Raw genomic sequence first — 107,160 nt, 5'->3', positions numbered from 1 at the left:
CTTTGCCAGAAGGCTCAGAAATGGTGATGCCAGGTGATAACGTCACCATCGTTGTAGATTTGATTACGCCGATCGCGATGGACAAAGAACTACGCTTTGCTATCCGTGAAGGTGGTCATACTGTAGGCGCCGGTGTGGTGTCTGAGATTTTGGAGTAACAAATGTCGGCCAATAAAATTCGAATCCGTTTGAAGGCTTACGATCATAAGTTGCTTGATCAGTCAGCCGATGAAATTGTAGCGACCGCACGTCGTACTGGCGCTAAAATCGTTGGACCTATTCCTCTTCCTACAAAGATTACGGGATACACGGTTTTGCGAAGCCCTTTTATCGACAAAAAGTCGCGCGAGCAATTTGAAGTGCGTACGCATAAGCGGGTACTTGAAATTTTGGGGCCAACCCAAGACACCTTAAGTGCCCTGATGAAGTTAGATTTGTCAGCTGGCGTTGATGTGGAACTGAAGAGTTAGGAAGTAAATAAGATGCCTACTGTAGATATTGTCAACTTAAAGAACGAGAAAGTGGGAAGCATGGATCTCAACCCTGAGATTTTTGCTGTCACCATTCGAAAGCACTTGTTGACCGAAGTGGTTCACTGGCAGCGTGCTTGCAGGCGAGCTGGAACCCAATCGGCTTTGACTAAGTCAGAAGTTAATGGAACGACCAAAAAGCCATTCCCTCAAAAGGGTCGTGGTATGGCGCGTCAAGGCTCTCTGAAAAGCCCTCACCAAATCGGTGGTGGTGTTGCTTTTGCTCCAAAGCCTAGAGACTACTCCTATGCAATGCCTAAGGCAAAGCGTAGAGCAGCTTTGGCTGTAGCACTAAGCGCTCGTGTCAAAGAAGGTTCGTTCAAGATCGTTCAAGATTTTGATATTTCGGAGCCTAAGACCAAAGTGGCAGTATCTGCTTTGAAGGCGATTTCGGCAGAGCGATCTTTGGTGGTTGATTCTTCGAATCCTAACCTCAAGCGTTCCATGAAGAATTTGGAAAAAGCCAAGTTCATCGAAGAAGCTGGTTTGAATGTGTATGACATCTTGCACTATCCCGTTTTGGCGATGACTCAGCGAGCAGTTACGGCTTTGCAGGAGCGAATGCAATGATTACACAATTCGATATTTTAAGAAGACCGGTTTTGAGCGAAAAAGCTAGCATTCAGAAAGACGCTTTGCGTCAGGTAACGCTAGAAGTATTGCCTAGAGCCAACAAAAAGCAGATCAAATTTGCCGCAGAAAAGCTGTTCGGTGTTCAGGTCACAAACGTGAATACATCAGTTTACCGCGGTAAAACAAAAAGAGTCGGTAAATCAGCTGGTAAGACAGCAAATTGGAAGAAAGCCGTCTTGACGATCGCCGCTGGATCTGATTTAGACGTGTTTGGAGTTTGGCAGCAGCCGCAGATCCCTGAAGATCAGGCAGCAGCAGCTTAAAGATTACAAGTTTCTTGGCCGACAAGGCGGGTCTTTTTTTAGATCTGCCGCTTATGGCTAGAAGGATATATAGTGGGTATTAAACATTTTAAACCTACGAGTGCAGCTCGTCGGTTAACAACTGGTCCTGATTTTTCAGAAATTACCAAATCCAAGCCTGAAAAACGCTTAACTCGCGGTAAAGGTGGGATTCACGGTCACGGTGCAACCGGACGTATTAACGTACGTTTCCGCGGTGGCGCTCACAAGCGTAGAATCCGTGAAATCGAATTTCATAGAGGCAAAATAGGTGTTCCTGCCACGGTAGCAGCGATCGAATACGATCCAAACCGTAGCGCAAGACTTGCCTTGCTTCATTATGCAGACGGCGTGAAGAGCTATATCTTAGCTCCAGTCGGTCTTACGGTTGGCGATAAAGTCGAGGCAAGTGCCACGGCGGATATCAAGACCGGAAACTGCTTACCTCTCAAAAACATTCCAATCGGTACACAGATCCACGCGATTGAACTTAGGCCAGGCAAGGGCGCTCAAATGGTGCGTTCTGCGGGTGGTGTGGCTCAGTTGATGGCACGTGAAGGCATGTATGCCAACGTTCGTTTGCCATCCGGTGAGTCCCGCCAAGTGCTTGTTGATTGCACAGCAACCATCGGCCAGGTCGGTAACGTTGAACACGAATTGATCCGCCTAGGTAAAGCAGGTCGTGCACGCTGGTTAGGCTGCAGACCGCATAACCGTGGGGTATCGATGAACCCTGTTGACCATCCACATGGTGGTGGTGAAGGTAAGACTTCCGGTGGACGACATCCAGTGTCGCCATGGGGTCAGCCAACCAAGGGTTATCGTACACGTAACAACAAACGTACTAACAACATGATCATTAAGCGTAGGAAATAAAAATGGCGCGCTCACTCAAAAAAGGTCCCTTTGTGGACGCACATCTGTGGAAGAAGCTGGTTGGCGAAGTAACTGTTAACTCACGTCAAGTGATTAAGACATGGTCCAGACGCTCAACCGTGACTCCCGAGTTTATTGGTCGTACTTTTGCGGTTCACAACGGCAGAAAGTTTATTCCAGTTTTCGTGACAGACAACATGGTCGGGCACAAGTTGGGCGAATTCGCTCCAACCCGTCATTTCGTCACGCATCCGACGGATAAAAAGGTTAAGAAGGTTTAACAATGGCAACAAAAGAACGTTTAAAAGCTTTAGCAAGAAAGGAAGCGAGAGCGCTAGAAGTCGCTACCGCTAGCCTGAAGAACCTGCGCACCAGTGCTCGTAAGGCACGCGTGGTTGGTGATTTGGTTAGAGGCAAGCCGCTCAGTGAAGCCTATGTTTCATTGGCGTTTCAAGCTCGTTTTGCAGCTGGTCCATTGAGAGACTTGCTTAAATCCGCTGCTGCAAATGCAGTCGAGCGCGGTTTTGATGCAGATAGCCTAATCGTTGAAGAAATTCAGGTCCACAAAGGTCCGATCACGAAGCGCTTTATGCCTCGTGCTCAAGGTCGTGCGACTCCGATTCGTAAGCAATCAACTCACGTGGATATTCGTCTATCTACAAGGGATAGTAAGTAAGTATGGGCCAGAAAGTAAATCCAATTGGTTTTCGTCTGGGTGTTATCAAGACCTGGGACTCGAAATGGTACAGCGAAGCAGGCTACGCAGCATGGCTTAAAGAAGACATGACCGTGCGTGAGATGGTTGCTAAGCAATATAAATCGGCTGGTATCAGCAAGATTGATATTGAACGCGCAGCCAGCAAATGCAAAGTCACTGTTCATGCTGCCAGACCCGGCTTGATTATTGGCAAGAAAGGCGTAGGAATTGAGCAGCTCAGAAATGAACTGCAAAAGAAGTCAAAAAGTGAAGTCTTTTTGAACATCATTGAAGTTCGCAAGCCAGAAGCCGATGCTCAGTTGATCGCTGAAAACGTAGCACAGCAACTTGAAAGACGAGTTGCTTTCAGACGCGCTATGAAGAAAGTGATGCAAACAGCGCAGAAGTTTGGCGTGAAGGGGATCAGAGTTGCTGTTTCCGGTCGTTTGGGTGGAGCAGAAATGTCTCGCCGCGAATGGTACCGTGAAGGCCGTGTTCCGTTGCATACTTTGAGAGCTGATATTGATTACGGTTTTGCTGAAGCTCATACGACCTATGGGCAAATCGGTTGCAAAGTTTGGCTGTTTAAAGGCGAAGTTCTGCCGCCGGTTCGGAAATAAGGATAAAAAGTCATGTTATCACCAGCAAGAATGAAATATCGCAAGCGCCACAAGGGTCGTACCTGCGGCGATGCTAAAGGTGGATCAACCTTAGCTTTTGGAAACGTTGGTCTTTTGTGCACCGGCCGCGGATGGCTTACTGCACGTCAGATTGAAGCCGCTCGTATTGCTTTGACCCGTCACGTCAAACGTGGTGGAAAAGTTTGGATCAGGGTATTCCCTGACAAGCCGGTGACTAAAAAGCCTGCTGAAGTCCGAATGGGTAAAGGAAAGGGCGCTGTAGAAGGTTACGTAGCCGTGGTTAAGCCAGGCCGTATCTTATACGAAATGGAAGGCGTGACCGAAGATGTGGCCAAACGCGCCATGGAATTAGCAGCTTCCAAGCTGCCTTTCGGCACCAAAATTATTATGGCGTCCACGGAACTTTAGGGGCTTTTAAATGACCACGAATGAAGATTTTAAAAAAGAAGAAGATGCACTAAGACGCCAGCTCTTAGACATGCGTTTTGATTTGAAGAATGGCAAGCTGCTTAATACAGCTTCCCTAAGCAAGACACGCAAAGACTTGGCGAGACTTTTGACATTGAAGAGGCAGAAAAATGGATAGGCGAAAGCGCGTGATGCAAGGTCTAGTGACCAGCAACAAAATGGCTAAGACCATTGTGGTTGAGGTAACTCGTACGGTTCGGCATCCTAAATATCATAAATTCTTGAAACGTCATGATAGCTACCATGCTCACGATGAAATGAATGCTTGTCAGATTGGTGATTTGGTTTCCATTGTTGAATCCGCACCAATTTCAAAGAGCAAACGTTGGCGCCTTCGGGAAGTAATCCAAAAGGTGGAGGCATAAAATGATTCAAACCCAATCAGTATTAGATGTTGCAGATAATAGCGGCGCTAAGAAAATCATGTGCATTAAGGTGCTCGGTGGTTCTCACAGACGTTATGCATCGATTGGCGATATTTTTGTTGGCAGCGTGAAAGAAGCAAGCCCAACCTCGAAAGTCAAAAAAGGCTCTGTGGTTCGTGCGGTTGTGGTTCGCGTCGCTAAAGAAATCCTGCGTCCAGATGGAACCTATATCCGTTTTGATAAAGGCGCGGCTGTTCTCGTTAATAAAGACGACGAACCAATCGGCACTCGTATTTTTGGTCCAGTGGCCAGAGAATTGCGTGGCAAAAACTTTATGAAGATTGTGTCATTGGCACCGGAGGTGCTCTAATGAAAATTCGTTTGAAAAAAGGCGATATGGTCAAAGTGATGACCGGCTCTAAAGACAAAAAGGGTCAAGTCGGTAAAGTACTTGAGATCGATCGCAAGAAATTGCGCGTGAAGATTGAGAACGTGTTCCCAATCAAAAAACACATTAAGCCTCAGAAAAACAAAGCAATGCCTGAAGGCGGAATTGTTAATGATTTCGGAAGCATTCATATCTCGAACGTCATGTTGATGTCGAAGATTGAGGGAGCGTAAAACAGATGGCTCGGTTAAAAACATATTACGATAAAGAGCTGGTCTCTGTTTTGATGAAAGAGCTTGAGCTCAAGAACGTTATGGAGATTCCACGGTTGTCAAAAATCGTGATCAACATGGGTCTTGGCGAAGCTGTTGCAAATCCTAAAGCGATCGACCACGGTAAAGATGCTCTCGAAGCTATCACCGGTCAAAAAGTAATGATCACCAAGGCAAAGAAATCCATTGCGAATTATAAACTTCGTCAAGGATTGCCAATTGGTGTTGCCGTTACTTTAAGACGTGAACGCATGTGGGAATTCTTGGATAGATTTGTGAACATCGCTCTGCCTCGCGTGAGAGACTTTAGAGGTCTTTCCAGCAAGTTTGACGGTCAAGGTAATTGTTCGGTCGGATTGAAGGAGCATATTGTGTTTCCTGAAATTAACTACGATAAGGTAGATAAGATCCGCGGCCTCAATATTAGCTTGGTAACAACTGCGAAAACAGATGCTCAAGGAAAGGCGTTGCTCAAGCATTTGGGCGTTCCCTTTAGGAAGTAATTAAGATTATGATGACAGACCCGATTAGTGATTTGTTGGCTCGAATTCGAAACGCAATGATGGTTCGCCATAGCGATGTGAAGGTTCTTCCTTCTCGCATGGGTGAGCGTGTGTTGAGCATTATGAAACAACGTGGTTTTATTCACGATTTTTCAAACCAGGACAAAGACCTGGTGGTGAAGTTGAAATATGACGAAGCTGGCTTGCCAGTGATCGAAGGATTGGCTCGCGTCAGCAAGCCAGGTCTTCGGGTCTACGCAGGCAAAGACGAGATTCCAGCCGTTCAAGGTGGTCTTGGTGTTGCAATCGTTTCGACTTCTCGTGGCGTAATGACAGGTGCCGATGCTAAAAAGCAAGGCATCGGTGGCGAAGTACTCTGTACTGTTTGGTAGGTGTAAAATGTCTCGTATTGGAAATCAGCCGATTGAAGTACCTGAAAAAGTCAAAGTGACGATTTCAGGTCATCATGTCAAAGTCGAAGGCCCTAAGGGTAAGCTTGCTCGCGAGCTACATCCGATGGTTTCGGTTAAACAAGAAGGCACCCAAATTTTGGTAACCCGCAAAGATGATTCGAACGAATCACGCTCTTTGCACGGTTTGTCTCGAACGCTGGTGAACAACATGGTTCACGGAGTAACCCAAGGTTTCGTGAGAGACTTGGCCATTACTGGCGTTGGTTACAGAGCTGAAGCTAAAGGCAGAGAATTGCACATGGCACTCGGCTTTTCGCATCCTGTGATTTTCAAGTTGCCAGATGAGGTAACTGCAATCACTGATGCAAACCGAACGTCCATTAAATTAGAAAGTATTAATAAAGAAGTTTTGGGCGAAACAGCAGCCAAGATTCGATCTTTTAGACCACCTGAGCCTTATCGTGGAAAGGGTATTCGATACTCTGACGAAGTGATTAAGCGCAAAGAAGGGAAGTCGGCAGGTAAATAATATGAAAGCAACGATTCAATCTTTGAGAAAAAGAAATCTAAAAGCCGCTCTTTTGGCACGCCGTAAGGTCCGTGTTCGTAAGAAGGTCGAAGGAAGCGCTGCTTGTCCGCGCCTCAGCGTATTCAAAAGTGCTAAACACATTTATGTGCAAGCCATTGATGACGCTACCGGCAATACCTTGGCCTGCGCCAGTACGGTAGACAAGGATCTAAAGAGCGATGTCCAAGGCCAAAAGAAAATGTCATCCGCCACAATGGTTGGTGTTTTGCTAGGCAAGCGTTTGAAAGACAAAGGCGTTGAAACAGCGGTATTTGACCGTAATGGTTTTCGTTACCGAGGTCGCGTTGCGGCCGTGGCAACAGGCGCTCGTGAAGCTGGTTTGAATTTTTAAAGTATAGAAGTGATGGGAGAGAAAATGGCTCAACATGGTCATGACGATCAAAATGACTTACCTGAACGCGTCGTTCACGTAGGACGCGTTGCCAAAGTAGTGAAGGGTGGTCGCCGGTTTTCGTTCAGCGCGCTAGTCGTTGTTGGCGACGGTAAAGGCCGCGTAGGCATTGGACTGGGTAAAGCTGGCGAAGTGCCAGAAGCAATTCGTAAAGGCACTGAGCAAGCTCGCAAGAGTGTGGTTCATGTTTCTTTGGCGGGTCCTACCATTCCGCATCCTATCACTGGTGTTTTTGGCGCCGGTAAAGTTCTGTTGCGTCCAGCTTCCGAGGGTACAGGCGTTATCGCTGGTGCTACCGTCCGGGCAGTTTTGGAATCAGCAGGCGTCCACGATATTTTGACTAAATCTTTGGGTAGCAACAATCCACATAACGTGGTGAAAGCGACCTTGAAGGGCTTGATGTCATTGCGTACGGCGGAACAAATTGAAAAACGCCGAGGAATTCTATGAGTACACATATTTGGGTAAAACAATTAAGAGGCCACGCTGGCAAACCAAAAGCACAGCGTTTGGTTTTGGAAGGCTTGGGTCTAAAGCACATCGGTGACGAAAGCACCTTGCGCGATACACCTGCAATCCGTGGCATGGTTGAAAAAGTCCACCACATGATTGAAATTGAAGTGCGTCCTGGCCAAATCGAGCTCAATGGTGCTCGTTCCAGGAGGGTTAAGTAAATGGAATTTTTAGGATTACATAATTTGGTCGCCCCTATCGGCGCTACCAAGAATCGTAAACGCCTAGGCCGCGGTGAAAGCTCTGGTCATGGTAAAACTTCCGGTCGTGGACACAAAGGCCAAAAGGCTCGTAAGTCCGGCCAAGTACGTATCGCATTCGAAGGTGGACAAAATCCATACATGCGCCGTGTACCAAAACGTGGTTTCTCCAACGCTCCTTTCAAAGTTGTTTACCATCCAGTTAACCTGGCTAACATTGGTAAATACTTCGAAGCAGGCGCAGTGGTTGATTTAGCTGGCTTGGTTGCCGTCGGTTTGGCACCAAACATGAAAGCAAAGATCAAACTACTGGGCAATGGCGCGCTCGATAAAGCATTGACCTTCAAAGTTCATGCAGCATCAGCGACCGCGATGAGCAAAATCCAAGAAAAAGGCGGCGTGGTTGAGCTTTTGAAAACTCAGCTACAAGTAGCCACCGAAGCAGCAGCAGCTTAATAAAGCTCCTCACTGCGAATAAATAAAGGCCCGCCCGGGCCTTTTTGTCATTGCGAGGAGCAAAATGTGAATTCCAGCACAACAGTCTTTAAGTCTATTGTAGGAGGCCACTGTCAAGATATCCCTTATGCCGAAATCAGCGAATATTTGGCGGCATCCCTGAGATAGATCCGCTTCGGGAAAAATAAAAAGAGGCTCCGAAGAGCCTTTTTTGTGAATTTAAGCGAAATAGTCATTCATTATTATAAAAACATTCGTCCTCAGGTGTGGTTGTTTCATTACCACTAATGGATTTAAGAGTGCAGTTGCTTAGCTGATTATTCGTGCTTGCTTCATAGATGCTAATATTTGCGGTGTCGTCGGTGTCAGAGGAAAAAATCATATAGTTTGCTGTGTTTGTAAACGTGTTGGACGTCCATATTGGAGTTTTTTGTCCGTTTACGCTATATGCCACTAAGTTTCCATCTGTTTGCATGGTTAGTTCTGAGGCGGTACATGGCCAAAGTTGTTGGCCTGATTTTGGGCCCAAATAGTTATAATAGGGGACATTGTTTTGGGTAGAAAAATAAACGAATGAGCACGACCCGACACCGGGGGTGAGGCTAAGGTCCATCATGGGTGCTAGAAGGGCTGTGATGGATGCTGTTAGGTAGTGAAAATTATTTCCATCGTATTGTCCATCGTTTTGTATGAAGTCTCCAGGCACCATATAGGATGTTTGGTTTCCGTGAGCAGTGCACACACCTTTTAGGCAGAATTGACTCGTGCAGTCGCCGTTCGCACCACAATTTTTCCCGTTAGGGGCTGCAACACATGTTTTATTTGAACAGGTGTTAGATGTACAGTCTTTCGGATCTGAGCAAGGTCCTCCGACCGGTGAGAGAGCGCACTGGGAGGTCGTGCAGATCCGTTGTGCACTGCAGTCCGCAGATGTAAAACACTTTCCTGCGCCTACAGAAGCCTGACAAGTAGTTGAGCAGTTGCCCGACATGCACTGGCTTGGACTTGTACAAGAAGTGTTGGTATTGGCATAGCAAACGCTTGAAACGCAGGTGTTGTTAGTAATACATGTTCCGTTTGTGCAAGCAGTTAGGTTGTTGTTTCTACAGACTCCTAATGCTGAAGATGTCGCACCTATGCATGATAAATCCGCACTGCAATCTGTGGTAGCTGAACAGGGACCCCCTTCGGCAGCAGGTACACAAGTATTAGTGGTCGTATTACAATTTCCGGTTGTACAGTCGCCTGGAATCAAGCATTTGCCGCTTGTGGCAGTAGCGATTGAACAAAGATTCTTGGAATTATTGCAGATATTAGTTGTGCAGTCTGGTCCTGTTTTACATGGGCCTTGATTTACCTGATATTGTGCACAACTACCTTTCCCCAACGTAGTTACACATCGATCAGTTATGCAGTCCGTGTCTTTTCCACAACTGCCTTTTACGGATGCTTGAGCACAAAGGCCAGAGGTGATCTCTCCGCTGACAAGGCATATCCCAGTGGTGCAGTCAGAGCCATTACTCTGTATGCAGCTTCCTCCTGCAAATGCAGGGGCGCAGATCCCTTTAACGCACCTGCCGGACAGGCATGCTGTACTTGCAGAGCACGCTTGCCCTTGATTTAAAAGGCAAAAGCCGTCAACGCATGAATTATTTGGAGCGCAGTCTCCGTTAGAAGTGCAAGCTTGGTTTTTGGTTGCATCGCGGCATAGCTTTGCGGCGCATATACGGCCACCCAGACAGTCTCCAGATGCTATGCATTTTTGCAGAAATCCAGATTGTCGGCAGGTTACATTGCAAACTCCAGTCGGACAAGCGCTGCTATGTGTGCACGAGCCACCCGTAGTGTTAGGCGCCGGAGCATTAAGGGAGGAATCGCCTGGTGAAGAGCCGCCATTTGGATTTGGTGCATTAGAAGAGCATGATATTAGTAACAAGAAAGCCGTGCCCAAGATAAACCTAAACATTTGAACCTCTTAAAATCAGAATAGCAAACTGTTCACTTAAAATTTAAATATTGTTCAACTGTAATCATCTTCCCCACAACGCAGGGTGTTTTGAACCTCAAACGGGAAAGAATGGAAAATGGTATCCCTTATGCCGAAATCAGTGAGTATTTGGCCGCATCTCTAAGATAAGCGTCATCGAGCCGAGATCCAGCGCCTTTGAACGTGAGATAAGCTGCAGCTCAAACTTTGCAATTAAAAAAAGGCCCATCGGGGCCTTTTTTTGTTCCAAGCTATTTAGTTGTCACAGTCGCCGCCGCTACCTGTGGTCGAGCCTTCCATGTTGCAGTCGTATTGAACGTTTGTACCGTTTGTAACTTGAAAGTGGTAGTTCGCAGTCATTTGGACATAACTGCCTGGTACCGATGTATTTGTACTCCAGAGCACTGAGGAGCCTGGAGTCGCACTACTATAGTAAACTAAATTTCCATCTGCTTGCATAGTGAGTACTGGACTTGTGTTGCAATTGGCTTTTTCTGCTTCGACAAGATTCCAACCTGAATTATTCGGCAGATTACCTCCTAAACTACAAGTGCCATTGTTAAGGTTGGGCCAAGTGGAGGGTCCGAAAGTGGCCTGACCGTCAGGGGAGTTTATCGCTTGGCCCACTGTGTATCCACCAGTACTTGGCCCCACTGTTAATTGGCTGCCAACACCTAGAAACGAGGTTCTATTTCCGGTACCCTCACAAACAGAGCTCGCACATAAGCCACTCGCGCAATCTGTATTGCTTGCGCAAGTTTTTCCGATTGCCGTTGTACCTTGACATACACCGCCGTTGCATGTGTTGGAAACGCAGTCGTTATCAACTGTGCAGGCTTGCCCTGCCGTAGCGAGTTGGCATTTACTTGAGGCACATCCTCTGCCTGCACTGCAATCGGCTGGGGTAACACACCCGCCTGTTCCTGTAGAAGGCTGGCATACATTGGGAGTTCCGCTACATTGGCCAGAGATGCAATTTGCAGCTTGCGTGCAAGCAGTGCTAGTTGTGTCGTGACAATATCCTTCGAAGCATGAATCGTTTGGTCCGCAAACCGTTGTCACGTTAGCGGCTGTGCATGCCGTTTGAGTACTCCCTCTGCATACGTTTCCTGAACATCTGGCTGACGTATCCGAACAGTCGCTCACTGTGGTACAATATTTGCCTATTGGGGAACTATTGCATGTCCCTGCGGCTGCGCATGGTTGAGAGCCCGAACAGTTGCATGATTTAGTGCTGCAGTTGGCGTCAGAGACGCATTTTCCGCTAGCAGGGGTCGATATCGTGCAGAGGCCGCCGGAACATAGTTGGGTTATACAGTCTGTGCTATTGGTGCAGGTAGCACCGACGGGTGCGCCGATACATTTACCTGTTGCTGAGCAGGTTTTGGAAGTGCAATCAAGAGCCACATTGCAGAAACCGCCTATCGCAGATACTGCACATGCTCCATTTGTACATACCTGCGTGCTGCAGTCCTTATCGATCAAACAACTTTCATTAGCGTTCGCTAAGGCGCATTTTCCGCTCTGGCAGTTGTTGGAAATGCAGTTGGCACCGCTGGTGCACGTTCCATTAGTCTTGGTCAGACATTTGCCGTCGAAACAAGCATCTTGTGAAGCCGTACAGGTGGTTGCGCAGGTTGGCAAGGCTGGGTTTCTACAATACCCCGCAGCGCATACGCGTCCATTTTTGCAGTCCGTTGTGTCTACGCAGTGGCCGCCTAAACCCGCCAGCTGACAGGTTACGTTGCAAACGCCTGTCGGACATTGGCTGCTATGGGTGCAACTGCCACCCGTAGTTGCGGGCCCCGATGGGGAGGGTTGCGTTGGGGTTGGCGTAGAACTACAGGAAGCGAGCAATATTATCCAGCCCGCTGCGATTATCTTAATCATGTTTGTTTCTCCTACTATCATTGTATGCGATTTGGTGGTTGGAAGTCTCGATCTAGGGAAACAATTTAATGCCAGGGTTGATGGATGGCTATAGACTATTTTGCAGCCGAATGCATTATAGTCTTGACTATTGTGCAATACTCTGCAAAATAGTCACATGGAACGTGAGCAAAAGCAAGCGATTATCAGAGACCTAAGCAAGAAGCTCGTTTTACTAGCAGGCCCTAGGCAAGCAGGAAAAACAACCCTTGCGAAAGAAATCGGTGCGCATTTTGAAAACTCTGTTTATTTAAATTACGATCGTTTGGAAGATCGAAATATCATCAAGCAAGAGGCCTGGCTTCCCAAAACAGATTTGTTGATTCTCGATGAGATTCACAAAATGCCAAAATGGAAAAATTACTTAAAAGGGGTCTTTGATACAAAAAACCCGCATCTTAAGATTTTGGTTACAGGAAGTGCCCGCCTCGATATCTTTCGGCAAGCGGGGGATTCTTTAGCGGGTCGTTATTATCTCCATCATTTGCTGCCTCTATCTCCGGCGGAACTGGTATCTGTAGGTCACGATTCAGACATTAATCGATTCTTAGAGCGAGGTGGATTTCCTGAACCCTATTTGGCAGCAGATTTAGTTGACGCCAAAAGATGGCGACTTCAGTACGTCGATAGCCTTTTTCGTGAAGAAATCTTAAGTATGGAGAATGTGCATGATTTGCGTGCCATGCAGCTTATTTTTGAGCTCCTACGCAAACGTGTGGGTTCTGCTGTTTCGTACGTATCATTGGCTGAAGATGTGGGGATCTCGGTTAATACTGTTAAGCGATACATAGGTATATTCGAGGCGCTATACTTAGTTTTTCGCGTAACACCGTTTTCTAACAACATCGCTAGAAGTTTGCTCAAAGAGCCTAAGATTTATTTCTTCGATGTCGGGCTAGTGGATGGGGATATTGGCGCGAAGTTGGAAAACTTGTTTGCCGTTTCTTTATTGAAGTACACCCTTTTAAAGACAGACTATGCTGCTGAGCCTTATGCGCTTCACTATCTAAGAACCAAAGAAAAACAGAAAGTTGATTTCGCTATATGCAACGGCGGTAAAGTTGAGCAGATTATAGAAGTGAAGACTGGTGACAAATCCCTTTCTAGGGAGCTCATTTACTTTCACTCCAAATATGGGTTCCCCACGACTCAGGCAGTTTTAAATCTCAAACGCGAGAGAATGGAGAAGGGTATTTCTGTGAGAACTGCCGATGATTTCTTAGAAAAGCTGCAAGGCTTAAGCCTAGGATGACATTGGGCGCAGGTTGCCTGGCTGCCTTAATTGCAGCCTTCGGTGGTAGAAGTCATTGTGCACCCGGGCTCCCTAGATTGAGTTTTCCAGGCAGGCCGGTACCGCATTGGGTTTGATATTAGGATTACAAGCGCCATCACTCGGGCAGAGTAGAAATGGTGTACAAATGATTGTGGTGCATGCAGGAAGTTCACAAGCATAATATACTTTGTTATCATTTTGACCGACTAGTTGGAGTATTGGTTTGCCCAAATAAGCCGGCGAGGTGCCGACTTTCAACTGAGCGTACAGTGGAGATGTTGCGATACCCCCAACTCCTGTGTGTGCAGCCCAAGGAGCGGTTGGCGTGTCGTTTGGATAAAATACTAGGTTATCGTCATTCTGCATGCTTAGTTTTACACTTGAGGTACAAGCAGCGGAAGTGGCTGTTGAGAGCGTTTGCGGGTTTTTGCCATCGATGAGAAGTACAACGGAGCAAGTAGTACCCGAGCTCTGTACTGTTAGTGAAAACCTACCTGCAACTAAGCTTTGGTTTTGGTTTAAGACTTTGTTATAACCTAGATTGGCTGTGCCGGGGCCTTCTGCAACGCATTTTTGTTGTACGCAAAATTCTGAACCGCATTCAGAGTCTTGGTTGCAAGGTTCGTCAGCGCTGTTCAAGCATTTTCCATCGTTGCAATAGTAAGAAGCGCAACTGGTGTTGTTGCTACAGGCTGTGCCGTCACTGGCGGTACAATATCCGGCTGTAGCTGAAGAGCAAGTGCTACCGCTGGCGCATGGAGTTGTTGCATTACAGGGGGTTAGTTTAGTGGTATCTCGACAGAAGCTTTTGATACATTGAATGTTAGCGCCGGTGCAGGGTGCATTCGACGAACAAGGTGTTCCAGGATCTGGATTTTGACGGCCGGATTTTGAGCTTGAACATGCTGATATCAAGATAAGGCCTAGTATGGGTATAAGTTTCATTTTTTTCCTCTACCAATATGTTAGTTAATATTGCTTTTTAAATGCAACTGATAACTGCGAACGCCTGGAAACCCAAGGGCTGTCTGCCAGGGCGAAGCGCCAGGGAGCTAGGCGATCGGATTCGGAAGCATATTCAATGCCAACCCTGGGGCCGGCCAGAACATTGGAAACAGACGGTGCGTCTAAGACCATTAATCCACCCGGTTCAAATAGACAATCATAGGTGTTAGCGGTGGTGAGCCCTGAAGCAGCTGCCACTTTACCGGGGCCGGTTAAAAGTGCTGGTCCTTTGATGTTTTTGCGACGTTTCAGAATCGTGGGCATGCCTTCGACTGGCTCGCACGAGCGAATTAAGACCGCGGCGCCTTCTTCTTCCTGGTTGGTGACGAAGTTTAACATGTTGTGCAGGCCGTAACATAGGTACACGTACGCGTATCCTGGCGGGCCGAACATGACGGCGTTGCGTTTGGTTTTGCCGAAACGGCAGTGGTTTGCTGTGTCGCCTGGGTGTCTGTAGGCTTCGGTTTCGGTGATGCGGAGGGTGATATCTTCGTGTTGGATTAACTTGCCAATCAAATCGCGAGCGACATGAAGGGCATCGCGGGCGTAGAATGATTGGGGTAGGAGCATGGATAAAATATATAATATGGGGGGTTGTTGTCAATGTGTACGAACATCGGATCGGGCGACCCGCCCGGCCACCCGGCCCCGCGGCAGCCCTCCGGGCCTGGCGTGGCCGGGCTGCTGGCAAATGCGACGCCTGCGGCGCCTTTTGGAAGGTCGCCAAATTTTTCAGGTGGCGGGTATACGGTTGTATGTCTGATTCGCTGGCTTCGATTAAGGTGCATTTGGTGTTTGGCACGAAAGAAAGGGTGCCTTGGTTAACTCCGGATATTCGGGGAGAATGTTATCAGCGTTTGGCTGCACTGGCCCGCAAATCCGGGTCTAAGGTCTATGAGATAGGCGGGGTTTGTGACCATGTTCATATTCTTTTGACACTTCCTAAAACGTTATCGATTGCTAAACTTGTCGAAGTTTTAAAAAGTACGACCGCCAAGTGGCTAAAAGGTCAAAGATTGGAATTGGAATCATTTTGCTGGCAGTCAGGCTATGGCGCATTCTCCGTGAGCGAATCGCAAGTAGAACGGGTTAGGCAATATATTCGAAACCAAGAAGCCCATCATCAAAAGGTTTCATTCCAAAACGAATTTGATCGCATCGCCCGCTCAAACGGCTAGACGGTGATCGCGAGAGGCGCCGCAGGCGTCGAACTTGCCAGCAGCCCGGTCACACCAGGCCCGTAGGACTGCCGTGGGACCGGGTGACCCGCCGCATAACGGAGAGGGTTACGCTAGATGATGTCTTAGCTCTTCTCTAGCCAGATTTGCGCCAGTTACGACCGAGCTTCTTTCTTGCGCACACATTTCTTGCATCAACCCGAGTTCCAACGTTTGCTGTTGGCAAGACAAGTTCTTCTCGCTTGCAAAGATTTGCGCCGCTCTCGGTAGGCAGTGCGCACCGCCGCAGGCGCCTCTTCCCAGATGGGTGCGGCCTTTGAGATCGCTCAGGCGGCCGCAGATTTCATGTTGAATGCTGTATTGCAGTTTTTCTTTGGAGACGCCTTCGCAGAGACACACTTCTTCGGTGGCAGGCGCGGGGTGGAAGCCTGGCAAGGGGCGGATGTGGGTTTCGCAGGGGGTTTTGATGCCTAATTTGCTGGCGATTTGGTCGGTCACTTCTTCGGATAATTCACGGTAGGAGGCGAGTTTGCCACCCATGATGGAGAATAGGTTGTTTTGATGGTCTAGGATTAGATGTTCCCGGGTGAGGGCATCTTCGTTTTTGCCCCATTCGTAGAGGGTCGGTCTAACACCGACGTAGGAGCGGTGTGGGGTGTATTGCTCGATGCTGGGGAACACGGATCTGGCGGCTTCGATGACGTAGCGGACTTCTTCGTCTAAAATAGGCGGAGCGTCAAGATTGCCATAGAAGTCATCGTCGGTGGTGCCGATGATGGTGTTTCTGCCGTGGGGTAGAAAAAACATTTGCCTGCCATCGATGGCTTTCATGATGAGGCCATAGTTGGAAATGCGGTGTGGGTAGACCACGTGGATGCCTTTGCCTGGTCTGAGCCGGTAGGGCATCTGGGTTTTGGTGGAGATAGACGCGCCCCAGGCGCCGGTGGCGTTTATTGTGTATTTTGCTTCGTGTTGTTCGTGCTTTTTGCCCAAATGGTCATAAAACTCTACCCCGGCGATTTGGCCTTTTGCATCTAAGATAAAGTTGGTGAATTCGCAGTAGTTTCGAACCTCAGCACCCATGAGTTTGGCATCGACCGCGTTTTCAACGTTGAGACGATAGGAATCCACGGCCCACTCGTCCAGGGTGACCGCGCCAATGATGTGTTCGGATAGGCCTGGCTCTAAGGCTAGTGCCTCGTCCTTGGTTAGGCGTGTGTGTTTTTTGCCGTTTTTGAGCGGTTGGAATCGGTCGTAGGCTTCGAAGAATATTTCGGCGCCTTCTAATAGAAAGCTGCCGCCGAAGTCGGTTTTCATGACGGGGAACAAAAAGGGAACGCGGTGCAGCAGATGGCTGGCAATTTTCTGAATATAGCCTGAGTCGGTGCAGCTGGATTTGGTGGTGCCGACGTCGTATCGCAGATAGCGAATGCCCCCGTGTATCATGCCGGTGTTGTTGCCGGAGGCGCCAAAGGCGAAATCGTGCTTTTCTATTAATAGAGTTTTGATGCCCCGAAGCGCGCAATCTCGTGCAATGCCGGTGCCGTTGATGCCCCCGCCAATGATAATCACATCGTGTGAAAACTGAGTCATGGAATACCTATATCGATTCTGACGTTTTTAGGCATATGAAAGTTACAAAAATTCTTGGATTCACGGTATTTGCCGTTTCACTGCAGGCGGTGCAAATCCCGGATCACTTGTGGCATCATTCGCATTCTATGGGGCGAGGGGCTGGCAGAGCTAGGCCTCTGGATCATGCGCCGACGCCTGCGCAGATTTTGGGACCATTCTTCCCCGTGAGATTTCCAGAAGAAACGGATCCAGATTTGACACACGTTGATCGCGTGGAAGCTAAAGGCGTTAAGATTTATGTCAACGGCCGAGTGTTTGACACGCAGAGTCAGCCTGTGGTTGGCGCCGTGGTTGAAATTTGGCAAGCGTGCCAGGCTGGAAGTTATAATCATCCGGCGGATTCAAATCCAGCGCCGAGAGACCCAAACTTTCAATACTACGCCAGCACCATAACCGATGCTGACGGTGGCTATTTGTTTAAGACCATTGTTCCTGGGCCTTATCCTGCTGAAGGCGACTGGGTTAGGCCATCGCATATTCATTTTAAGGTAACGCACCGAGGGCATCACGTCTTGGTGACGCAGCTCTATTTTAACGGCAAGACTTTTGGCATCCAGGAACTGGCTCAGTTTAATGGCAAGCCAGTAACTGGGCTCGATTTGGATAAACTCAACGAGGCTGATCATTTGCTGCGCGAGTTGTCTCAGGAAGATAGAGATCAATTGATTGTTAAATTTCTGCCGCATCCGAGATTTGACTCACCAGCGGGGCTGTTTGATTTGTACCTGGAAAAGACAGCAGAGTCTGATCTATAAAAAAAGACATCCAAAAACACAACTTTCGGCGTAATAAGCCGAAACCTCATTTTAAGAGGTCATCATGAAAGCGTTTATTGTTTTAGCACTTGTTCTTTCAAACTTTTGTTTCGCTGTTGAAGTTATTCAGACAAGTTATAACGCTAACACTGACATGTTGGAAGTCGAAGTCCAATATGTTGGCGGCTGTGTGGAGCATCGCTTTCAAATGAATATCTTGGAATGCGTGTTGTCTAAAACACCCAACATGGGTTTGATCAATATTTGTGACGCACAAATCATGGATGTTACCCGTGAGCTTGATTCATGCGAGTCTATAGTTCGAAAGACTTTGCGCGTTCAACTCACCAGCCTGAGCGGCCCAGCGCGTCCTGATTTGCTTGGCTTTAATCACACCAATGTTGTGTTGGTTCCAAAGAAGAGTTAAGGAAGCACCCATGATTGATTTTGAACTCAGCGACGATCAAAAACAGCTTCAGAGCCTAGCGCGTGAATTTGCCTTGCATGAAATGCGCCCCAAAGCAGCTCATTATGATGAGACAGGCGAATGGCCAGACGACATTTTAAAAAAGGCATTTGAGTTAGGCCTCGTCAGCATTCATGTCCCTGAATCTTGCGGTGGTATGGGCCTTGGTGCCTTAGACGGCAGCATCATCGAAGAAGAACTCGCCTGGGGTTGCATGGGTATTACTACTGCAGTGACCGCTAACTCGCTGGGCCAAGTCCCGGTGATTATCGCTGGCACTGACGAGCAAAAAAAGAAGTGGTTGTCGCCGTTTGCAACTGAGCATCACATTTGCGCCTACGCTGTGACCGAAGCAGCAGCAGGGTCAGACGTTGCTGGCATTCAAAGCACGGCCGTTAAAAAAGGCGATAAATACGTACTCAACGGACAAAAAATTTGGATCACGGGCGCTGGCCATGCGCGCTGGTACTTTGTGCTCGCTAAGACCGACAAAGACGCCGGTCATAAAGGCATGAGCGCTTTTATCGTTCCAAGAGATTTACCTGGCGTTTCGGTGGGTAAAAAAGAACGCAACATGGGGCAGTCGGCTTCCGACACCCGGTCGGTGATATTCGAAAACGTTGAAGTCCCAGCTGAAAATCTGCTGGGCCGAGAAGGCGATGGCTTCAAAATCGCCATGATGGCCTTCGACCATACCAGACCCTTAGTTGGCGCTGCCGGTGTCGGTCTTGCTAGAGCCGCCATGGAGTACGCCATCGCTTACGCCAAAGAACGCAAAGCTTTCGGAAAATTATTGTGGCACCATCAAGGCATCAGCTTCATGATCGCCGACATGGCAACCGATATCGAAGCAGGTCGCTTTTTGGCCTGGAACGCTGCCAGCCGCCTAGATAAAGGCCAAAGCAACACGCTTCAAGCCGCCTACGCCAAACGTTTCTGCGCAGACATGGCCATGAAAATCTCCACGGACGCCGTCCAGGTATTCGGCGGCAACGGTTTTAACAAGGAGTACCCCGTAGAAAAACTCATGCGTGACGCCAAAGTCTTGCAAATCTACGAAGGCACCAGCCAAATCCAACGCGTCATCATGACCCGAGAGTTGTTTGCATGAGACCTCACCCTAAATCCCTCTCCACACTGTGGAGAGGGACTTGAAAGCGGCTTTCCCCCCCTCTCCAGTTGCTGGAGAGGGGCTGGGGGTGAGGTCCAAGAAAATCCGCCCCTCAGCCGCTTCAGCCATCGCTGATATTAACAATGGCTGCATCATCATGGCCGGAGGCTTCGGGCTATGCGGCAACCCCGAGAATCTGATCAAGGCGCTAGCCGACTCCGGCATCAAAGATATTCACCTAATCAGCAACAACTGCGGCACCACGGACAAAGGCCTAGGCGTCCTGCTGCAGAATAAACAAGTCAGCAGAATCACCGCCAGCTATGTCGGTGAAAACTCTGAGTTCGAGAGGCAATTAATCGCCGGTGAAATCGAAGTGGACCTGGTCCCGCAGGGAACCCTCGCCGAACGCATTCGCATCGGCGGTGCTGGCATCCCGGCCTTTTACACACCAACCGGCGTAGGCACTGAAGTTGCGAAAAACAAAGAAACCCGGATTTTCGACGGCCGTGAATATTTGCTAGAGACTGCTCTAAAAGCCGATTTCGCCCTGATTAAAGCCTACAAAGCCGACCCGTTTGGCAATTTGATATTCCGGAAGACTGCCAGAAACTTCAACCCCATGATGTGCGCGGCAGCTAAAACCACCATCGTGGAAGTCGAAGAATTAGTTGATTTAGGCCAGCTAGATCCAGACTGCGTGCATGTACCCGGCATCTATATCAACCGCATTATCGTAGGGACGCATTATGACAAATGGATTGAGCACCGCACGATCAGACATCGCTAAACGCATCGCGCGCGAGCTTCAAGATGGCTATGTGGTGAACCTGGGCATTGGCATGCCGACGTTGGTGGCAAATTACGTGCCTGATGGCATGGATATTTATTTTCAAAGCGAAAACGGTTTGCTCGGGATGGGGCCTTTTCCTTATGAAGGCGAAGAAGATCCGGACCTGGTCAACGCTGGCAAACAAACGGTAACGGCTTTGCCGGGTGCGTCCTATTTTTCGTCAGCTGATTCATTTGCAATGATTCGGGGCGGTCATGTGGATCTGACCGTGCTGGGCGCGATGCAAGTGTCCATGACAGGCGATATTGCGAATTGGATGATCCCCGGTAAAATGGTGAAAGGCATGGGCGGGGCGATGGATTTGGTGGCTGGAGCCAAGCGCGTGATTGTCGCGATGGAGCACACGAGTAAGAATGGCGAGTCGAAGATTCTAAAGCAGTGTGATTTGCCGTTAACGGGGAAGGCGTGCGTGGATATGATTGTGACGGAGCTGTGCGTGTTTGAAATCGAGCGCGGCATAGGCATGAAGCTAATAGAGTTAATGCCCGGCGTGAGTCTGGATGAAGTAAAATCCAAAACTGCCGCCGAGTTCACCACGATTAGATAATCATCGCTGCGATTTCATCCACCACTTCATCTAAACTTTTGCCGGTCGTATCCACAACCTTCGCATCTTTCGCCGGCACCAACGGAGCAACCGCCCTAGACTGGTCTCGCTCATCGCGTTCTTTCAGCTCAACCAGCACGTCATCGTAGACCGGCTTTAAGCCCCGGGATTCAAGTTCCAAAAAGCGTCTTTGCGCCCGCTCTTCACTGGTTGCTGTCACAAAGAACTTATACTTAGCATCGGGAAAAACCACCGTGCCAATATCCCGGCCTTCAAGCACCGCGCCGGTTTTCGACTGCAAGCCAAACTTACGCTGCAGCTCGAGCAAGTTATTTCGAACCTCCGGATACTGGCTAACCTTAGAAGCCGCCTGACCAATGATTTCAGTGCGTATCTCTGACGAAGGGTTAATCTCATCCAAAGCCAGCGCTAACTCGCCCAAAGCCTTGGCATCGCTTAAGGACACGCCTTTATGAATGGCGGCATAAGCCAGGCTTCGATAAATAGCACCCGTATCCACATGCAAAAAGCCAAGCTTGTGAGCAATGGCTTTAGCAACAGAACTTTTCCCCGAACCAGCAGGCCCATCGATAGCGATTATATCAGTCATACTCCGCGCCTAATAACAGGCCTGTATTTAATGCGCTACCCCGGCCGTCTTGCATGATGTCCACATTAAAGAACGCGTCAGCAGTCAAAAAGATATTTTGATACAGCTGGAACTCATAACCAATACCACTGGTGATGCGGTGCGTGGATGAATCTAGCAATTTAGCCTGACGGGACGGAGCCGGTGCTGGCGTCGGTCTAAATGAGTAGCCGCCTCTGATTTTTAGGCCTTCCAACATCCGGTACTCAACACCACCGCGTAGAACGATGACGTCCGAAAAATTTGGATTTTCCACCCCAGCGATGGAAAAGTCCGGGAAGCTAGGTGATGTCGGGGAAGTGCGGATTTGTAGAAACGGTCCTTGGTACTTAGACCAAAAATAATAAGTGGCGTCCCCTGTAAATAGCCAACTATCATTCAGCAAATAGGAGCTTCCAAAGGCAATTTGGTGGGGCGAATAAGATAAGAAGCCTTCGATCAGGGCATCAGCATAGGTGGTGCCATTACCTTTCGCTTTAGCCGCAATATTGATTTTTCCGAAAGTTACTGATCTATAAACGAGAGATAAATGCAGCTCAGGCATCGGTATATACGTCGCACCGACAATCGCTCCGACAATCGGCGTTATTTGAGCTGGAAACTTGGCGATCACAGCCGGATCTTGCCCGGGTCTCACGTCCATTTCAGAACCAAGATACACGCCTGTGGCCATGCTCATAGCCGCACCCACAGTCAGCTGCCTAAAGGGCGAGTAACCACCCCCCATCATCATGGAGAATGCTTTTAAGTCCCCAGCATACATAATATAGGTGGGATTCGTATTGAGAGTGCTAGCGCTAAACTCGATCGGCCCCATGCTAAAGTTGCTGTACACACCGATACCCAGTTGGTTTAGGGGCTTCAGGCAAAATCCTAAGTTGATAGAATTATAGTTGTCCAGCTGCTCTGCAGCGTCTGCGCCACCGCCTAGACTTGTATGCACATAGTCGTAACCGAGTGACAACCGACTACCGCGACACAAAGCCAGCAAAGACGGATTATAAAACGTCGCTGTGTAATCCTCAGCGATGCTAACGCCAGCACCACCAAGCGCCTTGTTGCGTGCGCCAACCCCGAAGGTATCTTCAATAGGACCCGCAACGCTGATGCAAGCAAAAGAAAGGGCGAGGGCAAGGATAATACGATTCATGAAAAAACCTTGTGGGGAAAGTCCGGTGTTAATTGCGAGGTTTCAAATTTTTAAGAAAGCCCATGAGGCCGGTGTCTTCGTTTTTAATAAAAGCAGACATCAACTCGAGAGTTTTTTTAATGTCTTCAGACCCAAATGTATCGAAGGATTTGCCCACGCAGCCGTCAAGTTCAGTCATGGTGTAAACCTTAAACAGCATATTGAGCAACGTGCGAAGGGGCCTTGGGTGGGCAGAGTTGGCCGGCGCTTTCAATAAGCTTGCGACCAAAGCGAAGTGCTTTTGGAAGTTGGCAACCTGCATGTCGCAAATTTGGGTGGTTAGATCTTGATTAGGAATCATTTGCTGTATCAAACCGATAAAGTCTTGAGTTTCTTTTGGTATAGTTAAGCCCTTAAGTTTTCCTTGCAGCTTGAGGTAGTTGTCAGCAAATTTGCTGGTCAACAAATAGCCAGCATTAGGACCCAGTTCCCAGATTACGCTCGGGGAAAAAAGAGCGCCTAAAATATCTTGTTCAGTGGCGTTCTCACATAATGCTGTGTGCATCGCTCCAAATACCGCTTGTTGATAGGTGGTATTGGTAGCCACATTAGATATGATTTCAGCAAGGCGGTCCCCTGGTTGTTCTGAAAATCCTTTGTGAAGCTTTTCCATAGGAGCAATGATGTCAGTGTCATTGGCGATGGACGTTAGAAGATCCGCAACTTGAATCAAAACAACTTTAAAGCCATCGCTGGTAATAATAGCGATCATGTCTTTAATCATGTCGTTATTAACTTGCGCATAGTGAGTCACCATCGGAGTGATATCTACTTTGGTGGATTTTTTGGCGATCTTTTTAAGGTGACCGACAACTTCCTTCACTCTGCCGCAGTTGTCCTTCACCAGACTCATGCGTTGTTCTTTGCAAGTTTCAGCACCCGAAGCCATAAGCTCCATCGCGGTTGCCACCAATTCTTCTGGAGGCGGCATGGGCTTTGAGTCAAACTCGCTAAACTCGGCGTTGCCGCAGCCAATGGCCAGCAACAGTGGGGCTAGAATGATAAATTTCGTCTTCATGACAAACTCCTATTGGTCCTTACGGGGCTTCATGGCATTCAAAAACCACTTCAACCCTATGGTCTTATCGGAGAGATTTTTATGTAGTTGCGTTAAGAGACTAAAAACAATTGTTTGCGTCAGACCTTGAGATGGTTCAATGCGGGGCGCTATACCGACGCCGCCAGCCAAGTGCCTTCGGTAAAGTAAGTCTAATAACTCGTCTGTTAGGGGCGCGAGCTCTTTTGCAGCTTTTTTCCCAGTGACGCGTTCGGGACTTCGTAAATAGGTGACAGTGTTATTGAGATATTTGTGCACATCCTTGTCTGTGATCTTACGAGATAGCTCTCCTAACTCGACCGGTATTTCAGAAACCAATGTGTCAATTAATCTAAACAGAGGCTCTAGCTTGTCGTTTAACAAGAAATCCAGCTCGTGTGCCGGAGGGTCTTTAGAGAGTGGCAAGGGGTATTTGAGCTCGGCCTCTTGCCATTTGCTCTTCAAGGCATTTTTTAATTCTTCAATGGAGGTTTTCAAATCTGTAAGTTTAAAGTCCATTTTTGGGTTTGAGCTACCCATTTTCCACTTTGCAAATTCCCATGCAAGAAGCCAACCAGGTGGACAGGTAATTATATCATGTTCATCTGTGTGGTGCTTTTGATGACACTCGTTTAGCTTGGTTGCGTCTAAAAAGGATACCCGTTCTGCTCTACTAAGGAGGGTGGTTTTTATCATCAAAATAAATGTGTTGCCATCTTTTGTGAGCGCACCATTCTTGTCAAATAGAAGGTTTCGAACTTCTAAGATTTGATCACGAAGAACTTGGTTTTGGGCTATTTTTTCTAAATAGAGTGCTTGTCGCAGGTCGTCATCCTCTGTCTTTTCGGCCATCGGCTCCGCATCCGCGTATTTTTTTAAGTCGATGAGATTTTTGGCGATACCACCGAAATTATCGGTATGTTTATCGAAGATTTGTACCAGAACCTTGCCGGCTTGATCGAGTCTTTCATCTCCCAGTAGTTCTCTAACCCAGGATAAGTCCAGTTCTTGACCTTTTGAAGCGGTTCTTATGATTTTAGAGGCCTTAAGGATGAGCTTTGAATCCTCAGGGCTAACATACCCAGGCAGCGGTTCGAGCTCGGGTTCGACTTCTTCGGCTTCTTGTGCTTGGACAGATTCAATTGCTGGGGGCTCGTCTGAAACTCTCCAGCCATTGCTACCGCAGCCGGCTAAAAGCAATAATAAATAAGCATATAAATTGTAGCTTAATTTCATTCCGTTTCACTGTACAGTGCCATCGTCTTCTGTCAAGAACGGTAGGTCTGAACGCTCCTTAGGAGGCTAACATTCTATTATGAAAAGAGATTCCTTAGTTGACTTTCATCAGGCCAAATAGTTTATCTATCTCACTTTCGTATCGATCGATGAATTCGCCTAGTTGGCCGATGATTTTTCGTAGTTGGGCGGCGGTTAAAGTAGGCCAATCAAAGCCAGTGAACTCTAGGAAGCCTGCTTCGAAAAGCTCTTTTGCCTCTGGCGATAAAGCACCTTTAATCTTGGCTAGTTGTTTGTTATTTGGGCTGTCAAATAACTTTGCTGCATACGATAGTACTTCTTTGAGCTCGGCTGCATTCAGATCTCGAGTCAGGGTATCCACCATTCTAAATACATGAGGCTCTAGTGCTAAAATGAGTCCGAATAGAGGTTCCCAATTGCCTTCTTGTAGCCATTTGAAATCCGATTTTGGAGATTCAAGTGTGGCTAGAAGCAGCTCTATGTTTTTCATTAGGCCCGTCTCGCTAAATCTATAGAGAGAATATGCGAATTTAAAATTTTCACTTAATGGGGGCCTGCAGTTTATTAGAGCTTGAAGAGAACTTGATTGAGCTTTTTCACATTCCTTATATTCTACTGCTTGAACGAATGTTTTTCGTTTGCCCGGATCTTCCAGCATTTCGCGCATGAGATTTCTAAGCATCCTTCCGTCTTCGCCCAATAACCCATCTCGCACCTTTAGTATTTGTTTTAGGGCGGTGTCATTCAGACTAATTTCTCGCAATGCTTTCGCCCATTCTTTTTGGTCGATTCCCTGCTCGAGTGGCGAGGATTGGTCTTCATGATTTTTGTAATCGATGATACGTTTTGTTGCGCTCTCATCGTCTTTTAGCTCATTGAGCGACTGCCTGATATTACCGACCCCCGTCCCCATTTGCTTCGTATAGCGTTTTTGTATCTCTTTCCAATTTTCCGATATTGATTCGAGAGATATGCCATCTGGGCCAGCAGGCTCTTGCTCGCTCATGACTTTGCCGACAGTCGACATTGCGCTGTTTAACGCTGACTGAAAGCGTGTTGGCGCTGGCTTTTCGGTTTCTTTGAAGAAGTCATCGCCCGGATAGCATGCGGGTAGAAGTGTGGCGAGCGCGATGATTATGTAGTATTTGCTCACTACATAATCATACCATGTTGTATGTTATTTTTGGCAGGTTTGCTGGCTGCGGGCTTTTTCCATAGCCAGGCGTAATTCTAAGCCTAACAGGTCGGAAGATAAGTGATATGGGCGCCCGTTGAAAAATAGGGCGGGGGTGCCAGCGATGCCTAGCTGTGCTGCTTCCTTGATGCTGGATTCGACGCGTTCTTGAACCGAAGATTTGTTCATATCTGCTTTAAATCTAGGCATATTGAGCTTCCATTTCTTGGCTAAGCTCTCGATTTGATGGTCGGTTAGCGGCCTAATGGAGCCAAATAGTGCGTGATGCATCTCCCAGAACTTGCCTTGCTCGCCAGCAGCTTCAGCCGCAATGGATGCTTGCTTTGCTTGAGGGTGAACACTCGAGGGGAAGTGCTTGTAGATAAAGCGAACCTCAGGATGTTTGGCGATAAATTGTTCAATGAATTGAGCCGTTTGCTTACAATGGACACATTCGAAATCGGCGAACTCAATCAGCGTAAACGGGGCATTGGCTGCACCTTTGACGCTGTAATCCGCAATATCGATGATTTGAGGATTGGCGCTAAAGCCTGAGTTGATTTCTTGACTTAGAGCTGGTGCCATCATTTCCATGGGCACTTGTTCTTTCAAACGCTCAATGATCCACTGGGCTAGGATAACCGCTGGTTTGCAGGTGTCTTCATCTTGAATGCACGCCGCAAATGACATGGGGCAGTTACACGGGCAGATTTCGTCGTTCACCAGTTTAATAAACTGGGTCTGTTGCTGTGCATTCAGCCCTTCCAACGAAACCGCATTAAATTCAGTGACCTGCGGTTTAGAGGTGGCTAAAGGCGCGGTAGATTCTTTGGGCGCACAGCTTTTAGAACAGCCGACCGTAAACAACAAAATTAAACAAAATAGTCGGGTCATGACAGCTTAGTCCTTTGACAAATTCGGGCGATTACCCGTCCGTATCCGTATACGCTAATAAAACTTGAAACAATAAAAACACCAAACAACACAGGTTGATGCGCAGCGAACGCTGAAATTAACACCTGATATTTAGCCCAAAAGATAGGTGTCATGGGGATGCCCATCAAAGATAGAAGCCCCAAAATCGCAATCTTTTCGAAATCCAGCATCAACGCGCAAAAAATGACCAACAGCGAGACAGTATAAGCCGCCATATAAAAGGCAATGTTCGAGTGCGTCATCCACGCCACCATCACATAACCCATGTGCGCGATGGACGAATAAGCCAAAAAGCGCGCCATCTTATCGGCTTTCAGCGTCAAAATGCTGCCAACAAGCATGGACAACACGGCAACCGCCATCAAAACCGGCATCAACTTAGGTGAGGGGCTAAACTGCATCAAAATGCTGACAAAGGCGATTTTCGAAACCGTTGCCAAAAAAGCAGTCACTGGCAGCGGTGCATCGTTATAGACATCCGGCGTCCACAAGTGAAAAGGCGCCAAGCTGAGCTTGAAACAAATACCTGCCAAAAAGAGGCAACTGCCCAAAGGTCCGGTAAAGTGAAGCGCCATCGAGCCCGTTTCTGCATACAGAAACACGATGCCCATGAGCATGAAGGCAGACGATGTGCCAGCTAAGACAAGATATTTAATCGCTGCGGTTAGATTCTTAGCGTTCTTAGAATCAAAACCAATTAACCCGTAAATAGGCAAGCTGAGCAGTTCGATGCCAACAAATAACGTGATAAAGTCCCGCGCTTGCGTACAGACCAGAGCGCCTAAAGTACTGCTGAGCAACAAGATATGAAACTCACCCGGCTGGCGGCGAGAGCATAGGACGACAGCCAGTGAAGCGATTAGAATCAGCTGCCCAAACATATTGTCGAAGCACTGAACAAACGAAAGAATCAACCCAAGACTGGCAATCAACCATGTCATTCCAGCTGCAGGGATAAAAGCCAAAATCGCAACGATGCTTACGCCTATTGGCAATAGCGTCCATTCAGCAGGCGTCATACGTTGGTTGCTCCTTCATCCAGCTCATTGCCAGGCTCAGGCAATGGCGGTTCGATATCGGGCAGCTCCGGTGAAACCGCGTTGGCATCTGTCCACGCTGGAACCGTCAAATCAAGAAGTGCCGCTGGCGATAGCCCAATCCATAAGAGTAGTGCCGCCGCTAATAGACAGCTAACCCTTTTGACATTGGTAAATTCAGCCGGATCTGCCGCCGGCCTGTTCTCGCCGTAGAAAAGCTGAATCAGCAACCGCAACATATACGCAGCGCCCAGCACCAACGTCAGCGAACCCAAGATCGCCGTCCATGGGCGCTGTTGAAACAAGCCAAACAAAAGCAGCCACTCACCAATAAAATTGCCAAGCCCAGGCAGGCCGATGCTGGCCATCGCAAAAAATATTGAAAACCCAAGATGCAGCTCCAGCGAAATAAATAGTCCCGCCGTAGCCAACACGCCTGTCACCATCAATACAATGACACCGTTTAACGCAAGCACATTGCCACTGAAAAGGCCCATCAGCATCAAACCCGCATGGCTCAAAGTGGCATAAGCAAGTACTTTACGAGGATTCTTTTGTGCAAATGCGAGCACCGCGCCGTAAATGACGCTGATAACCCCCAGGCACATCATGAAAGGCGCCAACATCGCGGAGATTTCCGGAAACATCGGCAGCACAAAGCGCAAAAAGCCATACGCGCCCGTCTTCAGCAGCAAGCCTGAAATCACCGCCACCTTAGGCGCGTCATCAAACATGCTGGGCATCCAAGTGTGAAATGGAAACACCGGCAGCTTAATCAAAAACGCCAAAATAAACCCGCTGGCAATCCAAAGCTCAATGCTGCGGGGTAGGGCGATTTCCATCAGCTCAATCGAATTGGTGGTGCCAGTCAGAACAAAGAGCGCCACGATCGACGCCAGCAGTAAGAGCCCACTGGCCTGAGTGAAAATAATAAACTGAAGCGCCGCAAAATTCCGCTTTTCACGCCCAAATTGAAGCACCCAAAAGTAGACCGGCAACAACATCAGTTCCCAGAAAATAAAGAATGCCAACAGATCGATCGACAGCAAGAGCCCAAAAAGCCCAGCCACCGTTGTCAGTAAATAGAATTGCTCCCGCGGGCGATTCCAAGAAAGCACCAACCCAATCGCGGCCAAAGCCTCCGCAGTGAGTAGCAGCACAAAAGACAAGCCATCGAGTGCAAAGTGCAGCCACTGAAACTTGTATTCAAACAGCCACAAATCTTCCAAGCTGCTGGCCGCCTCACCCCAACCATAGGCAGTCAGCGTCAGCGCAATCACCGCTAAAAGGCTGACCAACGAAATATAAGAGGCCCACCTCTTTGCAAGCAAACCAAGCAGTGCGCCAAAAACTGGCAGTGCCACGATAAGCAGTAAGGTCATAGAGCCATCCGGTAAGCGAGCATGAGAATCAAGGCGACCACCAGCGCAGACACATAATGTAAGACCCGCCCAGTTTGCAGTAGCATCAACAAGTGTTGAATCGAGCCGCCCACCAGAGCGACCAACCGATAAACTGCCCGAATGGGGTCAGCCTTCATGAAAAACGAAATGCGTTCGTAAGGCATAACGAGCAATCGCCCGTAAAGCGCATCGAAGCCTAAGTTATTCATCCACACATTGCTTTGCACGAAGAGGCCATAGCGATACAGCGCACCTATCGCAATGCCCAGCATACCAAGCGCAATAGCCATAAACTCTGGCCACAAAAGATGTGTCGGCGGCGTGCTGAGCGCCAAAACACTGCGATCCACCCAGGCCGGAATCGGCAAAAAGCCAGCGACCAAAGACAAAACTGCCAAAGTAATCAGCGGCAACTTCATCCGCCAATCGATAAATCCAGCCGGTATGATTTCGTGCATAGGCTTTTTGAAAAACAACAAAACGAATAATCGCGCAGAGTAAAGCCCGGTGAGCAACGCCCCAAAAGCGCCAATCGCCCAAGGTGTCAGACCAACCGACATCAGCACCTGCGACAAAATTAACTCTTTGCTATAAAATCCAGATGTCACAAACGGCAAAGCGGACAAAGACGCCAGCCCAATCAAAAATATCCAAAACAAAAGCGGAAACTTAAAGCGCAAGTTACCCACTTTCAGCAAGCTGTACTCATGATGCATCACATGCCCCACGGCCCCAGCTCCTAAAAACAGCAACGCCTTAAAACAAGCATGCGTGGCCAAATGAAAAACCGCCGCTGAATAAGCCCCAGCCCCCAGTGCCAAAAACATATAACCCAGCTGACTCATGGTGGAGTAAGCCAAAATGCGTTTCATGTCATTTTGCAGCAGCGCGCATATGCCCGCAATAATCAGCGTTGCCGCGCCTACAATCCAAACCAGACTTTGCACCGCAGGTGCCAAAGCAAACAAACCGCCCAAACGAGCAATCAAGTAAACCCCAGCCGTCACCATGGTCGCCGCATGAATGAGTGCACTCACAGGCGTCGGCCCACGCATGGCATCTGCTAACCAAACCTGAAGCGGTATCTGCGCCGATTTACCCGCTGCGCCAATCAATAAACAAAGCGTGGTTAAAGCGGCAACCCGAGACCCAACCGGCCAGTTAGCATCCGCTAAATCCAAAACCTCTTGGATATTCAGCGTGCCAAACGAGGCAAAAATCAAAAACATCGCGAAAAGCAAAAAGACATCGCCCACACGCGTGGTCACAAAGGCTTTCATCGCCGCAAGACCATTGGCAATTTCGCTTCGCCAAAAGCCAATCAGCAAGTAGCTGCAAAGTCCAACGCCTTCCCAGCCCAAAAACAAAACCAATAAATTATCGCCCAAAACCAAAATGAGCATAAAGCTCACAAACAAGTTCATGCAGGCAAAAAACCACGAAACTTCTGTGTCATCTTCCATGAACGAAGTTGCAAAAACCGCAATCAACGTTGAGATAAACGTCACCACCATCAACATGACAGCAGACAGACTGTCTAAATAAAACGCCATCTGAATGGTCGCCGTGTCAACTTCAGAAGAATAAAATGGAATCCAAGTCCACAAAATTTCCCGGTAAGCCGCAAATTCTTTTGGCCCCAAAAACAAGAAGCTCAGCACACTAAAAGCCGATACAAACGACAATCCAATCCCGGCCACACCAATAATCTGGGCACGCTTTGTCGAAAGCTTAGGCCCGATAAAAGCCAGGATGGCGAAAGCAATTAACGGAAATAAAGGGATAATGGCCAGTTGCATGAATTAGCTACCCCAAATCTGTGGTCTTAAAGAGCCTGTCGTGAGCGATGAGCAGCGCCAACCCGATGGCGATTTCTGCAGCGGCAATGGCTGCGACAAGTAAAAAAAGTATCTGTCCATCTGGTTTTCCTAAATGACAAGAAATTGCCGCAAAAGCAAATGCAGCCGAGTTGAACATGACTTCAATGGACAACAAAATAAATAGAAAATTACGCCTAATCAACAGTCCAAATAAACCGATGCAAAAAAGCACCGTCGATACAAATAAAATCTCGTTCATTTTTTCGCTATCCGATAGGCAGCAATGACCCCAGCCAACAAAATAAAAGAAGTGAGCTCCACCAAAACGCCATACTGCTTAAACAATAGCGCCATAATCTCATAAGGACTAATCGCTGCCATATTGTGGTTTTCGCCACCCTTAGGCGACAACCAAAAAAACTCTGTCAGAATAAGCCCGAACAATATGGCCGGAAATATCAAATTCTTGCGAGACAAATCCCTGTTGGTATTCAGCAACATCACCACAAAAACAAACAGCACCATGATGGCGCCCGCATAAATAATCAGCTCAAGCGCCGCCGCAAACGGCGCACCAACATCAAACAAGGCCACGCTTAAAGCCAGCAGCGACACGATAAAATAGATCAAAGCATGAATGGCTTTCAAAGACATCATGGCCATCAAGGTCGCCAAAATCGCAATGGCAGAGCTCATGTGAAAAACAAAGCTCATGGCATCAGACTCCTGGTATCAATCGGCTCATCTTCTTTCACGCCCACTGAAACTCCGGCTACCCGATAAAAGTTATACCCCGGGTACTTGCCAGGCCCTGAAATCAATAAATGCTCTTTTTCGTAAACCATATTTTCGCGCCGATATTCAGCCATTTCAAAATCAGGCGTTAGCTGAATTGCAGTGGTCGGGCAAGCCTCTTCGCACAGCCCGCAGTAAATACAACGCGAAAAATTAATACGAAAAGTCTTAGGATACCTACGTCCGTTTTCATCCTCAGTCGCCTGAATCGAAATACAGTCCACTGGACAAACTGCCGAGCATAAATAACAAGCGACGCAGCGTTCATGGCCATCCGGATCCCGAGTCAAAACAATGCGACCCCGGTACCGAGGCGGCAACTTCGGCATTTCTTCCGGATACTGAATCGTGACCGGCTTATTGAAAGCATGCTTAAAAACGAGCCATAGACCCTTTAATATGCTCACCATAAAATCACCAAAGCCGTGACCATCAAGTTAAGCAACGACAGCGGCAGCAGATATTTCCAACCTAGCTTAATCAACTGATCATAGCGAAGCCGCGGCAGCGTTGCGCGCACCAAAATAAAGCTCATGATCAAAATAACCGTCTTCAGCAAAAGCCACCAAGGCCCCGAAATAAACGGCCCCTGCCAACCACCAAAAAACAAAACCGACATCATCATGGACATGAGCGTCACGCCAATGTACTCGCCCACAAAGAACATGCCAAATTTAAGTCCGCTGTACTCCGAGTGAAACCCTGCCACCAGCTCGCTCTCAGCCTCCGCCAAATCGAACGGCGTTCGATGAGTTTCGGCCAGCGAAGCAATATAAAAAATCACAAACCCTAAAAACTGGGGGATAATGTTCCAGCACCCAGCCTGTGATTCCACAATCTGCGTCAAGTTAAACGAGCCAGCCCGAGCGGCGACGCCCATCACAGACAGACCCATAAACACTTCATAAGCCAGCATTTGCCCCGAAGCGCGAAGGCCCCCCAGCAACGCGTACTTGTTATTGGAAGCCCAGCCCGCCAAAACGACCGAGTAAGCGCCCAGCGCAGACAAAGCTAAAAACACCAGCAATCCAACGCTAGAGTCCCAAACCACAAAACCCGGCATCGCCGGAATCACCATAAACGACAGCAAAGTCGTTGCCATAATAATGGCAGGTGCCAAGATGAATACGAACTTGTCCGCAAATGGCGGCACCCAGTCCTGCTTAAAAAACATCTTTATGACATCTGCCGGCAACTGCCCAAGACCCAGAGGCCCGAGGCGATTCGGTCCATGCCGCTCTTGAAACAGCGCCAAGAAACGCCGTTCACCCCAAACCAGCAACGACGCCATAATAAGCGGCGTGAGCAGCATGCAAACTGGAATAATCACAACCATCATAGGCCGCCCACCTTAACCTTAAAGCCACTGGTGGTGTGCGGCATAGAGTTAAAGGCCTGAAGCGAGTTCCAACCCGGCTTCCAATAACTCGCCGCCAAATCTGGCGGCATATCGCCATGATAGCCTTCCATCGAGTAGGCAAACGGCGAATCCGGATCTGCCTGTGGCGCCGGCTCGTGCATGCTTATTTTGGTGTGAATCGCTGTGCGGCCACTAAATTCCGAAGTCTGTCGCGCGATTTTCTCGCCCTTAATCTTAAACTCCGCGCCATGCGCCTGCTTGAAAAATGGTACAAATATCGGAAACTGCTTTATCAAATCGGCGCAAAGCGCATCAACATTGTCCCAGACAAAGCCGCCCAGATCGCGCAAAATACGCCAACTTTCCGGCCGTTTTTCACGTCTTTCAAAAACCGAGTAGAACCTTTGCACACGACCTTCGTGATTCACTAAGGTACCGGTTGTTTCCGCAAAGCTGGCACAGCCGTAAGCCATATTCGCTTTAGCCGAAGTCTCGCTGGGCAGATAATCAATGACGGTTAAGTGCGCAAACTTTTGAAGCACATCCTCAGGCAAACTTTGCTCAACCACGATGGCGTGCGCGTTATCCGGCAGCGCAGTCAAAGCTTTAGGCTGCATCAGTGTTAAACCAAAGCTGTTAGAAGCCGGCAACACGTAGCAAAGCTTAGCCTTCGGCGCCATATCTTTAAGCTCTTTACTCAAATCGATCAAAGCTTTCGATTCTAAGCTTGTTCCCGCGATAATCACGGGATTATTGGCGGCACGGAGCCTCGGAATCCACTCAGAAATTTTTTCGAAATCAAGACCCATTTTCTGCGAAGCCAATGAATCAAGCTTAGTCACCGCATCATCTACCAAGTACAAGCAATCGGGCAAATCCCGCTCAGCGTTACGAACCGCAATATCGTTCCATTCGGGGATGCCTTTGGAAGCGGCATCTTTTTGCTTCAAAGCATAAATATTCTGCCGAATAGACAAGGCCAACATCGGGGCGGTGACAGTCAAATCTTCGCCCAAAACCAAAATGAAATCCGCCTGCCGGATATCCAGCTGCGAAGCAGTCTCCGGGTATTGCGCCAAAATCTCCATAATCCGCTGCAGCAAAAGATGCTGAGCCGATGTGTGCCCATCAAAAAAGTTATCCACCCCAACCAACTCTCTCAATGCAAAGTTAGCCTCCAGCGAAGCCAACGGACTCCCGATCCCAACAAGGCTACCCTCTCCCACGAGTGGGAGAGGGAGATTTTGGCTAGCCAAAATCGGGAGAGGGTCCCGATTAACAAACCGATGCCCAAACCTTCCCTTATCACACAAAAAGTACCCATTAACCTCAGGATGAAACCGATTTTGAACCCGTCTCAAACTCCCAAGCCGTTCCCCAGGGCTAATATTGCATCCCAAACTACACTGCTGACAGATAGAAGGCGCCGTCTGCAAATCCCACTTGCGCACATAGTTGGCTCTAAAAGTCTTGTCGGTAAAAACCCCTGTCGGACAAACTTCGACCAAGTTTCCACTAAACTCACTCTGCAACATGCCGTCTTCAAATCGTCCAAAGTAAACTTTGTTAGAAGAAGAGAACGAATGCAAATCATCGCCGCCAGCAACATCTTGATAGTATCGTGTGCAACGGTAGCAAGTAATACAACGGTTCATCTCATGATGAATAAACGGCCCCAAATCCTGATTTTTGAACGTCCGTTTGGGAAAACGATAGTTGCGCTTATTATGCCCCGTCATGAGAGTCATGTCCTGCAAATGGCATTCGCCACCTTCATCGCAAACAGGGCAGTCATGCGGATGATTGGTCATCATCCACTCAATCACATCGGCTCTAAATGACTTACAAGTCGGGTGTTCTATGGAAAATCGCGAACCTTCACTCGCAGGGGTCATACAAGACATGACCATGCGGCCAGCGGTATCGGCCTCATCTTTAAAATGCTGCACCGCGCATTGTCTACAAGCACCTGCAGAACCAAGTGCGGGATGCCAGCAGAAGTAGGGCAGGTTCAAGCCATGAGATACCGCAGCGTGCAAAACATTTTGCCCCTCTTTGACTTCATAAGGTTTGTTATCGATGAAGATGGTCGGCATAAGGGCATCTCTTTTCTTGAATGTGTTGCAAGAATTCGTCTTTAAAATAGGCCAGCCCGGTTCCAAGCGGAGAAGCCGCTCCGGGTGCTAACGCGCAAAAAGTGCTGCCGGGGCCAAGAAGCCTGGCGTGGCGTTCTAGCTGAGCGATGTCTTCGATTCTGCCTTCACCACGTTCAAAAGCTTCCAAGATTTTAGCCACCCAAGAGAGGCCGTCGCGACAAGGCGTACACCAGCCGCAGGATTCTTGTTTGAAAAAGCGCTCGAGCGATAAAAGCATGCCGATAGGACAGGTCTTATCATCGAGTATGATCATGGTGCCCGTGCCCATGCGAGTACGGATTTTGGCGGTCGATGAAAAATCCATCGGCGTATCGAGCTTGTCTTCTAACCAGAAGTCAGTCGAAGCGCCGCCTGGCAGTAAAGCCTTGAACTTGCGGCCAGCTTTCATGCCGCCAGCATGCACTTCCAGAAGCTCCCGGGTGGTTGTCCCCATGGGCAGCTCGTAGCAACCGGGGGTGTTCACGTGCCCGCTGACGCCATAAAGTTTGGTGCCGGCATCAACGCCCTTGGAAAGGCCTTTGAACCATTCAGCACCATGATTAATGATATGAGGCAGGTTGCTCAAGGTTTCAACGTTCTGAACCAGCGTGGGTTTTCCCCACAGCCCCACAGTTTGCGGGAAGGGTGGTTTAGCCCGAGGCGTAGCGCGTCTGCCTTCGAGGGCGTTAATGAGCGCGGTTTCTTCACCGCAAATATAGCGCCCGGCGCTTGGGTGAACATGAAGTTCGAGATTGCGACCGGCGCCTAAAAAACCTTTGGCATAAGCTTCTTCAACAGCTTTATTAAGCCGGGTGATGGCGAGCTTATATTCGCCTCTTATAAAGATATAGGCAACATTAGCACCAATAGCATAGGCTGAAATCAGCATACCTTCGATGAGTTGGTGAGGGTTGCCTTCCAACAGGAGTCGGTCTTTGAAAGTACCGGGCTCCATTTCGTCTGCGTTGGCAACCAAATATTTGGTTTTAGGCGCGTTCTCACCCATGGGCACAGCGCTCATCTTAAAGCCTGTACTAAAACCAGCTCCGCCTCGTCCCATCAACCCGGAATCGGATATTAATTTGGTAACGTCCTGCGGCGCCATGTTGCTCAAGTTGAGCAAACTTTGATAGCCACCAACGCCCATGTATTCACTAATGGAAAGCACGTCGCCATCCGGGCGGATATGTTGCGTTAGCGGCTTCTCTGGTGAAGGCATCTGCCCTTGTTCCCAAGGATCGCCATGATTGTCAAGTCGCTACAGCTCTTGGAAGTTCTTGCCGATAACGGTAAATTGGCAACCTGGACCTGGCAGGGGCAATACACCCGTCATGTCTCTTCCTGACTCCACCAGCTCGTCATAGCAGGCGGCTCTTTGTTCTTCTTGTTCTTGAGTCAGCCGTTGTTCTGTCCGCATCTGATTGACCATTGTTTCAAGTGGCATACAATTATCAGGTAGTCCCGCCATGCTGACGCAACATTCACCGTCTTTTGTACTGACGGTCACTGGAGGCTTTTGCAAAGGAGACATGATTTGTGCCACCTCCTCGCATGATTTTGGATCAGGGCCGTCTGCCAAAGCGCCTAAACATATTAACATCGAAAAGATAAATTTTGACTTCATTTTTACTCCAGGGTGCATGTTAGGAATGTGGTTCTATTGTGTCAAGTTTTGGGTGTTTATCGGGTTTCACGATGTGTATTTTGTTTTGTTCACCCGGACCATCGGCGCCCTACGGGCTTGATTGTCCGGGTGAACGATGGCGATTAACGATTATCCCGAATAGACCATTGGTCCGGTATCCCGCAGATGGCCCAGGGACTGCGCGCCACGTCCTACCCCTGCAACCATGCCTTCATCAATTGCTTAATAACAGACTGATACGGACGCCCTTCTAACTTCGCCTTTGTTTTAAAGGCGTTTAATAGATTCTCAGGCACTTTCATGCTGATAAGTTTGCTTTTAGACGGCTGACCGGCATTCATCACCTCGCGAAATTGGTCCAAAAATTCAACAATCTGCGCGGGTGTGAGATCCTTGGCGCGCTCGATGTATTCATCGCTGAAATATTGCAAGGGTCGCTCTTTCATTTTCGCTCCAGAAAGTTCACGTCAATTAAATCTTGCGGCCTGCCGGCACGCTTTTTCATATTAATTAAATCAGCTTTGGAAAGGACTTGGATTTTTGTGGTTCCGATGATTTTGTTGACCGTGGAAACATCTTCTAAGTTGTCCGTTAAAACTATGTCTACTAATTCCATTGCGTTGGTTTGGTTAATAAAAGTCCAGGCAATAAGGTTGCGATTATCGATGTATTCCTGCCGAAATTGAAATACTTCTTTGGCAGAAACCGGTAGGCGCGATTTAAAACCGATACTTATCATTGCCGCTTCTAGGGCAATAAAATCGTTTTCCCGAAACCGGATAATGAAGTCCATGTCAAATGTGCCTCTGGGCACACCGTGCAATGCAACCGCGTAACCCCCTACGAGTGCATAGGGGATGTTATTCTTTTCAAAGCAGGTGCAGACTTTTTCTAAAGCGGACATATATACCAGTATATACCAGTTGTTTTAAATCGCTAGGTCGTTCGGGATAATGTCCGGATCGCCTAAAATTTCACCCTGATTTAACAATTGTATGAAAAGTTGGTGATATCCTTAATTTTATGAAGGTACTCATACTAAGCTCATTACTTCTGGCTTTGGTAAACTGCAGCAGCTCAACGCCGGCGCCGATTACCCAGTGCGTGCAGGTCACGTCCGAGGCCGCTTGTAATAACCATAATTATAACGGTTATTGCGCTTGGCAAAATAACGCCTGTCAAACAATCACCAGCTGTAGTGATATCACGAACCGCCAAGTCTGCGACAACTCACCCACGCCCTTCAACGGCTGTGTGTGGGATAAAACCAAGCAATGCTTTAAACCCAGTGCAGGCACTTGCAACGCTGTAAAAGATCAAACTTCCTGCAATACGCTGGCTTCTTGCTTTTGGGATAACACGGCCTCGGAGTGCCAACTGGCTTCTGCATGCAGTGATCTGACTGTGACCAAAAACCCAACCAACTGCAACGACACCAACTTATCAGCTACTAACTCTTGCTATTGGACCCCCGGTGGGCAATGTGCGCAAATTACTAACTGCGGAGATGTTCCAACGAAAGACGACTGCCATGGAAGCTATACGGTTGGTGGTTCAATCCAGTATTGCTACTGGGAGCTAGCGGGTAACTGTGGTGTCGTAAACCAATGCTCGGACGCCCCTACCCAGGATGTTTGCTCGAGCGTTGAACAAGCTTTGTCGTGTTTGTACTCAAGCGACGGTAACGCATGTGTCAATGTTACCAGTTGCGGCGCTGCTATATATGCAGATATTTGTCCTTTGGTGCTCCCTGCTAGCGGCGGGCCTTGCACTTGGGACACATTAGCTACGCCAAATCCGGTATGTGAGTTGACCACCCCTTTACTCTGCACCGATATTAAAGATTCAACTGCATGCAGTGGTAAGCCGGGTCTGGCCCTCGGCTGTATTTGGTCTAACGGCGTCTGCAATGCAGTCGCGCAATGTAGCGATGGTTCGGGGTCGGCAACCCTTTGCGCCGATCTTATAAAAAAAGGGGTCTCGTGCCAATACTGCGGAACAACCTGTAGTCCGCTGGATACTACGAAGTGCTCTAGCGCCACCTGCATGACAAGCTGCAATGCGATTAATACTTGTAACTGGGACGCAAATGCCACGCCTAGCGCCGTCTGTGAATTGAAGACCCCGGGTAAATGCGGAGATATTAAGGACGCTAATTCCTGCAATGCGAATGCAAACTTGAAGTGCTACTGGAATGGCGGTACCTGCACTCTGATTACCAGCTGCTCTCAAGCGCTCTCTTCAGCAGATTGCGATCAGCAACAATATGCTAGTAGCTACTGCCAATGGACTCCCGGCAGCCCCGGGAGCTGCGCCGCGGTTTCTAGGTGTCAAACCTTCAATAATCAGGCTGACTGTAACGTGAGCACCAATCAAAGCGGACAAGCCTGTAGCTGGCAACATTGGTCAGGGCGCGTTCCAGACCCAACTTTATATCCGAATGGAGCAGATTCCAGCACCGGCGCCTGTGGCGAAGAGCCTACTGTTGCTACCCAATGTAGTGGTATTATTGACCCTAATCACTGTAATAACGTAGGTAGCACGATATGTTACTGGCCCAATTTTAACGGACCTTGTACGTTAGATCAGAGGATTTGCTCGGCTAAAACATTGTGTAGTCAGATACCTAACAACGCGCAACAATGCATAATAGATACCAGTGGCGCCTGTTGCAATGCCGGCGGAAGTTGCGGCTGGACTAATAGCCAAGGCAATTGTCAGGCAGGCAACCCTTGCGTAGACCGTGACACCTGTCCATCGAGTCTGTGTACTTTGCAGTAGATGGTTTAATAAGCACTGTATTAAAGGGCGCCTTGGCGCCTTTTTGGCTAAATTAAAGTCTGTTTTAAAATAAATAAGGCGATGTTGAGTGTGGTGATGAAGTTATGATATTATGAAGTAATGATATCAGGAAATGCCTGCTTATTTAATACTGGGGGGAGCAAATGGTAAATCGTCCAAATAGTGGAATGGGAGCTTTTAGAAGGTACGACGCTGAGGACTCGCCTAGGAAACCAGTTGAGCAAAAATTAAATCAACCAACCGATTCTTTTTTTGAAGGCTCAGGGAAAATAGTCCAGGCGATACCTATGACCCCCGAAGAAGTGCGTGCTGCAGGAGAGCTGCCTACCGGGAAAGTGATCACTCCCCCTGTCGCAGAAATGGATTTCAGTGGGGCTGTCGAGGGAACTGTAGTTCAAAAACCAAGTTTACCGCGTCGAATGCTCAGCAGCGTCGTTAACTACTTTAGCGGCAACGCTAGCCCTTCCGATTTGCGAGATAAGATAGGCCGTACGGCTGGCGCAGGGTTGGCAGCTGGGGCCTACCAGTTAGGAATGAATGCAGCGGTGAACGCTCCTTTCAGTATTGGAGCTGCTGGATTCGCACATTTACCGATGATTGGTGGCGCGGTGTTAGGCGGGACAGAATTTCTTGCCGCCGCCCGTCGGATGGCCAAGGATCCCACAGTATCTAAAACAGAAATGGGTTTCCGTTTAGCTTTTGAGCACGCTTTGCCCACCGTTGCCGGCTTCTTTGCAGGCACAGCAATGATTGCCGGTCCTATGGCCGCGACACACGGTTTGGCTGTTTTAGCTTTGCCGGCACTCGTTGCCAAGGCAGGCGCTGTGCAACTCGCAACCTATGCAGCATCCCGCGGCTTTTTTCATGCTGTATTCAATCGAGTCTGGCCTGCTAAAGATAAGCCAGTCATGGGTCAAGAAGTACCAAAAAAAGATCCTGATTTGGCCCTGCCGCCTGAAGGAAAGGGGGCAGCGCCTATGCCAGGGGAAGATGTTCGAGTTGTTATCGGCGGTGAGAAGCCAGGTCCGACTCCAGCTACTTCGTCCAATGCATCGTTCGCTTCAACGTTGTCTGATGTGCCATCGGAGCCATACCAAGCACTCCCCACAAGCTCTAACGCCTCATTTGCTGGTGGTGAACCACCTCGCGCACCAGGCTTGTTTGGCAGACTGGCAGCTTGGTTCAGAGGTGCCCCGCGTGCTAGGTTAGATGACACTCAGGAGAGGAGCACGCGCGCATCGTCTCCAAATGGAAGTTTCAGAGAGCCTTTGTCGCCATCTGAACATAATGCGAGTTTTGCTTCTAGATCGTCCACCGCAACAGGAGCCTCTTTTGGTACACCTCGCTCTCCAGCAGCAACCCGGGCCAATTTGGCGAGCAGCTCCAGCTCCGCTTCGACCAGCTCTGTCGCACCAAGCAGGGCTGATATTAGAACTGCGAACGACGCGCTTAGAGCCAATTTGCGAAATCCTCAGCCTGGAGATTGGGCTCCGGGCTTAGGAGAGGTTCCGGAAACTCCTGAAGCAAGGCTTCAAAGAACCCGAGAAGATTCCGAATTGGAGCGTCGCGTCGCAAAGCTTAGAGAAGGTCAGTTCCAGCCTCAGGATGGTATTGGTACCGCGGGTACGCCTGTACTTAAGCCTGGATCTCCGGAAGCAATTAGGTCCGCAGGGCAAGAATACCAACGTATCAAGCAAAGAAATTCGGCGAGGGCTGCTGATGCCAAGGATAAAGCTGAGATGGCTGCTCTTGAAGCTAGACGAGCTGCGCTTAGAGGGTCACCAAACGCTGGGACAGCAGTCCCTTCCGATGCTGACGATGAGAGGATATTAGCTGAATTGGAAGCTGAATTGGAAACGAATTCACCAGCTGCCCGCGGTGCAACACTTAGACCTGGGGCATCTTCAACAGATAGTGGTTCAACGAGTCCGACTTTGGGAAGCCCTATGTCACCTGACTCAATGCGTGCAGGTGCTTCCGGGTCATCGGGTTCTAGCTTGAACACGTCTTTGAATCCAGGAACGCCAGGAAGTCGTTCTATGTCTGGTGCGTCTAGAAGCCCAACAGGCGATGATCCTCTGGATTTAGACACTGGAGACGATAATTTAAGCTTTGCCTCAAGTGTTACTGCGCGTTCAACCATTGCTCCATCCCAAAAACCTCGTGGTGGGAGCGGGCAACGTTAGTGACGTGAACGTTAAGATCGAAGTATTTGCACCACGCTCTCCTCGCTCAGGTTTCGATGTAGTTCATCGTTGATCATGAGTGCGGGGGCGCGGTCGCAGGTGCCGAGGCAAGGGGTAGGTAGGAGTGTGTACTCGTTGTCTGGGGTGGTTTGACCTAGTTGGATGCCGAGTTCTTCTGTGATTTTGGTGCGGATTTGTTCGTAGCCCATGATGAAGCAGCTGACGCTGTCGCAGATTCGGATGACTTTTTTGCCTACGGGCTTTCGATAGATTAGGTTGTAAAAAGTTGTGATGCCGTCTAGTTCGGTGTCCGACATTTGCATGTAATCTGCTACCAGGCGTAGGGACTCGTCGCTGATGTACCCTCGGTGCTTTTGGACGATCATGAGGGCTTCAAGGCAGGCGCTTCTTCGGACCGGAAATTTAGCTATCTCGTGGTCAATTTCGGATTTCTCTGCAGCGCTCAACATATAAGGTTGATTCTCAGGTAGTTGCCGGATTGTCAAGGTGCGGGGAAATGGTAGGACTTACGGCTTATGAATTGGCGATATCTTTGGATTACATCATTAGTATTAGCTGCATTTTATTTTGGGGCAGGAGTCTTGACGGCTTCTCGGGCGGTGACTTTGACGCCAACTTTTATTGATAAGAGCGTGCCTTTGGTTACTTGGACCGTTTGGATTTATGCCATGGAGTATTTTATGCTGCCGTTGGCGTTCTTGGCTTTGCGTTCGGCTGAGCTTTTGCGAGGCATGATGGTGGCTTTAGTAACGGCCGTTGTGAGCTCAGGACTGATTTTTATTATTTATCCGACTGTGATGAATCGGCCTAAAATTACCGGAGATGGAATTTCTGAGCAGGGCTTTAGGCTGCTTCATACCATTGATACGCCGCGTAACTGCTTTCCGTCATTGCATGTTTCTATCATGGTCTTGATAGCCATTTATTTGAGCCGGGAGTCTAGATTGGGGGGCGTGATTGCTTGGTTGATGGCTTTGGTGGTCATCATTTCCACGCTGACCACCAAGCAGCACTATTTTGTGGATATCTTGGGTGGTCTTTGCGTGGCAGCTTTTGCGGTGTGGGTTAGTGCATTAGATGCATCACGAGCGAAATCACAAACAAAACTACAAAAATAAAGAATATGACCTTGGCAATGCCTGCGGCAGCGCCAGCGATGCTGGTGAATCCGAGAGCAGCGGCAACGATAGCAACGATAAGAAAAATAAGAGCCCAAACGAGCATAAGTACCTCCGGCATCGACTTTAACATAAGAGAATTTGAGTTTGGGAAATTGCTCTGATTTTTTCATTGCTTGACGTCACAACCAAAGCTTTCTAAATAATACCGATGAAATTAACTTCTTCGTCGCCTCGAAATTTCGAAACCGAAAAGCTTGATTTACTGGTGTTTGGGGTCCACGAGGCCAAAGACGCTCGGCAACTGATGAAAGGTCAGATTCAAAGCAAAGCTTTAGCGGAAGGATTTAAGGGCAAGCCGGGCGAAGTCTTTTTTACGCATACCTTTTTGGACAAAGGTCCGAAGGCCATCGCGCTGATTGGTTTGGGCGATCGCACGAAAGTCTCCCAGGAGCACTATCGTAAAGTAGCCGCCATGGCCTGCAAGATAGCGAACACCAAACAAGCGGCCAGAGTTGGCATCTTCTTTGATACCGATAATTGGGTAAAATCCGCCAGTGAAGGGGCGGTATTAAGCGCCTATCGTTTTGACAAATATTTGAGCGAAAAAGATGAGCGTCATTTAAGCGAAGTTGTTTTTTTTACCGATGATAAGCAGGCCAAAGAGTTGCTGCGTCAAGGTGAAGTGATTGCCGAAGCGGTCTGTCTCGCGAGAGATTTGATCAATGAAGGCCCGAGCGTGATGAACCCGGTGGCAATGGCTAAAGTAGCCATGGCTGAAGGCAAAGCGCATGGTCTAGATGTCAAAGTTTTTGATGAGAAGATGCTGGAGAAGGAAAACTTCGGCCTGCTCTTAGCCGTTGGGCGAGGCTCTTCGGATTTTGCAGCACCTCGCGTGGTTCGTTTGGCTTATCGCCCAGCTAAAAAGGCGAAAAAGCATATCGCATTGATTGGCAAAGGCGTTACTTTTGACTCCGGTGGTTTGGATATTAAGCCATCCGATGGCATGCTGCACATGAAGACAGACATGTCAGGCGCAGCCAGTGTCTTGGCTGCGATTAGGGCGATTGCACAGCTAAAGCCAAACGTAGCAGTCACGGCTTATATGGCCTGCGTGGAAAATGGCGTGGATTCTAAGTCTTATCATCCAGGCGATATTATTACTTCTCGAAAAGGGCTGTCGGTGGAGATTAATAACACGGACGCTGAAGGGCGGCTCGTTTTGGCGGACACCATGAACTATGCTCAGGAAAAGGATAAGCCTGATGTGGTGATCGATATTGCGACCTTGACTGGGGCATGTGTGGTGGCTCTTGGGCCGAACATGGCTGGGCTGTTCTCTAACGATGATGCGCTTTCTAGCCGCATTATGGAATGCAGCCAAAATACGGGAGAATCCTTTTGGCGCATGCCAATGCCGGATGAATTATTTGATCAATTAAAGACCCCTATTGCAGACATGAAAAATACAGGTGAGCGTTACGGCGGTGCCATTACGGCTGCTCTCTTCCTGCAAAAATTTATAGAACCCAAAGTAGTTTGGGCGCATTTGGATATCGCGGGACCCGCCCGTAACGACAAAGATCAACCTTACATCAGTGTAGGCGGTTCTGGTTTTGGGGTGCGGACATTGATTGAGCTAGTACAGAATTGGGCTTAGGAGCAACGCTTAAATGAGCGAAATCAAACGCAAGAATCGTCCCCATTTTAATAATAGAGAAAAACAAACTGAACGTCCATCTCCCGTGATTTTGCCAGATATTAACCCAGAGATTGAATCGATGGACTTATCTGAGCTAAAGCACGCTAAAATTGACGATCTACAAGGCCGGGCGCAAAGACTTGGCGTGGATTTCGATGCGCTTTTGCGTAAGCAGGACATGGTTTTTGCTCTGCTGAAATGGCAAGCTGGCAACAGCGGTGCGATTTTTGGTGAAGGGACATTGGAAACCTTCTCTGAAGGCTACGGTTTTTTGCGTGAACCCAATTATAACTATGAGCCTTCTGCCGATGATATCTACGTGGCGCCTTCGCAAATCCGTGCATACGGCTTGCGCATGGGCGACACCGTTCGGGGTCAGATTCGGCCACCGAATGATAAAGAACGCTATTACTCGTTGCTGAAACTCGAAACCATTAACGGCATTACGCATGCTGAGCATCGTAATAAAGTTTCATTCGATAACTTAACGCCGCTTTATCCGAATAGCCGGTTTAAGTTGGAAAGTTTGCCGACGAATTACTCGACTCGTATTATCGACTTGTTCTGCCCCATCGGTAAAGGCCAGCGTGCTTTGGTGGTTGCGCCGCCAAGAGCTGGTAAAACCGTTTTGATGCAAGATATTGCTAATGCGATTACGGCCAATCATCCGGAAGTGACTTTGTTGGTGCTTTTGATTGATGAGCGTCCTGAAGAAGTGACCGATATGCGCCGCAACATCAAAGGCGAAGTGATTGCTTCTACTTTTGACGAGCCTGCACAACGTCACGTTCAGGTTGCTGAAATGGTGATTGAGAAAGCAAAGCGCTTGGTCGAAATGAAGCGCGATGTGGTCATTTTGCTGGATAATATCACCCGTTTGGGGCGGGCCTATAATACGGTGGTGCCGCCAAGTGGGAAGATTCTGTCTGGTGGTGTGGATTCTAATGCCCTGCACAAACCAAAGCGCTTTTTCGGTGCGGCGCGTAACGTTGAAGAAGGCGGATCGCTTACCATTATCAGTACGGCTTTGATTGATACCGGTAGCCGAATGGACGAAGTGATTTTCGAAGAGTTCAAGGGCACTGGTAACGCGGAAATCGTGCTGGATCGAAAGCTGATGGAAAAGCGTATTTTCCCATGCTTGGATATCAACAAGTCCGGAACACGTAAGGAAGAGCATTTGCTGGACAAAGACACGTTGAACCGTGTTTGGGTCTTGCGTCAGCTACTACATCCGCTGAATGTGATCGATTCGATGGAGTTTTTGCTTAGCCGTATGAAGGGCAGCAAAACCAACGCTGAATTTATTGCTTCGATGAGTCACTAATGCCCGGACTGCCACCTGCAAAAATCGCGGTCATTCTAGGCTCCGGCCTGGGTGGCTTTGCTGATTATCTGACAAACACAACTTCACTGGCCTATTCAGAAATACCGGATTTTCCAGTCAGCACCGTCGAAGGCCATTCAGGTCGCTTTGTTCATGGTTTCATTGGTGAAACGCCTGTTTTATTGATGCAAGGTCGTGTCCATCGGTACGAAGGTTATACCGCGAGCCAAGTGGCTTTTCCTGTGCGCTTTTTAAAAGATTTGGGCGTTCAAAAGCTGATTCTAACCAACGCTTCGGGTGGGATTAACCAAGACTTCGGCGTTGGTAATTTAATGCTGATATCGGATCACATTAATCTGACCGGTGATAATCCGTTGATTGGGCCGAATAACTCCCAGCTTGGCACCCGGTTTCCCGACATGAGTCAGGCTTACTCGTTGCGGCTTAGGCAACTGGCGAAATCGATTAGTCCTAATCTGCAGGAAGGCGTGTACGCAGGCGTTTTGGGCCCGTGTTATGAAACGCCGGCTGAAATTAACATGCTTAAAGTACTGGGCGCTGATGCTGTTGGCATGAGTACCGTGTTCGAGACCATTGCTGCTCGGCACATGAACATGGAAGTTTTGGGTATTTCTTGCATCTGTAATATGGCTGCGGGATTGTCTCCAACCAAATTGACCCATGAAGAAGTGACTTTGGCTGGCCAGAACGCCTCAAAAGAGTTCGGCGATTTATTGCTTAAATTGATTCCATTATGTAATTGATAGTTAATCTATGAATCACATTGAAATCGTTTTAACCGTATTTATGATCATTGGTGTGATCGCCAGTGCTTCTGCTGGAGCGCTGAGAGCCATTGAATCTAAAATGGACATCACGGGCGCCATCTTCTTGGCTTTCGTGGCGGCGAACGCGGGCGGGACTTTTAGAGATTTGGTGCTTGGCACCCAAGTGTTCTGGATGAAGTATCATTACTATTTATGGATATCTTTTTCCGTTGGCATTTTGATGTACGTCTTGAGCCAAATTTGGCGCGCACCCACTGCGCATCGCTACTTCCTTAAAACTTTGATTTTCGCAGACGCCATGGGGCTTGCGGCTTTTAGCATTGCGGGTGTGGAAAAAGCGCAAGGGCTCGGTGAGGGTCCTGCTATTTCCATCTTGATGGGCGTGGTGACAGCAGTGGGTGGGGGTATTGTTGCTGACGTGATTTCGAATCGGTCGCCTATGGTGTTTTTTAGCGAGCTTTATATTGTCATATCGTTCTTTGGCGCGATTTTATATTTGATTTTAAGCGATTTGCTGGGGCATCCAGTGGCGGCGGGCATCGCTTTGGTCCTGATTGTGTTGTGCCGAATGATAGCGGTGAAGCTGAAGCTAGGGGTTAGATGATTTCTCTTTTGAGTATTTTGGCGCTGACCTTCACGCTTGAGCCAGCAATGGTTAAACAGGGCCAAGTGGCGCTAATTAAAATTTCTGATGCGCCGTCAGATTTGTCAGTGCAAATGGGCAACCAGAAAGTAGCTTTATGGGATTGCGAAGGAGCTAAGCGTTGCGGTGTTATCGGGGTTCCATTAGAAACTCCGGTCGGTAAAATTACCGCTGAAATGCGCTCGGGACGCGAACTTCAAAAGCTAGCGCTTGGAGTTGAACGAGGCGATTTTAAAGTTAATAAGCTCAAAGTTCCGGCGAAGATTACTAAACCCAACGCCAAAGAGCGCGCTCAAATTGCTCAGGATAAGCTCGATATAGAAGCGGCTTATAAAATGGGTGAGAAGGACCCGCTGTGGGCTGAGCGATTTGAGCTTCCAACTGGCGGTATTATTACCAGCCTGTTTGGCAATCAACGCGTTTATAACGGGATTTTGCAAAGCGTGCATTTGGGAGTGGATCTAAGAGCCAATGAGACCACGCCGATTCATGTGAGCAATACTGGCAAAGTAGTGTTGGCGAAAAACCTGTTCATGGCAGGCAATCTCGTGTTGGTTGACCATGGTAGCGGCGTTTATTCGAGCTATGCGCATTTGAGTAGAATCGATGTTCAAGTGGGCCAAAGCTTGAAAAAAGGCGAACAAATCGGCATGGCCGGCGCGACGGGCAGGGTGACAGCCCCGCATCTACACTGGTCAACGAAAGTAAACGGCATCGCCGTAGACCCCCACGCCCTAATCAAAGTGTTGTCACCCCGCACTTGATGCGGGGTCCAGGATGACAAAAGGGGATGGATGGTTAATGGTTTCACCATGAACAAAATCCTCAGACTCTTCGTCGCTGCGACCTTGATCTCCTCCAACATTTTTGCAGCAAAATTTTTCAACGCAAGCTTAGTACCTGGTGTCGCTATCTTCGGCCGGACCCAAACCATCGACGGCTTAACCATCGGCATTTGGTCAGAAAACCCACAACATGCTTTGGCACTTGGCATCGTCAACGGCAGCACCAGTGATAGCGCAGGCTTAAGCATCGCTTTGGTCAACTACGCCCAAAACTATAAAGGTGTCCAATGGGCTTTTGTGAACTATAGCGAAACGTCATTCATGGGATTGCAGTCCGGTGCGGTCAACTATGCTGGCAAGCTATCCGGCGTGCAGTTTGGTGTCGTAAATATTGCCCACGCCGCAGACAAAGCCGTTCAAATTGGTCTTGTGAATATTATTCAGAACAACGAGTCATGGTTCGGTCACTTTCCATCGCAACTTGCCCCAGGGATGGTTTTTGTTAACTGGCGGTTCTAGTGTCTAGAGTTTTGGCATTTATTGCCTATTCGAACTTGTTTATATCGCTTTGCGCGGCCTCTTTATCGGCATATGCGCAGGCGATATTTGCAGCGCGCGTTGAGCACGCCCAAGTCTTGCTGATATTTTGTTCCACATTTATTTTGTATAATGGCCAGCGGCTTTATTTGTCGATTTTTCAGACGCATCAAAATCTGCATTGGTATCTTTCGCATCGCGGTGTGTTGTGGTGCATGATGTTGGCGGCTGGTTTTGGACTGTATCCGTTGTTGTTTGCAAGGCTTATTGATCTGGTTTGTTATGGGGCCTGCTTTTTGCTGGCTTTGACGTATTTTTTACCGGTAACTAATTTTCGAAAAATGCCGGTTGTGAAATCGTTGTTGGTTGCTTTGGTCTGGGCGTCGGTTTGTGTGTTGCCGGCGGGGCCGACGGTTTGGTTTTGGACGGCGCAGGTTTGCTTTATCGGCGGCTTATGCGTTTTGTTTAACATTCGAGATATGGCACATGATACTGCCTGTGGGACCAAAACCGTTGCAGTTTCATATGGCGTTTGCGTAGCGCGGACGTTAGCGGTGTCGCTCTTTAGCTTGTTTTTGGTGTTTGATTTTCGCTGGGCTAGCACGGTGGTCTTTGGGCTCGCGTGTGCGTTCGCATTCTATGCGAGACCATCTAGGCATTCCTATTACTATTTATATGGGGTGGATGGCTTAATCTTGCTGCAAGCCTGCTTGGGTCTATGGGCCAAAAGAGTGGTAGTCGTTCTATAAGCTTCAATGACCCTTGGAATTACGCGGCTATTAGTATTTGGGCTGCTGGCTTTTTCGTTCAGTGCCTTGGGCAAGAGCCTTTCGTTGCTGGAAATATTTGAGATCGCTAAGGCACAGGTGGAGTCGGTTTCTCAGCAGAGGGTTCAAGTGGCCTTTGCGCATGCGCAGCTTTTGCAAATTAAGTCCGGCTTTTACCCTAATGTTAACTTTCTTTTTTCATATACCAGGCAGCAGATACCGACGGTTGATAATAATGGATCAGTGGTAGCGGCTTTTTTTAATCCTGACCAATATTTAACGCGATTTTCAGCAACGATGAGTGGGCTGCAGGGATTTAGAGAATTCGCTGCTTATAAAGCCGCGAAAGCGGCGATTCGGGCTCAGGAAGCGAATGTTAACTTGGTTGAATCCGGGTTATACCGGCAGGTTTCAACGGCTTATTATACTTACTGGGGTAATCGTCGGGATTTAGACAACATCTTGGCGCTTAAACAATCAGCTGATGAACGTATGGGCGCTATTAGGAAATTCGTTAAGATTGGGCGTTCGCGCTCAGCCGACGTTTTAGTGCAGGAAACACAAATAGGTTTGCTTGAAGCGCAAGCGATGGCTGCTAAAGAGGCTGTTCGGTTAAGTGAAGAATCATTGCGCGTCATGACTGGGATTGAGCCGCAGGACGATGTCGCGGAAGATACAGCCAAACTGCCTGAGCAACTGGAACCTATCGAAAGCTATTTGGCGAAAATCGATGACCGATCAGAAATCCGATCGTTGGTAGCCCAAGTTGAAGCGGCTGAAAATCAGACCGATGTGATGCGAGGCAGCCACTTTCCGACGGTGGGATTGGCGGCGAATTACTATCCCTATCGAAGTGGCGTGTTGCAGCATATCCATTGGGATTTGGGCGCCAGCATTAACGTGCCGCTGTTTCAGGGGTTTGGCGTGGTTGCGCAGGTGCGGCAAGCACAGGCCACCGCCCGGGGGCTCAGGTATGGGCTTATGCAGGCTCGGCGAGATGCGGAGCGTGATATTCGGACTTGTTATAATACGCTGCAAGGTGTGATTCAGACTTTGCCTATTTTGAGCAGGGCTCAAATATCGGCCCGAAAAAGTTATGAACAGCTTAGCAATGACTATCGCTATAAGTTAATTACCAATTTGGAAGTGAACACCGCCATGACCCAATTGAGCACTTTAATGCGTTCATACGACCAAACTTGGTATCAGGGAAAAACCGCTCTTGAGAACTTACATGCTGCGATAGGACAAGTTCCGTGAATATATCAGAAATCTCGATTCGAAATCCAGTCTTTGCCTGGATGCTGATGGCGTTTTTGATTGTCTTTGGCTGGATTTCTTTTAGCCATATGGGCCTGAGCCAGATGCCGGAAGTCGACTTTCCGGTGGTTTCAGTCTCGCTGACACTAACCGGCGCTGCGCCTGAGGTCATGGAAGTTGAGGTTGCCGATCCAGTTGAAGATGTGTTTGCGTCTTTGGAAGGGTTGAAAACGCTATCGTCTTCATCGGCAATGGGCCGTGTTAGTTTGACCCTTGAGTTTGGTCTGGATAAAGACATCGATATAGCGGTGCAGGAAATCCAAAATGCTTTGAGCCGAGTTGCCGCAAAGTTGCCCAAGGGCATTGATCCGCCGGTGATCATGAAATCGAACTCGGATGCCAACCCAATTATCTGGTTGGCGGTGAGTTCGGATTCTTTAAAGCCAAGAGATTTGATGTCTTTGGTGAAAAATAAAATTAAAAATCGCTTTGCGGCTATTGAAGGTGTTGGGGAGTTAATTCTCGGCGGTTATATCGAGCCAAACTTGCGGGTTTGGGTAAGTCCAGAAAAGCTGGCAGCGCATGAGTTGACGGCATCGGATGTGCTCAGTGCGATTGGATCTGGGCATGTTGAGCTCCCTTCGGGTCAGATTGATATTGGCAGGCAAGAAGTCGGAATTCGAACTTTTGGTGAAGCTCGCAGCGTTGAGGATTTCGGCGATATTTTGATTTTACGCCGTGGGGGAGCACCGAACTATGTACCAATTCGATTGCGAGATATTGGCGAAATTGAGGACGGTTTGAATGATATTCGCGCCATGTCTCGCTCAGCGGGTGTGGCGGCCATTGGTTTAGGTGTGAAAAAGCAGCCGGGTTCAAATGCGGTGGAGGTGGCTAAGGCTGTTAAGGCCCGTATGGAAGAGATAAAAAAGGAGCTTCCCGCTGGGGTCAATATAATGGTTCGGTTTGACTCAACGGTTTTTATTGAGGAGTCGATCAGGGAGCTTAATTTCACGCTGATTCTATCGGCGGTGCTCACGGCTTTAATTTGTCTGCTTTTTTTGGGGTCTATTTCGGCCACTTTAAATGTGGTGTTGGCGATACCGACGGCCATCATTGGCAGCTTTATCGTGCTGGATGCGATGGGCTTTACACTCAATTTCTTCACTTTATTGGGCCTATCGCTCGCGATTGGGATTGTGGTGGATGATGCCATCATGGTGCTAGAAAATATTGTCCGCCACCGTGAAAAAGGCGAGGGCAAGGTGCAGGCGGCGCTGCTTGGTTCGAAAGAAATCACCTTGGCGGCGATGGCGGCAACGACAGCGATTATCGCAATCTATTTGCCGGTGGCATTTATTCAGGGGATTATCGGCAAGTTCTTGTTTCAGTTCGGGGTGACTTTGTCGGTGGCTGTAGCCATTTCATTGCTGGAGGCATTGACCTTGGCACCGATGCGATGTGCGCAGTTTCTAGAGGTGAAGCCAAGGCGAACTTGGATTGGGCGCGGCGTCGAAGCGATGTTTCAGCAAAGCGCCATGGCATATCGGCGGATGGTGAAGGTATCGATCCGATTTAAATGGGCCGTGGTCTTTTTGAGTTTGCTGTTCTTTGCGGGCAGTTTGTATTTGGTGAAGTTGATTAAGAAGGAGTTTATCCCGGCTCAAGATCAAAGCATGCTGATCGTTAGGTTTGAAACGCCGCCTGGCTCATCGCTTGAGTACACGCGTCAGAAATTCATGGAAGTCGAAAAGTGGGTCTTGGGTAAAAAAGACGTGCGCGGGTATTACGGCGTTATCGGTGGTTTTAACGGTGGTCAAACCAGCGCCGGTATGATGTTTTTAACCTTGCAGCCACCGGATAAGCGCAAGTTAAGCCAGCAAGATTTGATTGGTGTCTTTAGAAAAGAGCTTAATAAAATCGACGATATTAAAGTGGTCATACAAGATCCGTCGTTGAGCGGCTTTACGGCTAAGCGAGGCTTTCCCATTGAGTTTAATATTCGTGGCCCTGATCATGAAAAACTCGTTGAAATTGGCAAAAGCTTTACCGAGGCCATGAGTCAAAGCGGCAAGATGATAGACGTTGACAGCGATTACCGAGACGGGCTGCCGGAAATTCAAATCATCCCCAATCGCAGCAAGGCAAGACAGTATGGCGTATCGGTGTCAGACATTGCTCAAACCATTCAAGCCATGATGGGCGGCGTTGTTTCCGGGCAGTTCACCAAAGATGGGCATAGGTATGACGTGCGTGTCAGGGTAAAGGACGAGGATCGCACGCGCATGCAGGATTTATACCGCATGGGCGTTAGAAACGTGCAGGGGGAGATGGTACCGCTGAAAGAGTTGGTCACCACGAAAATGCATCTGACGTTGCAGTCAATCTCAAGACAAGATCGAGAAAGGGCGATTACGTTATATGCGAACCCAGCGCCTGCCAGCTCGCAAGAGGAAGCGCTGAGTGTGGTGGAGCAGTTGGGGGAAAAGCTGCCGCCAGGTTATCGCTTGGTTTTGAGCGGCAGTGCGCAGACTTTTAAAGATTCATTCTCCAGTTTGCTTTGGGCATTGCTTTTGGGAATTTTGGTGTCGTACATGGTTTTGGCCTCGCAGTTTAATAGTTTTGTTCACCCCTTTACGGTCTTGGTGGCGCTGCCGTTTAGTGTGTCGGGTGCGTTGATGGCGCTCTATCTAGGGAATCAGACGCTCAATATTTACAGTATGATCGCGCTGCTTTTATTGATGGGCATTGTGAAAAAGAATTCCATTCTGCTGGTCGATTTCACCAACCACATGCGGGCACAAGGCTTGAGTGTAAGCGACGCTTTGATTGAAGCCTGCCCTTTACGTCTTCGAGCGATTTTGATGACTTCGATTGCAACCATCGCAGCGGCGATCCCGCCTGCTGTGGCTGTGGGACCTGGTGCGGAAAGCCGTGTGCCCATGGCCATCGCGGTGCTTGGAGGCGTGTTCGTATCGACAATCCTGACGTTGTTTGTGGTTCCCAGCGTCTATTGCATCTTGGCAACTTTAGAAAGAAAGCGTTATGTAGATCCCATTTACTCAGAGGGCCGTTCATGAAAAAGTGCTTCTTTTTTATCCTTTTGCTTATAGGTGGTTGTTCTACGATGACACAAAATTTGAAACCCGTTCGTGAAATTGAAGGCATTCAAGAATACATGTTGCCCAACGGCCTCAAGGTGTTGCTATTTCCCGATTTGTCTCAATCCACGGTGACGGTTAATATTACCTATTTGGTTGGCTCAAGGCATGAAGGGCGCGGCGAGACCGGTATGGCCCATCTTTTGGAGCACATGTTGTTCAAAGGCACGCCAACTTTTCCAGATAGCAAAGGCATGTTGCAAGAACGCGGCGCGTTTTTCAATGCTACCACTTGGTATGATCGAACCAACTATTTCGAGACCATGCCAGCCAGCGAAGACAACTTGAAATTTGGCTTGCAGTTTGAAGCAGACCGCATGATCAATAGCTGGATTCGTCAGTCGGATCTCGATTCCGAAATGACGGTTGTTCGCAACGAATTTGAAATCGGCGAAAACGATCCCATCAGTGTTTTGCATGATCAAATGCTTTCTGCCTCTTTCCGTTGGCACAACTACGGTAAGAGCACGATCGGCAATCGAAGTGATATCGAACGCGTGCCCGTAGAAAATCTACAAGTTTTCTACCGAAAATATTATCAGCCAGACAACGCCGTTTTGGTCATCGCCGGCAAGTTTGATCCAAACAAAGCTTTAGAGCTGGCCGGCGAGTACTTCGGCAAAATTCAAAAGCCAACGCGCACTTTGGATAAGACCTACACCGAAGAGCCAGTGCAAGATGGCTCACGTTTCGTAAAACTCATGCGCACAGGCGAGGTCGCAGCAGCAGGTTTATCCTATCACGTGCCAGCAGCATCTCATGGCGATTTTGCAGCCGTTCGGATCTTGGCAGACGTCTTGACGCAAGAGCCAGGCGGTTACTTGTACGACCACTTGGTCCAGGCTGGCAAAGCATCCGAAATTTTCGGCATGGTTTATTCGCTGGCAGAACCAGGCGCCCTGATGATTTTTGCTAAGGCCATCAAGCCTGGAGACGTTTATAAACTTAAAGACGAAATGGTCTTGGAAGTGGAAACCAAACAGGCCAAAGCCATCACCAAAGAAGGTGTCGCCAGAGCCAAAGCGCGATTGCTCAAAAATTATAAAATTGCCGCTAACAACAGCAAAGATTTAGCCTTAAGACTGAGCGAATCGATTTCACAAGGCGATTACCGTCTGTATTTCTGGCAGCGTGATCAAATCAAGAACGTGACCTTTGAAGACGTTGTTAAAGTCGCGAAGCACTACTTGGTAGAAAGCAATCGAACCGCTGGCGTATTTGTGCCGACAGACAAGCCAGCTCGCGCAGAAGTTCCTAAAACCCCTGACGTAGAGAAGATGCTGGAGTCTTACTCAAGCGATCACAACCTCGCTCAGGGAGAACATTTTGAGGCCACACCAGCCAATATCGACCGCATGACCCAGCGTATGACGCTGAATAACAACATTCAGGTCGCTTTCTTGCCGAAAAAGACTCGCGGGGATCTGGTCAAAGCCAATCTCATTTTCCGCTTTGGCACTGAAGACGCGTTAAACGGTCATACCGAAGAGTTGGCATTAATTCCTCAGTTGCTGATGAGGGGCACTCAAAAAAGAAACTTCCAAGCGATCCAAGATGAGCTCGATAGCATTGAATCTAACCTGCGCCTTGGCGGCGCTGCCGGCAAAACAGTGGCAGACATCACCAGCGATAAAGACCATGTGATTGCAGTGATTAAACTGCTCGCTGAAGTGATGAAAACGCCAGCATTTAGCGAAGCTGAATTCGAAATCGTTCGCAAAAAGGAGCTGGCTGAACTGGAAGAAGCACTGCTTGATCCTAAAATGCTTGGCTTTAACGAACTTGAACGCCTGCAAAATCCTTGGCCCAAAACAAGTATTCATTATGTGCCTACGCTCGTAGAACGCATCCAGAAGTTGAAAGCCATCAAGCTTGCCGATATTAAAAAGCTGTACCAGATCTACTATGGTGCCAGCAATTTAGAGCTAGCCGTTATTGGCTCCTTCGATGTTGAGTCGGTCAAAGCCGAGCTCAATAAACAATTTGGCGAATGGAAATCCGCCAAGCCGTTCAAGCGCATTACGCGTCCGTATAAAGCAGTTGTTTCCGAAACCAAGGTCATTAACACCCCAGATAAAGCGATGGCCCTATTGGCCCTAGGTACTAATTTGCCACTTCAAGATAGCTCGGACGATTACCCAGCCATGCGTATGGGTGCGTATGTGCTCGGCGAAAGCATGAAGTCACGCCTGTGGCACCGCCTCCGTGAAACCGAAGGCCTATCCTATGGAGCCGGCTCATGGATGGATGCCAGCAAGCATGAACCAAGCGCCGTTTTGGGTCTGTATGCAATGGCCGCCAGCGACAATGCGACCAAAGCCTTGGCTGCTCTGCAAGACGAGTATAAAAAGTGGCAGACAGACGGCATCACTGAGTCCGAACTCAAAGACAGCAAGCAAAGCCTACAATCCACCATGGAAAACATGTGGGCCAACGACGGTTACGTGGTGTCGGCCCTATGCTCGAACTTGGAACTAAACCGTACCTTCGCCTTCCAAGCCGAGCTTCTCAAAAAGATCGAAAAGCTAACAACAGCGGATGTACAAGGCGCTCTAAAAAAATACGTAACCCCAGCTGGTCTAGCCGAAGTAAAAGCCGGCGACTTCAAATAGCGCGTTTTATGCCCTCTCCATCTCATGGAGAGGGAGATTTTGGCTAGCCAAAATCGGGAGAGGCCAATTACCGCCGCCATCATCTTGCTATTCCTGCTAGCAATCCTAAAACCCATCCACGCAGACATCGCATTCGCCGCGGCATTTCTCTATCAAATCTACGTGCCTGGCATTTTGGGCTATTCCATTCGAATTCTCCCCGGCGCTATCCGCGCAGATTTGCTGCGAATGCTTTGGGTTTCGGCTTCGAGCTTGACCCTTTTTGCTATCGGCCAGTATTTGCTTTTAAAACCAATAAGTTTTGAGCCTGCTTTTTCGATAAATCTCCTTTGGGGTTTCGCCATTAACTTATTGATGATTGCGTTGCCTGAGGAAATCTTTTACCGCGGCTTTTTACAGAGTCGCTTGTTGAGGGTTTATCGCCCGATAACGGCGGTCTTGTTGGTGAATCTGTTTTTCGCCTTAGGGCATTTTGCGGGTGAATATAGCCTTATTAGGCTGCTGCCTTTTTTCCCTGGATTGGTGTTTTCCTGGTTAGTTTATAAATCAAATGGCTCTTTATTAGGCGCAACCTTGTATCACGCCCTTTGCAATGTGTTCGGAGAATGGCTAGCAGAGAGTTTCCGCTGGAGCCATGGATGAAAATTGTTCGGTTAATAGACTTGCAGAAAAAGAAAGAGGCCCGTGAGCCGATTGTCATGCTGACCTGTTATGACGCGACGTTCGCCCGGTTAATCGATATGGCTGGCGTTGACATCCTTTTGGTCGGCGATTCATTGGGTATGGTTATTCAGGGCGCGTCCAATACGTTGAGTGTATCCATGGATGACATGGTTTATCATACGCGCGCGGTCGCGCGGGGCTGTCAGCGCGCGCATCTCGTTGCGGACATGCCTTTCATGACTTATCAAACGGACTTGAAGGTAGCTTTGGAAAACGCCGCCAACTTGCTTCGTGCGGGGGCACATTCAGTGAAAGTTGAAGGTGGGCGCTCGGTTGCTTCCACTGTGAGAGCGATGACCGAGGCTGGCATTCCGGTGATGGGGCACGTCGGTCTAACGCCGCAAAGCGTACATGCGCTCTCAGGTCACCGTATTCAGGGCCGGACCGAAGAAGCGAGCGCAAGGATTTTGGAAGACTCGCTGGCTCTGCAAGAAGCAGGGGTTTATGCAATTGTGCTGGAATGTGTTCCTGAAACTTTGGCGCAAGAAATATCAACCCGTTTAGTCATTCCGACCATTGGTATCGGCGCGGGACGTTTTACGGACGGGCAGGTGTTGGTCAGCTATGATTTGCTTGGCCTTAATCCTGAATTTAAACCTAGATTTCTTAAGACCTATTTAAATGGCGCCAGTTTGGTAATGGCCGCCGTTGAGAAATATGTCACGGAAGTTAGGCATGGAGAGTTTCCTGCCCAAGAACATGTCTCGGTCATATGACCGTTTCAACTTACTCTCCCCGTCGCTAAATGGTTTAGCATGAGATATTTTTTATTACTTGCCTGTGTGTTGACCGGGTTTAGCGCTGCTGCAGCGGTGAAAGAAGGCAACTTTTGTACAAGCGAAGTTCCTGGTCACCAGTGTGAAGCTGGCCTTGCCTGTGATAGGCGGGGCTCTGAGGATCCTTATGGCGGCATTTGCCGAAAGCCTTGCCGCGAAGACACAGACTGTGGTCACCATCAGGTATGCAGCAAAGATGCGACCGTCGGTTTTTGTGTAGACCACTGCGCAGCATATTGATAAGTTTGCGCTATGGCAGTGCAATTTCAGGATTATTATAAAATTTTAGGCGTCGCTCGTTCCGCTTCGCAAGAAGAGATCCAAAAAGCTTATAGAAAACAGGCTAAACAATATCATCCCGACGTGAATAAAGAAAAAGGCGCGGAAGATAAGTTCAAGAAAGCCAGCGAAGCTTACGAAGTTTTAAAAAATCCTGATAGCCGCAAAAAATACGATGCCCTAGGATCCAATTGGAAAGCCGGCGATAATTTCAAATCTCCGCCGGGCTGGCAAGGCGTCCAATTCGATTTCGGCGACCTGCGCGGTGGAGGTGGTGGTGCGCAAAGCGGATTTGGCGGCGGTTTCAGCAGCTTCTTCGACAGCATTTTCGGCAGCACCCCTGGCCAACATCGCCGCAGCCAAGCTTGGCAGGATGAGCCGCCAGTGGCAAAACCGGCTGAAACTGAAATGATTTTATCGCTATCGCCTTGGGAAGCGGCCCTGGGCACAACATTAGAAGTTACGACGCTTTCAGGACGCGTGAAACTTAAAATCCCACCTGGTTCTCAAAGTGGAACGAGAATGCGCCTGAAAGGAAAGGGGCAGATAACCAGAAATGGTCCTGGCGATTTGTTCCTTAATCTACAGATTAAAGTTCCATCGAAATTGACGGTTAAAGAAAAAGATTTATTCGAATCTTTGAGCAAAGAGTCGAAGTTTAATCCAAGGAAATAACGCCTACGATTTCGTGGAGGCGATACCCGCCGCATTGAAGAAGCGCATAGCGTTTTCCCCCTGTGATTCTGCCAGGGCCGCGCACAGTTTGATTTGTTCTACCGCGCCACTGAGCGCTCTGGGACCGCCGGGCATTGTTTGGATGAATGGTTTTAACAAAGTGTTCACTCTGTTCGCATCCTCGGCGCTGCAAAGGGCGGTCAAAGTCCAGGGCAAATGACCTGTGCTTTTGATGGGTAGGCTTTTGATCAAGGCTGGCAGGTTTACTTCCATCCAGGCGAGGCCTTTTTCAAAATGTTCTGGACGTTTCATATACGTGCCAAGCAAGGTTAAGATTTCATTTTTTCTCAGATCTTTTGATAAAATTAGATTTAGCGATTGATCTGATTCAGCGAGCGCGCCGATGACGGCTCGTCGTTGAATGGCATCTTTGCTTTTGGCCAGTATCGATCTGAGTCTTGGATAATAGGCGGGCATTTCTTGAATGAGCACCGTTAAGGCAACTTTGATTAGGTCTGGATCTAAACTCGAGGGTTTGATTAAATAGCCGAGGGCTTTTTTGAGAAGATCTTTTCGAATGGCTGGGTCTTTAGCGACTTCAGCTTCAAAAGCGCTGTATTCGGCGTCAAAGAGCTTTTGCTCGTTGCTGTCTAACATCTGCGGTTTCGTCGTATACACTTTTCGAGCGTAGGCTTCAAAATGAGGCCTGGTGTCAGCTTTGATCACGTAGTTGTTGAGCCAGTACAACGTGGACATTGGTGCGGTGGCGGTGAATCTTGAACTGGTTTTAGCGAATTTGGCGAGCTCAGGCAGAAGTTCGCTGGTGTTTAAACGGCCTGATGTGAAGGCGCCTTTCAAGTTTGCTATTTGGACGACTTTGTCTGCATTGCTGGCACTGGCAAAATTAAAGGGGTAATGACCCGAGAAACGGTAGTAGCCTTTGCCTGCTCTTGCGGGGAAACCAAAGTTTTCCAAGGTCCCTTGGGTCTTGCCGAGCATTTGGCAGGACGTCTTTTCGGGACAAAATGGAATGACCCAAGAATGATCGGGATCAAGATCTGAGCCAAGTGGCAGGTAGCGCTTTTGAGCATACCGGTCCTTCTCAAAGTGAATGAGCGGCACGCCTGGCTGATTTAGGAAGCTTTCAAAACTCGAGGATAAGTTGATACCGTTAACTTTGGACAGGGCCGCAATGAAGTCTCGCGTGTCAGCATTGCGATTCGCATAGTGGACCAAGTAATTGCGCACGCCTTTTTGAAATATGTCTGCGCCTAAATATTCTTCGAACATGGCAATAACGGCAGCACCTTTGGTGTAGGTGATGGCATCGAACGCGCTGTAAATATCATGATGTGACGTGATCGGTTCTGCGATTTTTCGGGACGAGGCGAGGGAGTCCGCGTTCATGGCTTGTTGAGTTTCTTCTAGGGCTTCTAAATCAGCTTGGTACGCAGGGTCGTATTGCATGATCACTTTGGTGGCGATCCAGGTGGCAAAGGCTTCGTTCAGCCAGATGTCTTCCCACCAAGCTAAAGTGACGAGATTGCCAAACCATTGATGCGCGAGTTCATGCGCCATGACCTCAGCAAAGCGCCTTACCTGCCAAACGGGCGCTGTTTTAGGATTGAGCAGTAAGAGCGAGTCTCTAAAAGTAATGGCGCCTGCGTTTTCCATGGCTCCGGCTGCAAAGTCAGGAACGGCAATGATATCAAGTTTGCTGTAAGGGTAGGGAATGCCAAAATAGTCTTCTAAAATGCTTAAAATGCGAGGCGTTTGGGACAACGCATAGCTAATATTTTTGCCTTGACCTTTAGGTGCGATGCCGCGCAGAGGTATTTTACCCATCATAGGTCCATCCACCACATCGAAGGGGCCTACAGCAAATGCGATTAAATAGGTTGGCAAAGGGGCAGTTTCTTCAAAGAGCAGCGTTTTCGTGCCGTCTTTGTTTTTAATCTCTTGCTGCAACAGACCATTGGAGATGCCTGAGCTGTTTTTAGGTACGGTTAAGGAAATCTTAAAAGGTGTTTTAAACCTGGGCTCGTCAAAGCCTGGAAAGCATGTCCGTGCGGCAATAGGCTCGAACTGAGAGTAGACGTAATTAAGTTTGTTGAAAGCAACGCGGTATAGACCGGCAAGGTCTTTCTGATAGGGCGCTGTATACTGCAGCGTCAAGGTGAGCTCACCCGCAGGCAAGGTTTTGGGTGCGCGGATCTGCGACACACCTTCTGATGTGACTTGCTCGTAAGTGACTTTTACTTGCTCGGTGGCAGTTTGGACATAGGCGTCTGTGATCTTAAGGTCTTCACCGTGTAGCCAGAATTCTTTGATGGGCTTGGCCAAAGACAGCTTGATGGTCGCTTTGCCCGAAAAATCAGTTTTGCCTGGATTAACCGACAGAGCCAGATCGTAATGAAGTGGCTTAACCCCTTGAGGAAGCTGTCCCCCGGGCGCTTTTGATGAGAGTGACGAGAGGGAAAACAGGCAAGCTAAAAGAAAAAGACGCATCCAAGGCTTATAGCCTCTTAGCAGGACTCAATCAAACTTTTCTCGAGGCGAGACAAAACTGTCTGGATGCTAATGTCTGTTTCACGCATCTCGTCGATCTTTCGAAGCGATGACAACACGGTGGTGTGATCACGCCCGCCGAAAATGCGGCCGATTTCTGGCATGCTAAATGCCATCATGTTACGGCACAAAGCCATGGCAATTTGTCTAGCCAATGAGACTTGGCGCTGACGAGACTGACCTTTGAGCTCAATGGGCTTGAGATCGTAATAAGCCGCCACATGCTCACAGATTTTTTCGGAGCTTAAAGCACCCGCACTGCGTCTGAACACAGGAGATAGGTATTCTTTGGTAGCGGCCAAAGAGATCTCAGACTTGGTTACCGAAAGAAACGCTGACAAGCGCAGCAAAGCGCCTTCAAGTTCACGAACCGAAGTGGTCACTTGAGCGGCCAAGTAATGCGCGACATCATGAGGCAATTTAATGCCGCAAGACTCAGCCTTTTTATGCAAAATGGCGATGCGTGTTTCGATTTCAGGCGGCCTGATATCAGCAATAAGGCCCCAAGATAGGCGCGTCTGCAGCCTTTCTTCTAAGCCTTCGATTTCATGTGGATACTTGTCCGACGTGACCACAATTTGCTTATGGGCCTGATGAAGGCTGTTGAAAGTATGGAAGAATTCATCCTGGCTTGCGTCTTTACCTGCCAAAAACTGAATGTCATCGATTAATAAAATATCGCAATCAGTTCTGAACTTCTTTCTAAAAGCATCAAAGCGCTTTTCCCTGATCGCCATGATATATGCATTGACCCATTGTTCAGCGGTCATGTACAAAATCTTGGTGTTAGGGTTTTTGCTCAGCGCATAAAGGCCGATGGCTTGAATTAAATGGGTTTTACCAATGCCCACCGGTCCGAACAAAAACAGAGGGCTATATTGAGCGCCAGGCTGTTCTGCGACTGCATGACAGGCGGCAAAGCCCATGTTGTTGGACGGGCCTGGCACGAACGCATCAAAAGTGTGGGTTGGGTTTAAGCTAACCGATTCAAAAACCATCGGCGCTTGAGCATGCTCTGAAGCCGTTAAAGCTGCTTTCAGAGGGCTGATGGAGTTAGACATTGTTGGAGAAAGAGATGGTAGGGAGTCAAAGGATGGCGGACGTAGAGTCTTTTGCTCATCCTTGCCTTCGATCACTTTAATATCTAAAGGCCGGCCATAAACACGGCAAACGGTTTCTTGTAATTCAGTTAAATAATGGTTCTGTACCCAATCCCGATGGAATGAAGATGGGGCAGCGACGGTTAAAGTATTTTGATCCAATGAAACAAACGACAAAGGCTCAAAAAAGCCCTGCCATACAAATAGACTTAGGCGACGTTTAAGCGACTGCAACGTTTCGCCAAATAGATCTATCGGTTGGGTTTCAAATTCTCGGATCGCTACCATAAGTCTCATTGGGTGTATCAACAGCCAGACGGATTAGGCAAGCATGGATTTCGAAGATCCAGACAAGCCCCTAAAAAAACTAACGAAAAAAGAATATTTTGCGATTTTTGCCCGGAGGGTCTTGTGGATCGCGGATCGCTATTGATCTGTGAAGTCTATTTATTCCCATTACGCGATCAGTTTAAAAGCTAATTCTAATGCCTGGTATGCATTCAGTCTAGGATCGCAAAGCGTTTCATAAAACCCACTTTCTAGGTGTTTTTCTTCGATTTCCTGATCGCCACCAACGCACTCCACGACGTTTCCACCAGTCATTTCAAAATGTACACCGCCGGCATACGTTCCTTCATTTTGATGGATCGCGATGAAGTGCTGTGCTTCCGTTAAAACATGCTGAAAATTGCGCGTTTTATAACCGTTAGAAGCGGTCAAAGTATTGCCATGCATGGGATCACAGCACCAGATCACGTTTTTGCCTTCAGCGCTCACCCGCTGGATTAGCTTAGGCAGTGCATCTTGTATTTTTTGATGCCCAAATCGGGTGATCAGGGTTAGGCGTCCCAATTCGTTTTTGGGGTTTAAGATATCGATCAACTTGATCAGATCATTTTCGGGCAACTGAGAACTTACTTTAAGTCCGATGGGATTTGAGATGCCTCTTAAAAACTCAATGTGTGCGCTGTCGAGTTGCCGCGTGCGCTCTCCAACCCACAACATGTGAGCCGAGCAGTCATACCAATTGCCTGCTTCTGAATCGGTGTCTTGCCGGGTGAGGGCCTCTTCATAAGGTAATAGTAAAGCTTCGTGTGAGGTGTAAAACTCGATCTCTCGAATTTGACTGTAGTTTTGGCCGTTAATGCCCAGGGCGTTCATGAAGCTCATGGATTCTTGAACTTTGTTGGTAACGCTCTCATAGCTTTCGCCTTGAGCGCTTTGTTGAACGAAGTCTAAATTCCACGCGTGAACTTTTTCGAGATTGGCAAATCCGCCCTGTGCGAATGCGCGCAGCAAATTGAGGCTCGCGGCGGAGTGGAAGTAAGCGCGTTCCATGCGGGCTGGATCTGGCGTTCGTGAACTTTCGGTGAAGGCGAATCCGTTAATAATATCGCCGCGATAAGATGGCAGGGTAAGCCCATCACGCGATTCCATGTCACTCGATCTGGGCTTGGCAAATTGGCCCGCAGTTCTCCCGAGCTTGACCACGTGCTTTTTCAGAGAGAAAGTTAAGATCACGGCCATTTGCAAAAGGATGCGAAAATTATCACTGAGTGTTTTGGTGTTGAGATCGGCAAAACTCTCGGCGCAGTCTCCACCGTGGAGCAAAAATGCCTCACCAATGGCGACTTTAGCCATGCGCGCCTTCAGGCGCTGTGCTTCGCCTGCAAATACCAAGGGTGGGTATACCGACAACCGTTTTTCGATTTCGGCCAGCTTGATTAGATCTGGATAGGTAGGCATCTGGGAAATGCGCTTGCTTCTCCAACTATTGGGTGTCCAGTTCATAAGCATAGGTCTCTGAGCGTGTCGTAAAACTGTGGATAGGAGATATTGACGCACTCAGGATGGTCGATTTGAGTGTTCCCCTGGGCAACGAGGCCCGCGATGTGAAATGCCATAGCGATGCGGTGGTCGTCATGGGATTGTATCAGTGCCCCTTTTAATTTTTGAGGGCCTCTAATTTTAAAGCCATCGGAAAATACGTCGATTTGCGCGCCCATGCTTTTTAGATTTTGCGCGATGGCTTCCAGGCGGTCGCTTTCTTTCACGCGCAGTTCGCTGGCGCCTCGGATTTCGCTAATGCCATTTGCCTGAGAGCAAACGACGGCTAAAATGGGTATCTCGTCTATTAAGGCCGGGATGGCTTGTTCGTGCAAGTGAATCGATTGCAGCTGTGAGTAAGATGCTGTGATGGTGCCGCTTGGTTCAGGTCCTTCATTTGTGGGGACGATTTTGATTTGCGCGCCCATTGAGCGCAGGGCGCCTATAAAGCCTAAACGGGTTGGATTGAGCGAGACGTTTTTGAGCTCGATGTTTGAGCCTGGCACCAAGCAAGCTGCTGCTATCAGAAAGGCTGCTGTTGATGGATCGCCCGGAACGTCGATGTTGCAACCCGAAAGTTCTTGGCCGCCTTCAATGGAAATCACCTGCTCGTCAGTCACCCCAATGGTAACGCCAAACAATTGCAGCATGCGTTCTGTATGATCGCGACTTTGCGTTAGACCGCTGAGTCTGGTGGTTCCGCGGCAAAATAGCGCCGCCAGCATAATGGCCGATTTCACCTGCGCGCTGGCGATTTCTAGCCGGTAGTCGATGGCATGCAAAGACGCCGGATGTATCTGTACCGGGGCATGATTGCTTTCAGTTAAAGATATATGACCGCCCATTTGTTTAAGCGGAATCGCCACTCGATTCATCGGTCTTTTGGATAAAGATCTGTCCCCAATGAGGATGCTGCTGAAATTTTGAGCGGCTAAAATACCCATGAATAGACGCATGGTGGTGCCGGAGTTGCCGCAGTTGATGGCTTTGCTGGGCGATTTCAGTCCGCCGAGGCCTTGACCATGAACGATGACTTCTTCGCCATTATCTTCAATGGAAACGCCCATCGCTTTAAGGCCGTTTAAGGTTGAATGCACATCTTCACTACGCAAAAGGCCACGGATTTTGGTTTGACCTTTGGCAAGGGCGCCAAAAATGAGTGCTCGGTGGGAGATAGACTTATCGCCAGGAATGACTGGACTGCCTTGGAGCACGTTCATTTCTTGCCTAATATCACAAATCGCGTTTGATTGTTGCCTTGATCGGCAATGTCGCTCTTTAGGATTTGTAGGCCAAAGATGTTTGCTGCCTCGCTGCTGGCGATGGCGGCTTGCTGTGGATCAGCGTCCGTTTTAATTTTCTCAGCAGCCATGGCTGTGTCTGTGTATCTTTGCGCCAGGTTATCCCCAAGCGAATCGATAAAGCCGGCACACTGCATGAGCGCTTGCGGGTGGGAGTAGATGCGCCGGATTTGATCGATTTTTGCGCCGGGAATGCCCAGCAGGCAATGTGAGATCGGTTGCTGAATTTCGCCTAAGACGGCTAGGTTCATTTCTGGCAGCAAATCGAGCACTTCATGAATTGAGCCCGTGATGGAGTTTTCTACGGGCACCACCGCAAAGTCAGCTCTGTTTTTTTGCACGGACAGGAGCGTCTCCAAAAACGTTTCGCATCCCAGCAGCTGCAAATGTGCTTGGTCTTTGAAATAACGTTTTGCGGCGATGCTGCTGTAGGCGCCAGTAGTTCCTTGATAGGCAACCAGACATCGCACACCTGTGTGCTGGGCGGCGAGAGAATGTTCGAAAATGATTTTGTAGATTGCATGAACCATGGCATGCGATAGGCCTTTTTGAACGCCCTGGTTGGTTAGCGCATCGAGTTGCTGATGTTCACGCTGCAGATCTTGCAGATTTTTATGGACCAGCTGTTTGATATGGCCCACTTCTTTGACCAGCGTCAAACGCTCCGCCAATAGATCGATAATTTGTGAATCGATTTCGTCGATTTTATGGCGAACGTGGTCTAACTTTTCCATTGGAACAACCTTGGTGCATAAGATGTTTTTTTCTTGTGAAACAATATGCTCTGGTCAGAAAAATTGCTACTGGTGGGATGGCGGAAGTTTTTCTGGCACATAATGCGCAGAAAAAAGCCGTCGTTATTAAGCGTATCTTGCCGCATTTGGCATCAGATTTAGAATACGTTAAAATGTTCCAGAACGAATTTGGTATTTTGTCTAAATTAAGACACCCGCATATCGTTAGGGTGATGGAAGTGCACCATGATTATGCGGTGATGGAGTACCTGGAAGGACAAGATTGGCGTTCCATTTCGCAATATCCGATTTCCCAAAAAGTGTTAATCGCGCTGTTTGTGAAGGCTTTGGAAGTGCTGGCGTATGTTCATGATTTGGGGATTATTCACCGGGACATTTCGCCCCAGAACTGGATGTTGACGCTGGGTGGCGATGTGAAGCTTTTGGATTTTGGTATTTCAAAAATGGAGAACCAGACCAACCATACGGCCACCGGGGTGTTGAAAGGCAAGTACGGGTACATGTCGCCTGAGCAGGCGGCGGGTGAGAAGATATCGTGCCTAAGCGACATTTTTTCCATGGGCGTTATCTTGTTTGAGTTTTGCACGCAGAGCAGGCTGTTTAAGCGCTCCAATGATTTGCTGACGTTGAAATCGATTTTGGCGTGCGAGGTTGAGGTACCGGCGCATATTCCTGCGGCCTTGGGCGATATTTTAAAACAGGCGCTGGCCAAAGATCAGGACAGACGCTTTCAAAGTTGTGAGGAATTTAGAACGGCGCTTTTGGATTATGGCCGGGAGAATCGGCTGATTGCTTCTCAGATGGAAGTGGTGGATTTTGTAAACAGGCTACCGAGGCTGAATAACCGGGTTTTATTTGAAGCGACTCAGGCGAGTCTTCCGCAAAAGAACCTGTATTTCATGGGCGTGCTAGCTTTAGCTTTTGGGCTTTTGGGCATGGGTTGGTAGCATTTACCCTGCGCTTTTATTGTTCGGCGGGTGTTTAGCCGGCGCTTATGCAGGCTTTTTGTCGTCTGTTGCAGCTTTTTATTTCTTGGCGCTTTGTTTGGTGTTTGCTTTTGCCTGTTTATGGGTGCCGATTAAATTGCTGCGGGCTATATTGGTATTTGCTTGCGCGTTTTCGCTTTCTGCCGCGCTGGCGAGGCATCATTTGGATGGATTTTTGGAGCGCCAGGCGCGTATTCCTGACGGCAATGCCGCGCTTGAAGGCGTGGTTGAGGAAGTCACGCCGACTATTTTTTCCGGCAAAAAGTTAATGCTGCGCGCCGATCAGGGGTTTCGGCTCAAGGTCTCGCTGAAAGATGGCGCAGCGATGGTGGGCGTTTTGGCCGGGGATCGGGTTCGCGTTCATGGCGAAGTGAAATACTTGCAACATGCCATGATGCCGGGGGATTTTGACAGTTATTGGCTGGGGCTTGCGCGGGGCTTTGATGGGCGGCTTTCTGTACATAACCCGTTTCGGATTCGGGTTTTAAAAGCGGGCGCTGAAAAGTTTTTTTGGGCAGATGTCCGCCAGAGCTTGAGGGAGCGCTTGTTTGTTTCTTTAAGCCCTCGAGAGGCCGGCGTTTTACTCGCCTTGATGATTGGAGATACCGATTTTTTTGAGGACGAGCAAAAGCAGATTTATCAGCTGGTGGGGGCTGGGCATTTGTTGGCAGTTAGCGGCTTGCAAGTGAGTTGTCTCTCGTTTTTGTTTTTTTACTTTTTTAGGCTGATACTACTGTTGATACCGTGGGTGGGCAGACTTTCTCGGGCGCGCATTCCGGCGGTGATTCTGACGCTGGTGGCTATTTGGATGTTTACCGGGCTGACGGGTGCTTCTGCTTCGGCGGTGCGGGCGGCGTTGATGAGTTCGGTGGCGCTGGTCGGACTGCTCCTGCGAAGAGACGCTTCCATCTTGGAGACTTTTGGCATTGCGGGGTTTGTGACTGTGTTGCTGGCGCCGCAGTCTGTGTTTGATCCAAGCTTTTTGCTGTCGTACTTGGCGATTTTTGGGTTGTTGCTTTCGGGTCCGCTGACAGCTGGGGTGATGACGCTGCCTCTCAGCGCTTATTATTTTGGTGCGGTCGCGTTGGGCGGGCTTTTGGCTAACTTGATTCTGGTGCCCATTGCGGTTTTTTTGCAGACGCCAGCGATTTTTTTAGCGGTGATTGGCATGCTTAAGCCTGCGGCGAGTCTTGCGGGGGCACTCGAAGCACTTTGTGAAGCCTTGGGCGATTATGTTGGCGGGCTTGTAGGGTTGACGCCCCCCACTGCTTTTCAGGCGACCGGGCTTATTTTTGCCATAGCGCTTTTGGTGAAGAGATATTGGAAGCTTGGGCTGGTGGCGTGTTTGTTGGTGTTGGTCCCCTCTGTTTTGGCAAGACAGGAAGGGGTTTTGATCACCGTCTTACCTGTGGGGCAGGGGGATGCAAGCTATTTTGAATTTCCAGATGGCCGAAATATGGTCATCGACGGCGGTCCGCGCGAAACGTATCTGTATAATTTTTTGAGGCGAAAGGGCGTTCGGAAGTTGGACGTTCTCGCTTTGTCGCATCCGGATGCTGATCACATTGTCGGGTTATTCGAAGTGGTCAAAAATTTGGAAGTTGGCGAGATTTGGCATAGCGGTTTTGATGCAAGGCACCCGTTGATGGCGCGGCTGCTCGATTTGGCACGTGTCCGAGGATGCAAAGTAAGAGCAGTAAATGATTTGCATGGCGAGCATCACTTCGGGCAGGCAGTGGTGACGGTTTTATATCCGGCACCGTCTATGATTTCTGAGAGCACTAATAATAATAGTATGGTGCTCAAGGTGGCTTTCGGTGCAACCAGTGCGCTTTGGCCAGGCGATTTGGAGAGCATTGCAGAGCAGCGGGCGGATCCAACTTGGCAAGCAGACGTATTAAAAGCACCGCATCATGGCTCTAAGAGCTCGTCTTCGGAACATCTCGTTCAGCAAGTCAGACCACGGCATGTGATCTTTTGTACGCAGGCTCAAAATCAGTTTGGCTTTCCCCATGAGAGTGTCAAAAAGCGTTGGGAGCTTGCCAGCGCGAAGACTTGGGATACCGGATCTCAGGGCCAGCTCCAGATTTCTTTGACGGGTTCGGCTGTAATTGTGCAGCCTTATCTGTTATGAGAAGAGCGTGAAATTTATCTTCGCCTCCTTGGCTCTATTTGTTGGTTTTACCAGCAGTTTGCATGCTGCTGAAGACAGTTTTTCGAAGCTAAAACTGAACGCGGAGGTAGGTCTAGGATACAGCACAAATCCTTACTCGCTCACGAAGTTTCAAATCGCTGACAGAGCAGTCGCGGACATGTTTGCTAGGGTTAGGCCCGAAATTCAAATATCGGCGCATGGTCGCAAGCTTCAAATTGGTCTCGATGCCTATTCGGACATGGGGCTCATGTTTGGGCTTAATGCGAATCCAGGCTTTTTGATTTTCCAGGGAAACGCGAAGGGCACGTCAGTTTATAATCAAGGCGGGGTGGTATCGTTTTTTACTAACGGTGGCCTTACCGCTTCTAGAAATTTAGGCGAGCTCTTCGTTGGTAATTTGACCAACTTAACCGGTAAGGGCGTGCTAGGCACAACCTATCGGCCCGGTGCGGGTAAGTTGGGTATTACGTTGCAGGGTGAGTACCTGGTGCAAGGCTACCCTGGTTTGATTTATGAAAAAACGTCAAGCGTGCCTCGGTCTTTGAATAATCAGTCTTATTATCTGTCATCCAGGCTGGCTTGGCAGTTCTTACCGAAGACGGCGGCTTTTGCGGATATTCGTTACGGTTATTTTGAAAGCGTTGATTCGAACGATGAGCTGATCACTTTGAATCCTTTATGGGCAGGCGCGGGAGTGACCGGCCGGATTACTAACAAGTTGGTGACAACGCTTTCAGCGCAATATTCGCGAATTTTCATGAAAGATTTCGCTCAAGGACTTCCGGATACGTCGTTTCCCATGGGTGCAAAGCTAACACTGGATTGGAATTACGACACCAATGCTACTATCAATTTTGCACTGGCTCGGGATATGGCACCGACGCCGATCTTTTTGGATCAATTTAGCAACTCGCTCAAGATTAAATGGAAGCAATCTTTTAATGGCCGATGGATTTTGGGGCTCGATGGCCAAGTTGGGTTCTTGGAATACGGCAAACCGTACACCACTTTTTCGGTCACCAAGTTTCGTATCAGAGAAGATTATAAAAATCGCAGAGATCTATTCACTGGTGTGGCGCTGCATTTTAGCTATTCATTTTCAGATTGGCTTGCGGCCGGCATTTCGGCGGACGCTTTTTGGCGTTGGACCAATGCCAATGTATCCCAAATCCTAACCCCTGCCGGGTGGGTAGCCGCAGATGATGGTAGCCAGTTAAACGACCTTTTTACGCGCTATGAGGCCAATGTGTTCGTTCGATTGACCTATTAAATCTCAAATAAAGTTGCAAATAATACGGGTCTATTTTAATTTATTACTGTGCTTAGACCGTATTGGAGTGGCGAAATAAGACTATCTTTAGTCTCCCTGCCGGTGAACGTTTATCCAGCGTTAAACCGATCTAAGCAAATTGCTTTTCATGAAATTCACAAACCTACCGGCCAGCGTGTTCACCATCAAAACGTGGTCGATGGTGAACCGGTTGATAAAGAAGACATTGTCAAAGGCTATGAAGTTTCTAAGGGCGAGTATGTCCTGATTGAACCAAGTGAAATCAAAGAACTCAAGATCCCGTCGGGTCAAACGTTGGAAATTACCCAGTTCGTCGAAATGGACGCCATTGACGCCATGTATTTCGAAACGCCCTATTTTGTCGCCCCAGATGGCAAGCGCGGTCATGATGCCTTTGCCGTCATTCGCGAGGCTTTAAAAGCATGCGAGAAAATAGGCATTGGGCAGCTGGCCATCGCTGGCAGAGAGAGGCTTTGCGCCATCAAGCCCTACGAAAACGGCCTTATTTTGGAAACGCTGCGTTATGAAGATGAAATCAAAGACATCGCACCTTATTTCGCTGATATTAAAGCGAGCAAGATAGACAAAGAACAGCTCGATTTGGCCAAAGAGCTGATTAAGCGTAAGACCTCACCGTTTAAGCCGGAAAAATTCCACGACCATTATCGTGAAGCTTTGCAAGAACTGATAGACTCGAAAGTGGAGCATCGTCCCTTGAAAAAAGTGGCCGATGAAAAGCCCATGGGCAAGGTGATTAATCTGATGGACGCTTTAAGAAAGAGCCTAAAAGAAAAGGCCGCCGCGCCGAAAAAAAAGGCTGCCCATGGCTAAGCTCGCCAGCTTAACCCAATACAAAAAAAAGCGTGATTTCACCAAAACGCCTGAGCCCAAAGGCGCTGTCAAAAAGAAAAGCGGCAATCGCTACCTGATCCAAAAGCACGCCGCGTCTCATCTGCATTACGATTTTCGATTAGAGCTCGATGGCGTTTTGAAAAGCTGGGCAGTTACCCGCGGCCCAAGCCTAGATCCTGCGGACAAACGCTTGGCCGTTGAGGTGGAAGACCATCCTTTAGATTACGGCTCTTTCGAAGGCACCATTCCCAAAGGCCAATACGGCGGCGGCACCGTCATGCTTTGGGACGAAGGCACTTGGGAGCCCGTGGGTGACCCGCGTGCGGGCCTTAAAGCTGGCAAGCTTGTGCTTATCATCCATGGGACGCGTCTGAAGGGCGAGTGGACCTTGGTCCGCATGCGCCCGAGCGCAAAAGATAAAGGCACGAAAAACAACTGGCTGCTTATCAAACACAAAGACGAGTATGTGAAAGCTGGCGATGGCGATAAATTGCTGACAAAGCACGTCACCAGCGTTGTCACCGACCGGACCATGGATGAAATTGCTGCAGGCGGCTCAAAAAAAAAGTCTAAAATGCCGGCTTTTAAGCCGCCGCAGTTGGCCACTCTAAGCGACACCATGCCAGAGGGCAAAAACTGGATTCGTGAAATCAAGTTCGATGGCTATCGCGGCATTGCATACGTAAACGGTGGTAAAGCCACTATTTACACCCGCACCGGTCTGGATTGGACCCATAAGTTTAAATCTATTGCCACCACGCTTGAGAAGTTGCCCATCGAAAATGCCATCCTAGACGGCGAAATCGTGGTCGCGGACAAACAAGGCGTTAGCTGCTTTAAACTCCTCCAAAACGCTTTGAGTGAAAATCAAGACAGCAATCTGCAATATTACGCTTTCGATTTGCTCTATCTAGGTGGCCAAGACTTAAGCAAAATGCCTCTGCTAGAGCGCAAAGAACTGCTTGAGACATTGCTGAAAGCCAAAGTTGTCAAAAATCGCATTTTGTACAGCGAGCATTTTGCTGCAAATGGCTCAGCCATGCTGGAAGAGGTCACCAAGCTAGGCCTGGAAGGCGTTGTCTCGAAACGGGCCGATCTACCCTATGCCAGCGGCCGCGGCACCGCTTGGATGAAAACCAAAGGTCATCATCGCCAGGAGTTTGTCATTGGCGGCTTTACCCCGCCTAAGCATCAAGAGCGCGGGTTTGGTTCTCTTTTGCTTGGCTATTACGAAAAAACCAAGCTGATTTACGCCGGCAAAGTGGGCACCGGTTTTGATCATAAAACAGCATCTGCGCTTAGAATAAAGCTCGATGCTTTAAAAATCAAAACCATGCCGTTTGAAGAGGTTTCTACCGCAGAAAAAAGAGGCGCGCAGTGGGTGAGTCCCAAGCTCGCTTGCGAAGTGGAGTTTGCTGAATGGACGGAAGATCAAAGGCTGCGCCATCCGTCCTTTATCGCCTTGCGGGAGGATAAACCGAGCGTAGCCATTCAGCGGGATATCAAGATTTCGCATCCCGAACGTGTGATTTACCCAGGCACCAGCATCACCAAGCAACAGCTGGCTGAATACTATGAAGCGGTAGCGCCACGGCTATTGCCACACGTTGCCTTAAGACCCTTGTCAATGGTTCGCTGTCCTGAGGGTATTGGCTCAGAGTGTTTTTTTCAAAGGCACGTGGGGCTTGGAAAATCCCCGCATCTTTACGAAGTGCCGGTGGATATCAAGGGTCATCAGGACAGCTACATGATGATCAAAGATGTAAGCGGCCTGATTTCGCTGGTGCAGTGGGGCGTGATTGAACTGCATCCTTGGGGGTGTTTAGCCAAAAATCCAAGTTTGCCAGATCGGGTCATCTTCGATTTAGATCCAGACCCTTCGGTTCCATGGAAGCTGGTGGTCGAAGGGGCTAAAGAAGTTCGCGCTCGTTTGACAGAGCTTGGTCTGGAAAGCTTCGTGAAGACAACCGGCGGTAAAGGTCTGCATATTGTTGTGCCTTTGACGCCTAGCCTGACTTGGCCAGTGGTCAAAGGCTTTGCCAAAGCGCTGGCGGACTCAATGCAGAGCGATGAGCCACGGCGTTATATATCCAAAGCCAATAAACAAGCTCGTGCTGGCAAAATCTTTGTAGATTATCTGCGAAATGATTTAACTTCCACCGCGGTCGCTGCCTATTCGGTGAGGGCGCGCGAGGGGGCATCTGTATCAATGCCCTTGACCTGGGCGCAGCTAAAAGCATCGTTGCTGCCCACAAGTTTTAACATTGAAACTGTGCCGGCCAAAATCGACAAGAGTGACCCTTGGGAAGAATTTTTCAAGATTCGCCAAAAGATATCCGCTGCTCACTTGCGTGCTTTAGAACTAATTTAGTGTCTTTGATCGACTAATCGTTCATGACCTATTTCAGGTATGCATTGATTGGCCTTTGGATGGGCACATTGGGGTGTGCTCATGCGCCTGTTATCCAGCAAAAGCCTGAACTAAAAAAGCTGAGCCGCGCTTTATTGGGTGCCGGCGATGTTATCGATGTTCGAATATTTGAAGAAAAAGAACTCTCAGGCCCACATCAAATAAGCTCAGAAGGCACCATCCGTTTGCCGCTGATCGGCACTTTGTTGGTGAGCGGCTTAGCACCTGAAGAGGCATCTGATCTGATCGCCAGCGAGTATAAGAAAAAATATTTAAAAAATCCTGAGGTAGCTGTTTTTGTTCAGCAATCTAACTCCCGAAAAATTTACCTGCTGGGCGAAGTGAAAACGCCTGGCCCTTATCCTTACGAAGATAATATGACGCTTATCGGCGCCATTGCTAAAGCTGGCGGCCCGACACCCCTGGCTGCTGCAAACCGCACCATTATTTCAAGGAGTGATAACGGCAGGCCCGTGAAGATGACGGCAAAGATGTCAGACATTGGGGCAGGGGAAGCGCCCGATCTGCCGGTCATGCCTGGTGATATTATCTTCGTTCCTCAAAGCCTTTTTTAAGCCCGGAGCCTGTTCATCGTGTCCGACAAAATTGATTTTTATCGCTACCTCCTATCGCTGAAGAAAAGATGGCCATTGGTTTTGACGATTTTCGTTACCGTGATGCTTTTAGGTGTGGTCTATACCTTAAGAAGCGAGCGGCTGTACAAATCATCTGCCACTTTGATCATCATGCCTCAGGCACCTCAAGTTTTAACCGGTGTTCAAGAAGTAAACCCAGTGGGCACGGCCAATAACTTTTGGGCTGAAGAAGCGCTCCTTCAAACCGAATATCAAATCATGTCGGGTCGGCAAATCCTCAAACGGGCGTTTGACCGCATGAATCTCGCCAAAACGGTTGGTAAAAATATCGACGCCGCAGACTATTTAGGCTCTTACGTCAGCATCGTCCCAGCAAAAAAAACACGCATCGTATCGGTAGAAGTTGTCCATCAGGACCCGAAATTTGCCACCACTTTGGCCAATACCATCGCCTCTGCCTACCTTGACTATAAAATCGAGCGCCGCCGCGAAGGCTCAGGCGAGGCAATCAACTGGCTGCAAATCCAACAGGAAGATCTGAAGAAAAAGCTCGAAATCTCCGAAAATAAGCTTTACGCCTACATGGAATCGCACGGCATTTTAAACGCCAGCTTGGAAAGCCAAATGGAAATGCTAAAAACACGCGTTGGCTTATTTGAAGGCAAACTGGCCGAAATCGAATCCCAAAAAATTGCCGGCAGAGTAGATGCCAACGCCTTATCCAGAGTGGCTAAAGAGCCCGCCCTGTTGGATTCGCTGGCCGACGTACAAAAGGCCCCAATGGTAGGCGAAATCAAAGCCAAGCTATTGGAGCTCAAAAGGCAAAACACCGAACTATCCGAAAGATATCTGCCTGAACACCCAAAAATCAAAACCCTACAAACCGAAATCACGGCACTGGAGCAGACCCTACGTGAAGAAATCGGCAACACGCTTACCATGCTGGAGCGCGAACAACGAACTTTGTTGTCAACAGAACAAGGCTTGAGAGAAGCCATCGCTACCCAAAGGCAGCAAGAAGCCTCTCTCAATAAAATCGGCCTCGATTATGGCCGATTAAAACGTGAGGTGGATACCAACACCAAGCTCTACGATTTGGTGGCCAATCGACTCAAAGAAATTGGCCTGACTGGTATGCTGCAAGCCAACAACGTCTCCCTACTAGATCAAGCAAGGATCCCGAGCGCTCCTTACAAACCAGATTGGAACACCAACATGATAGCGAGCCTCATGCTGGCACTCCTGTTAAGCGTTGGTATGGCACTGCTGTTGGAAATCATGGACCAAACTTTCAAGACCCAAGAAGATGTGGAGTCTTATCTGAAACTCCCGTTCTTAGGTGTGCTGCCTGCCATTCATTTGGAAAATAAAGCCTGGCGCAAAGACAAAACCAAACAAGAATTATTCGTCGAATCTAAGGACCGAGACTTGTATATTGCGACACATCCCAAAAGCATGGTCGCCGAGTGCTCAAGGGCCATTCGAACTAATTTGTTGTTCATGACGCCAGATAAACCATTCAAGAGTTTGCTGGTAAGCTCGTCTATGGCCGGCGAGGGCAAAACGACCACTGCTATCAACCTGGCGATCGCCATGGCGCAATCAGGCAGCAAGGTCATTTTGGTCGATGGCGATTTAAGGCGACCTCGGGTCCATAAGAGTTTCGATTTGAATAACGATGTCGGCCTATCAACCGTCATTGTAGATGAATGTGATTTGGACCGCAGCATTCACCATTCATCGATCCCCGGTTTAGACGTCCTAACCTGCGGGCCGGTACCGCCCAATCCGTCTGAGCTTTTGCATACCCAGAAATTCAAACAGGTCTTCGCAGAGCTGGAAACCCGTTATGACAAAATTATTTTCGACTCAGCCCCAGTCGGCGCGGTAACGGACCCCGTCATCTTAGGCGCTCTCGTAGACGGCGCACTATTGGTAATCAAAACCGGCGTCACCCACCGAGAAGCCACCCGCCGCGCCGTTCGCGCACTCCAAGACGCGCATGCCAATCTCTTCGGCGTTATCCTAAACGATTTCGACGCTCATAAAACGCAATATGGCTATTCATATGGTCGTTATTATTGGTACGGCCGTTATTATTACGGTCAATACGGTGATAAAAAACCCTACGGTGAAAGCGCCGCCTAGATCCGCCAAAATAGCTGCTGGGTGATACCATAGGCATGTCCCCCGACGATATAACCAAGTGGTACGCCTTGGCAGTTTACACGCGCCAGGAAAAAGCAGCTCATGAAGAAATAGCCAGCTTGGGCGTAGAATCCTTTCTCCCCACCCGCCAAACGAGAAAGTTGTGGAGCGATAGGATCAAGCAGTCAAGCGAGCCACTCTTCCCTGGCTACCTATTCGTCAATTTAGCTCTTACCGCCGAGCTGCGCGTTAAAATCATCCGCCTAAAACAAGTCCAAGATTTGGTAGGCAGACAAAAAGTAACCGGCGCCGGCAGCATGGCGATCCACATCCCGGACCAACAAATCGACAGCCTAAGACTATTGATAGGCTCGCAAAAAGTCCTGGAGCCCACCCAAAAACTCATCAAAGGCACACAAGTAAGAATCTCCCAAGGACCCCTAAAAGGAGCTCACGGCGTCATAGAACAAGAACCCACCGGCAGCCGTAGAATCATCGTCCAACTCCCACTCCTAGGCCGCGGCGTCAAAACAGAACTATCCGCCGACGACGTCCTCTCCTACGAAGAACTGGGCTTGAACTGAATCAGTCGAGCCTTCGGCTCTCATACGTGCGAGGGGTGTACGTTCCCCGGGTTCCGCTTCGCTGCACCCGGGGCTATATTCGGTGCCCGCTTCGCGGACAAACTGAAGGGCCTATTTGTCACCCCGGCCTCCGAGCCGGGGCCCAGAAACATCCGGTGTGTCTAGGTGGGATTTAATCAACCCCGTTTGAGGTGGCGTCCGCGAAGCGGACTTCGAATATAGCCGCAGGTGAAGCGAAGCGGAACCTGGGGTAGGCGCCACAACACCACCAGCGAGAGCCGAAGGCTCGGCTGACAAATTTGAAATAATTTGAAATCCATTATTGTTATAAGCGGATGGTTTGGAAATATCTCGGCTTTTATTTGCTTTTTTGTGGTTCTTCTATTGCTATCAATGTTCCAGATCGATGCGATACTTTAAACGATAGCTTAGACGCGGCTCAGGCGGAAGGAAGACGTTTATGGTTTTGGAGGTGTTTTCCAACTAGACGTAATCAAATGCAAGCACTGGATTGGCTCGAAAAATCTGAAAAAGGGTCTCCACTGTTATACCCATATTTTGGGATGGTGGATTCTATGGGGCGTGTCCACAACCCCCTCAATTGGTTTGCACCAACAAATAAAGACGCTGATTGCACTGTGCCGGACAATTATAACTCGTTATTTTTTTGTGCTGCTGGCTGTTACACACCCGAACAAAAACTGTGGTTCGTTGACGGACACATAGGCATTATGGATGCGTATGTCAGTAATATTTCAAAAATAATGGTTTTGGAGTCGGGTTCTTCCATTGATAATCTGACGTATAAAATTGGTGAGATTGCCTACTTCATTACCGATGCTGTGCCTGGAATCCAAAAGATACTTAATTTCAGCATGCTTTCTGGGGGCAAGCTTAAGGTGACGGGTAATCATCCTTTGATCGACGGGAAAGGTTATATGCGCGCAGCCAACACTTTTTCTACTAACGATCAATTAATTTTGGCTAGTGGTGCACTGGATCCCGTTGTTTCCATTGAGGAGACATCCTACGAAGGAAAGGTGTATAACGTCGAGACTGTATCAGAACACCTCGTGGAAAAAGTAGTTGTGGGCGAGGGCTACTTAAATGGATCCGTCTATTACCAAAATGAGGGCGTTAAATACTTAAATCGCCTTCTGTTACGCAGCGCAGCAATTCCAAAGGCATTAGTACAATGAAGTTATTACCCATTTTCTATCTGCTGGCCATTTTCATACTCTCGTGTTCTGATTCGTCCCCGCAGATTGAAAGGCTCGTTAGCGCACCGCACCAACCCATTAAGCCTGAAGTTGCTATTCCTCCAGAGTCAGACAGCTGCCGGGCAAATATGGGCGATCCCTTTAAATGCGTGAGAGAACGTTGCGCCAATATAGGCGGGGCTTACGATGCTGAGTTTAGCCTTTGCCGTTGCCCCAACACTTCTCAAGTATTTAGTGCTGCGAGAACCGGGGCATGCTTGGATTCTTCGGATATCCATACAACGTTCTTTTATATCGGATCGAATCGCGTAACGAGTGGTAAAAATATGCAGTTGCCGATTTTACCATTCGAAATCTTTCGAACGGAAGTACTACACGATTATAATAGTCAGTTAGCTCCATCTTTGAGAAGCAATCTGCTCATTTCTGAAATTCGCCTCACCCTTGATTATATTTCAAGAGGATTGGAAAGATATTATTGGGAGCCAGATTCCTCTAGATGGCCTAATATCATAGAACATCGGCCTCATGCTTCTTTGCCCGAATTGAACCTGCAACAGTACCCGTTTGTTGCTGAAGCCTGGCGGTACGTTCGAACACAGGTGAGAGACGCAAAACCCATTTCTAAGTTATTCACGGAAGATGGCTGCGCGGGTCACTGCATTATTGAGCAGCTTTATCCCCCGTTCAAGGGGCATAAGATTTCTGAAACTATTCAATATGCTGGTGGTGTTTCCGTCCGGAGGCAGGTTTACATTGAGAAAGATGTCAAGCTTCCTTACCACGAAGACTATGTCATAATTGAAGTTGACCCTTCATTATCTCCAAATCTGATTTATAAATTTAAGGTTTATATTGATTCAGCTTCCGGGGATCTCGTTAGAGAGGTACGAACGCACTCTCGCAGGGGAAAACTGCTTGATTCGGATAAACAAATCCTACAGCCGAACTTTAGAAGTGAGCTCGATTTACGTCATTCTGCAGAGCAGAAATCCACCAGCTCTGTCGTTGTATGCGATACCGGATTTCTACCTTCTAATGGGGTAAAGTTCCGTTTAGGTCCTTATTTGAACGAAAGCTTTTGGGGTTGGATGAGGCCAGCAAGTGGCCAGCGCCTGACGCTTGCTGATAAGCTCTCTGGAGTTATGTCTCTTGTCGAGATGAATTTGTTTAATCGGGAAGACCAAATGGTGGAACGTCACGGCGAATCGATTAGCCATCTTGCTACTGTGAATGCCCCATTGTCTGCAATTCCTATGAACCTAGAACAGTGTTTTTCTGATTACCTTAATTGGAAAGATGATGTGAAGGCACACGCCAAGGTAATTAACGTATCGGCTCTATTTTATTACGACAGTTTCTCATGCGAGAATGCATCCTTATTTGGAAATACGATTGGGGATCCGCAACAACCATTTCTTTGGGTTTTGGGAGCTGGAAATTCCCTTAAGCATGATTTAACAAGGATACACTCCACGTACTGTCCCCAATCTTTAGGGGGCCGGGACAATATCATTGTAGTCACTTCGGATGCTCTAAGGGCTAATAAAGGAAATGACTATGCAGACATTATGACTGACGGAAGTGGATATTTCTCGGATGAAAGCGGTACTTCTTATGCAGCCCCTCGCGTATCAAGAGTTGCAGCTATTCTGGCTTCCGAATTTCCAAGCTTAACAATAGCTGAAATCCGCAAAGCAATATTAGATGGGGCTCGCGTTCCCACACCCCGATTGCCTGTTAGGTCTGGTGGCTATTTAGATGAAGAAGGAGCAAGGCGTGTCGCGCAGAAGTTGGCAACTGCTATTTAGCTTTGGCTTAGTGCTGCTGGTGGTTGTTGTTAGCTGGTTAAGCTTTCACAAGCATGCAGACTTAGCCGGGCCGGTATCGCTAATCCCGCCACTTTCAACCACTTTGGAGGTGGTTTCCACCATGTCTCTCCGCGAGCCAATCGTGGAAAAGCCAATGTTGGATTTTGATCACTTTCGTTCGAAAGTTTTGCTAAGCGCTGATGAAAAAGCTCGGCTGAATGAAATCTTATCTGATGGAAGCCAAATATCTTCTAGTCACGAGATTTTGAAGTCATTTGGTTCGGCTGACTCAGATCGAATCGTGGCTATCGATTATCTTGAAAAGGCCGTTGCTTGGAAACAAAATCCGAGTCGAAGTCTGGTGCTGGCTGTCCTGAAAGATATTTTAATAACCGACAATCTCCATAAGATTGCAGATCTGGACATACGCAGATCTTATGCTGGCGACAAAATAGAACTCTATCAACTTATTAAAGTTCATGCTCCGGAAACATTGAAGGAGTTTGAGCAGCTGCCTAATGATAGCCGTATCGCCAAGCTAATTTTGTTCTCCGAGGGATTTTTCGGTCGCCTGTAATAGTTGGGGCATGCATGAAATGCCTGTTGATTCTATTGTGCTGTTTGTCTGCTTTGGCAGGTGAATTGATGACTACCCGGAGCTTTAACCCCCTTCTTGGCCAGGGTTACAACAGTGAGCGTCAAAGCTTGGCCGGTGAATGTGTGACGGGTGACGTGGTTTTGGAAGGGAGACCCGAGGCTTCCATTTCTTACTCAACTTCAATCAGTGAACAACAACTTGCTTCTGAGCTTGGTTTTGAAGTAGGTGCTAAAGCTCGGCTAGGCCTATTGGCGGCCAGCGCTTCCACCAATTTCTATAACGCGTCTAAATCTGACGAATTCTCTATATCTGCGATCTATACCGGCAGCTATTTTTTCAAGAATCGTGTCCTTAGGCACCCGAAGGTGCTGCGTGACATTAGAAATGCTGAACGTTGGCGCGAAGGTTGCGGAGATGAATTTGTGGTTCAACAAACGTTGGGCGCCAAACTATTTTTTTCTATTCGAATTGATTTCCTAAACGAACAGGAAAAGAATTCTTTTGCCGCACGATTTAGTTTCGATGCCCCGTTTGCCTCTGCAAGCGCTGAGGTCGAAAGAGCTACGACTTCCTTAAGTAAGCGAACAAAAGTGACGATTAATGTTTTGCAGCTTGGTGGGCATGTTGATCGAGTTACAGAAATTTTTGGAAACAAAGACCAGTCAGCCTATCAGGTCGTGCAGTGTTCGAGTGGCCAATTTGAGCACTGCAAAGCGGTTCTTGAAAAAGCTGTTGAGTACGCCACGAATACTAGAACAGGTTTTCCTGCTCAAATTAAAGCGAGCGCTGCAATTTTGTCTAGCACCACCCAGGATTATCGGGCGGCAGATATTCACATAGAAATGACCCCGGAGCTCAGTCAGCAGATTAAATTGGTGCGGAAACGATTGTCAGAAAAATATGACGAAGTTTATACGCAATATATGCAGGTAAGACGTTTGGTTCGTGAAAGCGTTGTTAGGGTTAGCTCGCGTCAGCGGACGCATTTTTTGCGAATGGAAAACTCTCTATTTGATTCCCTACGCGAAATCACCGAAGCCAGCTTATTATGCTTTAATTCGCCTAGAGACTGCTCCTCAGCCTATGCCGACATCCGTGATGTAACTTACCTGGAGAAAGACTTTAAAGTAGATTTTGAGACCTTCGCTCAATATTGCGATTTGGGACAATCTCCTCAATCGTCAAAACCTTTGGCAAGTACCATTGCTGCTTTGGTGCAGTCTGCGCGTAAGTTGGATCCGATTTCTCTTAATTCAGATGACGTTTGCTATGCAGCTGAACAGGTTTTAATGAGGCAGGCGTCGCTGTCCATTTGGAGTGACAAAACCTTGGATTTACGTCCTTTCAGTGTCTTCACGAACCTAAAATATCTTGAGCTGAAAAATAGCCAGACTGCTGATCTATCGCCTTTGTCTTCGTTAAGTTTGGACCGTCTTGATATGAGGTATGTGCATCTGCATGCGCGTTGCCCGTTTGCTAATGCGGCTAAATGCATTCGTGCGGACTTTAGAGATAAGATATTCTCATCGCCCATTCCCAGGACTGTCAGCGTTCCTCGCATTTCTCATGCGGCGGTGCTGCTAAATGGAGGTGATATATTTATTTCAGGAGGCCAGTTTATTGACAAGGGGCCTTCCGACGAACTTTATACGGCTGGGAATGGAAAATTTGCCTTAAATCATGCTCAAAGTTTTTCTCGTTACTACCATACGGCCACACGCTTGCTAAGCGGGGATGTGCTTTTGGTGGGGGGGTACGGGGCATTGCAGTCCGCTGAGCTATTTTTGGATAGTTCACGAAGTTTTTTCGGATTGTCTCATCAACCGTTGGTTAATCGAGCGCACCACACTGCCACTCTGTTGCCAGATGGGCGGGTTTTATTGGCGGGTGGTTGGTCTGGGCCAGCCGGTGTGATTGTTGGTAACGATCAGACGCCGTCGGCCGAAATCTTCGATCCTGCAGCGGGTAGATTCATGCAGGTTGCTCCGATGAGTTTGGCTCGAGCTGGGCATAGGGCAACTTTACTGCCGGGTAATAGGGTGCTGATTTCGGGTGGTTTTGGCATTACCGGGCTACTTTCATCGGCAGAAATTTATGATGTTGCCCATAATCGATGGTCTCTGGTTGGTCCTATGAGCCATAAGAGGGCGGAACATACGGCGACTACTTTAAGAGATGGGCGCGTTCTGATTGCTGGTGGCTACAACGACCAGGCGGAGTTTTTCGACCCGGGCACGGAGCGATTTTCTCACTTGTTAACTTTGATGACAGAGGCTCGAGGGGAGCATCAAGCAGCTTTGCTTTCAGATGGCCGAGTAGCGATTTTTGGTGGAAGGCGTGATGCGACGGTTCAAGTAGGATGGGATGATGAGAAAGTGCCCGGAGTTAGTAAGACCATTGAGATCTTCGATCCTGCATCCGGGATTTTTACCAGAAGTGAGCAAAATATGGCCGTTCCGCGGGCTGAATTCTCTGCCACTTTTATAGGCAATGACAAAATATTGGTTATGGGCGGCCTTGGGGGATTGGCAGCGTACTCCGCAGAGTTGCTGCATTACTTTTCTGAAACCAAGACTCGAAAACCTACCACCGATGATAAGCCGGGTGCCCTTCTTTTACGCTAACAAAAGTACCCCGGCAGGTGGCAGTCACTTGCCCGTTCGATTCTAGGCTAGCCTCCACCACAGCTTTGCGGTCGCTGGCCTCCACAACATGTGCTCTGATGGTGAGCGGCCCTGTCATGGGTGTGGGGGCGAGCAGTTTAACCGCGTATTCAGCCGTGACCGTGCATGGGGGAGCGTCCAAATGATTGCGCTCCATCAAATGGTGAGCCGCGGTCCAGTTGCTGTGGCAGTCTAAAAGTGTGCCGCAGATGCCGCCGCTGAGCATGTTTTCGAAAGCGGCATGGTGCGGCTTTGGATGGAATTCGGCGATAACTTCATCGGGGCCTGGCTCGCTTTTGATTTGTAGGCCTTGTTTGTTGGCTGGGCCGCAACCGAAGCAGATGCTATGGGGCGCGTATTTGTCTTGCAAGTTGGACATAGGGTTCCTCTCCGCTGGCCTTGAATTCTTTGGCCAGAAAAGAATAACAGGCCACGTCGAAAAATCGACCCAAAAAGTGATGGCCTTCTCGCTCGATGCCTTCGAAGGAATAGCCCAGCTTTTCAGCCAGGGCTCTGCTGCGGAGGTTGTGGGTGTCGCAGAGGATTTCGATGCGGTTTAGGGAGTATTCTCTGAAAGCATAAGTCATCATGGCTTGAACGGACTGTTTTACCAGACCCTTGCCTTGATGAGCTTCGGAGATCCAGTAGCCGATTTCGACTTGTTTGTGGGTCCAGTTGATTTCATGGAAGCCAATGACACCAACCAGCTCGTCTGCAAGCCATATGCCTGCGTCAAAGGACTTATTATGTCTGTTTTTATGAATAGACTGAGAGATAAAATTATCTGCGTCTGACTGGGATTTTAAATTATGAGCCCACTCAAACCAGTTTTTTAAATAGTCTATATTTTTATTAATAAGTTCAAAAAGGGGCTCGCTATGATCGGGTGCTAGCATGCGTAAGCGCAGGGGCATAACCGATTCTACAAAAAATGGGCATTGAAAATCAAACAAAGGGTGTCTAAAGAAAGGCAGTGACTTTAGAAAAGCCCAATTCCCACATAAAACTAATTCAGTTTTCGCTTCTGAGCATGTGCATTATCGCGAGTTATGGCTTTGCCAGACCTGTGACCGACAGTCTGTTTTTAAAGCATCACGGCGCGCAAAATTTGCCTTTGGTTTATTTGTTGTCACCTTTTGTGACTGCACTGGCGATTGGATTTTACAATCATTTTAACGTTAAATATTCTTTGCTGCGATTGCTTGGTTGCGCCGCTATTATCAGTATTTTGGTGATGTTGATTTGTTTGTGGATGTATGAGCTTCGATTGCCTGGATCAGTTTACATGCTTTACGTTTGGCGTGAAGTTTACATGGTGTTGCTGGTCGAGATTTTCTGGAGCTTGGCGGATACGCTTTTTAACCTTAAATCTGCACGCCGCTCCTATGGGCTGGTGCTGGCCATTGGCTCGATTGGTGGATTTAGTAATTTGATGGTTGGGGTGCTGGCCGATCATTTTGGCACTTCGATGGCGTTGCTTGGCGTGGTGCCTTGTCTTGGGACCTGTGCGCTGCTCACTTGGGTGTTTTCGAAAAATTTACTGGTTAAGCCGGTAGTGGTTGACGCTCAAAAGCGGGCGGTTGGCCTGAAAGCGTTGTCGGTTGTCAAAAATAGCCATTATTTGCTGCCTTTGTTGTTCTTGATCGCGATTGTGCAAATCTCGGTTTCGTTGATTGATTTGCAGTGGAACACTTTCTTGGAAGCAACTTATACGGATACGGACGTTCGCACGGGTATTATTGGTAAGATTCATACCGTTGACAATGTTTTGGCTGCGTTTCTGCAGTTTTTTGCGGGCTATATTATCAAGCTTTTAGGCATGGGTGGCGTTTTTGTGGGCATTCCGGTGTTTTTGTCTGTGTTTGTTTGTAGCTTTATTGGCAGCCCACGATTTATGGGTGCGGCGATTTTGAAGATTTCTAGCAAGATGTTTGACTATTCTTTGTTCAGGGCTTCCAAAGAAATGCTTTATATTCCGCTTAGTCATGCCGAAAAAACGCAAGGAAAGGCGCTCATTGATATCTTGGTTTATCGAATTGCCAAGAGCAGTGCGGCCTTGTTAATGATTTTTATGCTCACTTTTGGGCTTGCAGCTTATAGTATGCATTTGGTTTTGGCCCTGATGGTAGGCTGGATTTTATTGGCTGGATTGATTGTGAAGCGCTACAAATCTGTTGTATCGTTATATAATGAGGAAGCCTAACCCGTCCATTGCTATAGCTGGTAGCTCAGGATTTTTGGGTCAGGCTCTTGCCAAAGCGCTCACACTTCATGGGGCCGAGGTTAAAAGGCTGATTCGCTCTCAGCCAAGTCAGGGTACTTCCAAAGAAGTTTATTGGAATCCTTCATCGGGACATATCGAACGGGTAGGGCTTGAAGGGGTTGATATTGTTATCAACCTCGCAGGGGCCCCAATCGCTGATAAACGCTGGACGCCGCGTCAAAAAGAGCTGCTAATTCAAAGCCGGATTCAATCGACCGAACTGCTATCTAAAACATTGGCTAAGCTGAAAACGCCTCCTAAATTGTTTCTTTCTGCTTCTGCGGTGGGGTATTATGGCACGGATGATCATAAAGTATTTGATGAAAGCAGTCCTCATGGAGATGATTTTTTGGCAAGTCTCTGTGTGGCTTGGGAAGAAGCAACACGGCAAGCACAAGAAAAAGGAATCCAAACGATCCACTTAAGAAGCGCGCCTGTTTTGGGCACTGAAGGTGGTGTTTTAAAAGGCATGTTGCCGTTTTTTAAAACCGGCCTTGGTGCTTATATTGCTTCCGGAAACCAGCCTATAAGCTGGATATCTTTAGCTGACTGGATTGCTGCAGTCGAATTTCTGATTTTTAAAAGCCCAACCACGGGTCCGGTCAATTTAACCTCACCGAACCCTGTGACCAATCGCGAATTTTCTGAGACTTTGGCTAAGGTGCTCAAAAGGCCTTGTAAGCTCAATATGCCCGAATCGCTGATTGTGTGGCGCTATGGCGAAATGGCAAAAACCATGCTCGTTGAAGGCGCGAAAGTACAGCCCAAAAAACTGCTGGAGATGGGGTTCGAGTTTGAGTACCCAACCCTGCAAAAAGCTTTGGCTGCGATTTTAACCTAGCGCCGAAGAGGCCTAACCCATTTGGTATAGTGCGACGGTTTTAGTGAGAATTCATGCACTTGTTTGACGATCTCTGAAATCGGCCTGAACTCTTCCCACGAAATCCTGAGCACGCGCACGCCCGCTTGTTCCATTTCAACGACAAACTGGTCGTAATGCTCTTTCAACGATCTGAGATAATCTAAATCGATCGCGTTTTCCATGCTTCGACCGCGAGAGTGAATGCGCTTAATGGCAGTTTCTGGTTTGCAGTCTAGATAAATTAAAAGCTGCGGAAAAACGAGCTCTCTTAAAACCATGTTATCAAACAGATCTAGATAAGTATTATAATCGAGATCGCTGATTATTTTATCAGGATGATGATTGAGCATTCGGGCAAAAATGGTATCTTCCCAAATGGTTCGATCTTGCACCACGCCTTTGATTTTACCCAAACTGATTCGATTGACAAACTCGCGATGCTGACGAAAACGCTGATTTAACAGCCAGATCTGCATCATGGTGCCGTATTCTTTCATGTCTTCGTAAAAATGATTTAAATAAGGGTTGCCATCGACCTCTTCGAGAACAGGCTCAAATTCTAAAGCTTTGGCAAGCTCTTCGGTGAGCGTAGATTTCCCAACGCCGATCGTACCGGCAATTCCAATATATCCTTCAGCAAACATATAAGAGGCTTATATCAGGATAAATTCAATTTTGGAGATTTACTTGGATGGCTTTTAACCTGTATGAAGTATTTTATGCACAGTCGTCAATTTTTGCAGGGCCATTTGGAAGAATCCGGGCTTAATCCAGACCCGATGCAGCAGTTTGTAAAATGGTTCTTGGACGCCAAAAACTTAGAGCCCATGATGCCCGATGCGATGACTTTAGCTACCGTGGATGCGGACGGTATGCCAGACGCACGCATCGTATTGGTCAAGGACCCGGGCGAGCGAGGCATCAACTTCTTTACCAATTATAATAGCCATAAAGCTCACCAGCTCGAAAGTTGTCCAAAGGCCGCAGGCGTATTTTGGTGGCCAGAGCTGGAGCGCCAGGTCCGCCTACGCGGCCAGGTCAGCAAACTTTCGGCGGAAGACTCAGCCGCTTATTTTGCCCAGCGGCCCAGGGGCAGTCAACTTGGCGCCTGGTGCTCACCTCAGAGTCAGACCCTAGAAAACCGCGAAGACCTTGAGTTGCAATATCAGCGGCTGGAAATAGAATACGAAGGAAAACAAATCCCAAGGCCAGATTTTTGGGGCGGCTATTTATTAAAACCTTTCCATTTTGAATTCTGGCAGGGCCGAAATAACCGCCTTCATGATCGCTTTAGCTACGACCTAAAAGGCAGGCAATGGACGATAAGCCGCCTGGCGCCTTAATAAAAGCAAGCTTGCGAAATTACTCGGGGCGCTAGATAACCGTAGTGCCGAATCATTTCAGGGCAGTAGGATTTATCAACCGGGCAGGTGAAGCCTGCCTTTTTAATTCGGGCGTGAACCTGCTCTGTCACTTCTTCATTGCGATAGAAGCTGCAGTTTAAACCCTCGTCCCAAGCTGCATTCGCGTAATCCATCCAGTCGAAACGTTTTACCTGGGTCCACTTGTTATTTTGGCAAGTGAAATAAGGATCATCGCCTTTTGCTAGACTTGACCAGAATTGATACCCGTCTAAGTTGGCTGACAAATCCCCGTAGGAATATACGGCTGTGGTCATGAGGCCATAGTAGGTTCTTTCAGTCATTTCCCCAAAGCGCATGCCGTCTTCGAGCGAGAACGATCGATAATAGTCGAAGCCTTGATCAATGAAATGACCGAACTTGTCGGATCCAATATAGAGATTCCCGAATCGCATCAAAAATCCTAGCCGCGCTAAATAGAGCGCAACGCCATCGACCAAACAGATATCTTGGTAAACTGATTCGCATCTAGGCAGAGTGCGTTTGTCTAAGATGGTAGAATGCTCGATTTCACCTTCGACCTTGGACCAGGCCAAGCCACCGGTGAGGCCGTGCAAAGTGTCTTCGAATTTTTTGGCATCGCAGGAGCCGGCGCGATTCATCTTTGCCACGGCGCTGTCTAAATAGCGCTGCATCATGGCGTTCATTTCGGCGGTGCCATCTTTGAGCGTTTTATCTCGAAGCGTGAAGCTGTCTATTTCTGTTGAACTTAAGGTGCCGCAAAAAATAAAGGAAGCAATGAGGATGTGACGCATAACAAAAATATCAAGTTGGGCTCAAAATTGGCGCGCTCCTTGCATTGTGAGGCTTGTGAGGGTAAATCTGCTTATTTCCGGAGCTATTTGTTATGCCTGATTTTATTCAAACCATGTTTTGGCCCTTTGTGGCTTGCCTGCTGCTGGCGGGGATTCACGTCTATTTGGGCATTCATGTGCTGGCGCGTCAGGTTGTTTTTGTGGATTTGGCTTTGGCGCAGGTAGCCGCTTTAGGCTCGGTGGTCGGGATTTTGTTAGGCGTTGCCCCGAAGTTGTCCGCACTGGTTTTTGCTATTTGCGGCGCAATTTTATTGGTGATCACCAAAGCGAAAGAACGTCATGTTTCTCAAGAAGCTTATATCGGCATCTTTTATGCAGTCGCTTTGGCCGCCACCATTTTAGCGAGCAGTGGGCTTCCTCATGGTGCGGATGAGCTTCGGGAACTTTTTTCCGGAAACATTTTATGGGTTGAGCCTGAAACGCTCGGCTTTGCTGCGATTTTATACGCGGCGATTGGGCTGTTTCACTGGGTTTTCAGAAAACAATTTTTCAAAGCTTCGTTTGAAGCTGGCAAGCTGAGTTATTTTTGGGATTTCGCTTTTTACTGCAGTTTTGCCTTGGTGGTAACAAGCTCCGTTGAAATCGCCGGTGTTTTATTGGTCTTTTGCTATTTGGTCATCCCGGCGGTTATCGCGACCATTTTGGTGAAAAATCTAGCCGCCAGGTTGTGGGTGGGATGGACCGTCGGGGCTTTGGTTAGCTTTGTCGGGGTAGTTATCTCCTACTATGGCGATTTACCATCGGGCCCAACCATTGTTTTGTGTTTTGCGGCTTTTTTACTGATGGCTTTAGGAGTTCAGACATGTCGAACCAAACAGATGTCCTAGTCATCGGAGCTGGCGCAGCCGGCGCGGTGGCGGCTGCTAGAGCGAAAGAACGGGGGCTTGAGGTCCGATGGATCGCTAAATCCACCGGTGCCAGTGGATACTCTTCGGGGGCTGTTGATATCTTGAAGCCCGCTGAGTCCGAGCAAGCTGACGCAGCGAAAGCATTCGCCCTGTTTCAAACGCTCACTGCCGAGTTGTTTTTGATGGAGACGAGTAAAGCGATCACTCAGATGGGTGCTGTGAAAAAGTGCTTCATGGTGCAAAAATCTCAAGCCTTCGATTTGAACAAGTTGTCTGGCGAGCAAATCCTTGGCGTTGCTGAGTTTACAGGGTTAAACAGTTTCGAAGCCGCGCCAGTTGCCAAAATGCTTTGCGAGCAGGGCTTTAGAGCCAAGCCGCTGGTGGTAGAGTTTAAGCCCAAAGATCAAGAATCCTGGACCAGCTTCTTAAACTTCGCTAAGAATTTTGATGATGCAGGTGAGCAAGCGCGTTGCTTGGCTGCGATAGGTGGCACCGCCCAAGGCTTTTCGCACCTGCTTTTCCCAGCGGCGCTCGGTTTAAAATCGCCGGGCAGGTTTTTAGAAAATTTAGCGAAGCAGTCGGGGTGTATGGGCAGCGAGTTATTAGGCCAGTCGCATTCGATCCCAGGCCTGCGCCTTGGAAATGCCTTGAGCCGGGGCGTCCAGATTGATTCTTTGGCAGGTTTTCAACGCGAAGCCTATCGTGTTACCGAAGTGACATTGACCAGCGGTGAAAAATTAGCGCCTAAGCAGATAATCCTGGCCACTGGTCGGTTTCTGAGCGGTGGTTTTGTCGATAAACGCGAAGTTCTGTTTGGTCTACCCATTCAAGGCGATCCCTTATTTTCGCGTGGCTTAAAAGTGGACCATCAACAAAGGCCGCTAGATCAGTTTGGCGAATTATATGCGCTTAATCTTATCGCCGCAGGCTCAAGCATTGGAGGCTATGATCCGCTCACTGATGGCGGCCTAGCCCGAGCAATCTTAAGCGGCTATCGCGCTGGAGAATTATGTTAATCGATACCCATTGCCATGTAGAAAATTTGGAAGTGTTGCAACGCGCCCGAGAAAGCGGCGTTGAGCGCTTTATCAATATTGGTTGTGACATAGCCAGCTCGAGCGATGCTCAGGCATTCGGGATGCTTCAATCAGACGTTTACTTTTCAGCCGGCATCCACCCTCACGAAGCGTCAAAAGTAGAGCCTGATTATCTGGAAAAAATTCGGTCCATGGCCAGCGATCCAAAATGCGTTGGCATCGGCGAATGCGGCCTAGATTATTATTACGACCACTCCGACCGAGAGAGTCAAAGCCGAGTTTTTAAGGCTCAAATAGCACTAGCCAGAGAACTCACAAAGCCCCTAATTATCCACGTCCGAGACGCTTACGAAGACTGCCTCTCGTTTTTATCTGAGCAGACGGGTGGATTTACCGTCATCCACTGCTTCTCCGGCAACAGAGACCACGCCAAAGCATTCCTAAACCTAGGTTGCTATCTCTCGATCTCCGGCATCGTCACCTTCAAAAACGCTGACGAGCTCCGGATGGTTGTCAGGGAAACCCCGCTGGATAAGCTCTTGATCGAAACAGACGCGCCCTTTCTCACCCCGATCCCCCACCGCGGTAAGCCCAATGAGCCAGCCTTCGTCCGACTAGTCGCTCAAAAAATAGCCGAGCTTAAAGAAATAGATTTAGCCCAAGTGATCGAGCAAACCGGCAAAAACGCGCTGCAGATTTTTTGGCCACAATCCTAGTCTCGAAGATAGCTCCATTCGGAGGCTATCATGAGAAAAATACTTACTTTGGCAATGCTGCTGGTAACCACTTCGGCGCTAGCTGCCCCGCCAGAATGCTATGAAGCGATTGCAAAAAGCAAAGCCGTTCGCACTTGGCTCAAAGAACGCCAAGGCATCAACATCACTGAAATCAAACAGATCCGGGCTAACCGGTGTATCTTGTGCTTCGATTTCAAACTAACCATGGAAAAAGATGGCAAAGAATCGGCCACGGTTTTTTCAACGGAAGGCTCACTGTCACAGCGAGAAATTATTGTGCGTTGGCGTAAAGATGCGCAATTGTTTTAACAATCAAATCATTCTCAATGTTCACATGGGCGCCTGGCTGCAAAGCGCCTAAAACCGTCTTTTCTAAAGTATGCGGCACCAAGCAAACCCCGAAGCTTTGCTTGTCCACCTGATTCAAAGTTAAACTAACGCCTTCGATCGTGACGGAGCCTTTGGGCACGCAGTATTTCGTAATCTCTTTGGTGGCTTCGAAAACAAGCTCGAGCGAGCCGTCAATTTCGCGTCTGCTCAAAACTTCGCCAACGCCATCGACATGGCCCTGCACCAGATGCCCTCCTAGTCGATCGGATAAACGCATAGCTTTTTCGAGGTGGACACTAGAGCCGTTGATTAAACCCCCCAAAGTTGTTTTGGCAAGCGTTTCAGGGCCAAGATCAAATATGAGGCAGCGGTTTTCTAACGTCGTTAAGCAAACACCGTTGACGGCAACACTATCCCCAGCGGCAACATCGCTTAGGTCCATGGTGGACTCGATGCTAACCCTGCCGCCTTGCCGGTTAAAAGTGCCAATGTTTTGAATAATGCCCGTGAACATAGGGAAAATACTGAACCCAGCACCAAAAATGTCAATCTGGGCCTATGAATCCTGGTGAAAAATGGATTTGAACCTACTTTAAGTGAATGGCGCGATTGGCAAGGCCAGATAACCGATTTTGCCAGTGGCCTGGGCACCGATGTCATGCCTGAAAGTATCGGGGCACAGTCGATTCCCGGGATCGTAGAAGAACCTCTCACTGGTGGTCTCTCTCAAATTCTGGCGCTGCTCCATGAGGGGTGCGCAGAGGCAATGGGCACCACCGCTGCTGGCTATCTCGCCTATGTCCCGGGCGGGGGCATTAAAAGCTCTGCGCTTGCTGGCTTTATTGGCAACTTAATGAACCGCTTTACTGGCATTGAGTCTCATGCGCCCATGTTGATTAGTTTAGAAAACAGCGTTTTAAATTGGTTGTGCGACGAGTTCGGTTTACCGACCGGCGCGTTCGGTATCTTCACCTCTGGCGGCTCGATCGCCAACTTAACCGCGCTCATGGCCATGCGCGTTCATGCCCTGGGTAAGTCAGGCGATTTCTCTAAAGCCATTATTTATGTGTCCGATCAAGTTCATCACAGTGTCAAAAAATCAGCATTTCTGGCGGGATTTCCCCCAGAAAACTGTGTGGCAATTGCCACGGATTCAGCCTTTAAATTAAGTATGCCGGCGTTGGCAGCGCAGCTGAAGCAGGATCGCGCCAATGGCCTAAGGCCCATCGGTGTGGTCGGCTCCGCAGGGACAACCAACACAGGCGCCATCGATCCATTCGAAGACATCGCACTACTGTGCCGGGCCGAAAGCCTTTGGTTTCATGTCGATGCCGCTTACGGCGGTGCGTTTGTATTGTGCGAAGATGGCAAAAAACGCCTTCGCGGCATTTCTATGGCCGACTCAATTACCTTCGATCCTCATAAAGGCATGTTTCTTCCTTATGGCACCGGCTGCTTGCTGGTGAAAGATCGAGAGGCGTTGCTGCGCATTCATACCTACCAGGCGGATTATCTGGCCAATTGCGATATCAATTCGCCTGCCAGCTTAGGCCCTGAGCTAAGCCGCGAATTTCGGGGCCTGAGGCTATGGTTGCCTTTGATACTCCATGGCGCTGGTGCATTTCGGCAGGCATTGGGCGAAAAATTAGCGTTAACGCATTGGCTAGACGAACAATTGCGACAGTTACCGATTGAAATCATGGCGAAACCAGAGCTTAGCACTTTGATTTTCAAGCCAACCGGCACGGTTTCGAGCGAAGAGTTAGTGAAACGGGTAAACGCTTTCGGTCGCGTTTACCTGGCACCGACGCGCATTCGTGGCGAGTCAGCGGTTAGAGTTTGTATTCTGAGCTTTCGAACGCATTTAGAGCAAGTGCAGATGTGTTTCGAGGATATTCAATTGGCGCTAAAAGACTAGAGTCGGAGAATTTCCCGTATACCGCCACCGCAAGCATGATTAGGCACAGGACTGTTATCCCGGCCCGCCTTGAGGATGTTTAAAAGACGCCTATAAAGCTGAAATATGAAACAACATTGCGGGACGATTGCAACATTGCTTATGGTTATTTTTTTTGCGAGTACAAAAATACACGCCGATGAGCCTCAAGATAGCGGGACTCAAAAGTGTGAAGATTTTAATGATTTTAAAATGGCTCTACTTTCAGATCCAAGCGGAAAAGTTGCCTATGACCAATTTTTGGCTAACTGCGACAAGGATAGAGATAGAGATGTTTTCTTGAAACTTACGAATTGGCGGCTTTGGATCGGCATAGAGTGTAGCGATGTTGCTCTTCTTAAGTCCCTGGATCAAAGTGCTGTCAGGGCTGTGATAAATAATGGTTGCCCTGCTCCGGTAAAATATTACGAGTGCCCTTTGCCAACAGATGGCGGCGATGAAGCTGACAAGCTGGACGTTGACGATTTACGCGCCGATGAGCCTCAAGATAGTGGGACTCAAAAGTGTAATGATATAAATAGAGATTTTGGAATGGCGCTAGTTTCAGATCTAAGCGGAAAGGTTGCTTATGACCGATTTTTGAATAGCTGTGACAAAGATAGAGATGTTTTTCTGAAACTTACGCATTGGCGGCTTTGTGTCGCTGTAAAGTGTAGCGATGTTGCTCTTGTTAAATCCCTCTTGTCCTCAGATGAAGATGCCTTTCAAGCTGTCGTAAATGATATTTGCCCTGCGCTAATACGGGAATACGAATGCCCTTTGCCAACAGATGGAAGCGGTGAAGCTGACAACCTCGACGTTGACAATTAAAGCGCCAAAAGTACGAATGAAGGCATGTTAGAGTTTGTATTCTGAGCTTTCGCACGCATTTAGAGCAAGTGCAAATGTGTTTCGAGGATATTCAAAGGGCCGTTATTTGAGCTTACCTGCTGCCCCAGCCACAACCCCTGCGCTGGCAACTGCCATGGCGCCAAAAATCCAAGGACCAAAGGTTATGCCAGCACCCGCTGCCATTGCATACATAAATAACCTACCAACGCTAATCCCCGCTCCCGCAGGTGGGACGCCGCCAGTAGCATGAGCCATAGAAAGGTTTCCAAGAAGTAAAAGAGCACACAGCGTGATTTTTTTGTTCATGACTTATGCAACGTTGTGCTTGTGGTTAGTATTTCAAAAAATCCGGCAGACCCAAGATGGTTGTTCTGACGCCAAGGATGGTGAGGCCTACCCAGGCAAAACGACAAGCTATGGTCAGCATGTCGCTCCCAAACGCTCTCACCTCAGGGTGAAGATTGGGACAGGCTAAAGATGCATTGCCCATCAACAAGAGGGTGCACAACATGATCTTTTTCGTCATGCAACATCAACGTAAAGAGCCGCGCCCCTATTTCGATCCGCTAGGATTCTTGATTGCAAGCCCCTCCACGATCATGGCCAGGACGCTAGCTATTCCCCCTGCGCTAGCAACACAATATATTACATAACCCGCGCCAAGTTTAGACCACGTACCCGCACTAAAGGACGCATGCGCAGGTAGGGAGTATGAAATGCTGGCGACAAGAAATGCTGTGCATAGAACGAAATTTTTCGACATACGCAATTAGCTGCGCGAGTTGCGCTCTTATTCCTTGCGGCGTACTCCGGGCTCTATCAAAATCTTATGAGCTGCGAACAGCATCCATGGGCCGATACCGCCTATTTGTTGGAGAAATACTACGAAGAGGCCACCGTAAACACAAGATCCTGCAAAATCCGCAGCAAACTTGCGAAACGAGTCTGCGTTGGCAGTTTGCGCAAATGAAAGGCAAAAAAGAAGCATGATACTTAGACGGATTGTTCGCATTTTTGCGCTCTCTAGGTCAAAATATATTCAGTCAATACGGGTCTAAGAAACGGATGAGCTGCCTTGTAGAGTATCGGAAAGCACTTTATATAAACGTTTATGACACAACATTGCGGGACGATTGCGTTGGTGGGTTTGCCTAATGCAGGTAAAAGTTCTTTATTAAATGCTTTGATCGGCCAGAAATTAGCGCCGGTGACTTACAAACCTAATACGACGCGACGCGTTTTGAATGGTGTGGTTACCAAAGAAAATGCTCAGCTGATTTTTGTCGATACGCCGGGGATGACGGATAAGGGCTCCGTGCCAGCGGCTGATGTTGTTTGCTGGATTGCGGATGCGAAGCTGAACCCTACCAAGCCCCCTGCGCGTTTGCCTGAGAATGTCATCTTGATTTTGAATCAGATTGACCGGTTTAAAGACCAGAAAGAAGTCTTGCCCGTGATGCAAGCTTGGCATGAATTGCTGAACCCTGCGCTGATTATCCCTGTATCTGCGCGCACCAAAGAAGGTCTGCCGCATCTGGTGAAAACGCTTAGTTCGCTTTTGCCTGAAGCAAAATTTCTGTTTGACGAAGAAGCGATTACCGATGCATCGGAACGCGAACTCGTCGCTGAGCTTATCAGAGAGAAGGTTCTGTTGGCTCTTGAAAAAGAAGTACCGCATGCCATGCAGGTGCATATTGAATCGTTCGATGAAAGCCGCAGAGAAGATTCTAAGAAAAGTTTGGTCGATATTTCTGCCATTTTGGAAGTGGCCAGGGACGGACATAAATCCATTGTCATCGGTAAAGGCGGCGAAAAGTTGAAACAGATTGGTCAACTTGCGCGCAAAGAACTGGAAAATCTGCTGGGCAGTCAGGTAATGCTTAGGTTGTTTGTGAAAGTCAGAAAGTAGTATTTTGCGAATCTATGTTAAATAAATGACATGAATGTTGCATTTTTTCCTTTATTGATCTCAGCGCTTTCTATTTTTCTATTGGGCGGTCTTTGGTATTCTAATTGCTTATTCGGCGCTGTTTGGGTGCGTGAAGCGAAAATAGATCCTAAACCAGAAGGCCAGGGGCATGGCGCCACGCCCTTTTTGGCTTCGTTTCTATTTTCTTTGATCTCAGCCGCAATCTTTGGCTGGCTTGTCGGCCCTCATCCTGCCATCGGTCAGGCTTTAACGTTGGGATTGCTGATTGGGGTAGGGTTTGTCGCAACCTCTTTTGGCATTAATTACCAATTCGGTGGCCGAAGTTTCAAACTTTGGCTGATTGATGCGGGCTATCACATCTTGCAGTATTTGATTTACGGGGCGGTCTTTGGACTTTTGGCCTGAGCACTGTCGAAAGCTTTTGGATCTTCTAAATATTGCCGAATGATTTTTGACAGCTGCGCAGCTCTAAAGCCATCAATGAAACGATGATCGATGGTGACCGTCAGATCCAATTGCGGCCGAATGACCACTTGGCCATCCAGGGCCACGGGACGGTCTTTAATCTGCGTTACGACAAGATACACCGGTACCCGTGCGAATGGGGTAGGGGGGGGGTAGGCCTCATCAATGCCCAGCATGCCGACACTGGTGATGATAGCTGATCCAAAGGGATAAGCCTCAAGCCCCAAAGCTTTGACATTGAGACCCAGCGCGCCGGTCACATAGCCTGTGAGCCTTAAAAGGGGCCGAATTATAAAGGTAGGCAGTGCTTTGATAAGACCTTGGCTTTTCTTAAATTCCGCATCTTTGCCTGTTCGCAACTTGAGGGCGGCTGCTTTTAATTCGTGAGCAATCTCCTGGGGGCTTTTTTGATCGATATTGCAAACCTTAAACTTGCCTAAATCATAGCCATTGGGGATGGCGATCAAAAAAGCGAGATCGACGGTTTCATGCGGTATGTATCGGCCAAAGACAATGCGGCCGTTCAGATCAGGCGCAGCTTTGAGCGCAAGACCTGCGGCTCTGCCAACCAAATGGGTGATGGTTACTTTTTCTGACGCCGTTTCATTCAGCTCCTTCATATAACCCAGGGCATTGGTCATATCGATGGTCATTTTGCCATAAATGTTGCCCTCTTTAGGAGAAGCCCAGGTGGCAATGGCGAGTTTGCGGCGCGCGGTCATCTGATAAGGCTTGGTCATCATAAGGTTATAGGCAGTCGGCGCGAGTTTTGACAAGCTTTGAGGGCGGGCTCCCCCCTTGTCAGGTGAGGCTCAAACAGGCAATTAGAGGTGAGCGGCTCATAAACGCTAGTGAATTAAATGTTTAATCAAGAAATGGATACCCAAAAGCCTTCATCGGATTCTGATACCTCATTGCAGCTCAGCAGCTTGCACGGGCGCCAGCCGCCGCATGCACTGGATGCTGAGCGCGGTACTTTGTGCTCGCTGCTCATTGACGGCGAAGCTTTTGAACAAGTGAACATGGAAGGCCTGCGGGCTGACGATTTTTATCATCCTGCTCACGCGGCTGTATACGCGGCGATGCAATCGCTAGCAGCAGATCACCAACCCGTTAATACCATTACGGTGGTGGATGAGCTGATCCAGGCTCAAAAGTTGGATCAAGTTGGCGGGCCGCCATTTGTGGCTGGTTTGGAGACATTGTTTCCGACTTCCGCTCATGTGGGCGCATATGCCAAGCTGGTTAAAGATAAATCCACGCTGCGTAAGTTAATCTCTGCTGCTACCAAAGTAGTGCAGTCTTCGTATCGTCAGGATCGCAAAGTCGTTGATGTAATCGATGAAGCCGAACGGGTTATCTTACAAATCAGAGATGAAGTGTCCCAAAAGGGGATGATCCCGATTCAAGAACTGGTCAGCCTGGCGATGAAACGCCTGGAGTTGATGTTTAACAACAAGACCCATTTGGTGGGTCTGTCTTCTGGCTTCGCCGATTTTGATCGCTTAACCAGTGGCTTGCAACCGGGCGAACTCATTGTTGTGGCCGCAAGACCTTCGATGGGGAAAACAGCGTTTACTTTGAACGTTGCCGCCCATGTGGCCATGCATAGCAAAACACCGGTGGCCTTTTTCTCTTTAGAAATGGGTGCAGAGCAGTTGGTTCACCGTTTGATCGGTTCGGAAGCTCGCATCGATTTATCCAACCTTCGAAGGGGTATGGTCCAGCGAAACGAGTTTGCTCAACTGGTCGCCGCTGCCGGTCATTTAGGCGAAGCCCCTCTATATATAGATGAGACCCCAGCGCTATCGATCGCCGAAATGCGTAACAAGTGCCGAAGGATGGCTCTCAGGCATGACGTCAAACTGGTGATCGTCGATTATTTGCAGCTTATGACGGGCCCAGAAGGCTACGACAACAAGGCTACGGAAGTGGCTGAAATCTCCAAAGGCCTTAAGAGCATTGCTCGCGAACTTAAAATCCCGGTGATTGCTTTGTCCCAGCTGAATCGTGGGGTTGAATCGAGAACGGATAAGCGCCCGATGATGAGCGATTTGCGTGAATCCGGTGCGATTGAGCAGGATGCGGATATTATTGCTTTCTTGTACCGTGAAGAGTATTACTTACGCGATAAAACGCCGGAAGATAAGCAGGGCGTTGCTGAGATCATTATTGCCAAAAACCGTAACGGGCCTACAGGTCAGTTCGAGTTGCGCTTCTTTAATAACATTACGCGCTTCGTAGACCTGGATCATTCAGGACGTTAACTAGTGTCTATGCGTGCTTTAAATAAACTGTTGAAAAAAATAAAAATCGACGTAAAGTTTAGGTATGTTTAGAATTCTTGTTTTAATTTGTTTTCTATTTATGAATCACGCGTTTGCAGGACCAAATGGCACTGTTGATATCAGTGTTGTTTTAAGAGCAGCGAAGATAGCCGAAGAGCTGAAGGAAAACTACCTGCATAACCAGCTTAAAAATTGCTCGAATGATCTGGCCAAGTCCGTGGGCTATTTTAGAAGTGATGAAAATACGATAGCAAGGCGTCTGCTCGAGCTGGCTGATTCCATTGAACCTGTTTATCCTGAAGATAATCCCCCTAAAGACTCTCCGGCGTGGAGAGCCCATGCCTTGTTAGATAAGCTCGCGGCCGATTACGCTAGCCATTGTGCGAGCAAAGTGGTTGTGAACGAATTTCAAAACCATTTAAATGAACTTATAAGTCATCAACAGAATGCTCGGGCGAAATATTTTAGTAAGTTCGCTCGCAAAATGAACATCGTAATTTCGGAAAAATTTCTGTGATGCTGAAAATTGGAGCTGTCGTATTGATGGCTTCTCTTCTAACCCATTTCTCCCAACCTGGCTCGTTTGAGTATGCCTGGAATTCGGGTTGGGCGCCTACAGTGTTGCTGCTGAGTGTATGCGCCAGCCTTGACTACCGTATAAAGCCCTGGGAAAACTTGAGTGCTGCCGAGAGTGTTCGTGACCGCCGTTTGAAAACGCTGGGAGCAGCTACATGGGGCGTGGCTAATTTATTTATCAAAGTTATCTTGGCTCCGGGACTACTCCCCGATGTTTCCAGTTCAGAAAGTTTACGGGAGTGGGCACCATTGCTACTTGTTTGGGTTTTTTTGTCTGTATATACTTTGGACCGGCTGTTTAAGAAGTATTCTAAGGAACGCAACGCCCCGGCTGCGATTGCCGCTGGCACCGCCAATAAATTAGCGGTTGCAACCGTGGCTCGAGCCATCGCTCGCGATGTTTCTTTGGGCGAAACCTTCTGGTCTCAGCCAAAAAAAAATGAAGTCGCTCGTAAAGAAAAGGACGCTGAGATGATCAAAGAGCTCAATCAGGCGCATCTTAAGTTGTTTCAAGGAACGCTGGACCAGACATTCGTTGATATTAAGGCTGCTCAAAGCTGTTATTTTGGCTATTTCTGTCGGTATGAAGACGAGAGAATAGCGGCTTTGCTTCATTCTTTATCGGCGTGGGCGATCCAGTTGTATCCATCGGAGCCATCGTCTTCTTTGTCGAAGACGGACGATACAGGACCACTGGGGATTAGAAGAACTTATCCTGTGGACATGTTGGAAAGTTTTCGAAAGCGATGCCAAGGAATTTGCGATGCATCGGGCGTACAGGAGATATTGCAAAAGCGAGTTGATCAGTTGTCTGAGGAAGGGCTGCTGGATTTAGTGAGATATATGGGTCATTTCTTAGGACGGGTTGGAATTGATTTGCGGTTACGGCCCGTAAGCTAACGTTAATCTGGCATCTTTAGCTTTACATTCTTTTCTTTGATAATGGTTGCTTCACGCTGAACGCTTGTTTCGGACTGAAAAATATTGGCCTGGGATGTAATGAGTAGAATCTCACCGTCAATTTGCTTCAGGTAACGCGCTAACTCGGGCCTTAAACTAGATGCTTCTAATTTTTGAGCATGGGCAACTTTTGCGCTTAATGCTTCTAAGCCGAGTTTCAGTTCATTGAAGGTGGTATTTTGATCGCCTGAAAGCTGTTGGCTCGTTGCCTGGGAGAGGCCAATCATCTCATGAAGCTTGCTCACATATGTTAAATCCGTTTGAGGGCGCTCATGCTTAGTGTCCATAAAAACAAAATCAGCTTGGAAATCTTTGCTAAGCGAAACTGTTAACCAGTAAGCTTGCTGGTTAATCGAGAACTGATGGGTCCCAAAGTCCACCGGCAAAGTTGCCATCATGTTTGGCGAAACAGCCTGGCGATCTAGCAAAACTTTCTCATCCAAGGCGATAGTTACCAAGCAATCGTCTGTCCCGGGATGACATACAATCGGGATTTCAAGCTGGGGCTTGGCTAGTTCATCCAATCTTTCCTGTAATAGTCCAAACCAGCCTGAAAGCTCAGCGCCTAAATCATTATAGTGATTCCTGGCCATTGCGAGGCCCTCTTGATCGGTGATGAGTCGGTTTTGAATGTGAAAAAGCGAGCGCATGCTTTCTTGGTCATTTATCCAGGTTTCAGGGCGCTCAGCAAGCCTAGTTTGAAGCTTAGTTAAGAGAGCCATCGCGGCACGAAAATTATTTTGTGCCAGATAAATTCTGGCCTGTTCATATTCACAGTCACCTAATTTCTCATAAATTCGTAAAGCAAGCTCGTCTTGATGTTGCTCCTCAGCGATCATGCCAGTGGCTTTCAATGCGAGGCGTTGCACCTCGATATCCGATCGATCGCGGGGGGTAAGATAAGCCATCGATGCAAACAATTTGCTAGCTGCGTCTAACTGGCCCTGATGCACTTTAATTGCGGCCAGTAGGTAAACGCGCTGGAATTCATAACGCTCAGCTTTGGGAAGATTCAGCAATATTGCTTGGGACTGCTCAAATTTGCCCGACAGAAAGAGAGCCCGAGCTTTTGCGTATGCCCCTGCCGTTTTTGGCTCAGCCCCCTCAGTGCTTATTGGAAAGGCACGTAGGAAAGATTGAGCGATTGCAAACAGGTCGTCCGTCTTAAGAGTTCGCTGCTTTTGCAAAAAGTCTTGAATGGCATCGATTCTGTCCCCCAGCGCGTTGGCTTGCTCCCGGAGGGGTGCTGCGCTGCCTGCACAGAGGGTAGAATATATAAATATGAGCAATGCTGCTCTCATTAACTAACTATAGTTTATAGTTTCGATTGAAATCAATTTGGAATCGTTGTTACCTTGGATTAATGAGAAAGCTCTGGATTCCCGCTATGTTTGCCCTGACAGTGCTGGCAGGGGAAGAAAGGTCGATAAAAACGATTGGCAAAAACCTTGAAGAAAAACTGTGTGTTGTCAAAGTTAAGTCCGACTGCGCAGAGCAAAGTTTTAAAGGAACTAGCGGCTCGCTAATAAATTTGAACGGCATGAAGTTTAAATCCAGCAAGTTTACGCAAGCCAAGTTAGACTATGTATCCGCCAAGGGGACCGATTTTCAAGATGCGGATTTTACTGATGCTGAGATAGAGCATTCTCATTTAGACAGGATTATTGGTCGCGGGGCCAATTTCTATCATACCAAGATCAGTGACTCGAGCTTCAAAGGCGCAAGCTTGGCTAAAGCAAATTTCTCCAAATCTGCCCTAACGCATGTGGATATGAGTGGTGCAAGACTTCCTGATGCCAAGCTAAACAACGCTCAAATTGTTGATTTAAACTTGGTTTCCAGTAATGCGGCCCGCGCTAATTTCGCGCATGCACATATAGAGGGCGTCAATTTTAAGCGCGCGAAACTTTCTAGCGCGCAGTTTGAGTGCGCCGTCTTCGCTGGTTCCATACAATTAGAAGGAGCCAGTTTGGGGCAAGCGAACTTTAACGGCATCCGGATGACCCATGCCAAATTGAGCGACTTGGATCAAAAGCAAGTTAAGCAGCGCGCCTGCTTTGCCGTGGATACAGAGGGTGAATTGCATCGATCGTCTTCATGCGAAGGACAAAAGATGCTCGATTGCTGCGGCGAGCTGGCAGAAAAAGATATTTGCGAAGGTTCGGGTCAAATCTGCCAGTGGAAGCAGGACAAATGTCTAAGCCAGTGCACCTTCTCGGAAAAGAAAGCATGCGATTCCGCTTCGATATGCCGCTGGAGTTCAGCACTAAATCAATGTTATGCCAAATAATTTCAACGATTGCTTGAACTCATCCCGAGTCGTTTGATATTGTATATTTATGAGACATTTTTGTCTGGCCATGTTCCTGGGTTTTTCCTGCGCAAGCGTGGCTCAGACAGCCCGAATCAGCTTTTTGGAACCTGAGGTCAAAAAGCCGATTCGCGAAGAAACGGCGGAGTTTACTTTTAAGCTTACTCAATTATTTGGCAGCAATTGGGTGGGTCCAGGCTTATCCCTAGGCTTCAATCTACCAATTGGAGCCGGCAAGATCGCGAACACTTTGCAACTAGGCGGACAGATCGCTGGCTACTATCAGTCGAGTACTTACGCATTGGACCCATCTGTGTCTGCCCGAGTCATGTTACCCATCGGCCTCAGCGAGGGCAGTGGCTTTTTAGGTGTTTACGTTCAATTTCTCGCAGGGCCCACGGTCTACTTCAATAGTCCCGCAAACTGGGGCTATCATTTCGCCATCCTTCCCGGCGTACGTTACCTGTTCAATAACCACTGGGGGGTATTCAGCGAGCTAGGCTACTCTTTCCACGCACTGATTTCAGGATCGCCCGTTAGCAGAACCATCCACGGAGGCTCGGTGAGCGTAGGGGTGGCTTATGAATTTTAAGTTATTTGTCATCCCTGCGGTTATCTTGATGTTTAGCGCATGTGGTGATCTGAATGATTCAGTCTTCACGCCTAATAGCCAATACTTAGGCGGCGCAGGCGCCACCAAAGACTTTACCGGACGCGATCTTACCGGCGTCAGCTTTAGAAACCAGGATCTAACAGCGGCAGTGTTTACCCGTGCAAATCTAACCAATGCCGATTTTACCAACGCGATTCTAAATCAAAGCAGGTTTGATTCAGCCAACATTACCGGTGCGTTCTTTGTAAACGCCAAACTGAACGCCGCCAGCTTCGATAACGCCTTTGGCCAATCGCCCATCTTTAATCAGGCGATTCTAGATACGAGCTCCTGGCTAAATGCGATCGTTACAGAACCTGATTTTTCGAGAGCAAGCCTTGTCTCTGCCGTACTTAGAGGCGCAATCATGCACCGAGCAGTGATCAACGAGACAACGATCGATAAAGCCAATTTTACCGGAGCCGATTTCACAGACGTCAGTTGTGTCACGGTGTCAGCGCAAGCAACGGTATTCGAAAACGCCATCTTAACTCAGGCGCAATGCTTTCAGGGAAACTGGACCGGCGCAAACTTGAACGGGGCTCACTTGGCCCAGGGCATATTTATAGGGGTAAATCTAACCGCCGCCAACTTCACCAACGCCGATTTGACACAGGTCGACTTTACATCGGCAAACCTATTCAATGGCTCATTCGCCAACTCAATCCAAACTGGCGTTGTGTTCTGCAACACGACTCAATCAAACGGACAGGTAAATAACGACAGCTGTAATTAAAGGGGGAAAACTATGAACTACAAAATTTCGACACTAGCATTCACACTGATTTTAGGAGGCAGCGCTTGGGCTCAACGTGTGAGACATGCTCAGGGCCCAGATGGCAACGGCAATTGCGTTCTAACGGCACGCGCCAAGTGCAATAACCAGAAGTTTACTTCGGGAGAGCGCTTTGATCGTGCACACCTAAAGGGCGCTCAGTTTAAATCGACCCAGTTCATTGGCACTGAAAAAGATTTCATTCGCATGCATAGCTCTGATCTCAGAAATGCAAAGTTCGCTGGGGCTAGATTCGCATATGTAGACATGACTGCCTCAGATCTAGGAGGTGCAGACTTTGCTACGGCTCAATTTGACCGTGTACGGCTTAATAACATACGAAGCCGCGCTGCAAACTTCGCAGGGGCGAAGATTGAGAACACGCTTGTAACTCAGGGTCAGATGAAAGATTCAAAATTTGAGAGCGTCACCGCTAGAAGGGTCAAATTCAGCAAAACAGACCTATTTGACGTAGATTTCAAGAACGCGAATCTCGATTGGGTTGAGTTTGTAAATAGCAGTCTAGAACAAGCAGATTTCCAGGAAGCGATCATTCAGAACACATCATTTGAGAAATCAGACTTGGATGGCGCTGACTTCTCTAACGCCAAGTTTATTGCCAAGACCTCTTTTAGAGATGCCAGCTTGGAACGCGTCAATTTCAGGGGCGCCGATCTAAGTCAGGCAGAACTAAACTCAGCATCAATCCGACTATTGGAAGGTCACCTGTGTGGAACTAAAATGCCAGGCGGACAATATCGCTCCGGTGGCGCCGCTGATTGCAACATCCCAGATGGAGAAGGACCTGCAGAAGGGCTGCCTAATAACAGCGAGTCGGAGCGAAATTGGTCAATCGGGCCCAATTAAATCGAGACCAGATGGCCTTCTCAGGGCTTGAAAGCGATCACGTTCTACGTCGCCAGTGATCGCAAAGGTGATCAACGTATCGCGCAGAACGGCCTAAGAACGGGCTGTATTTGGATCGGGGATTATGCGCTGATCGCTGATCGTTCATGAATGCATAGGATCGACGCTCTTGGCGTTCCATACTTTTCGAAAGTTGTCGCCATGTAACCTGCTGATTTTAAACAAGTATTTCGATTCCTAAAAAAAATACGGGGGCAGCTATTGACGTCCGAAAGAATCCGAGTATTATCCCACTCACTTCGAACACGGGGCGCTGTCAGTCGGACAGAAAGCCCTTCGAAGTAAATGTCTTTTTAAGCTCTCTGAAAACCAAATAAGAAACCGAAATAAAACATGAAACGTTAATTCCGAGAGAATTAAAAAAGTAAGAACAAGTTTAAGCCAGAAAAAAATGGAGAGTTTGATCCTGGCTCAGAACGAACGCTGGCGGCATGCCTAACACATGCAAGTCGAACGAGAGTTAAGGGGCTTGCTCCTTAACAAAAGTGGCGCACGGGTGAGTAACGCGTGGATAACGTACCTATTGGTTCAGGATAACCGGCGGAAACGCTGGCTAATACTGGATAAGTTCCTAAGAAGTTCGCTTCATAGGAAGAAAGCGGGGCAACTCGCGCCGAATGAACGGTCCGCGTCCCATCAGCTAGTTGGCGGGGTAATGGCCCACCAAGGCTACGACGGGTAACTGGTCTGAGAGGACGACCAGTCACACTGGGACTGAGACACGGCCCAGACTCCTACGGGAGGCAGCAGTGGGGAA

General features: G+C 48.4%; 110 protein-coding genes and 1 rRNA gene. 75 read left to right on the top strand and 36 right to left on the bottom strand.

Going from position 1 to position 107,160, the window contains the following annotated elements; all coding sequences use genetic code 11:
• The 22 genes from tuf to V4534_07730 all read left to right on the top strand — a co-directional run.
• On the top strand, nt 1-158 hold a 158-nt coding region (gene tuf / locus V4534_07835; GenBank protein MES2504772.1), incomplete at its 5' end, for an elongation factor Tu.
• 3 nt (nt 159-161) lie between these two features.
• Complete coding sequence (rpsJ, locus tag V4534_07830; GenBank protein ID MES2504771.1) at nt 162-470, top strand: 30S ribosomal protein S10; 309 nt, start codon at nt 162-164, stop codon at nt 468-470.
• A gap of 12 nt (nt 471-482) precedes the next feature.
• Complete coding sequence (gene rplD, locus V4534_07825; GenBank protein ID MES2504770.1) at nt 483-1,100, top strand: 50S ribosomal protein L4; 618 nt, start codon at nt 483-485, stop codon at nt 1,098-1,100.
• Nucleotides 1,097-1,426, top strand: coding sequence for a 50S ribosomal protein L23 (gene rplW, locus V4534_07820; protein ID MES2504769.1), 330 nt, complete (start codon nt 1,097-1,099; stop codon nt 1,424-1,426). Before rplD ends, rplW begins: the two co-directional genes overlap by 4 nt.
• 72 nt (nt 1,427-1,498) lie before the next feature.
• Entirely contained in the window at nt 1,499-2,320 is an 822-nt protein-coding gene (gene rplB / locus V4534_07815) for a 50S ribosomal protein L2 (GenBank protein ID MES2504768.1), read from the top strand.
• Nucleotides 2,321-2,322: 2 nt separating this feature from the next.
• On the top strand, nt 2,323-2,601 hold the full coding sequence (gene rpsS / locus V4534_07810) for a 30S ribosomal protein S19 (GenBank protein ID MES2504767.1): 279 nt from the start codon (nt 2,323-2,325) through the stop codon (nt 2,599-2,601).
• Nucleotides 2,602-2,603: 2 nt separating this feature from the next.
• Nucleotides 2,604-2,996: a 50S ribosomal protein L22 gene (gene rplV, locus V4534_07805; GenBank protein MES2504766.1), complete on the top strand. Its 393-nt coding sequence runs from the start codon at nt 2,604-2,606 to the stop codon at nt 2,994-2,996.
• 2 nt (nt 2,997-2,998) lie between these two features.
• Complete coding sequence (rpsC, locus tag V4534_07800) at nt 2,999-3,637, top strand: 30S ribosomal protein S3 (GenBank protein MES2504765.1); 639 nt, start codon at nt 2,999-3,001, stop codon at nt 3,635-3,637.
• Nucleotides 3,638-3,649: 12 nt separating this feature from the next.
• Nucleotides 3,650-4,066: a 50S ribosomal protein L16 gene (gene rplP, locus V4534_07795; protein MES2504764.1), complete on the top strand. Its 417-nt coding sequence runs from the start codon at nt 3,650-3,652 to the stop codon at nt 4,064-4,066.
• Nucleotides 4,067-4,076: 10 nt separating this feature from the next.
• Complete coding sequence (gene rpmC / locus V4534_07790; GenBank protein ID MES2504763.1) at nt 4,077-4,244, top strand: 50S ribosomal protein L29; 168 nt, start codon at nt 4,077-4,079, stop codon at nt 4,242-4,244.
• Nucleotides 4,237-4,491 (top strand): 30S ribosomal protein S17, encoded by a 255-nt coding sequence (gene rpsQ, locus V4534_07785; GenBank protein ID MES2504762.1) that lies wholly within the window; start codon nt 4,237-4,239, stop codon nt 4,489-4,491. Before rpmC ends, rpsQ begins: the two co-directional genes overlap by 8 nt.
• A 1-nt stretch (nt 4,492) precedes the next feature.
• Nucleotides 4,493-4,861, top strand: coding sequence for a 50S ribosomal protein L14 (rplN, locus tag V4534_07780; protein MES2504761.1), 369 nt, complete (start codon nt 4,493-4,495; stop codon nt 4,859-4,861).
• On the top strand, nt 4,861-5,112 hold the full coding sequence (gene rplX, locus V4534_07775; protein ID MES2504760.1) for a 50S ribosomal protein L24: 252 nt from the start codon (nt 4,861-4,863) through the stop codon (nt 5,110-5,112). Before rplN ends, rplX begins: the two co-directional genes overlap by 1 nt.
• A 5-nt stretch (nt 5,113-5,117) precedes the next feature.
• Nucleotides 5,118-5,654, top strand: a complete 537-nt coding sequence (gene rplE / locus V4534_07770; GenBank protein ID MES2504759.1) for a 50S ribosomal protein L5 — start codon at nt 5,118-5,120, stop codon at nt 5,652-5,654.
• A gap of 8 nt (nt 5,655-5,662) precedes the next feature.
• A complete protein-coding gene (rpsH, locus tag V4534_07765) occupies nt 5,663-6,046 on the top strand; it encodes a 30S ribosomal protein S8 (protein ID MES2504758.1) in 384 nt (127 codons plus the stop codon).
• Nucleotides 6,047-6,053: 7 nt separating this feature from the next.
• Nucleotides 6,054-6,596, top strand: coding sequence for a 50S ribosomal protein L6 (gene rplF, locus V4534_07760; protein MES2504757.1), 543 nt, complete (start codon nt 6,054-6,056; stop codon nt 6,594-6,596).
• Between the two features lies 1 nt (nt 6,597).
• A complete protein-coding gene (gene rplR, locus V4534_07755) occupies nt 6,598-6,987 on the top strand; it encodes a 50S ribosomal protein L18 (GenBank protein ID MES2504756.1) in 390 nt (129 codons plus the stop codon).
• Between the two features lie 24 nt (nt 6,988-7,011).
• Nucleotides 7,012-7,497 (top strand): 30S ribosomal protein S5, encoded by a 486-nt coding sequence (gene rpsE / locus V4534_07750; GenBank protein MES2504755.1) that lies wholly within the window; start codon nt 7,012-7,014, stop codon nt 7,495-7,497.
• Nucleotides 7,494-7,721, top strand: a complete 228-nt coding sequence (gene rpmD, locus V4534_07745) for a 50S ribosomal protein L30 (protein ID MES2504754.1) — start codon at nt 7,494-7,496, stop codon at nt 7,719-7,721. Before rpsE ends, rpmD begins: the two co-directional genes overlap by 4 nt.
• The gene (gene rplO / locus V4534_07740; GenBank protein MES2504753.1) at nt 7,722-8,216 is read left to right on the top strand and encodes a 50S ribosomal protein L15; all 495 of its coding nucleotides are present in this window, start codon (nt 7,722-7,724) and stop codon (nt 8,214-8,216) included.
• Nucleotides 8,217-11,434: 3,218 nt separating this feature from the next.
• Nucleotides 11,435-11,938 (top strand): hypothetical protein, encoded by a 504-nt coding sequence (locus tag V4534_07735; protein ID MES2504752.1) that lies wholly within the window; start codon nt 11,435-11,437, stop codon nt 11,936-11,938.
• A gap of 312 nt (nt 11,939-12,250) precedes the next feature.
• On the top strand, nt 12,251-13,384 hold the full coding sequence (locus V4534_07730) for an ATP-binding protein (GenBank protein MES2504751.1): 1,134 nt from the start codon (nt 12,251-12,253) through the stop codon (nt 13,382-13,384).
• Between the two features lie 990 nt (nt 13,385-14,374).
• On the opposite strand, the gene V4534_07725 is transcribed toward V4534_07730, so the two are convergent.
• A complete protein-coding gene (locus V4534_07725; GenBank protein ID MES2504750.1) occupies nt 14,375-14,980 on the bottom strand; it encodes a DNA-3-methyladenine glycosylase in 606 nt (201 codons plus the stop codon).
• Nucleotides 14,981-15,165: 185 nt separating this feature from the next.
• Between V4534_07725 and tnpA the strand changes: the two genes are divergently transcribed.
• A complete protein-coding gene (tnpA, locus tag V4534_07720) occupies nt 15,166-15,588 on the top strand; it encodes an IS200/IS605 family transposase (protein ID MES2504749.1) in 423 nt (140 codons plus the stop codon).
• A gap of 108 nt (nt 15,589-15,696) precedes the next feature.
• Here the strand turns inward: tnpA and V4534_07715 are convergent, their stop codons facing one another.
• A complete protein-coding gene (locus tag V4534_07715) occupies nt 15,697-17,181 on the bottom strand; it encodes an FAD-dependent oxidoreductase (protein MES2504748.1) in 1,485 nt (494 codons plus the stop codon).
• Between the two features lie 35 nt (nt 17,182-17,216).
• Between V4534_07715 and V4534_07710 the strand changes: the two genes are divergently transcribed.
• From V4534_07710 to V4534_07690, 5 genes are all read left to right on the top strand, one after another.
• Entirely contained in the window at nt 17,217-17,978 is a 762-nt protein-coding gene (locus tag V4534_07710) for a protocatechuate 3,4-dioxygenase (protein ID MES2504747.1), read from the top strand.
• Nucleotides 17,979-18,042: 64 nt separating this feature from the next.
• A complete protein-coding gene (locus V4534_07705; protein ID MES2504746.1) occupies nt 18,043-18,405 on the top strand; it encodes a hypothetical protein in 363 nt (120 codons plus the stop codon).
• A gap of 13 nt (nt 18,406-18,418) precedes the next feature.
• Nucleotides 18,419-19,555 carry an acyl-CoA dehydrogenase family protein gene (locus tag V4534_07700; GenBank protein MES2504745.1) on the top strand — a complete coding sequence of 379 codons (1,137 nt, stop codon included), beginning with the start codon at nt 18,419-18,421 and terminating at the stop codon, nt 19,553-19,555.
• Nucleotides 19,556-19,595: 40 nt separating this feature from the next.
• Entirely contained in the window at nt 19,596-20,345 is a 750-nt protein-coding gene (locus V4534_07695; protein ID MES2504744.1) for a CoA transferase subunit A, read from the top strand.
• Complete coding sequence (locus V4534_07690) at nt 20,305-20,955, top strand: CoA transferase subunit B (GenBank protein MES2504743.1); 651 nt, start codon at nt 20,305-20,307, stop codon at nt 20,953-20,955. Before V4534_07695 ends, V4534_07690 begins: the two co-directional genes overlap by 41 nt.
• Here the strand turns inward: V4534_07690 and cmk are convergent.
• The 18 genes from cmk to V4534_07600 form a co-directional block, all read right to left on the bottom strand.
• Entirely contained in the window at nt 20,948-21,565 is a 618-nt protein-coding gene (cmk, locus tag V4534_07685) for a (d)CMP kinase (GenBank protein ID MES2504742.1), read from the bottom strand. The genes V4534_07690 and cmk overlap by 8 nt on opposite strands.
• Entirely contained in the window at nt 21,558-22,754 is a 1,197-nt protein-coding gene (locus tag V4534_07680; protein ID MES2504741.1) for an outer membrane protein transport protein, read from the bottom strand. The genes cmk and V4534_07680 overlap by 8 nt, the downstream gene beginning before the upstream one ends.
• Nucleotides 22,755-22,782: 28 nt before the next feature.
• Nucleotides 22,783-23,811, bottom strand: a complete 1,029-nt coding sequence (locus V4534_07675; protein MES2504740.1) for a hypothetical protein — start codon at nt 23,809-23,811, stop codon at nt 22,783-22,785.
• A 9-nt stretch (nt 23,812-23,820) separates the two neighbouring features.
• Nucleotides 23,821-25,065, bottom strand: coding sequence for a hypothetical protein (locus V4534_07670; GenBank protein ID MES2504739.1), 1,245 nt, complete (start codon nt 25,063-25,065; stop codon nt 23,821-23,823).
• A gap of 94 nt (nt 25,066-25,159) precedes the next feature.
• Entirely contained in the window at nt 25,160-26,239 is a 1,080-nt protein-coding gene (locus V4534_07665) for a hypothetical protein (GenBank protein ID MES2504738.1), read from the bottom strand.
• A gap of 24 nt (nt 26,240-26,263) precedes the next feature.
• Entirely contained in the window at nt 26,264-27,154 is an 891-nt protein-coding gene (locus V4534_07660) for a thioredoxin domain-containing protein (GenBank protein MES2504737.1), read from the bottom strand.
• The gene (locus tag V4534_07655; protein ID MES2504736.1) at nt 27,151-28,215 is read right to left on the bottom strand and encodes a proton-conducting transporter membrane subunit; all 1,065 of its coding nucleotides are present in this window, start codon (nt 28,213-28,215) and stop codon (nt 27,151-27,153) included. Before V4534_07655 ends, V4534_07660 begins: the two co-directional genes overlap by 4 nt.
• Complete coding sequence (locus V4534_07650) at nt 28,212-29,615, bottom strand: NADH-quinone oxidoreductase subunit M (GenBank protein ID MES2504735.1); 1,404 nt, start codon at nt 29,613-29,615, stop codon at nt 28,212-28,214. Before V4534_07650 ends, V4534_07655 begins: the two co-directional genes overlap by 4 nt.
• Nucleotides 29,612-31,435 (bottom strand): NADH-quinone oxidoreductase subunit L, encoded by a 1,824-nt coding sequence (nuoL, locus tag V4534_07645; GenBank protein ID MES2504734.1) that lies wholly within the window; start codon nt 31,433-31,435, stop codon nt 29,612-29,614. The genes V4534_07650 and nuoL overlap by 4 nt, the downstream gene beginning before the upstream one ends.
• A 7-nt stretch (nt 31,436-31,442) precedes the next feature.
• The gene (nuoK, locus tag V4534_07640) at nt 31,443-31,715 is read right to left on the bottom strand and encodes an NADH-quinone oxidoreductase subunit NuoK (protein ID MES2504733.1); all 273 of its coding nucleotides are present in this window, start codon (nt 31,713-31,715) and stop codon (nt 31,443-31,445) included.
• Complete coding sequence (locus tag V4534_07635) at nt 31,712-32,170, bottom strand: NADH-quinone oxidoreductase subunit J (protein ID MES2504732.1); 459 nt, start codon at nt 32,168-32,170, stop codon at nt 31,712-31,714. Before V4534_07635 ends, nuoK begins: the two co-directional genes overlap by 4 nt.
• The gene (gene nuoI / locus V4534_07630; GenBank protein ID MES2504731.1) at nt 32,167-32,661 is read right to left on the bottom strand and encodes an NADH-quinone oxidoreductase subunit NuoI; all 495 of its coding nucleotides are present in this window, start codon (nt 32,659-32,661) and stop codon (nt 32,167-32,169) included. Before nuoI ends, V4534_07635 begins: the two co-directional genes overlap by 4 nt.
• Nucleotides 32,655-33,590, bottom strand: coding sequence for an NADH-quinone oxidoreductase subunit NuoH (gene nuoH / locus V4534_07625; GenBank protein MES2504730.1), 936 nt, complete (start codon nt 33,588-33,590; stop codon nt 32,655-32,657). The genes nuoI and nuoH overlap by 7 nt, the downstream gene beginning before the upstream one ends.
• The gene (nuoG, locus tag V4534_07620; GenBank protein ID MES2504729.1) at nt 33,587-35,707 is read right to left on the bottom strand and encodes an NADH-quinone oxidoreductase subunit NuoG; all 2,121 of its coding nucleotides are present in this window, start codon (nt 35,705-35,707) and stop codon (nt 33,587-33,589) included. Before nuoG ends, nuoH begins: the two co-directional genes overlap by 4 nt.
• Complete coding sequence (locus tag V4534_07615) at nt 35,685-36,965, bottom strand: NADH-ubiquinone oxidoreductase-F iron-sulfur binding region domain-containing protein (GenBank protein ID MES2504728.1); 1,281 nt, start codon at nt 36,963-36,965, stop codon at nt 35,685-35,687. The genes nuoG and V4534_07615 overlap by 23 nt, the downstream gene beginning before the upstream one ends.
• A gap of 39 nt (nt 36,966-37,004) precedes the next feature.
• Nucleotides 37,005-37,370, bottom strand: a complete 366-nt coding sequence (locus V4534_07610) for a hypothetical protein (GenBank protein MES2504727.1) — start codon at nt 37,368-37,370, stop codon at nt 37,005-37,007.
• A gap of 212 nt (nt 37,371-37,582) precedes the next feature.
• Entirely contained in the window at nt 37,583-37,837 is a 255-nt protein-coding gene (locus V4534_07605; GenBank protein MES2504726.1) for a CopG family antitoxin, read from the bottom strand.
• Nucleotides 37,834-38,295: a nucleotidyl transferase AbiEii/AbiGii toxin family protein gene (locus V4534_07600; GenBank protein ID MES2504725.1), complete on the bottom strand. Its 462-nt coding sequence runs from the start codon at nt 38,293-38,295 to the stop codon at nt 37,834-37,836. The genes V4534_07605 and V4534_07600 overlap by 4 nt, the downstream gene beginning before the upstream one ends.
• A gap of 2,185 nt (nt 38,296-40,480) precedes the next feature.
• Between V4534_07600 and V4534_07595 the strand changes: the two genes are divergently transcribed.
• Complete coding sequence (locus V4534_07595; protein MES2504724.1) at nt 40,481-42,379, top strand: hypothetical protein; 1,899 nt, start codon at nt 40,481-40,483, stop codon at nt 42,377-42,379.
• Nucleotides 42,380-42,390: 11 nt separating this feature from the next.
• Here V4534_07595 and nuoE read toward each other — a convergent pair whose 3' ends face one another.
• Nucleotides 42,391-42,849: an NADH-quinone oxidoreductase subunit NuoE gene (gene nuoE / locus V4534_07590; GenBank protein ID MES2504723.1), complete on the bottom strand. Its 459-nt coding sequence runs from the start codon at nt 42,847-42,849 to the stop codon at nt 42,391-42,393.
• Between the two features lie 66 nt (nt 42,850-42,915).
• Here nuoE and V4534_07585 point away from each other — a divergent pair, with 66 nt between their 5' ends.
• Nucleotides 42,916-43,518: a phosphatase PAP2 family protein gene (locus V4534_07585; GenBank protein MES2504722.1), complete on the top strand. Its 603-nt coding sequence runs from the start codon at nt 42,916-42,918 to the stop codon at nt 43,516-43,518.
• Here V4534_07585 and V4534_07580 read toward each other — a convergent pair.
• On the bottom strand, nt 43,466-43,624 hold the full coding sequence (locus tag V4534_07580) for a DUF1328 domain-containing protein (protein MES2504721.1): 159 nt from the start codon (nt 43,622-43,624) through the stop codon (nt 43,466-43,468). The genes V4534_07585 and V4534_07580 overlap by 53 nt on opposite strands.
• 105 nt (nt 43,625-43,729) lie before the next feature.
• Here V4534_07580 and V4534_07575 point away from each other — a divergent pair, with 105 nt between their 5' ends.
• From V4534_07575 to V4534_07510, 14 genes are all read left to right on the top strand, one after another.
• Complete coding sequence (locus V4534_07575; protein MES2504720.1) at nt 43,730-45,178, top strand: leucyl aminopeptidase; 1,449 nt, start codon at nt 43,730-43,732, stop codon at nt 45,176-45,178.
• A gap of 121 nt (nt 45,179-45,299) precedes the next feature.
• The gene (gene rho / locus V4534_07570) at nt 45,300-46,547 is read left to right on the top strand and encodes a transcription termination factor Rho (GenBank protein MES2504719.1); all 1,248 of its coding nucleotides are present in this window, start codon (nt 45,300-45,302) and stop codon (nt 46,545-46,547) included.
• Nucleotides 46,547-47,311 carry a purine-nucleoside phosphorylase gene (locus V4534_07565; GenBank protein ID MES2504718.1) on the top strand — a complete coding sequence of 255 codons (765 nt, stop codon included), beginning with the start codon at nt 46,547-46,549 and terminating at the stop codon, nt 47,309-47,311. The genes rho and V4534_07565 overlap by 1 nt, the downstream gene beginning before the upstream one ends.
• A 10-nt stretch (nt 47,312-47,321) precedes the next feature.
• Entirely contained in the window at nt 47,322-47,939 is a 618-nt protein-coding gene (locus V4534_07560) for a trimeric intracellular cation channel family protein (protein MES2504717.1), read from the top strand.
• A complete protein-coding gene (locus tag V4534_07555; protein ID MES2504716.1) occupies nt 47,936-48,742 on the top strand; it encodes a M23 family metallopeptidase in 807 nt (268 codons plus the stop codon). Before V4534_07560 ends, V4534_07555 begins: the two co-directional genes overlap by 4 nt.
• A gap of 48 nt (nt 48,743-48,790) precedes the next feature.
• Complete coding sequence (locus V4534_07550) at nt 48,791-49,282, top strand: hypothetical protein (GenBank protein MES2504715.1); 492 nt, start codon at nt 48,791-48,793, stop codon at nt 49,280-49,282.
• The gene (locus V4534_07545; protein MES2504714.1) at nt 49,282-50,049 is read left to right on the top strand and encodes a hypothetical protein; all 768 of its coding nucleotides are present in this window, start codon (nt 49,282-49,284) and stop codon (nt 50,047-50,049) included. The genes V4534_07550 and V4534_07545 overlap by 1 nt, the downstream gene beginning before the upstream one ends.
• Before the next feature lie 6 nt (nt 50,050-50,055).
• The gene (locus V4534_07540; GenBank protein MES2504713.1) at nt 50,056-51,327 is read left to right on the top strand and encodes a TolC family protein; all 1,272 of its coding nucleotides are present in this window, start codon (nt 50,056-50,058) and stop codon (nt 51,325-51,327) included.
• Entirely contained in the window at nt 51,324-54,407 is a 3,084-nt protein-coding gene (locus V4534_07535; GenBank protein ID MES2504712.1) for an efflux RND transporter permease subunit, read from the top strand. Before V4534_07540 ends, V4534_07535 begins: the two co-directional genes overlap by 4 nt.
• A gap of 47 nt (nt 54,408-54,454) precedes the next feature.
• The gene (locus V4534_07530; protein MES2504711.1) at nt 54,455-57,100 is read left to right on the top strand and encodes a pitrilysin family protein; all 2,646 of its coding nucleotides are present in this window, start codon (nt 54,455-54,457) and stop codon (nt 57,098-57,100) included.
• 39 nt (nt 57,101-57,139) lie between these two features.
• Nucleotides 57,140-57,742: a CPBP family intramembrane glutamic endopeptidase gene (locus tag V4534_07525; GenBank protein ID MES2504710.1), complete on the top strand. Its 603-nt coding sequence runs from the start codon at nt 57,140-57,142 to the stop codon at nt 57,740-57,742.
• Entirely contained in the window at nt 57,739-58,539 is an 801-nt protein-coding gene (gene panB / locus V4534_07520; GenBank protein ID MES2504709.1) for a 3-methyl-2-oxobutanoate hydroxymethyltransferase, read from the top strand. Before V4534_07525 ends, panB begins: the two co-directional genes overlap by 4 nt.
• Before the next feature lie 39 nt (nt 58,540-58,578).
• Entirely contained in the window at nt 58,579-58,839 is a 261-nt protein-coding gene (locus V4534_07515) for a hypothetical protein (protein ID MES2504708.1), read from the top strand.
• Between the two features lie 12 nt (nt 58,840-58,851).
• A complete protein-coding gene (locus V4534_07510; protein MES2504707.1) occupies nt 58,852-59,553 on the top strand; it encodes a DnaJ domain-containing protein in 702 nt (233 codons plus the stop codon).
• Between the two features lie 3 nt (nt 59,554-59,556).
• Here V4534_07510 and V4534_07505 read toward each other — a convergent pair whose 3' ends face one another.
• The 5 genes from V4534_07505 to V4534_07485 all read right to left on the bottom strand — a co-directional run bounded on the left by V4534_07505 (nt 59,557) and on the right by V4534_07485 (nt 67,083).
• Entirely contained in the window at nt 59,557-62,061 is a 2,505-nt protein-coding gene (locus tag V4534_07505) for a M1 family metallopeptidase (protein MES2504706.1), read from the bottom strand.
• A gap of 17 nt (nt 62,062-62,078) precedes the next feature.
• A complete protein-coding gene (gene dnaA / locus V4534_07500; protein ID MES2504705.1) occupies nt 62,079-63,518 on the bottom strand; it encodes a chromosomal replication initiator protein DnaA in 1,440 nt (479 codons plus the stop codon).
• A gap of 159 nt (nt 63,519-63,677) precedes the next feature.
• Nucleotides 63,678-65,018 carry a 3-deoxy-7-phosphoheptulonate synthase class II gene (locus V4534_07495; GenBank protein ID MES2504704.1) on the bottom strand — a complete coding sequence of 447 codons (1,341 nt, stop codon included), beginning with the start codon at nt 65,016-65,018 and terminating at the stop codon, nt 63,678-63,680.
• Nucleotides 65,009-66,268, bottom strand: coding sequence for a 3-phosphoshikimate 1-carboxyvinyltransferase (aroA, locus tag V4534_07490; protein MES2504703.1), 1,260 nt, complete (start codon nt 66,266-66,268; stop codon nt 65,009-65,011). The genes V4534_07495 and aroA overlap by 10 nt, the downstream gene beginning before the upstream one ends.
• Nucleotides 66,265-67,083, bottom strand: a complete 819-nt coding sequence (locus V4534_07485) for a prephenate dehydratase domain-containing protein (protein MES2504702.1) — start codon at nt 67,081-67,083, stop codon at nt 66,265-66,267. Before V4534_07485 ends, aroA begins: the two co-directional genes overlap by 4 nt.
• A 35-nt stretch (nt 67,084-67,118) precedes the next feature.
• On the opposite strand from V4534_07485, the gene V4534_07480 reads away from it, so the two are divergent.
• The 12 genes from V4534_07480 to V4534_07425 all read left to right on the top strand — a co-directional run bounded on the left by V4534_07480 (nt 67,119) and on the right by V4534_07425 (nt 84,379).
• The gene (locus tag V4534_07480) at nt 67,119-68,051 is read left to right on the top strand and encodes a serine/threonine-protein kinase (GenBank protein ID MES2504701.1); all 933 of its coding nucleotides are present in this window, start codon (nt 67,119-67,121) and stop codon (nt 68,049-68,051) included.
• On the top strand, nt 68,026-70,224 hold the full coding sequence (locus tag V4534_07475; protein ID MES2504700.1) for a ComEC/Rec2 family competence protein: 2,199 nt from the start codon (nt 68,026-68,028) through the stop codon (nt 70,222-70,224). Before V4534_07480 ends, V4534_07475 begins: the two co-directional genes overlap by 26 nt.
• Nucleotides 70,225-70,231: 7 nt before the next feature.
• The gene (locus V4534_07470) at nt 70,232-71,515 is read left to right on the top strand and encodes a hypothetical protein (protein ID MES2504699.1); all 1,284 of its coding nucleotides are present in this window, start codon (nt 70,232-70,234) and stop codon (nt 71,513-71,515) included.
• A 48-nt stretch (nt 71,516-71,563) separates the two neighbouring features.
• Complete coding sequence (locus tag V4534_07465; GenBank protein MES2504698.1) at nt 71,564-72,367, top strand: Ku protein; 804 nt, start codon at nt 71,564-71,566, stop codon at nt 72,365-72,367.
• Nucleotides 72,360-74,759, top strand: a complete 2,400-nt coding sequence (ligD, locus tag V4534_07460) for a DNA ligase D (protein ID MES2504697.1) — start codon at nt 72,360-72,362, stop codon at nt 74,757-74,759. Before V4534_07465 ends, ligD begins: the two co-directional genes overlap by 8 nt.
• A gap of 23 nt (nt 74,760-74,782) precedes the next feature.
• Nucleotides 74,783-75,373, top strand: coding sequence for a polysaccharide biosynthesis/export family protein (locus tag V4534_07455; protein MES2504696.1), 591 nt, complete (start codon nt 74,783-74,785; stop codon nt 75,371-75,373).
• Between the two features lie 18 nt (nt 75,374-75,391).
• On the top strand, nt 75,392-77,542 hold the full coding sequence (locus V4534_07450; protein MES2504695.1) for a polysaccharide biosynthesis tyrosine autokinase: 2,151 nt from the start codon (nt 75,392-75,394) through the stop codon (nt 77,540-77,542).
• A gap of 35 nt (nt 77,543-77,577) precedes the next feature.
• Nucleotides 77,578-78,126: a UpxY family transcription antiterminator gene (locus tag V4534_07445; protein MES2504694.1), complete on the top strand. Its 549-nt coding sequence runs from the start codon at nt 77,578-77,580 to the stop codon at nt 78,124-78,126.
• A gap of 335 nt (nt 78,127-78,461) precedes the next feature.
• Nucleotides 78,462-79,325: a hypothetical protein gene (locus V4534_07440; GenBank protein ID MES2504693.1), complete on the top strand. Its 864-nt coding sequence runs from the start codon at nt 78,462-78,464 to the stop codon at nt 79,323-79,325.
• Entirely contained in the window at nt 79,322-81,157 is a 1,836-nt protein-coding gene (locus tag V4534_07435) for a S8 family serine peptidase (GenBank protein MES2504692.1), read from the top strand. The genes V4534_07440 and V4534_07435 overlap by 4 nt, the downstream gene beginning before the upstream one ends.
• Nucleotides 81,126-81,734 carry a hypothetical protein gene (locus V4534_07430; GenBank protein ID MES2504691.1) on the top strand — a complete coding sequence of 203 codons (609 nt, stop codon included), beginning with the start codon at nt 81,126-81,128 and terminating at the stop codon, nt 81,732-81,734. The genes V4534_07435 and V4534_07430 overlap by 32 nt, the downstream gene beginning before the upstream one ends.
• Before the next feature lie 68 nt (nt 81,735-81,802).
• Nucleotides 81,803-84,379 carry a kelch repeat-containing protein gene (locus V4534_07425; GenBank protein MES2504690.1) on the top strand — a complete coding sequence of 859 codons (2,577 nt, stop codon included), beginning with the start codon at nt 81,803-81,805 and terminating at the stop codon, nt 84,377-84,379.
• Here the strand turns inward: V4534_07425 and V4534_07420 are convergent.
• Both V4534_07420 and V4534_07415 read right to left on the bottom strand, forming a co-directional pair.
• Nucleotides 84,339-84,797, bottom strand: a complete 459-nt coding sequence (locus V4534_07420) for a PaaI family thioesterase (protein ID MES2504689.1) — start codon at nt 84,795-84,797, stop codon at nt 84,339-84,341. The two genes, V4534_07425 and V4534_07420, sit on opposite strands and share 41 nt — an antisense overlap.
• The gene (locus V4534_07415; GenBank protein ID MES2504688.1) at nt 84,763-85,332 is read right to left on the bottom strand and encodes a GNAT family protein; all 570 of its coding nucleotides are present in this window, start codon (nt 85,330-85,332) and stop codon (nt 84,763-84,765) included. Before V4534_07415 ends, V4534_07420 begins: the two co-directional genes overlap by 35 nt.
• A gap of 116 nt (nt 85,333-85,448) precedes the next feature.
• On the opposite strand from V4534_07415, the gene V4534_07410 reads away from it, so the two are divergent.
• Entirely contained in the window at nt 85,449-86,621 is a 1,173-nt protein-coding gene (locus V4534_07410) for an Npt1/Npt2 family nucleotide transporter (protein MES2504687.1), read from the top strand.
• Nucleotides 86,608-87,522 carry a TIGR01777 family oxidoreductase gene (locus V4534_07405; protein ID MES2504686.1) on the top strand — a complete coding sequence of 305 codons (915 nt, stop codon included), beginning with the start codon at nt 86,608-86,610 and terminating at the stop codon, nt 87,520-87,522. Before V4534_07410 ends, V4534_07405 begins: the two co-directional genes overlap by 14 nt.
• Here the strand turns inward: V4534_07405 and V4534_07400 are convergent.
• Entirely contained in the window at nt 87,519-88,187 is a 669-nt protein-coding gene (locus V4534_07400; protein MES2504685.1) for a deoxynucleoside kinase, read from the bottom strand. The genes V4534_07405 and V4534_07400 overlap by 4 nt on opposite strands.
• A gap of 63 nt (nt 88,188-88,250) precedes the next feature.
• On the opposite strand from V4534_07400, the gene pdxH reads away from it, so the two are divergent.
• Nucleotides 88,251-88,886: a pyridoxamine 5'-phosphate oxidase gene (gene pdxH / locus V4534_07395; protein ID MES2504684.1), complete on the top strand. Its 636-nt coding sequence runs from the start codon at nt 88,251-88,253 to the stop codon at nt 88,884-88,886.
• Here pdxH and V4534_07390 read toward each other — a convergent pair.
• Nucleotides 88,883-89,719 carry a hypothetical protein gene (locus V4534_07390; protein MES2504683.1) on the bottom strand — a complete coding sequence of 279 codons (837 nt, stop codon included), beginning with the start codon at nt 89,717-89,719 and terminating at the stop codon, nt 88,883-88,885. The genes pdxH and V4534_07390 overlap by 4 nt on opposite strands.
• 92 nt (nt 89,720-89,811) lie before the next feature.
• On the opposite strand from V4534_07390, the gene V4534_07385 reads away from it, so the two are divergent.
• From V4534_07385 to V4534_07370, 4 genes are read left to right on the top strand one after another with little or no spacing between them, the layout of a single operon-like run.
• A complete protein-coding gene (locus V4534_07385; GenBank protein MES2504682.1) occupies nt 89,812-90,606 on the top strand; it encodes a metal ABC transporter permease in 795 nt (264 codons plus the stop codon).
• Nucleotides 90,582-91,643: an FAD-binding protein gene (locus V4534_07380; GenBank protein MES2504681.1), complete on the top strand. Its 1,062-nt coding sequence runs from the start codon at nt 90,582-90,584 to the stop codon at nt 91,641-91,643. The genes V4534_07385 and V4534_07380 overlap by 25 nt, the downstream gene beginning before the upstream one ends.
• Complete coding sequence (locus V4534_07375; GenBank protein ID MES2504680.1) at nt 91,637-92,380, top strand: TatD family hydrolase; 744 nt, start codon at nt 91,637-91,639, stop codon at nt 92,378-92,380. Before V4534_07380 ends, V4534_07375 begins: the two co-directional genes overlap by 7 nt.
• Before the next feature lie 30 nt (nt 92,381-92,410).
• A complete protein-coding gene (locus V4534_07370; protein MES2504679.1) occupies nt 92,411-92,710 on the top strand; it encodes a hypothetical protein in 300 nt (99 codons plus the stop codon).
• On the opposite strand, the gene V4534_07365 is transcribed toward V4534_07370, so the two are convergent.
• Nucleotides 92,673-93,245, bottom strand: a complete 573-nt coding sequence (locus V4534_07365) for a riboflavin synthase (protein ID MES2504678.1) — start codon at nt 93,243-93,245, stop codon at nt 92,673-92,675. The genes V4534_07370 and V4534_07365 overlap by 38 nt on opposite strands.
• Before the next feature lie 54 nt (nt 93,246-93,299).
• Here V4534_07365 and V4534_07360 point away from each other — a divergent pair, with 54 nt between their 5' ends.
• Both V4534_07360 and V4534_07355 read left to right on the top strand, forming a co-directional pair.
• Complete coding sequence (locus V4534_07360; protein MES2504677.1) at nt 93,300-94,649, top strand: pyridoxal-dependent decarboxylase; 1,350 nt, start codon at nt 93,300-93,302, stop codon at nt 94,647-94,649.
• A 105-nt stretch (nt 94,650-94,754) separates the two neighbouring features.
• Nucleotides 94,755-95,498, top strand: a complete 744-nt coding sequence (locus tag V4534_07355) for a hypothetical protein (GenBank protein ID MES2504676.1) — start codon at nt 94,755-94,757, stop codon at nt 95,496-95,498.
• A 102-nt stretch (nt 95,499-95,600) separates the two neighbouring features.
• Here V4534_07355 and V4534_07350 read toward each other — a convergent pair whose 3' ends face one another.
• Together V4534_07350 and V4534_07345 are read right to left on the bottom strand one after the other, a co-directional pair.
• The gene (locus V4534_07350) at nt 95,601-95,825 is read right to left on the bottom strand and encodes a hypothetical protein (protein MES2504675.1); all 225 of its coding nucleotides are present in this window, start codon (nt 95,823-95,825) and stop codon (nt 95,601-95,603) included.
• A 25-nt stretch (nt 95,826-95,850) separates the two neighbouring features.
• Entirely contained in the window at nt 95,851-96,045 is a 195-nt protein-coding gene (locus tag V4534_07345; protein MES2504674.1) for a hypothetical protein, read from the bottom strand.
• 585 nt (nt 96,046-96,630) lie between these two features.
• Here V4534_07345 and era point away from each other — a divergent pair.
• Nucleotides 96,631-97,428: a GTPase Era gene (gene era / locus V4534_07340; GenBank protein MES2504673.1), complete on the top strand. Its 798-nt coding sequence runs from the start codon at nt 96,631-96,633 to the stop codon at nt 97,426-97,428.
• A gap of 30 nt (nt 97,429-97,458) precedes the next feature.
• Nucleotides 97,459-97,854 carry a DUF1761 domain-containing protein gene (locus V4534_07335; protein ID MES2504672.1) on the top strand — a complete coding sequence of 132 codons (396 nt, stop codon included), beginning with the start codon at nt 97,459-97,461 and terminating at the stop codon, nt 97,852-97,854.
• Here V4534_07335 and V4534_07330 read toward each other — a convergent pair.
• Nucleotides 97,824-98,654 (bottom strand): 2-oxo acid dehydrogenase subunit E2, encoded by an 831-nt coding sequence (locus V4534_07330; GenBank protein ID MES2504671.1) that lies wholly within the window; start codon nt 98,652-98,654, stop codon nt 97,824-97,826. The genes V4534_07335 and V4534_07330 overlap by 31 nt on opposite strands.
• A gap of 120 nt (nt 98,655-98,774) precedes the next feature.
• On the opposite strand from V4534_07330, the gene dnaB reads away from it, so the two are divergent.
• The 3 genes from dnaB (at nt 98,775) to V4534_07315 (ending at nt 101,678) form a co-directional block, all read left to right on the top strand.
• Nucleotides 98,775-100,181: a replicative DNA helicase gene (gene dnaB / locus V4534_07325; protein MES2504670.1), complete on the top strand. Its 1,407-nt coding sequence runs from the start codon at nt 98,775-98,777 to the stop codon at nt 100,179-100,181.
• Nucleotides 100,182-100,245: 64 nt separating this feature from the next.
• A complete protein-coding gene (locus tag V4534_07320) occupies nt 100,246-100,719 on the top strand; it encodes a hypothetical protein (GenBank protein MES2504669.1) in 474 nt (157 codons plus the stop codon).
• Entirely contained in the window at nt 100,716-101,678 is a 963-nt protein-coding gene (locus V4534_07315) for a hypothetical protein (protein MES2504668.1), read from the top strand. The genes V4534_07320 and V4534_07315 overlap by 4 nt, the downstream gene beginning before the upstream one ends.
• 2 nt (nt 101,679-101,680) lie before the next feature.
• Here the strand turns inward: V4534_07315 and V4534_07310 are convergent, their stop codons facing one another.
• Entirely contained in the window at nt 101,681-103,039 is a 1,359-nt protein-coding gene (locus V4534_07310) for a hypothetical protein (protein ID MES2504667.1), read from the bottom strand.
• A 62-nt stretch (nt 103,040-103,101) separates the two neighbouring features.
• On the opposite strand from V4534_07310, the gene V4534_07305 reads away from it, so the two are divergent.
• The 5 genes from V4534_07305 to V4534_07285 all read left to right on the top strand — a co-directional run.
• Nucleotides 103,102-104,028: a pentapeptide repeat-containing protein gene (locus V4534_07305; protein ID MES2504666.1), complete on the top strand. Its 927-nt coding sequence runs from the start codon at nt 103,102-103,104 to the stop codon at nt 104,026-104,028.
• Between the two features lie 49 nt (nt 104,029-104,077).
• Nucleotides 104,078-104,641 carry a hypothetical protein gene (locus V4534_07300; protein ID MES2504665.1) on the top strand — a complete coding sequence of 188 codons (564 nt, stop codon included), beginning with the start codon at nt 104,078-104,080 and terminating at the stop codon, nt 104,639-104,641.
• Nucleotides 104,631-105,437: a pentapeptide repeat-containing protein gene (locus V4534_07295; protein MES2504664.1), complete on the top strand. Its 807-nt coding sequence runs from the start codon at nt 104,631-104,633 to the stop codon at nt 105,435-105,437. Before V4534_07300 ends, V4534_07295 begins: the two co-directional genes overlap by 11 nt.
• Nucleotides 105,438-105,449: 12 nt before the next feature.
• Nucleotides 105,450-106,343: a pentapeptide repeat-containing protein gene (locus V4534_07290; protein ID MES2504663.1), complete on the top strand. Its 894-nt coding sequence runs from the start codon at nt 105,450-105,452 to the stop codon at nt 106,341-106,343.
• Nucleotides 106,344-106,791: 448 nt separating this feature from the next.
• Nucleotides 106,792-107,160 (top strand): 16S ribosomal RNA (locus V4534_07285); the annotation flags it as partial.

This window comes from Myxococcota bacterium, assembly GCA_040387835.1.
Classification (GTDB): Bacteria; Myxococcota; UBA727; order UBA727; family JABDBI01; genus JAZKCZ01.
The sequence above is the reverse complement of the archived record's forward strand: the minus strand, read 5'-3'. Positions and strand labels throughout refer to the sequence as shown.

Excerpts from the sequence above, each read along its gene's own strand:
- nuoE (MES2504723.1), bottom strand. The coding sequence starts at position 42,849 with ATGTTGAGCGCTGCAGAGAAATCCGAAATTGACCACGAGATAGCTAAA.
- V4534_07410 (MES2504687.1), top strand. The coding sequence starts at position 85,449 with ATGTGCATTATCGCGAGTTATGGCTTTGCCAGACCTGTGACCGACAGT.
- rpmD (MES2504754.1), top strand. The coding sequence starts at position 7,494 with ATGAGTACACATATTTGGGTAAAACAATTAAGAGGCCACGCTGGCAAA.
- V4534_07550 (MES2504715.1), top strand. The coding sequence starts at position 48,791 with ATGAACAAAATCCTCAGACTCTTCGTCGCTGCGACCTTGATCTCCTCC.
- rplO (MES2504753.1), top strand. The coding sequence starts at position 7,722 with ATGGAATTTTTAGGATTACATAATTTGGTCGCCCCTATCGGCGCTACC.
- rpmC (MES2504763.1), top strand. The coding sequence starts at position 4,077 with ATGACCACGAATGAAGATTTTAAAAAAGAAGAAGATGCACTAAGACGC.
- V4534_07375 (MES2504680.1), top strand. The coding sequence starts at position 91,637 with ATGTTAATCGATACCCATTGCCATGTAGAAAATTTGGAAGTGTTGCAA.
- V4534_07330 (MES2504671.1), bottom strand. The coding sequence starts at position 98,654 with ATGACCAAGCCTTATCAGATGACCGCGCGCCGCAAACTCGCCATTGCC.
- V4534_07435 (MES2504692.1), top strand. The coding sequence starts at position 79,322 with ATGAAGTTATTACCCATTTTCTATCTGCTGGCCATTTTCATACTCTCG.
- V4534_07655 (MES2504736.1), bottom strand. The coding sequence starts at position 28,215 with ATGACGCCTGCTGAATGGACGCTATTGCCAATAGGCGTAAGCATCGTT.
- V4534_07600 (MES2504725.1), bottom strand. The coding sequence starts at position 38,295 with ATGTCCGCTTTAGAAAAAGTCTGCACCTGCTTTGAAAAGAATAACATC.
- pdxH (MES2504684.1), top strand. The coding sequence starts at position 88,251 with ATGAAGTATTTTATGCACAGTCGTCAATTTTTGCAGGGCCATTTGGAA.
- V4534_07425 (MES2504690.1), top strand. The coding sequence starts at position 81,803 with ATGACTACCCGGAGCTTTAACCCCCTTCTTGGCCAGGGTTACAACAGT.
- V4534_07615 (MES2504728.1), bottom strand. The coding sequence starts at position 36,965 with ATGCCTTCACCAGAGAAGCCGCTAACGCAACATATCCGCCCGGATGGC.
- V4534_07355 (MES2504676.1), top strand. The coding sequence starts at position 94,755 with ATGAAACAACATTGCGGGACGATTGCAACATTGCTTATGGTTATTTTT.
- V4534_07370 (MES2504679.1), top strand. The coding sequence starts at position 92,411 with ATGAGAAAAATACTTACTTTGGCAATGCTGCTGGTAACCACTTCGGCG.
- V4534_07350 (MES2504675.1), bottom strand. The coding sequence starts at position 95,825 with ATGAACAAAAAAATCACGCTGTGTGCTCTTTTACTTCTTGGAAACCTT.
- V4534_07290 (MES2504663.1), top strand. The coding sequence starts at position 105,450 with ATGAACTACAAAATTTCGACACTAGCATTCACACTGATTTTAGGAGGC.
- rplW (MES2504769.1), top strand. The coding sequence starts at position 1,097 with ATGATTACACAATTCGATATTTTAAGAAGACCGGTTTTGAGCGAAAAA.
- V4534_07420 (MES2504689.1), bottom strand. The coding sequence starts at position 84,797 with ATGTCCAACTTGCAAGACAAATACGCGCCCCATAGCATCTGCTTCGGT.
- V4534_07675 (MES2504740.1), bottom strand. The coding sequence starts at position 23,811 with ATGAAGACGAAATTTATCATTCTAGCCCCACTGTTGCTGGCCATTGGC.
- rpsH (MES2504758.1), top strand. The coding sequence starts at position 5,663 with ATGATGACAGACCCGATTAGTGATTTGTTGGCTCGAATTCGAAACGCA.
- V4534_07505 (MES2504706.1), bottom strand. The coding sequence starts at position 62,061 with ATGCGTCTTTTTCTTTTAGCTTGCCTGTTTTCCCTCTCGTCACTCTCA.
- V4534_07610 (MES2504727.1), bottom strand. The coding sequence starts at position 37,370 with ATGAAGTCAAAATTTATCTTTTCGATGTTAATATGTTTAGGCGCTTTG.
- V4534_07555 (MES2504716.1), top strand. The coding sequence starts at position 47,936 with ATGATTTCTCTTTTGAGTATTTTGGCGCTGACCTTCACGCTTGAGCCA.
- rpsS (MES2504767.1), top strand. The coding sequence starts at position 2,323 with ATGGCGCGCTCACTCAAAAAAGGTCCCTTTGTGGACGCACATCTGTGG.
- V4534_07495 (MES2504704.1), bottom strand. The coding sequence starts at position 65,018 with ATGCTTATGAACTGGACACCCAATAGTTGGAGAAGCAAGCGCATTTCC.
- V4534_07660 (MES2504737.1), bottom strand. The coding sequence starts at position 27,154 with ATGACCCGACTATTTTGTTTAATTTTGTTGTTTACGGTCGGCTGTTCT.
- V4534_07345 (MES2504674.1), bottom strand. The coding sequence starts at position 96,045 with ATGACGAAAAAGATCATGTTGTGCACCCTCTTGTTGATGGGCAATGCA.
- V4534_07690 (MES2504743.1), top strand. The coding sequence starts at position 20,305 with ATGACAAATGGATTGAGCACCGCACGATCAGACATCGCTAAACGCATC.
- V4534_07515 (MES2504708.1), top strand. The coding sequence starts at position 58,579 with ATGAGATATTTTTTATTACTTGCCTGTGTGTTGACCGGGTTTAGCGCT.
- rho (MES2504719.1), top strand. The coding sequence starts at position 45,300 with ATGGACTTATCTGAGCTAAAGCACGCTAAAATTGACGATCTACAAGGC.
- V4534_07530 (MES2504711.1), top strand. The coding sequence starts at position 54,455 with ATGACACAAAATTTGAAACCCGTTCGTGAAATTGAAGGCATTCAAGAA.
- V4534_07575 (MES2504720.1), top strand. The coding sequence starts at position 43,730 with ATGAAATTAACTTCTTCGTCGCCTCGAAATTTCGAAACCGAAAAGCTT.
- rplN (MES2504761.1), top strand. The coding sequence starts at position 4,493 with ATGATTCAAACCCAATCAGTATTAGATGTTGCAGATAATAGCGGCGCT.
- rpsJ (MES2504771.1), top strand. The coding sequence starts at position 162 with ATGTCGGCCAATAAAATTCGAATCCGTTTGAAGGCTTACGATCATAAG.
- V4534_07540 (MES2504713.1), top strand. The coding sequence starts at position 50,056 with ATGACCCTTGGAATTACGCGGCTATTAGTATTTGGGCTGCTGGCTTTT.
- cmk (MES2504742.1), bottom strand. The coding sequence starts at position 21,565 with ATGACTGATATAATCGCTATCGATGGGCCTGCTGGTTCGGGGAAAAGT.
- V4534_07595 (MES2504724.1), top strand. The coding sequence starts at position 40,481 with ATGACCCCCGAAGAAGTGCGTGCTGCAGGAGAGCTGCCTACCGGGAAA.
- tnpA (MES2504749.1), top strand. The coding sequence starts at position 15,166 with ATGTCTGATTCGCTGGCTTCGATTAAGGTGCATTTGGTGTTTGGCACG.
- V4534_07670 (MES2504739.1), bottom strand. The coding sequence starts at position 25,065 with ATGAAATTAAGCTACAATTTATATGCTTATTTATTATTGCTTTTAGCC.
- rpsC (MES2504765.1), top strand. The coding sequence starts at position 2,999 with ATGGGCCAGAAAGTAAATCCAATTGGTTTTCGTCTGGGTGTTATCAAG.
- nuoI (MES2504731.1), bottom strand. The coding sequence starts at position 32,661 with ATGGTGAGCATATTAAAGGGTCTATGGCTCGTTTTTAAGCATGCTTTC.
- rplR (MES2504756.1), top strand. The coding sequence starts at position 6,598 with ATGAAAGCAACGATTCAATCTTTGAGAAAAAGAAATCTAAAAGCCGCT.
- nuoH (MES2504730.1), bottom strand. The coding sequence starts at position 33,590 with ATGATGGTTGTGATTATTCCAGTTTGCATGCTGCTCACGCCGCTTATT.
- V4534_07405 (MES2504686.1), top strand. The coding sequence starts at position 86,608 with ATGAGGAAGCCTAACCCGTCCATTGCTATAGCTGGTAGCTCAGGATTT.
- rpsQ (MES2504762.1), top strand. The coding sequence starts at position 4,237 with ATGGATAGGCGAAAGCGCGTGATGCAAGGTCTAGTGACCAGCAACAAA.
- V4534_07580 (MES2504721.1), bottom strand. The coding sequence starts at position 43,624 with ATGCTCGTTTGGGCTCTTATTTTTCTTATCGTTGCTATCGTTGCCGCT.
- V4534_07310 (MES2504667.1), bottom strand. The coding sequence starts at position 103,039 with ATGAGAGCAGCATTGCTCATATTTATATATTCTACCCTCTGTGCAGGC.
- rpsE (MES2504755.1), top strand. The coding sequence starts at position 7,012 with ATGGCTCAACATGGTCATGACGATCAAAATGACTTACCTGAACGCGTC.
- V4534_07295 (MES2504664.1), top strand. The coding sequence starts at position 104,631 with ATGAATTTTAAGTTATTTGTCATCCCTGCGGTTATCTTGATGTTTAGC.
- V4534_07415 (MES2504688.1), bottom strand. The coding sequence starts at position 85,332 with ATGCCCCTGCGCTTACGCATGCTAGCACCCGATCATAGCGAGCCCCTT.
- V4534_07705 (MES2504746.1), top strand. The coding sequence starts at position 18,043 with ATGAAAGCGTTTATTGTTTTAGCACTTGTTCTTTCAAACTTTTGTTTC.
- V4534_07585 (MES2504722.1), top strand. The coding sequence starts at position 42,916 with ATGAATTGGCGATATCTTTGGATTACATCATTAGTATTAGCTGCATTT.
- rplP (MES2504764.1), top strand. The coding sequence starts at position 3,650 with ATGTTATCACCAGCAAGAATGAAATATCGCAAGCGCCACAAGGGTCGT.
- rplE (MES2504759.1), top strand. The coding sequence starts at position 5,118 with ATGGCTCGGTTAAAAACATATTACGATAAAGAGCTGGTCTCTGTTTTG.
- rplX (MES2504760.1), top strand. The coding sequence starts at position 4,861 with ATGAAAATTCGTTTGAAAAAAGGCGATATGGTCAAAGTGATGACCGGC.
- rplD (MES2504770.1), top strand. The coding sequence starts at position 483 with ATGCCTACTGTAGATATTGTCAACTTAAAGAACGAGAAAGTGGGAAGC.
- V4534_07300 (MES2504665.1), top strand. The coding sequence starts at position 104,078 with ATGAGACATTTTTGTCTGGCCATGTTCCTGGGTTTTTCCTGCGCAAGC.
- V4534_07365 (MES2504678.1), bottom strand. The coding sequence starts at position 93,245 with ATGTTCACGGGCATTATTCAAAACATTGGCACTTTTAACCGGCAAGGC.
- V4534_07560 (MES2504717.1), top strand. The coding sequence starts at position 47,322 with ATGAATCACATTGAAATCGTTTTAACCGTATTTATGATCATTGGTGTG.
- ligD (MES2504697.1), top strand. The coding sequence starts at position 72,360 with ATGGCTAAGCTCGCCAGCTTAACCCAATACAAAAAAAAGCGTGATTTC.
- V4534_07635 (MES2504732.1), bottom strand. The coding sequence starts at position 32,170 with ATGAGCTTTGTTTTTCACATGAGCTCTGCCATTGCGATTTTGGCGACC.
- V4534_07335 (MES2504672.1), top strand. The coding sequence starts at position 97,459 with ATGAATGTTGCATTTTTTCCTTTATTGATCTCAGCGCTTTCTATTTTT.
- V4534_07385 (MES2504682.1), top strand. The coding sequence starts at position 89,812 with ATGCCTGATTTTATTCAAACCATGTTTTGGCCCTTTGTGGCTTGCCTG.
- aroA (MES2504703.1), bottom strand. The coding sequence starts at position 66,268 with ATGAACGTGCTCCAAGGCAGTCCAGTCATTCCTGGCGATAAGTCTATC.
- V4534_07510 (MES2504707.1), top strand. The coding sequence starts at position 58,852 with ATGGCAGTGCAATTTCAGGATTATTATAAAATTTTAGGCGTCGCTCGT.
- V4534_07730 (MES2504751.1), top strand. The coding sequence starts at position 12,251 with ATGGAACGTGAGCAAAAGCAAGCGATTATCAGAGACCTAAGCAAGAAG.
- V4534_07305 (MES2504666.1), top strand. The coding sequence starts at position 103,102 with ATGAGAAAGCTCTGGATTCCCGCTATGTTTGCCCTGACAGTGCTGGCA.
- V4534_07440 (MES2504693.1), top strand. The coding sequence starts at position 78,462 with ATGGTTTGGAAATATCTCGGCTTTTATTTGCTTTTTTGTGGTTCTTCT.
- V4534_07710 (MES2504747.1), top strand. The coding sequence starts at position 17,217 with ATGAAAGTTACAAAAATTCTTGGATTCACGGTATTTGCCGTTTCACTG.
- rplV (MES2504766.1), top strand. The coding sequence starts at position 2,604 with ATGGCAACAAAAGAACGTTTAAAAGCTTTAGCAAGAAAGGAAGCGAGA.
- era (MES2504673.1), top strand. The coding sequence starts at position 96,631 with ATGACACAACATTGCGGGACGATTGCGTTGGTGGGTTTGCCTAATGCA.
- nuoK (MES2504733.1), bottom strand. The coding sequence starts at position 31,715 with ATGAACGAGATTTTATTTGTATCGACGGTGCTTTTTTGCATCGGTTTA.
- V4534_07485 (MES2504702.1), bottom strand. The coding sequence starts at position 67,083 with ATGGAAAAGTTAGACCACGTTCGCCATAAAATCGACGAAATCGATTCA.
- V4534_07725 (MES2504750.1), bottom strand. The coding sequence starts at position 14,980 with ATGCTCCTACCCCAATCATTCTACGCCCGCGATGCCCTTCATGTCGCT.
- rplF (MES2504757.1), top strand. The coding sequence starts at position 6,054 with ATGTCTCGTATTGGAAATCAGCCGATTGAAGTACCTGAAAAAGTCAAA.
- V4534_07455 (MES2504696.1), top strand. The coding sequence starts at position 74,783 with ATGACCTATTTCAGGTATGCATTGATTGGCCTTTGGATGGGCACATTG.
- V4534_07605 (MES2504726.1), bottom strand. The coding sequence starts at position 37,837 with ATGAAAGAGCGACCCTTGCAATATTTCAGCGATGAATACATCGAGCGC.
- dnaB (MES2504670.1), top strand. The coding sequence starts at position 98,775 with ATGTTTAATCAAGAAATGGATACCCAAAAGCCTTCATCGGATTCTGAT.
- V4534_07680 (MES2504741.1), bottom strand. The coding sequence starts at position 22,754 with ATGAATCGTATTATCCTTGCCCTCGCCCTTTCTTTTGCTTGCATCAGC.
- nuoL (MES2504734.1), bottom strand. The coding sequence starts at position 31,435 with ATGCAACTGGCCATTATCCCTTTATTTCCGTTAATTGCTTTCGCCATC.
- V4534_07390 (MES2504683.1), bottom strand. The coding sequence starts at position 89,719 with ATGCGTCACATCCTCATTGCTTCCTTTATTTTTTGCGGCACCTTAAGT.
- V4534_07445 (MES2504694.1), top strand. The coding sequence starts at position 77,578 with ATGTCCCCCGACGATATAACCAAGTGGTACGCCTTGGCAGTTTACACG.
- V4534_07565 (MES2504718.1), top strand. The coding sequence starts at position 46,547 with ATGCCCGGACTGCCACCTGCAAAAATCGCGGTCATTCTAGGCTCCGGC.
- V4534_07320 (MES2504669.1), top strand. The coding sequence starts at position 100,246 with ATGTTTAGAATTCTTGTTTTAATTTGTTTTCTATTTATGAATCACGCG.
- V4534_07650 (MES2504735.1), bottom strand. The coding sequence starts at position 29,615 with ATGACCTTACTGCTTATCGTGGCACTGCCAGTTTTTGGCGCACTGCTT.
- nuoG (MES2504729.1), bottom strand. The coding sequence starts at position 35,707 with ATGCCGACCATCTTCATCGATAACAAACCTTATGAAGTCAAAGAGGGG.
- V4534_07380 (MES2504681.1), top strand. The coding sequence starts at position 90,582 with ATGTCGAACCAAACAGATGTCCTAGTCATCGGAGCTGGCGCAGCCGGC.
- V4534_07715 (MES2504748.1), bottom strand. The coding sequence starts at position 17,181 with ATGACTCAGTTTTCACACGATGTGATTATCATTGGCGGGGGCATCAAC.
- V4534_07400 (MES2504685.1), bottom strand. The coding sequence starts at position 88,187 with ATGTTTGCTGAAGGATATATTGGAATTGCCGGTACGATCGGCGTTGGG.
- panB (MES2504709.1), top strand. The coding sequence starts at position 57,739 with ATGAAAATTGTTCGGTTAATAGACTTGCAGAAAAAGAAAGAGGCCCGT.
- dnaA (MES2504705.1), bottom strand. The coding sequence starts at position 63,518 with ATGAGACTTATGGTAGCGATCCGAGAATTTGAAACCCAACCGATAGAT.